Origin of the sequence: Amycolatopsis speibonae (assembly GCF_042647925.1) — a bacterium.
GTDB lineage: Bacteria > Actinomycetota > Actinomycetes > Mycobacteriales > Pseudonocardiaceae > Amycolatopsis > Amycolatopsis speibonae.
Genome location: NZ_JBHRWK010000014.1, coordinates 617,102 through 728,738 on the forward strand (window position 1 = coordinate 617,102; position 111,637 = coordinate 728,738).

General features: G+C 69.4%; 110 protein-coding genes and 2 pseudogenes (1 of these 112 only partly in view). 71 read left to right on the plus strand and 41 right to left on the minus strand.

Features of this window, described 5'->3' with window-relative positions; all coding sequences use genetic code 11:
* Positions 1 to 189 precede the first annotated feature (189 nt).
* A complete protein-coding gene (locus tag ACFOSH_RS11080) occupies positions 190 to 1,014 on the minus strand; it encodes a dienelactone hydrolase family protein (RefSeq protein ID WP_378238645.1) in 825 nt (274 codons plus the stop codon).
* Positions 1,015 to 1,143: 129 nt separating this feature from the next.
* Between ACFOSH_RS11080 and glmS the strand changes: the two genes are divergently transcribed.
* The 8 genes from glmS (at position 1,144) to tsaE (ending at position 10,755) form a co-directional block, all read left to right on the plus strand.
* Positions 1,144 to 3,006: a glutamine--fructose-6-phosphate transaminase (isomerizing) gene (gene glmS, locus ACFOSH_RS11085; RefSeq protein ID WP_378238646.1), complete on the plus strand. Its 1,863-nt coding sequence runs from the start codon at positions 1,144 to 1,146 to the stop codon at positions 3,004 to 3,006.
* 14 nt (positions 3,007 to 3,020) lie between these two features.
* Positions 3,021 to 4,466 carry an NAD(P)H-hydrate dehydratase gene (locus ACFOSH_RS11090; protein WP_378238647.1) on the plus strand — a complete coding sequence of 482 codons (1,446 nt, stop codon included), beginning with the start codon at positions 3,021 to 3,023 and terminating at the stop codon, positions 4,464 to 4,466.
* A gap of 234 nt (positions 4,467 to 4,700) precedes the next feature.
* On the plus strand, positions 4,701 to 5,516 hold the full coding sequence (locus ACFOSH_RS11095) for a DeoR/GlpR family DNA-binding transcription regulator (RefSeq protein ID WP_378238648.1): 816 nt from the start codon (positions 4,701 to 4,703) through the stop codon (positions 5,514 to 5,516).
* On the plus strand, positions 5,506 to 6,933 hold the full coding sequence (gene xylB / locus ACFOSH_RS11100) for a xylulokinase (RefSeq protein WP_378238649.1): 1,428 nt from the start codon (positions 5,506 to 5,508) through the stop codon (positions 6,931 to 6,933). Before ACFOSH_RS11095 ends, xylB begins: the two co-directional genes overlap by 11 nt.
* A gap of 4 nt (positions 6,934 to 6,937) precedes the next feature.
* Positions 6,938 to 8,029: an ABC transporter ATP-binding protein gene (locus ACFOSH_RS11105; RefSeq protein WP_378238650.1), complete on the plus strand. Its 1,092-nt coding sequence runs from the start codon at positions 6,938 to 6,940 to the stop codon at positions 8,027 to 8,029.
* Positions 8,030 to 8,057: 28 nt separating this feature from the next.
* The gene (alr, locus tag ACFOSH_RS11110; protein ID WP_378238651.1) at positions 8,058 to 9,197 is read left to right on the plus strand and encodes an alanine racemase; all 1,140 of its coding nucleotides are present in this window, start codon (positions 8,058 to 8,060) and stop codon (positions 9,195 to 9,197) included.
* Positions 9,194 to 10,291, plus strand: a complete 1,098-nt coding sequence (locus tag ACFOSH_RS11115) for an alpha/beta fold hydrolase (protein ID WP_378238652.1) — start codon at positions 9,194 to 9,196, stop codon at positions 10,289 to 10,291. The genes alr and ACFOSH_RS11115 overlap by 4 nt, the downstream gene beginning before the upstream one ends.
* Positions 10,291 to 10,755: a tRNA (adenosine(37)-N6)-threonylcarbamoyltransferase complex ATPase subunit type 1 TsaE gene (gene tsaE / locus ACFOSH_RS11120; RefSeq protein WP_378238653.1), complete on the plus strand. Its 465-nt coding sequence runs from the start codon at positions 10,291 to 10,293 to the stop codon at positions 10,753 to 10,755. The genes ACFOSH_RS11115 and tsaE overlap by 1 nt, the downstream gene beginning before the upstream one ends.
* Before the next feature lie 155 nt (positions 10,756 to 10,910).
* On the opposite strand, the gene ACFOSH_RS11125 is transcribed toward tsaE, so the two are convergent.
* The 3 genes from ACFOSH_RS11125 to ACFOSH_RS11135 form a co-directional block, all read right to left on the minus strand.
* Entirely contained in the window at positions 10,911 to 11,273 is a 363-nt protein-coding gene (locus tag ACFOSH_RS11125; RefSeq protein ID WP_378238654.1) for a hypothetical protein, read from the minus strand.
* A gap of 526 nt (positions 11,274 to 11,799) precedes the next feature.
* Positions 11,800 to 13,131: a carboxyl transferase domain-containing protein gene (locus ACFOSH_RS11130; RefSeq protein ID WP_378238655.1), complete on the minus strand. Its 1,332-nt coding sequence runs from the start codon at positions 13,129 to 13,131 to the stop codon at positions 11,800 to 11,802.
* Positions 13,128 to 14,549 carry an acyl-CoA synthetase gene (locus ACFOSH_RS11135; protein WP_378238656.1) on the minus strand — a complete coding sequence of 474 codons (1,422 nt, stop codon included), beginning with the start codon at positions 14,547 to 14,549 and terminating at the stop codon, positions 13,128 to 13,130. Before ACFOSH_RS11135 ends, ACFOSH_RS11130 begins: the two co-directional genes overlap by 4 nt.
* Positions 14,550 to 14,879: 330 nt before the next feature.
* Between ACFOSH_RS11135 and tsaB the strand changes: the two genes are divergently transcribed.
* The 3 genes from tsaB to tsaD are packed head-to-tail and all read left to right on the plus strand — an operon-like array spanning position 14,880 to position 17,067.
* A complete protein-coding gene (gene tsaB, locus ACFOSH_RS11140) occupies positions 14,880 to 15,545 on the plus strand; it encodes a tRNA (adenosine(37)-N6)-threonylcarbamoyltransferase complex dimerization subunit type 1 TsaB (protein WP_378238657.1) in 666 nt (221 codons plus the stop codon).
* Positions 15,542 to 16,021 (plus strand): ribosomal protein S18-alanine N-acetyltransferase, encoded by a 480-nt coding sequence (rimI, locus tag ACFOSH_RS11145; RefSeq protein ID WP_378238658.1) that lies wholly within the window; start codon positions 15,542 to 15,544, stop codon positions 16,019 to 16,021. Before tsaB ends, rimI begins: the two co-directional genes overlap by 4 nt.
* On the plus strand, positions 16,021 to 17,067 hold the full coding sequence (gene tsaD, locus ACFOSH_RS11150; protein ID WP_378238659.1) for a tRNA (adenosine(37)-N6)-threonylcarbamoyltransferase complex transferase subunit TsaD: 1,047 nt from the start codon (positions 16,021 to 16,023) through the stop codon (positions 17,065 to 17,067). The genes rimI and tsaD overlap by 1 nt, the downstream gene beginning before the upstream one ends.
* On the opposite strand, the gene wecB is transcribed toward tsaD, so the two are convergent.
* The 3 genes from wecB to ACFOSH_RS11165 all read right to left on the minus strand — a co-directional run bounded on the left by wecB (position 17,064) and on the right by ACFOSH_RS11165 (position 19,298).
* Entirely contained in the window at positions 17,064 to 18,215 is a 1,152-nt protein-coding gene (gene wecB / locus ACFOSH_RS11155; RefSeq protein WP_378238831.1) for a non-hydrolyzing UDP-N-acetylglucosamine 2-epimerase, read from the minus strand. The genes tsaD and wecB overlap by 4 nt on opposite strands.
* 105 nt (positions 18,216 to 18,320) lie before the next feature.
* Complete coding sequence (locus ACFOSH_RS11160) at positions 18,321 to 18,500, minus strand: peptidase (RefSeq protein ID WP_378238660.1); 180 nt, start codon at positions 18,498 to 18,500, stop codon at positions 18,321 to 18,323.
* 21 nt (positions 18,501 to 18,521) lie between these two features.
* The gene (locus ACFOSH_RS11165) at positions 18,522 to 19,298 is read right to left on the minus strand and encodes a choice-of-anchor P family protein (protein WP_378238661.1); all 777 of its coding nucleotides are present in this window, start codon (positions 19,296 to 19,298) and stop codon (positions 18,522 to 18,524) included.
* A 428-nt stretch (positions 19,299 to 19,726) separates the two neighbouring features.
* Here ACFOSH_RS11165 and xrtP point away from each other — a divergent pair, with 428 nt between their 5' ends.
* Together xrtP and ACFOSH_RS11175 are read left to right on the plus strand one after the other, a co-directional pair.
* Positions 19,727 to 20,230 (plus strand): exosortase P, encoded by a 504-nt coding sequence (gene xrtP / locus ACFOSH_RS11170; protein WP_378238832.1) that lies wholly within the window; start codon positions 19,727 to 19,729, stop codon positions 20,228 to 20,230.
* Positions 20,230 to 21,618, plus strand: coding sequence for a glycosyltransferase (locus ACFOSH_RS11175; protein WP_378238662.1), 1,389 nt, complete (start codon positions 20,230 to 20,232; stop codon positions 21,616 to 21,618). The genes xrtP and ACFOSH_RS11175 overlap by 1 nt, the downstream gene beginning before the upstream one ends.
* Before the next feature lie 63 nt (positions 21,619 to 21,681).
* Here the strand turns inward: ACFOSH_RS11175 and ACFOSH_RS11180 are convergent, their stop codons facing one another.
* Positions 21,682 to 23,577 carry an N-acetylmuramoyl-L-alanine amidase gene (locus tag ACFOSH_RS11180; RefSeq protein WP_378238663.1) on the minus strand — a complete coding sequence of 632 codons (1,896 nt, stop codon included), beginning with the start codon at positions 23,575 to 23,577 and terminating at the stop codon, positions 21,682 to 21,684.
* A 140-nt stretch (positions 23,578 to 23,717) separates the two neighbouring features.
* On the opposite strand from ACFOSH_RS11180, the gene ACFOSH_RS11185 reads away from it, so the two are divergent.
* Entirely contained in the window at positions 23,718 to 24,380 is a 663-nt protein-coding gene (locus tag ACFOSH_RS11185; protein ID WP_378238665.1) for an HAD family hydrolase, read from the plus strand.
* 34 nt (positions 24,381 to 24,414) lie between these two features.
* Here ACFOSH_RS11185 and ubiA read toward each other — a convergent pair.
* Positions 24,415 to 25,280 (minus strand): annotated as a pseudogene (ubiA, locus tag ACFOSH_RS11190) (4-hydroxybenzoate octaprenyltransferase).
* A gap of 339 nt (positions 25,281 to 25,619) precedes the next feature.
* Between ubiA and groES the strand changes: the two are divergent.
* Entirely contained in the window at positions 25,620 to 25,913 is a 294-nt protein-coding gene (gene groES / locus ACFOSH_RS11195) for a co-chaperone GroES (protein ID WP_007031106.1), read from the plus strand.
* 99 nt (positions 25,914 to 26,012) lie between these two features.
* Positions 26,013 to 27,626, plus strand: coding sequence for a chaperonin GroEL (gene groL / locus ACFOSH_RS11200; protein ID WP_378238666.1), 1,614 nt, complete (start codon positions 26,013 to 26,015; stop codon positions 27,624 to 27,626).
* 346 nt (positions 27,627 to 27,972) lie between these two features.
* Here the strand turns inward: groL and ACFOSH_RS11205 are convergent, their stop codons facing one another.
* Entirely contained in the window at positions 27,973 to 28,275 is a 303-nt protein-coding gene (locus ACFOSH_RS11205) for a WhiB family transcriptional regulator (RefSeq protein ID WP_378238667.1), read from the minus strand.
* A 248-nt stretch (positions 28,276 to 28,523) separates the two neighbouring features.
* Here ACFOSH_RS11205 and ACFOSH_RS11210 point away from each other — a divergent pair, with 248 nt between their 5' ends.
* The 5 genes from ACFOSH_RS11210 (at position 28,524) to ACFOSH_RS11230 (ending at position 32,931) form a co-directional block, all read left to right on the plus strand.
* Entirely contained in the window at positions 28,524 to 29,438 is a 915-nt protein-coding gene (locus ACFOSH_RS11210) for a MerR family transcriptional regulator (RefSeq protein ID WP_378238833.1), read from the plus strand.
* Between the two features lie 9 nt (positions 29,439 to 29,447).
* Positions 29,448 to 30,287: a hypothetical protein gene (locus ACFOSH_RS11215; protein WP_378238668.1), complete on the plus strand. Its 840-nt coding sequence runs from the start codon at positions 29,448 to 29,450 to the stop codon at positions 30,285 to 30,287.
* 140 nt (positions 30,288 to 30,427) lie between these two features.
* Positions 30,428 to 31,024 carry a response regulator transcription factor gene (locus ACFOSH_RS11220; RefSeq protein ID WP_003073605.1) on the plus strand — a complete coding sequence of 199 codons (597 nt, stop codon included), beginning with the start codon at positions 30,428 to 30,430 and terminating at the stop codon, positions 31,022 to 31,024.
* Between the two features lie 386 nt (positions 31,025 to 31,410).
* Positions 31,411 to 31,983 carry a sigma-70 family RNA polymerase sigma factor gene (locus tag ACFOSH_RS11225; protein WP_037314832.1) on the plus strand — a complete coding sequence of 191 codons (573 nt, stop codon included), beginning with the start codon at positions 31,411 to 31,413 and terminating at the stop codon, positions 31,981 to 31,983.
* Positions 31,984 to 32,931: an anti-sigma-D factor RsdA gene (locus ACFOSH_RS11230; RefSeq protein WP_378238669.1), complete on the plus strand. Its 948-nt coding sequence runs from the start codon at positions 31,984 to 31,986 to the stop codon at positions 32,929 to 32,931.
* 91 nt (positions 32,932 to 33,022) lie between these two features.
* On the opposite strand, the gene ACFOSH_RS11235 is transcribed toward ACFOSH_RS11230, so the two are convergent.
* A complete protein-coding gene (locus ACFOSH_RS11235; protein ID WP_125788872.1) occupies positions 33,023 to 33,409 on the minus strand; it encodes a DUF5319 domain-containing protein in 387 nt (128 codons plus the stop codon).
* Positions 33,410 to 33,544: 135 nt separating this feature from the next.
* Here ACFOSH_RS11235 and guaB point away from each other — a divergent pair, with 135 nt between their 5' ends.
* The 7 genes from guaB to ACFOSH_RS11270 all read left to right on the plus strand — a co-directional run bounded on the left by guaB (position 33,545) and on the right by ACFOSH_RS11270 (position 41,963).
* Positions 33,545 to 35,056 (plus strand): IMP dehydrogenase, encoded by a 1,512-nt coding sequence (gene guaB, locus ACFOSH_RS11240; protein WP_378238670.1) that lies wholly within the window; start codon positions 33,545 to 33,547, stop codon positions 35,054 to 35,056.
* A gap of 81 nt (positions 35,057 to 35,137) precedes the next feature.
* Positions 35,138 to 35,626 (plus strand): DUF3574 domain-containing protein, encoded by a 489-nt coding sequence (locus ACFOSH_RS11245; protein WP_378238671.1) that lies wholly within the window; start codon positions 35,138 to 35,140, stop codon positions 35,624 to 35,626.
* Between the two features lie 171 nt (positions 35,627 to 35,797).
* Positions 35,798 to 36,931, plus strand: coding sequence for a GuaB3 family IMP dehydrogenase-related protein (locus tag ACFOSH_RS11250; protein WP_378238672.1), 1,134 nt, complete (start codon positions 35,798 to 35,800; stop codon positions 36,929 to 36,931).
* Between the two features lie 320 nt (positions 36,932 to 37,251).
* Positions 37,252 to 38,958 carry a GMC oxidoreductase gene (locus ACFOSH_RS11255; protein ID WP_378238674.1) on the plus strand — a complete coding sequence of 569 codons (1,707 nt, stop codon included), beginning with the start codon at positions 37,252 to 37,254 and terminating at the stop codon, positions 38,956 to 38,958.
* 9 nt (positions 38,959 to 38,967) lie between these two features.
* Positions 38,968 to 39,690: a maleylpyruvate isomerase N-terminal domain-containing protein gene (locus ACFOSH_RS11260; RefSeq protein WP_378238675.1), complete on the plus strand. Its 723-nt coding sequence runs from the start codon at positions 38,968 to 38,970 to the stop codon at positions 39,688 to 39,690.
* A 58-nt stretch (positions 39,691 to 39,748) separates the two neighbouring features.
* The gene (locus ACFOSH_RS11265) at positions 39,749 to 40,456 is read left to right on the plus strand and encodes a flavodoxin family protein (RefSeq protein WP_378238677.1); all 708 of its coding nucleotides are present in this window, start codon (positions 39,749 to 39,751) and stop codon (positions 40,454 to 40,456) included.
* Between the two features lie 52 nt (positions 40,457 to 40,508).
* On the plus strand, positions 40,509 to 41,963 hold the full coding sequence (locus ACFOSH_RS11270; protein ID WP_378238678.1) for an FAD-binding oxidoreductase: 1,455 nt from the start codon (positions 40,509 to 40,511) through the stop codon (positions 41,961 to 41,963).
* Here ACFOSH_RS11270 and ACFOSH_RS11275 read toward each other — a convergent pair.
* The 3 genes from ACFOSH_RS11275 to ACFOSH_RS11285 form a co-directional block, all read right to left on the minus strand.
* Complete coding sequence (locus tag ACFOSH_RS11275) at positions 41,960 to 43,405, minus strand: aldehyde dehydrogenase family protein (protein WP_378238679.1); 1,446 nt, start codon at positions 43,403 to 43,405, stop codon at positions 41,960 to 41,962. The two genes, ACFOSH_RS11270 and ACFOSH_RS11275, sit on opposite strands and share 4 nt — an antisense overlap.
* Positions 43,406 to 43,424: 19 nt before the next feature.
* Positions 43,425 to 44,459, minus strand: coding sequence for a zinc-dependent alcohol dehydrogenase family protein (locus ACFOSH_RS11280; RefSeq protein WP_378238680.1), 1,035 nt, complete (start codon positions 44,457 to 44,459; stop codon positions 43,425 to 43,427).
* Between the two features lie 89 nt (positions 44,460 to 44,548).
* Positions 44,549 to 45,079: a DinB family protein gene (locus tag ACFOSH_RS11285; RefSeq protein ID WP_378238681.1), complete on the minus strand. Its 531-nt coding sequence runs from the start codon at positions 45,077 to 45,079 to the stop codon at positions 44,549 to 44,551.
* A gap of 127 nt (positions 45,080 to 45,206) precedes the next feature.
* On the opposite strand from ACFOSH_RS11285, the gene guaA reads away from it, so the two are divergent.
* Positions 45,207 to 46,763, plus strand: coding sequence for a glutamine-hydrolyzing GMP synthase (gene guaA, locus ACFOSH_RS11290; RefSeq protein WP_378238682.1), 1,557 nt, complete (start codon positions 45,207 to 45,209; stop codon positions 46,761 to 46,763).
* A 280-nt stretch (positions 46,764 to 47,043) separates the two neighbouring features.
* Here the strand turns inward: guaA and ACFOSH_RS11295 are convergent, their stop codons facing one another.
* Entirely contained in the window at positions 47,044 to 47,286 is a 243-nt protein-coding gene (locus tag ACFOSH_RS11295; RefSeq protein ID WP_378238683.1) for a hypothetical protein, read from the minus strand.
* Positions 47,279 to 48,550 (minus strand): PspC domain-containing protein, encoded by a 1,272-nt coding sequence (locus ACFOSH_RS11300; protein ID WP_378238684.1) that lies wholly within the window; start codon positions 48,548 to 48,550, stop codon positions 47,279 to 47,281. Before ACFOSH_RS11300 ends, ACFOSH_RS11295 begins: the two co-directional genes overlap by 8 nt.
* 111 nt (positions 48,551 to 48,661) lie before the next feature.
* Between ACFOSH_RS11300 and ACFOSH_RS11305 the strand changes: the two genes are divergently transcribed.
* The 3 genes from ACFOSH_RS11305 to ACFOSH_RS11315 are packed head-to-tail and all read left to right on the plus strand — an operon-like array spanning position 48,662 to position 51,102.
* Positions 48,662 to 50,017, plus strand: coding sequence for a PspC domain-containing protein (locus tag ACFOSH_RS11305; protein ID WP_378238685.1), 1,356 nt, complete (start codon positions 48,662 to 48,664; stop codon positions 50,015 to 50,017).
* Between the two features lie 41 nt (positions 50,018 to 50,058).
* Positions 50,059 to 50,733, plus strand: coding sequence for a response regulator (locus tag ACFOSH_RS11310; RefSeq protein ID WP_378238686.1), 675 nt, complete (start codon positions 50,059 to 50,061; stop codon positions 50,731 to 50,733).
* Entirely contained in the window at positions 50,734 to 51,102 is a 369-nt protein-coding gene (locus ACFOSH_RS11315) for a DUF4345 family protein (protein ID WP_378238687.1), read from the plus strand.
* 152 nt (positions 51,103 to 51,254) lie between these two features.
* On the opposite strand, the gene ACFOSH_RS11320 is transcribed toward ACFOSH_RS11315, so the two are convergent.
* Together ACFOSH_RS11320 and ACFOSH_RS11325 are read right to left on the minus strand one after the other, a co-directional pair.
* On the minus strand, positions 51,255 to 51,605 hold the full coding sequence (locus tag ACFOSH_RS11320; RefSeq protein ID WP_378238688.1) for a hypothetical protein: 351 nt from the start codon (positions 51,603 to 51,605) through the stop codon (positions 51,255 to 51,257).
* Entirely contained in the window at positions 51,602 to 52,543 is a 942-nt protein-coding gene (locus ACFOSH_RS11325; protein ID WP_378238689.1) for a DMT family transporter, read from the minus strand. Before ACFOSH_RS11325 ends, ACFOSH_RS11320 begins: the two co-directional genes overlap by 4 nt.
* A gap of 101 nt (positions 52,544 to 52,644) precedes the next feature.
* On the opposite strand from ACFOSH_RS11325, the gene ACFOSH_RS11330 reads away from it, so the two are divergent.
* The gene (locus tag ACFOSH_RS11330) at positions 52,645 to 53,544 is read left to right on the plus strand and encodes a LysR family transcriptional regulator (protein WP_378238690.1); all 900 of its coding nucleotides are present in this window, start codon (positions 52,645 to 52,647) and stop codon (positions 53,542 to 53,544) included.
* A 118-nt stretch (positions 53,545 to 53,662) separates the two neighbouring features.
* Complete coding sequence (locus tag ACFOSH_RS11335) at positions 53,663 to 54,331, plus strand: alpha/beta hydrolase (RefSeq protein ID WP_378238691.1); 669 nt, start codon at positions 53,663 to 53,665, stop codon at positions 54,329 to 54,331.
* Here ACFOSH_RS11335 and ACFOSH_RS11340 read toward each other — a convergent pair whose 3' ends face one another.
* The 7 genes from ACFOSH_RS11340 to ACFOSH_RS11370 form a co-directional block, all read right to left on the minus strand.
* Entirely contained in the window at positions 54,332 to 55,402 is a 1,071-nt protein-coding gene (locus ACFOSH_RS11340) for a serine/threonine-protein kinase (RefSeq protein WP_378238692.1), read from the minus strand. It abuts the gene before it with no gap.
* Between the two features lie 13 nt (positions 55,403 to 55,415).
* Entirely contained in the window at positions 55,416 to 57,041 is a 1,626-nt protein-coding gene (locus ACFOSH_RS11345; protein ID WP_378238693.1) for a serine/threonine-protein kinase, read from the minus strand.
* A gap of 219 nt (positions 57,042 to 57,260) precedes the next feature.
* Positions 57,261 to 58,106: a hypothetical protein gene (locus ACFOSH_RS11350; protein ID WP_378238694.1), complete on the minus strand. Its 846-nt coding sequence runs from the start codon at positions 58,104 to 58,106 to the stop codon at positions 57,261 to 57,263.
* Positions 58,107 to 58,361: 255 nt separating this feature from the next.
* On the minus strand, positions 58,362 to 59,330 hold the full coding sequence (locus ACFOSH_RS11355) for a hypothetical protein (protein WP_378238695.1): 969 nt from the start codon (positions 59,328 to 59,330) through the stop codon (positions 58,362 to 58,364).
* 606 nt (positions 59,331 to 59,936) lie between these two features.
* Positions 59,937 to 60,242, minus strand: coding sequence for a hypothetical protein (locus tag ACFOSH_RS11360; RefSeq protein ID WP_378238697.1), 306 nt, complete (start codon positions 60,240 to 60,242; stop codon positions 59,937 to 59,939).
* A gap of 297 nt (positions 60,243 to 60,539) precedes the next feature.
* Positions 60,540 to 60,827, minus strand: coding sequence for a chorismate mutase (locus tag ACFOSH_RS11365; RefSeq protein ID WP_378238698.1), 288 nt, complete (start codon positions 60,825 to 60,827; stop codon positions 60,540 to 60,542).
* 167 nt (positions 60,828 to 60,994) lie between these two features.
* Positions 60,995 to 61,414, minus strand: coding sequence for a DUF1707 SHOCT-like domain-containing protein (locus ACFOSH_RS11370; protein WP_378238699.1), 420 nt, complete (start codon positions 61,412 to 61,414; stop codon positions 60,995 to 60,997).
* 90 nt (positions 61,415 to 61,504) lie between these two features.
* Here ACFOSH_RS11370 and pcrA point away from each other — a divergent pair, with 90 nt between their 5' ends.
* Together pcrA and ACFOSH_RS11380 are read left to right on the plus strand one after the other, a co-directional pair.
* Positions 61,505 to 63,913 carry a DNA helicase PcrA gene (gene pcrA / locus ACFOSH_RS11375; RefSeq protein WP_378238700.1) on the plus strand — a complete coding sequence of 803 codons (2,409 nt, stop codon included), beginning with the start codon at positions 61,505 to 61,507 and terminating at the stop codon, positions 63,911 to 63,913.
* Positions 63,914 to 64,154: 241 nt separating this feature from the next.
* Entirely contained in the window at positions 64,155 to 64,403 is a 249-nt protein-coding gene (locus tag ACFOSH_RS11380) for a hypothetical protein (protein WP_378238701.1), read from the plus strand.
* Between the two features lie 208 nt (positions 64,404 to 64,611).
* Here ACFOSH_RS11380 and ACFOSH_RS11385 read toward each other — a convergent pair whose 3' ends face one another.
* On the minus strand, positions 64,612 to 65,244 hold the full coding sequence (locus ACFOSH_RS11385) for a M23 family metallopeptidase (RefSeq protein ID WP_378238702.1): 633 nt from the start codon (positions 65,242 to 65,244) through the stop codon (positions 64,612 to 64,614).
* Between the two features lie 639 nt (positions 65,245 to 65,883).
* Between ACFOSH_RS11385 and ACFOSH_RS11390 the strand changes: the two genes are divergently transcribed.
* From ACFOSH_RS11390 to ACFOSH_RS11430, 9 genes are all read left to right on the plus strand, one after another.
* Positions 65,884 to 67,743 (plus strand): hypothetical protein, encoded by a 1,860-nt coding sequence (locus ACFOSH_RS11390; protein ID WP_378238703.1) that lies wholly within the window; start codon positions 65,884 to 65,886, stop codon positions 67,741 to 67,743.
* On the plus strand, positions 67,740 to 68,099 hold the full coding sequence (locus ACFOSH_RS11395) for a hypothetical protein (protein ID WP_378238704.1): 360 nt from the start codon (positions 67,740 to 67,742) through the stop codon (positions 68,097 to 68,099). The genes ACFOSH_RS11390 and ACFOSH_RS11395 overlap by 4 nt, the downstream gene beginning before the upstream one ends.
* A 117-nt stretch (positions 68,100 to 68,216) precedes the next feature.
* The gene (sucC, locus tag ACFOSH_RS11400) at positions 68,217 to 69,386 is read left to right on the plus strand and encodes an ADP-forming succinate--CoA ligase subunit beta (protein WP_005165132.1); all 1,170 of its coding nucleotides are present in this window, start codon (positions 68,217 to 68,219) and stop codon (positions 69,384 to 69,386) included.
* Between the two features lies 1 nt (position 69,387).
* Positions 69,388 to 70,275, plus strand: coding sequence for a succinate--CoA ligase subunit alpha (gene sucD / locus ACFOSH_RS11405; protein ID WP_378238705.1), 888 nt, complete (start codon positions 69,388 to 69,390; stop codon positions 70,273 to 70,275).
* Positions 70,276 to 70,624: 349 nt separating this feature from the next.
* Entirely contained in the window at positions 70,625 to 71,440 is an 816-nt protein-coding gene (locus ACFOSH_RS11410; protein WP_378238706.1) for a DUF5336 domain-containing protein, read from the plus strand.
* Between the two features lie 142 nt (positions 71,441 to 71,582).
* Positions 71,583 to 73,067 (plus strand): cell division protein PerM, encoded by a 1,485-nt coding sequence (locus ACFOSH_RS11415; RefSeq protein ID WP_378238707.1) that lies wholly within the window; start codon positions 71,583 to 71,585, stop codon positions 73,065 to 73,067.
* 76 nt (positions 73,068 to 73,143) lie between these two features.
* Positions 73,144 to 73,761 (plus strand): phosphoribosylglycinamide formyltransferase, encoded by a 618-nt coding sequence (purN, locus tag ACFOSH_RS11420; protein WP_378238708.1) that lies wholly within the window; start codon positions 73,144 to 73,146, stop codon positions 73,759 to 73,761.
* Positions 73,758 to 75,320, plus strand: coding sequence for a bifunctional phosphoribosylaminoimidazolecarboxamide formyltransferase/IMP cyclohydrolase (gene purH / locus ACFOSH_RS11425; protein WP_378238709.1), 1,563 nt, complete (start codon positions 73,758 to 73,760; stop codon positions 75,318 to 75,320). Before purN ends, purH begins: the two co-directional genes overlap by 4 nt.
* Before the next feature lie 240 nt (positions 75,321 to 75,560).
* Entirely contained in the window at positions 75,561 to 76,394 is an 834-nt protein-coding gene (locus ACFOSH_RS11430; protein ID WP_378238710.1) for a hypothetical protein, read from the plus strand.
* On the opposite strand, the gene ACFOSH_RS11435 is transcribed toward ACFOSH_RS11430, so the two are convergent.
* Positions 76,391 to 77,104 carry an SRPBCC domain-containing protein gene (locus ACFOSH_RS11435; RefSeq protein WP_378238711.1) on the minus strand — a complete coding sequence of 238 codons (714 nt, stop codon included), beginning with the start codon at positions 77,102 to 77,104 and terminating at the stop codon, positions 76,391 to 76,393. The two genes, ACFOSH_RS11430 and ACFOSH_RS11435, sit on opposite strands and share 4 nt — an antisense overlap.
* Positions 77,105 to 77,285: 181 nt before the next feature.
* Here ACFOSH_RS11435 and ACFOSH_RS11440 point away from each other — a divergent pair, with 181 nt between their 5' ends.
* From ACFOSH_RS11440 to ACFOSH_RS11455, 4 genes are all read left to right on the plus strand, one after another.
* Positions 77,286 to 77,783: a pyridoxamine 5'-phosphate oxidase family protein gene (locus ACFOSH_RS11440; protein ID WP_378238712.1), complete on the plus strand. Its 498-nt coding sequence runs from the start codon at positions 77,286 to 77,288 to the stop codon at positions 77,781 to 77,783.
* 11 nt (positions 77,784 to 77,794) lie between these two features.
* Complete coding sequence (locus ACFOSH_RS11445) at positions 77,795 to 78,241, plus strand: VOC family protein (RefSeq protein WP_378238713.1); 447 nt, start codon at positions 77,795 to 77,797, stop codon at positions 78,239 to 78,241.
* Between the two features lie 58 nt (positions 78,242 to 78,299).
* Entirely contained in the window at positions 78,300 to 78,431 is a 132-nt protein-coding gene (locus ACFOSH_RS11450; protein ID WP_378238714.1) for a hypothetical protein, read from the plus strand.
* 168 nt (positions 78,432 to 78,599) lie between these two features.
* Positions 78,600 to 79,646: a hypothetical protein gene (locus tag ACFOSH_RS11455; RefSeq protein WP_378238716.1), complete on the plus strand. Its 1,047-nt coding sequence runs from the start codon at positions 78,600 to 78,602 to the stop codon at positions 79,644 to 79,646.
* 3 nt (positions 79,647 to 79,649) lie between these two features.
* Here ACFOSH_RS11455 and ACFOSH_RS11460 read toward each other — a convergent pair whose 3' ends face one another.
* Both ACFOSH_RS11460 and ACFOSH_RS11465 read right to left on the minus strand, forming a co-directional pair.
* Complete coding sequence (locus ACFOSH_RS11460) at positions 79,650 to 80,240, minus strand: HD domain-containing protein (protein WP_378238717.1); 591 nt, start codon at positions 80,238 to 80,240, stop codon at positions 79,650 to 79,652.
* Positions 80,241 to 80,267: 27 nt separating this feature from the next.
* Positions 80,268 to 81,080 (minus strand): hypothetical protein, encoded by an 813-nt coding sequence (locus ACFOSH_RS11465; protein WP_378238718.1) that lies wholly within the window; start codon positions 81,078 to 81,080, stop codon positions 80,268 to 80,270.
* 228 nt (positions 81,081 to 81,308) lie between these two features.
* Between ACFOSH_RS11465 and ACFOSH_RS11470 the strand changes: the two genes are divergently transcribed.
* The 8 genes from ACFOSH_RS11470 to ACFOSH_RS11505 all read left to right on the plus strand — a co-directional run bounded on the left by ACFOSH_RS11470 (position 81,309) and on the right by ACFOSH_RS11505 (position 90,105).
* A complete protein-coding gene (locus tag ACFOSH_RS11470; RefSeq protein WP_378238834.1) occupies positions 81,309 to 81,992 on the plus strand; it encodes a hypothetical protein in 684 nt (227 codons plus the stop codon).
* Between the two features lie 14 nt (positions 81,993 to 82,006).
* Positions 82,007 to 83,608, plus strand: coding sequence for a DNA polymerase Y family protein (locus ACFOSH_RS11475; RefSeq protein ID WP_378238835.1), 1,602 nt, complete (start codon positions 82,007 to 82,009; stop codon positions 83,606 to 83,608).
* Positions 83,609 to 83,610: 2 nt separating this feature from the next.
* Positions 83,611 to 83,763, plus strand: coding sequence for a hypothetical protein (locus ACFOSH_RS11480; RefSeq protein WP_005161922.1), 153 nt, complete (start codon positions 83,611 to 83,613; stop codon positions 83,761 to 83,763).
* A 3-nt stretch (positions 83,764 to 83,766) separates the two neighbouring features.
* Complete coding sequence (locus ACFOSH_RS11485) at positions 83,767 to 87,120, plus strand: error-prone DNA polymerase (protein WP_378238719.1); 3,354 nt, start codon at positions 83,767 to 83,769, stop codon at positions 87,118 to 87,120.
* Positions 87,121 to 87,226: 106 nt separating this feature from the next.
* Entirely contained in the window at positions 87,227 to 87,736 is a 510-nt protein-coding gene (locus tag ACFOSH_RS11490; RefSeq protein ID WP_378238721.1) for a hemerythrin domain-containing protein, read from the plus strand.
* Between the two features lie 69 nt (positions 87,737 to 87,805).
* Complete coding sequence (locus ACFOSH_RS11495) at positions 87,806 to 88,288, plus strand: VOC family protein (RefSeq protein ID WP_378238722.1); 483 nt, start codon at positions 87,806 to 87,808, stop codon at positions 88,286 to 88,288.
* 139 nt (positions 88,289 to 88,427) lie between these two features.
* Positions 88,428 to 89,495, plus strand: a complete 1,068-nt coding sequence (locus ACFOSH_RS11500) for a reverse transcriptase family protein (protein ID WP_378238723.1) — start codon at positions 88,428 to 88,430, stop codon at positions 89,493 to 89,495.
* 22 nt (positions 89,496 to 89,517) lie between these two features.
* On the plus strand, positions 89,518 to 90,105 hold the full coding sequence (locus ACFOSH_RS11505) for a pentapeptide repeat-containing protein (RefSeq protein ID WP_378238724.1): 588 nt from the start codon (positions 89,518 to 89,520) through the stop codon (positions 90,103 to 90,105).
* Between the two features lie 77 nt (positions 90,106 to 90,182).
* Here ACFOSH_RS11505 and ACFOSH_RS11510 read toward each other — a convergent pair whose 3' ends face one another.
* Positions 90,183 to 92,948: a TNT domain-containing protein gene (locus ACFOSH_RS11510; RefSeq protein WP_378238725.1), complete on the minus strand. Its 2,766-nt coding sequence runs from the start codon at positions 92,946 to 92,948 to the stop codon at positions 90,183 to 90,185.
* A 117-nt stretch (positions 92,949 to 93,065) separates the two neighbouring features.
* Between ACFOSH_RS11510 and ACFOSH_RS11515 the strand changes: the two genes are divergently transcribed.
* Positions 93,066 to 93,365 (plus strand): DUF3017 domain-containing protein, encoded by a 300-nt coding sequence (locus ACFOSH_RS11515; protein ID WP_378238726.1) that lies wholly within the window; start codon positions 93,066 to 93,068, stop codon positions 93,363 to 93,365.
* A gap of 6 nt (positions 93,366 to 93,371) precedes the next feature.
* Here ACFOSH_RS11515 and ACFOSH_RS11520 read toward each other — a convergent pair whose 3' ends face one another.
* Positions 93,372 to 94,544, minus strand: coding sequence for an MFS transporter (locus ACFOSH_RS11520; protein WP_378238727.1), 1,173 nt, complete (start codon positions 94,542 to 94,544; stop codon positions 93,372 to 93,374).
* 197 nt (positions 94,545 to 94,741) lie between these two features.
* Positions 94,742 to 95,059 (minus strand): ArsR/SmtB family transcription factor, encoded by a 318-nt coding sequence (locus tag ACFOSH_RS11525; RefSeq protein WP_378238728.1) that lies wholly within the window; start codon positions 95,057 to 95,059, stop codon positions 94,742 to 94,744.
* 323 nt (positions 95,060 to 95,382) lie between these two features.
* Here ACFOSH_RS11525 and ACFOSH_RS11530 point away from each other — a divergent pair, with 323 nt between their 5' ends.
* Positions 95,383 to 96,552 carry an MFS transporter gene (locus ACFOSH_RS11530; protein WP_378238729.1) on the plus strand — a complete coding sequence of 390 codons (1,170 nt, stop codon included), beginning with the start codon at positions 95,383 to 95,385 and terminating at the stop codon, positions 96,550 to 96,552.
* A 3-nt stretch (positions 96,553 to 96,555) separates the two neighbouring features.
* On the opposite strand, the gene ACFOSH_RS11535 is transcribed toward ACFOSH_RS11530, so the two are convergent.
* Positions 96,556 to 96,744: a DUF1918 domain-containing protein gene (locus tag ACFOSH_RS11535; protein ID WP_093938839.1), complete on the minus strand. Its 189-nt coding sequence runs from the start codon at positions 96,742 to 96,744 to the stop codon at positions 96,556 to 96,558.
* A gap of 187 nt (positions 96,745 to 96,931) precedes the next feature.
* Here ACFOSH_RS11535 and ACFOSH_RS11540 point away from each other — a divergent pair, with 187 nt between their 5' ends.
* The 3 genes from ACFOSH_RS11540 (at position 96,932) to ACFOSH_RS11550 (ending at position 98,837) form a co-directional block, all read left to right on the plus strand.
* A complete protein-coding gene (locus tag ACFOSH_RS11540; protein WP_378238730.1) occupies positions 96,932 to 97,366 on the plus strand; it encodes a TrmH family RNA methyltransferase in 435 nt (144 codons plus the stop codon).
* Between the two features lie 22 nt (positions 97,367 to 97,388).
* On the plus strand, positions 97,389 to 98,033 hold the full coding sequence (locus ACFOSH_RS11545) for a spermine/spermidine synthase domain-containing protein (protein ID WP_378238731.1): 645 nt from the start codon (positions 97,389 to 97,391) through the stop codon (positions 98,031 to 98,033).
* A gap of 237 nt (positions 98,034 to 98,270) precedes the next feature.
* Positions 98,271 to 98,837: a GNAT family N-acetyltransferase gene (locus ACFOSH_RS11550; RefSeq protein ID WP_378238732.1), complete on the plus strand. Its 567-nt coding sequence runs from the start codon at positions 98,271 to 98,273 to the stop codon at positions 98,835 to 98,837.
* Here the strand turns inward: ACFOSH_RS11550 and ACFOSH_RS11555 are convergent, their stop codons facing one another.
* A complete protein-coding gene (locus tag ACFOSH_RS11555; RefSeq protein ID WP_378238733.1) occupies positions 98,838 to 99,401 on the minus strand; it encodes an HhH-GPD-type base excision DNA repair protein in 564 nt (187 codons plus the stop codon). It lies immediately after the preceding gene.
* Positions 99,402 to 99,569: 168 nt separating this feature from the next.
* On the opposite strand from ACFOSH_RS11555, the gene ACFOSH_RS11560 reads away from it, so the two are divergent.
* Complete coding sequence (locus ACFOSH_RS11560) at positions 99,570 to 100,220, plus strand: DUF433 domain-containing protein (protein ID WP_378238734.1); 651 nt, start codon at positions 99,570 to 99,572, stop codon at positions 100,218 to 100,220.
* Complete coding sequence (locus ACFOSH_RS11565) at positions 100,159 to 100,596, plus strand: PIN-like domain-containing protein (protein WP_378238735.1); 438 nt, start codon at positions 100,159 to 100,161, stop codon at positions 100,594 to 100,596. The genes ACFOSH_RS11560 and ACFOSH_RS11565 overlap by 62 nt, the downstream gene beginning before the upstream one ends.
* A 37-nt stretch (positions 100,597 to 100,633) precedes the next feature.
* On the opposite strand, the gene ACFOSH_RS11570 is transcribed toward ACFOSH_RS11565, so the two are convergent.
* On the minus strand, positions 100,634 to 101,512 hold the full coding sequence (locus ACFOSH_RS11570; protein WP_378238736.1) for a LysR family transcriptional regulator ArgP: 879 nt from the start codon (positions 101,510 to 101,512) through the stop codon (positions 100,634 to 100,636).
* 66 nt (positions 101,513 to 101,578) lie between these two features.
* Here ACFOSH_RS11570 and ACFOSH_RS11575 point away from each other — a divergent pair, with 66 nt between their 5' ends.
* Positions 101,579 to 102,193 carry a LysE/ArgO family amino acid transporter gene (locus tag ACFOSH_RS11575; RefSeq protein ID WP_378238737.1) on the plus strand — a complete coding sequence of 205 codons (615 nt, stop codon included), beginning with the start codon at positions 101,579 to 101,581 and terminating at the stop codon, positions 102,191 to 102,193.
* On the opposite strand, the gene ACFOSH_RS11580 is transcribed toward ACFOSH_RS11575, so the two are convergent.
* Together ACFOSH_RS11580 and ACFOSH_RS11585 are read right to left on the minus strand one after the other, a co-directional pair.
* Positions 102,194 to 103,021: an aldo/keto reductase gene (locus tag ACFOSH_RS11580; protein WP_378238738.1), complete on the minus strand. Its 828-nt coding sequence runs from the start codon at positions 103,019 to 103,021 to the stop codon at positions 102,194 to 102,196.
* Between the two features lie 5 nt (positions 103,022 to 103,026).
* Positions 103,027 to 103,887 (minus strand): NAD-dependent epimerase/dehydratase family protein, encoded by an 861-nt coding sequence (locus tag ACFOSH_RS11585; protein WP_378238739.1) that lies wholly within the window; start codon positions 103,885 to 103,887, stop codon positions 103,027 to 103,029.
* A gap of 46 nt (positions 103,888 to 103,933) precedes the next feature.
* Between ACFOSH_RS11585 and ACFOSH_RS11590 the strand changes: the two genes are divergently transcribed.
* Both ACFOSH_RS11590 and ACFOSH_RS11595 read left to right on the plus strand, forming a co-directional pair.
* Positions 103,934 to 104,437, plus strand: a complete 504-nt coding sequence (locus ACFOSH_RS11590; protein WP_378238740.1) for an Lrp/AsnC family transcriptional regulator — start codon at positions 103,934 to 103,936, stop codon at positions 104,435 to 104,437.
* Between the two features lie 108 nt (positions 104,438 to 104,545).
* Entirely contained in the window at positions 104,546 to 105,433 is an 888-nt protein-coding gene (locus tag ACFOSH_RS11595; RefSeq protein WP_378238742.1) for an esterase/lipase family protein, read from the plus strand.
* 3 nt (positions 105,434 to 105,436) lie between these two features.
* On the opposite strand, the gene ACFOSH_RS11600 is transcribed toward ACFOSH_RS11595, so the two are convergent.
* The 3 genes from ACFOSH_RS11600 to ACFOSH_RS11610 all read right to left on the minus strand — a co-directional run bounded on the left by ACFOSH_RS11600 (position 105,437) and on the right by ACFOSH_RS11610 (position 107,630).
* Positions 105,437 to 106,426, minus strand: coding sequence for a DUF2203 family protein (locus ACFOSH_RS11600; protein WP_378238743.1), 990 nt, complete (start codon positions 106,424 to 106,426; stop codon positions 105,437 to 105,439).
* Between the two features lie 21 nt (positions 106,427 to 106,447).
* Positions 106,448 to 107,038 carry a hypothetical protein gene (locus ACFOSH_RS11605; protein ID WP_378238745.1) on the minus strand — a complete coding sequence of 197 codons (591 nt, stop codon included), beginning with the start codon at positions 107,036 to 107,038 and terminating at the stop codon, positions 106,448 to 106,450.
* A gap of 82 nt (positions 107,039 to 107,120) precedes the next feature.
* Entirely contained in the window at positions 107,121 to 107,630 is a 510-nt protein-coding gene (locus tag ACFOSH_RS11610; RefSeq protein ID WP_378238746.1) for a hypothetical protein, read from the minus strand.
* Positions 107,631 to 107,869: 239 nt separating this feature from the next.
* On the opposite strand from ACFOSH_RS11610, the gene ACFOSH_RS11615 reads away from it, so the two are divergent.
* Both ACFOSH_RS11615 and ACFOSH_RS11620 read left to right on the plus strand, forming a co-directional pair.
* Positions 107,870 to 109,093 carry an NADP-dependent isocitrate dehydrogenase gene (locus ACFOSH_RS11615; protein WP_378238747.1) on the plus strand — a complete coding sequence of 408 codons (1,224 nt, stop codon included), beginning with the start codon at positions 107,870 to 107,872 and terminating at the stop codon, positions 109,091 to 109,093.
* A 192-nt stretch (positions 109,094 to 109,285) separates the two neighbouring features.
* Positions 109,286 to 109,588: an SH3 domain-containing protein gene (locus ACFOSH_RS11620; protein WP_378238748.1), complete on the plus strand. Its 303-nt coding sequence runs from the start codon at positions 109,286 to 109,288 to the stop codon at positions 109,586 to 109,588.
* 62 nt (positions 109,589 to 109,650) lie between these two features.
* Here the strand turns inward: ACFOSH_RS11620 and ACFOSH_RS11625 are convergent.
* Positions 109,651 to 110,393: pseudogene (locus ACFOSH_RS11625) on the minus strand (MBL fold metallo-hydrolase).
* Positions 110,394 to 110,476: 83 nt separating this feature from the next.
* Here ACFOSH_RS11625 and ACFOSH_RS11630 point away from each other — a divergent pair.
* The gene (locus ACFOSH_RS11630) at positions 110,477 to 110,917 is read left to right on the plus strand and encodes an SRPBCC family protein (RefSeq protein WP_378238749.1); all 441 of its coding nucleotides are present in this window, start codon (positions 110,477 to 110,479) and stop codon (positions 110,915 to 110,917) included.
* 26 nt (positions 110,918 to 110,943) lie between these two features.
* Positions 110,944 to 111,637, plus strand: partial view of an exodeoxyribonuclease III gene (locus ACFOSH_RS11635; RefSeq protein WP_378238750.1) — the 5' portion only. 113 nt of this gene lie beyond the right edge of the window; 694 of the gene's 807 nt are visible here — the first part of the coding sequence; it begins with the start codon at positions 110,944 to 110,946; the stop codon falls past the right edge of the window.

Consider the following 111,637-nt stretch of genomic DNA (forward strand, 5'->3'; position numbering starts at 1 on the left):
CTTCGCCCGCCCTGCCCCCACGTCGACTTTCGCGGGCTAATCGCGATCCGGTGCCGCCGCGCCTCGCCTGGGACCGCGTCGTCTTTAGCGGGCTAAACGCGACGCGTAGGCAGGCTAAGGAACAGGGAGCGCGTCCGGGGCAGGATCGCGATTAGCCCGCTAAACGCAGGTCGGCGCCGGGGGAGCGGGTCAGGCGGCGGGTTCGTCCTGGGTCTCGATCGGGGCGCGTTTGACGTCGGCGTCCAGCAGCGGCTGGTACTTCGTCGTCCCCGTCAGGTGAGTGAGGAAGAACGCGGTGAACAGCGCCCGCGTCAGCTGCTGGGTCCCGCGGTGCGGCTTCCCGTGCAGCAGGAGCTGGCTCCAGTGCTTGCCTTCGGTGACGCCGAGGTGCGACGACTTGCCGAGCGTCCGCAGCTGCACCGGCCCGCCCCACGCGTCCGCGATGGCCTCGGCATGCCCGACCGGCGGAGCGACCAGGTCTTCGCCCGCCGCGAGATGCAGGCCGGGCACGGTCACCGACCGGGCCGACACCGTCGCCGGCGGCAGCGTCTGCGCGGGGGTGATGGTCGCGACAGCGCGGATCTCCGGCCGATCATCGTTCTCGGCGGCCTGCGAGGCGGCCAACACCGCCGAGCCGCCGCCCGTCGAGTGCCCGGCCAGGCCGAGCTTCGCCGGGTCGACGCTGATGCCGTCCGGTCCGAGCCGGACCGTCGTGATCAGCTCGAGCGTGGTGAGCAGGTCGCCGGCCAGCAGCCGGTGCGACGGCAGCGGCCCGCGCTGGGTGGCCGGAGCCGCCGCGACGATGCCCCAGCTCGCGAGGTGCCGGAGCAGGTGCCGGTAGCTCCCGGTGGGCTGCAGCCAGCCGTGCCCGAACGCGATCGCGGGCAGACCGAGCCCCGAGCGGGGGGTGAACACGACGCCGGGCAGTCCGACCAGGGCGAGGTTGCCGCGCAGTACCTCGTGCGGACCTGGGTGGGACAGCTCCGCGAGCAGCTGCTTGGGCTTGCTGGCCATGCTCGTGACCTTACTGCCCGCACTCCCGTCCGGCCCGCGCGCCGCCCCGCGCATCGCGTTTAGCCCGCTAAAGGCGACGCGCCACCGCCCGGGCGAAGGGGGCGAATTTCCGTCGTTAGGCTGGTGGCCGTGTGTGGAATCGTGGGATACGTCGGACACCGCCCGGCCCTGGACGTCGTCATCGGCGGGCTCCGCCGGATGGAGTACCGCGGCTATGACTCGGCAGGCGTCGCCGTCCTCGACGGCGCGGGCGCGCTGAAAGTCGAGCGCAAGGCGGGCCGTTTGGCCAACCTGGAGACCCAGCTCGACACCGTCGGCAGGGACGCCTTCACCGGCACCGCCGGCATGGGCCACACCCGCTGGGCCACCCACGGCGCTCCGGTCGACCGCAACTCGCACCCGCACCGCGACGCCTCCCAGCGCGTCGCCGTGGTGCACAACGGCATCATCGAGAACTTCGCCGCCCTGCGCGCCGAACTCGAGGCCGATGGCGTCGAGATGGCGAGCGACACCGACTCCGAGACCGCCGCGCACCTGATCTCCCGCGCGTACGCCGAGGGCGACACGAAGGGCGACTTCCCGGCCAGCGTCGCCGCGGTCTGCCGTCGTCTCGAAGGCGCGTTCACCCTGGTCGTGACCATCGCCGACCAGCCGGACACCATCGTGGCCGCTCGCCGTTCCTCGCCGCTGGTGGTCGGCGTCGGAGAGGGAGAGCACTTCGTCGCTTCCGACGTCGCCGCGTTCATCGAGCACACCCGCGAGGCGGTCGAGCTCGGCCAGGACCAGCTCGTCGTGATCACCCGCGAGGGTTACGAGGTCGCCGACTTCCACGGCGACGCCGCCCAGGCCAAGCCGTTCACCGTCGACTGGGACCTCTCGGCCGCGGAAAAGGGCGGCCACGAGTACTTCATGCTCAAGGAGATCGAGGAGCAGCCGGAAGCGCTGGCGAACACGCTGCGCGGCCACTTCGACGGCGGCCGGATCATCCTCGACGAACAGCGCATCTCCGACCAGGACCTGCGCGACGTCGACAAGGTCTTCGTCGTCGCCTGTGGTTCCGCGTACCACTCGGGCCTCGTCGCCAAGTACGCCATCGAGCACTGGTGCCGTCTCCCGGTCGAGGTCGAGCTGGCCAGCGAGTTCCGCTACCGCGACCCGGTGCTGGACCGCGCGACGCTGGTCGTCGCCGTCTCCCAGTCGGGCGAGACCGCGGACACCCTCGAAGCCGTCCGTCACGCGCGCGAACAGAAGGCCCGCGTCCTGGCTGTCTGCAACACCAACGGCGCGCAGATCCCGCGCGAGTCCGACGCCGTCCTCTACACGCACGCCGGTCCGGAGATCGGCGTCGCCTCGACCAAGGCGTTCCTCGCGCAGATCGCGGCGAACTACCTGGTCGGCCTGGCGCTCGCGCAGGCCCGTGGCACCAAGTACCCGGACGAGGTCGCCCGCGAGTTCGCCGAGCTCGAAGCCATGCCCGCCGCGGTGCAGAAGGTCCTGTCCACTGTGGACCAGGTCCGTGACCTCGGCCGCCGGATCGCGGACTCGAAGGCGGTACTGTTCCTCGGCCGTCACGTCGGTTTCCCGGTCGCCCTCGAAGGCGCGCTGAAGCTCAAGGAACTGGCGTACATGCACGCCGAGGGTTTCGCCGCCGGCGAGCTCAAGCACGGCCCGATCGCGCTGATCGAAGAAGGCCTGCCCGTCGTCGTGGTGATGCCGTCGCCGAAGGGGCGCGCGGTGCTGCACTCGAAGCTGGTGTCGAACATCAGCGAGATCCAGGCGCGCGGCGCCCGCACGATCGTGATCGCGGAGGAGGGCGACGAGACCGTCCGCCCGTTCGCCGACGAGCTGATCGAGATCCCGGCCGTCCCCACGCTGCTGCAGCCGCTGGTTTCCACCGTCCCGCTGCAGGTGCTGGCCGCCGAGATCGCCCGCACGCGCGGGTACGACGTCGACAAGCCGCGTAACCTGGCGAAGTCGGTCACCGTCGAGTAAAGACCGGAGGCGTCGTGCAGGGAATCTGGACCACGGAACGGATTCGCGCGGCGGAGGACAGGTTGCTCGCCGTCACTCCCGATGGCGAGCTCATGCGGCGCGCGGCTTTCGGCTTGTCGGTGCACGCCGCCGAGATGCTGGCCGAGCACACGGGTTCGGTGTCGGGGCGGCGGGTGACGCTGCTCATCGGGTCGGGTAACAACGGCGGTGACGCCCTTTGGGCCGGCGCTTTCCTGCGCCGCCGCAATGTGGCGGTCTCCGCGATCCTGTTGAAGCCCGAACGCGCTCACGGCCCGGGGTTGGCCGCCTTGAAGCGATCCGGCGGCAAGGTTGTGTCCATCAAGGACAGTCCACAGTGGATTCGCCGAGCGGATCTCGTGGTCGACGGGATCGTCGGTATTTCGGCGCGAGGGCCCTTGCGGCCGGACGCCGCCGCGCTGCTGGAGTACGTGAGTTCGCCGGTGCTGGCCGTCGATCTGCCGAGCGGGGTGGATCCGGACACCGGCGCCGTCGAGGGGCCGGCGGTCGCCGCCGACCGGACGGTCACTTTCGGCGCGCTCAAACCGGTGCATGCCCTCGCGCCCGCGTCCTGCGGCGAGATCGCCTTGGTGGACATCGGGCTGCGGCCGGAACTCGGCGAGCCCGATCTGCGACGGCTGGACACGGCCGATGTCGCCGCGGCGTGGCCGACGCCCGGACCGGACGACGACAAGTACAGCCAGGGCGTGGTCGGCGTCGCGGCCGGGTCGGCGACGTATCCGGGGGCGGCCGTGCTCGCGGCCGGTGCGGCGGTGCGGGCGACGTCCGGGCTGGTGCGATACGCCGGGCACGCCGCGGACGTGGTGCGCGGGCACTGGCCCGAGGTCATCGCGACGGGCTCGGTGACGGACGCCGGCCGGGTGCAGGCGTGGGTCGTCGGGCCGGGGATCGGGACCGGGAACGAGGGACGGGATGTGCTGCGGTTCGTGCTCGGGCGTGGCGTGCCGGTGTGCGCGGACGCCGACGCGACGACGATCATCGCGCGTTCGCCCGACGTGCTCGACGCGCGGGATCCGGACACGCCGCTCGTGCTGACCCCGCACGCGGGGGAGTTCGAGCGGCTGATGGGTTCGCCGCCAGGAGCGGACAGGGTAGCGGCGGCGCGGTCGGCCGCACGGAAGTACGACGCCGTCGTGCTCTTGAAGGGGCACTGCACGGTGGTCGCGGCGCCGGACGGGCGCGCGCTGGTGAACACGCCGCGGGGATCGTGGCTCGCGACGGCCGGTTCGGGGGACGTGCTGTCCGGTCTGGTCGGCGCGCTGCTCGCCGCCGGGCTCGACCCTTGGCTGGCGGCGGGGGCGGCCGCGCATGTCCACTCGCTCGCCGGGGCGCTGGCCGCCGGCGGCGTCCCGACCTCGGCGTCCGGCATCCTGGGCGCCGTCCCCGACGCCCTCCGGTCCCTTCGCTCTCCTGCCTCCTGACCAGGGCCCCGACCTGCGTTTAGCCCCCTAACCGCGCTCTGCGGGCGGGTGCCGTCAGAGCGCGATTAGGGGGCTAAACGCAGGTCGGCGGGCCGGGAGGGGGAGAGGGGAGAAATGCGAGAGTTATCGAGTTACGTGTTAACTCCAGGCGAATAATCTGGTAAGAAGCAGGTGTGAGCGCCGACACCCACCCCGCCGAGGCCGCGAAGGTCCGGGTCGTGAACGGTGTCGCCCATGTCTAAGACCAGGCCTTCGGACGCCGCCGTCGAGCACCGGCGCCAGGAGATCCTCGACCACGTCATCGCCACCGGCGAAGTCCGCATCGACGACCTCACCACCCGGTTCGGCGTCAGCCTGATGACGATGCACCGCGACCTCGACGACCTCGCCGAGCGCCGCCTCCTCCGCAAACTCCGCGGCAAGGTCGAGGCCTACCCGGCGACGACCATGGAGTCGGCCGCCCGCTTCCGCGACACCTTCAACCAGGCCACGAAGGACACCCTCGGCGAGGCCGCCGCGGCGCACGTCCACTCCGGCCAGACGGTCTTCGTCGACGACTCGACGACGCTCTTCCCGCTCGTCCGCCGCCTCGGCCAGATCGAGGACCTCACCGTCATCACCAACTCGCTCGAAGCCGCCCGCATCCTCGGCCCGGTCAAGAGCGTCGAGGTGGTGCTCGCCGGCGGCCGATACCACCACGAGTACGACTCGTGCGCGGGCCCGGACGTCCTCGCTTTCCTCGAGCGCACGCACGCCGACATCGCGTTCGTCTCGGTCGCCGCGATCGCGGTCGGCCGCCTGTTCCACCCCGTCCAGGACTACGCCGCGCTCAAGAAGGCCGCGCTGCGCACCTCGAGCCACAACGTGCTGGTCGTCGACAACTCCAAGTTCGGCCGCACGGCCACCTTCGCGCACGGCGACATCGGCGACTACGACCTCCTGATCACCGACGATCTGACGCCGACCGAGGAGATCGAGGCGGCGCTGAACGCGGGAACGGCCATCGAGCAGGTCGAGTGCGACCCGGAAGGGCCGGAATATGAAATCTGACCTGGTCGCCGGAATCGACTCGTCGACCCAGTCGACGAAGGTCGTCGTCTGCGACGCGGCCACCGGCGAGATCGTCCGCACAGGCCGCGCTTCGCACCCCGAAGGCACCGAAGTCGCCCCCGCCGCGTGGTGGGACGCCTTCCGCGAGGCCACCGACGGCCTCCTCGACGGCGTCGGCGCCATCGGCATCGGCGGTCAGCAGCACGGCATGGTCACCCTCGACGAGGCAGGCGAGGTCGTCCGGCCCGCGTTGTTGTGGAACGACACCCGGTCCGCGAAAGCGGCCGAAGACCTCGGCGGCGAACTCGGTCCCGAGAACTGGGCGAAGTCCGTCGGCTCGCTGCCTGTCGCCAGCTTCACTGTCACGAAGCTGCGGTGGATGGCGGAGAACGAGCCCGAGTTGGCCGATCGCGTCGCCCGCGTGCTGCTGCCCCACGACTGGCTGACCTGGCGGCTGCTGGGGGCAGGGGCCGAGCCGGTCACCGATCGCGGCGACGCCTCCGGGACCGGCTACTTCTCGCCCGCCACCGGCACGTACCGCCAGGACCTCCTCGCGCACGCCTTCGGCGGGCGTACCCCGGAGCTGCCCAAGGTCATCGGCCCCGCCGAAGCCGCGGGCCACACCCCGGACGGGATCCTGGTCTCGGCCGGAACCGGCGACAACATGGCCGCCGCGCTCGGTCTCGAACTGGTCCCCGGCGACGTCGTGGTCTCACTCGGCACCAGCGGCACCGTCTTCGGCGTCTCCGAGACCGCGAGCGCCGACCCGTCCGGCATCGTCGCGGGATTCGCCGACGCCACCGGCCGTTTCCTGCCACTGGCCTGCACCCTCAACGCCGCCCGCGTGCTCACGGCCACGTCCGCGATGCTCGGCGTCGAACTCGCGGAGTTCGACGCGCTGGCGCTCGCGGCCGAGCCCGGCTCCGGCGGCCTCACGTTCCTGCCCTACCTCGACGGTGAGCGGACGCCGAACCTCCCGGACGCCAAGGGCACGCTCTTCGGCCTGACCCGCGCGAACATGACGCCCGAGAACCTCGCCCGCGCCGCCGTCGAAGGCATGTTGTGTGGGCTCGCAGCCGGTCTCGACGCCCTGCGTGACCAGGGGCTCGAAGTCCGCCGGGTCCTCCTGATCGGCGGTGGCGCGCAGTCGGCGGCCGTCCGCGCGGTCGCGCCGATCGTGTTCGGCGTGCCCGTCGTCGTCCCCGAGGTCGCCGAGTACGTCGCGGTCGGCGCCGCGCGGCAGGCGGCCTGGGCCCTCGCTTCCAGCACGGAACCTCCCCGCTGGCAGGAACAGCACGGCTACACCCCACTCGAGCCGACCGAGGCGGACCGCGCCGAGGGGCACCGGATCCAGCAACGGCATCTCGAAGCCCGCGAACTCGGGCACGGCATTTCCGCGAAACCGAAAGAGGACTGAACCGATGGCCACGATCACCTACGACAAGGCGACCCGGCGCTACGCGGGCTCCGAGCGACCCGCTGTGGACGCACTCGACCTCGAGATCGCCGACGGCGAGTTCCTCGTGCTGGTCGGGCCGTCCGGCTGTGGCAAGTCCACCAGCCTGCGGATGCTCGCCGGCCTCGAGGACATCGACGACGGCGCCGTCTGGATCGGCGACCGCGACGTCACGCAGCTGCCGCCGCGCGCCCGCGACATCGCGATGGTGTTCCAGAACTACGCGCTGTACCCGCACATGACCGTCGGCCAGAACATGGGCTTCGCGCTGAAGATCGCCGGCCGTCCGGCCGCGGAGATCAAGCAGAAGGTGCTCGACGCGGCCAAGCTGCTCGACATCGAGCAGTACCTCGACCGCAAGCCGAAGGCGCTCTCCGGTGGTCAGCGTCAGCGTGTCGCGATGGGCCGCGCCATCGTGCGTGAGCCGCAGGTCTTCCTGATGGACGAGCCGCTGTCGAACCTCGACGCGAAGCTGCGTGTGTCCACCCGTACGCAGATCGCGGCGCTGCAGCGCCGCCTCGGCGTCACCACCGTGTACGTCACGCACGACCAGGTCGAGGCCATGACGATGGGCGACCGGGTCGCCGTCCTCTCGGACGGTCTCCTGCAGCAGTGCGACACCCCGCGCGCCCTGTACGACAAGCCCGCAAACGCTTTCGTCGCCGGATTCATCGGCTCGCCCGCGATGAACCTCGTCACTGCGAAGCTCACCGAAGACGGTGCCGAACTCGGTGGCGCGCGCGTGCCGCTGACCCGCGAGATCCTCGCCAAGGCCGACGGCGACACGGTCACCCTCGGCTTCCGGCCGGAGTCGCTCGAGGTGACCACCAGCGAAGACGGCACGCTGCCGATCAAGGTCGAACTGGTCGAGGAGCTCGGCTCGGACGCGTACGTCTACGGCAAGCTGGCCGAGACCGACGCCGAGGGGACGAAGTCGAACGTCGTCACCCGGGTGGACCCGCGTAAGCCGCCGGTCATGGGCGACACGCTGCACCTGCGGGTTCGCCCCGACGAGCTGCACGTGTTCTCCGCCACCGACGGGGCGCGCCTGTCCTGAGCCGGTTCGTGGGAAACTGGTGGTCGTTATGACCGCCAGTTTCCCGCGTGCCGAGGTCGTCATCGACCTGTCCGCCATCCGGCACAATGTCGCCCTGCTCGCTTCCCGTGCCGCCGGTGCCCAGACGATGGCCGTCGTCAAGGCCGACGGCTACGGCCATGGAGCGCTCGAAGTCGGCCGAGCCGCCGTTGACGGCGGAGCCACCTGGCTGGGCACCTGCTCCCTTGGCGAGGCGCTCGCGCTGCGCCGCGCGGGGATCGAGGTCCGGCTCTTCAGCTGGCTCGACACTCCCGAAGCCGACTTCGCGGCCGCTATCGCCGAAGACATCGACGTCGCCGTCAGCTCCCTCGACGAGCTAGCCCGCGTAGCCGACGGCGTGCGCCGGGCACGCGACTTTAGCGGGCTAAACGCGATCGGGAGGGTGCACCTCAAGATCGACACCGGCCTGTCCCGAAACGGCTGTCCACCTGCGGAATGGCCAGCGCTGGTCCAGGCCGCCGCGGCCGCGAAGCCGCTCATCGAGGTCGTCGCGATCTGGTCGCACCTCGCCTGCGCCGACGACCTCGGCCACCCCTCCATCGACGCGCAGGCGAAGCGGTTCGACGAGGCCTACGACATCGCCCGCGCGGCCGGCTTGAACCCGATGCGGCACATCGCGAACTCCGCCGCCGTCCTGACCAGGTCCGACCTGCACTTCGACCTCGTCCGCCCCGGGATCGCGATCTACGGGCTGAACCCGGTGCCCACCGCCGACGACCTGCGCCCGGCGATGACCTTCAAGTCTTCGGTCGTGCTGACAAAACGGATTCCGGTCGGCGAATCGGTCTCGTATGGCCACACTTGGACGGCCGAGCGTGACACCACTCTCGCACTCGTCCCGGTCGGATACGCCGACGGCGTGCCGCGGACGCTTTCCGGACGGATGGACGTCCTGCTCGACGGAAAGCGGAGGCCGGTCGTCGGCCGCGTCTGCATGGATCAGCTGATCGTCGACTGCGGAGACGACGAACCGGCCGTCGGCAGCGAAGTGATCCTCTTCGGCCAGGGCGCTTCCAGTGAGCCGACAGCCCGGGAATGGGCAGACAAGCTGGGGACGATCGACTACGAGATCGTGACCTCGATGTACCGGCCGCGGATCCACCGCACGTATCTGGAGGCGGGCTCGTGACACCTTCAAGACGACTGCTGGCCATCGTCGGCGGCGTCGGGGCGGTCGCCACCGGCACCGCCGCCGCGATCGCCGTCGCCGCACAGCAGCGGCGGCAGAATGAGGATCCGTTCGTGGACGAGCCGTTGGGGGATCTTGAACCGGATCGGACGTCGACAGTGGCGGCGGAGGACGGCACGCCGCTCGCGGTCGAGGAGATCGATCCGGCCGATGGGGGAAAACCGGAGCTGACCGTCGTCGGCGTGCACGGTTTCGCGTTGTCGAAGCGCTGCTGGCATTTCCAGCGGCGAGACCTCGCGTCGCTGAAGCTGCCCAGGGTGCGTCAGGTCTACTACGACCATCGCGGGCATGGGCAATCCGGCGCCGCGACCGCCGAAACCAGCACCATCGAACAGCTTTCACGCGACCTCGACATGGTCCTGCGATCGGTGGTGCCGGACGGGCCCATCGTGCTCATGGGGCATTCGATGGGCGGCATGGTGATCATGGAGCTCGCCGCGGAGAATCCCGAGTTGTTCGACGACCGCGTCGGCGGCGTCGCGTTCATCGCGACCGCGGCAGGCGAAGTCGGCGCTCGAGGACTGCCGCGGTCACTGCTTTCGAAGTACAACCCGCTCACGCGAGGCGTCGGCGGGCTGGCCGGCTGGCAGCCGGGACTCGTCGAGTTCGTGCGCGCGGCAGGAGGTCAGCTGACCCGGCAGGCCGTGCGCAGACTGGCTTTCGGCAGCCGGGAAGTGTCTCCGCGACTCGTCGACTTCATGCTGGAAATGCTCGAAGTGACGCCGGTGCGCGGGCTTGTGAACTTCGTCGACACGCTCGGCAGCCACAACCGGTACGCCGCGCTCGCCGGGCTGAAGCACGCGCATGTGCTGGTCGTCGGCGGGGATTCCGACCGGTTCACGCCGATCGCGCACGCCGAGCGGATCGCGGCGGAGCTGCCGGACGCGGAGCTGGTGCGCGTGCGCGGCGCGGGGCACATGGTGCAGCTGGAACAACCCGAACTGGTGAACAGTCACCTGATCGACTTGGTACAACGGTGCACGGGCACCGATGGTGAGACTTCCGACCGGCGCAACTGGTGGTGGCAACGCTGATGAATTTCGCTTTCCCGACTCCCGAGTCGACGATGGAATTCGGGCGAGAGCTCGGACGTTCGCTGCGCGCGGGCGATCTGGTGCTGCTCGCCGGGCCGCTCGGGGCGGGCAAGACGACGCTGACCCGCGGGATCGCGGACGGTCTCGGTGTCGGCGGGCGGGTCAGCTCGCCGACGTTCGTGATCGCGCGTGTGCATCCGGCCGGTGAGGCTGGGGTCGCACTGGTGCACGTCGACGCGTACCGGCTCGGCGGGGATCTCACGCAGCTGGACGACCTGGACCTCGACACCGAACTGGAGCGGTCCGCGCTGGTCGTCGAATGGGGCGAGGGGGCCGCGGAGCGCCTTTCGGACGACTACCTCGTCGTGCGCCTGGAACGTCGCGAGGACGACGTCCGCTTGGTCACCCTGGAGCCGCACGGCACCTGGGCTTCGCGCACTCCCAACCTGCGTTTAGCGGGCTAATCGCGATCTGGGCCGCCGACCTGCGTTTCGCCCCCTAATCGCGATCTCACCCGGATGCCGCATCAGGGCCCTTCCGGCGAAGCGTCCCCTCAATGCCCCAAGAGGGCTTGGGGGTGCGCATGCCGCTGGGTCCCACAGCGACATGCGCACCCTGTCTAGACGGCGGAGACCGGTTCAGCCTGTGGGCCGCCTCGTCCACGCCGACGGTGAAGCCACCACAAGCCGCAGAAACCGATTACGCCGGTTTGCGCGGCCGGCGTCGCGACCGCTGTCAACGCGACGAGCGCGGTGATCAACGCGAACCAATAGAGCAGAACACGTCCGGTGTCCTCCCGGCTGCCGAAGAACGTGCTCCGCCAGAAATCGGGCCACTGGGCCGCGGGACGCAGATGGACGCGGCGGCACGCGGGGTCGGTGACCATGCCGACCGGTTCGCTCGCCAAATCGAGCAATTCGTCGAGACTGACTTCTGCCGGGTGACACCCGCCGTGGTGATCCTGGTTCGTGTCCGGGGTCATCGCCTGCGGCTGGGGTGGCTCCTCTGGCATACCGCCGGAACACGGCGCTACGCTGGTCATGTTTGACGCCTCCATAGAACGGGTTGATGGAGTGGTTGAACTTCAAAGCGGCTCCCCCTGCACGGGGAGCCGCTTCCTTTTGGGTGCGGCGTTCGGTCGTTGCCGAGCCGCAACACAAGCCATTGTGGACGAATTTCCCGGACCTACGGGGCGGTAAGTAAAAGGTTGCTGGATCCTGCGCCGAGCGGTCGGCGTAATTCACCCCAGGTCATCGAATTATGCCGTTGTAACTCGAAAGAGTAGTTGCGGACGTGGCTCATCGTCTCATTACCTGAATAGTGAGACGCAGAGTGTTTTTCCTCCGCACTATCGAGTGGCCTGGTGTTGTTCGCGTGGAAAGAAATGTTCGGTATCGGATGTTCGCCAGTCGCATTCGCGCCTGCCGATGACCATGCTTCGCGGAGCATGCCCGCTCAGCGCCGATCCCCGACCGTTTGTCGCTTACCCACAGATCGCGTTTAGCGGGCTAAACGCGATCCGCTGGGCCGACGACGGAGCGCGCGATTCCGAGGGCGACCAGGTCTTGGGGGCGGAGCCGCAGCCGGTCCGCGAGGGCGGGGACCTCGTCGGTGGGCAGCTTGAGGATCGCCGCGGCCGCCTCGGGCGAGGTGACCGAGAAGTACGCGCCGGGCGCCACCCAAGTCGAACCCGGTGCCGCGAACGCCAGCGCGCCACCGGACCCGCCTTCCCCGATCACCAGCGTCGTGATCGGCACGGCCGCGCTCGCGACAGCCTCGAACAACTCCGCGATCGCCGCGCCGGCCCCGGCCCGCTCGGCCGCCGCGTCGTTCGCCGCACCGGGGGTGTCGACGAGGGTGAGCACCGGGATCCCGAGCCTCGACGCGAGCCGCACCAGGCGCGACGCCGTCCGGAAACCCGCGGGCAGCGTCGGTGTCCCACACTGCGCCGCGTACGCGATCGCGCGGCCGCCTCGCCAGCCGAAGCCGCACAAGACACCGGAGTCGACCCCGCCGCACCTGTCGCCCGAGACATCCTCACGCCAGTCGAAGTAGGCGTCGAGGTACTCCGCAGCCTTCGGTCGCTCAGGGGAGCGCGCCGCCTGAACCGCGGCCCAACCGCTGTCGGGCAAGCCCGCCGATCCGAGCGCGGCGGGAGGCTCAGCGGCATCCGTCGTCCGCGATGTCAGCAGCCGTAGCCACCGTTCCAGCGCCGTGGGGAGGTCAGCGGGCCGCACGATCCTGTCGACCTGACCCCACGCGAGCTTCGCCTCGGCCGTGTACGCCGCCGCGGGCGCGTCAGCCGGCCGCACCCGGGAACCGGCGAAACCGACCTGCGCCTCGGGCAGCGCGAGAACGACATCGGCGCTCGCGCCGAGCGTCGCCCAGCCACCACCCGTGGTCGGATCGCGCAGCACCGAGATCTGCGGCACCGACCGGGCCCCGGCCGCCGCCCGCGCGATGCGCTGCAACTGCGAAAGCGCACGCATCCCATGCTGCATCCGGCTGCCGCCGGTCGCGATCAGCGAAACCACCGGCAACCGGGACTCGACCGCCCGCGCGAACGCCGCCTCGACCCGATCACCGGTCCGCTGACCGATCGACCCACCCAGGAAGCCGAACTCGAAGGCGATCACGACCGCTTCGACGTCGCCGATCTCTGCGGTCCCGCAGAGCACTGATTCGTCTTCGCCAGTGCGTTCCTCGGCGGCCTCGCGTGCCGCGCGGTAGCCCGGCCAGTCGATCGGCCCGTCGTCCGGCTCGTCGGACCGCGGAACGTCCAGGTCCTCGAAACCGGTCGCGATCTCCTCGACGACCGATCGCGCGGAGGGCCTGCTCATCCGAGCGCGCGTTTCATGACCTTGCCCATGTCGTTGCGCGGCAACGCTTCCAGGTAGCGGACCACCCGGGGTCGCTTGTGCGGCGACAACAGGCGCGAGACGTGATCGGCGAGTTCCGACTCCGTCGGGTGTTCTCCTTCGGGCACCACCCAAGCCACGATGCGCTCGCCGAGGTCGTCGTCGGGCTCGCCGGTCACCGCGACCTCCGCGACACCGGGGTGCTCCATGAGCGCGTTCTCGATCTCGCCCGCGCCGATCTTGTAGCCGCCGCTCTTGATCAGATCCGTCGCCTTCCGGCCGACGATCTTCACGTATCCGGCCGCGTCGCGGGTCGCCATGTCGCCGGTGCGGAACCAGCCCTCGTCGAAGGCGGCTTCGGTGGCGTCGGGACGGTTGAGGTACTCGGTGAACAAGTTCGGCCCGCGGACCTGGATCTCACCGACGGTCTCGAGTTCTTCGACAGGGTTTCCCGCCTCGTCGACAAGGCGCAGATCGACGCCGTCCAACGGGACGCCGACGGTGCCGGGGACACGCTCGCCGTCGGCGCGGACACTGGTGTTCATGAGGGTCTCGGTCATGCCGTAGCGCTCGATCACACGCTGGCCGGTCGCCGCGGTGATGCGCTGGTGGTCGTGGACGGGCAACGCGGCCGATCCGGAGACGAGCAGCCGGGCGCCGCTCAGCGCCTCGGCGAGCGACGGGTCATCGCCGACTTCGCCCGCGATGCGGTGGTACATGGTCGGGACCCCGAACAGCATCGTCGCGCCGGTGGCGAGTTCGCGTGTGACCCCTTCGGTGGAGAAACGACCGAGATGCCGGACCGAGCCGCCGCGCCGGAGCGGCCCGAGGATGCCGAGGATCAGGCCGTGCACGTGGAACAGCGGGAGACCGTGCACCAGGACGTCGTCGGACGTCCACTCCCAAACGTCCTCGAGAGCGTCGAGGGTGGCCGAGATCGCGCGGCGGGGGAGGACGACGCCCTTGGGCGGGCCGGTCGTCCCGGAGGTGTAGACGATCAGCGCCGGGGCTTCGGCGTCCGGTTCCGAGGGTAGATCGCCGGGCGTGCCTTCGAGGGTGATGTCGCGGCGCGGCAGACCGGCGAGACCCGAGGGGAGGTCGGCGCCCGGTTCGGCGAGTACGAGGACGGGCTCGCTGTCGGCGAGGATGTGGGCGAGTTCGCGCTCGCCGATCTTCGGGTTGAGCGGGATGGCCGGGACGCCGGCGAGCAGCGCGGCGATCACGGCGACGCTGGTGTGCATCGTCGGCGTCGCCCAGACGGCGACGCGGCCGCTCGGCAGGTCTCGGGCGAGCGTGCCGGCGACGGTCGCGACCTCAGCGTGGGTCAGGGAGGTGCCGCCGAAGCGGAGGGCCTCCTTGCCGGAGCCGCTCGCCAGCGTGGGGAACAACCGATCGGGCACCTGGGGACCTCCTGCTCGACTCTGCGGCCGGGGCGCGTGGATCCGAAGAGCCCCTCTCCGGACCGTACCGCGCTGCCCGCCCACCCCCCTGCGACCCGCTTCACACCCTGCGCCGGGAGCGACTTTCGCGGGCTAACCGCGATCTGCGGGGCTGGAGGCACGCGTCCCGCCGGATCGCGTTTAGCCCCCTAATCGCGATCCGGCGGGCAGGGCGAGGGGAGCGACTTTAGCCCCCTAATCGCGATCCGGCGGCGGGGGAGAGGGGCTGGAGAAGGGTTGCGTTTAGCCCGCTAAACGCGACCTGGGGCGCTGGTCGTAGGCTGGGTAACCGTGCTGGTACTGGCCATCGACACCTCGACCCCGGCGGTCACCGCGGGCCTCGTCGCCCTGGACGGCGACGTCCTCGAGTCACGCGGCGACCGCGTCACGGTCGACCCGCGCGCACACGGCGAGCTGATCACGCCCCACGCCCTCGAAGCCGTCAAGGCCGCGGGCGTCACGCTTCGCGACCTCGACGCCATCGTCTGCGGCGTCGGCCCCGGCCCCTTCACCGGCCTCCGCGCCGGCATGGCCACCGCCGCGTCGCTCGCCCACGCCCTCGGCATCCCCGCCCATCCGGTCTGCAGCCTCGACGCGATCGCCGCTGACGTCGCCCCCGGCGAAGCGCCCTTCCTCGTCCTAACGGACGCGAGGCGCCGCGAGGTCTACTGGGCCGCATACGCCGCCGACGGTTCCCGCGCCGACGGCCCGCACGTCCAGCGGCCGGCCGACCTCGAGACGACCATCAAGGTCGCGGCGGGCGACGGCGCCCTCCTCTACGCGGACGCTCTCGGCGTCCAGCCGATCGAACCGCGCTTCCCATCGCCTCTCGGACTGGTCAAAGCCGCCCGTGAAGTCCTCCAAAGCGGGGAAGAGCCCGCCCCGCTCACGCCGCTCTACCTCCGCCGTCCGGACGCCGTCGAACCGGTCGCGCGCAAGAAGGTGACCACGCCGTGAGGCTGGAACCCTTACGCCGCAAGGATATTCCCCGCTGTGTCGAGATAGAGAAGATCCTCTTTCCCGGCGATTCCCCATGGAGCGCCTACGCCTTCCACGCGGAACTCGACGGCGGCGGTTACTACCTGGTCGCCCGTCCGGATGAAAGCGACGAGATCATCGGTTACGCCGGGCTCGCCGTCGTCGGCCGCCGCGGCGACTACGAGGCGAGCCTTCACACGATCGGTGTCGACCCGGACCGGCAGCGCAACGGGATCGGCACCACGCTGCTGAAGGCGCTCCTCGACCGCGCGGACGAACTCGCCGCGCCGGTCTTCCTCGAAGTCCGCACCGACAACGACGCGGCGATCACGCTCTACGAGCGGCACGGTTTCGAACGCGTCGGCCTCCGGAAGCGCTACTACCAGCCCTCCGGCGCCGACGCCTACACGATGGCCCGCCCGCGGGCCCAGGTCCGAGACGAGGTGGCGGGCTGATGCCACGCATCATCATGGGCATCGAGAGTTCGTGCGACGAGACCGGCGTCGGCCTCGTCCGCCTGCACGACGACAACACGGTCGAACTCCTCGCCGACGAGGTCGCCTCCAGCGTCGATCAGCACGCCCGCTTCGGTGGCGTCGTGCCCGAGGTCGCGAGCCGCGCGCACTTGGAGGCGATGGTCCCGACGGTCGAGCGCGCCTTCGAGAAGGCCGGGCTGAAACTGTCCGATGTGGACGCTATCGCGGTGACCGCCGGACCCGGTCTCGCCGGCGCGCTCCTGGTCGGCGTCGCCGCGGCCAAGGCCTATTCCGCCGCGCTCGACATCCCGCTCTACGGCGTCAATCACCTCGCCGGGCACATCGCCGTCGACACGCTCCAGCATGGACCGCTGCCCGAACGCTGTCTCGCCCTGCTGGTCTCCGGCGGGCACACGCAATTGCTTCTGGTGGACGACATCGCGTCCGAGATCACCGAACTCGGGTCCACTGTGGACGACGCGGCGGGCGAGGCCTACGACAAGGTCGCCCGCGTCCTCGGCCTGCCGTACCCCGGCGGCCCGCCCATCGACAAGGCCGCCAAGAACGGCGACGGCGCGGCCATCGCGTTCCCTCGCGGGATGACCGGACCGCGTGACGCGAAGTTCGATTTTTCCTTCTCCGGCTTGAAAACCGCCGTCGCGCGCTGGATCGAGGGCGCCGAGCGCCGCGGTGAGGAGATCCCCGTCGACGACGTCGCCGCGTCGTTCCAGGAGGCCGTCGCCGACGTGCTCACCAGGAAGGCGATCCGGGCGGCGAAGGAACACGGAGTGGACACGCTGGTGATCTCCGGTGGCGTGGCGGCGAATTCGCGGCTGTCCGAACTCGCCGCCGAGCGCTGCGCGGAAGCCGGGATCACCCTGCGGGTCCCGCGGCCGCGGCTGTGCACCGACAACGGCGCGATGATCGCCGCGCTCGGCGCGCACGTGGTCGCCGCCGGGCGGCCGCAGGCGTCGCTGGACTTCTCCGCCAATCCGGCGCTGCCGGTCCAGATCGTCTCGATCTAGCGCGATTCGGCGGCGGTGCGCGGCGCCGGGGCGAGATCGAGCAGCTCTTCCAGCGCGGCCACCGTCAGAACCGCGGCATTGCCGTCACCGTAAGGGTTTCCGGCGTGCGTCGGATGGAGATCGCCGCACAGGATCTTGGCGGCGGTGTCCGCGATGAGGCTGGTATCCGTCCCGACCAGCCAGGCGCAGCCCGCCTCGATGGCCTCGCGCCGCTCGGTGACATCGCGCAGCACGAGGACGGGCGTGCCGAACGTCGGCGCTTCCTCTTGGATACCACCGGAATCGGTCAGGACGAGCTCGGCCAGCCGCAGCGCGCGCACGAGATCGGGATACTCGAGCGGTTCGGTGATCGTCACCCGCGGCGTCCCGCCGAGCGCGGTCACGACCTGTTCCCGCACGGCCGGATTGGGGTGCACCGGGAACAGCACCTGGACGTCGCTGTGCTCCGCGACGATCAGTTCGATGGCCGCGAGCGTGCGGCCCAGCGGCTCGCCCCAGGACTCGCGGCGGTGCGACGTCACGAGGACGAGGCGTTCCCCCGCCTCGGCGATTTCCATCTCCAGCAACGCGAGCGCGGTGTCCCGCGCCGGGAGATCACGCTCGGCGATCGCGATCACGGCGTCGACGACGGTGTTGCCGGTGACGGCGATCCGTTGGCGTGGAACACCTTCCGTGCGCAGCGCGGCCGCAGCGCCCGGTGTCGGCGCGAGGTGCAGGGCGGCGATGCGCGAGATCATCTGCCGGGTGCCCTCTTCGGGGAAAGGCGCGGCGAGGTCGTGCGTGCGCAGTCCCGCTTCCAGGTGCACCACCGGGATGCCCAGCCAGAACGCGGCGAGCGCGCCCGCCAGTCCCGTGGTCGTGTCACCCTGGACGACGACCGCCGCCGGGGCGACCCGCCGCAGCAGCTCGTCGAGCGCGGGGAGCAGCCCGGAAACCAGTTCCGCCTGGGTGCCGGTGGTCCGGGGCGGGGTGTCGAGCCACGCGTCGACAGGCAGGCCGAACGGGATCAGCGCCTGCTCGACCATGCCCTGATGCTGTCCACTGTGGACGACGAAGGGCCGCAGGTGCGGGTGCCCCGCCAGCGCCAGTGCCAGCGGGGCGAGCTTGACCGCCTCCGGCCGGGTCCCGGCCAGCAACATCACATCCACGCGTTCGCGCTCCTCATCCACGATTTCGAGTGTCCCGCAAAACACGGGTGACGGCCGCCGGCGTGCGAGGGGCCCACGCCGGCGGCCGCTGGAGTTCCGGGAGCGTCAGCTCCCCAGTCCGCCGAGCCGTTTCGTGCGGCGGTAGCCGGCGATGACCGCGATGGTTCCGAGAACCAGCAGGGTCACCCCGACGGCCAGCCACCAGCCGACATCGGCCCCGGTGGCGGCGAGGGCACCCACCCCGCCACCGGCGACGCCTACTCCGGCGCCAGGCAACTTGTACATTTCGACCTCACTTCACCCTGGTCAGGCGGTGGTCGCCGGACGACGGCGGCGAGCGACGCGGATACCGACCGGCACGGCGACGGCACCGAGCAGGCCGAGACCGATCCACAGTCCCGCGCCCGAAGCGAGCGGCACGGGCAGACCGGCCGGACCGCAGGTGGCCGACGAGACGATCACGTCGCCGGAGCCGAGCGGGGTGAGCGCCTCGCCGAGCAGCTTCACGTGGATCGCGTTGACCGTCAGGCTGCCGTCGCTGTTCTTGATCTGCTCGTTCAGGATGATCGTCGCGACGTTGACCGCGCCGAGACCGACCTTGACCTGGGTGTTCGGGGCCGGTGTCGCATCGACGGCGCCCGCGCTGCCGAGGTTCGCACCGACCAGGTTCGTCGCGCCCTGGACGCCCTTCTGGGTCGCGGTGCAGGTGGCTTCGACGACTTTGACGCCGACGTCGCCGAGCGCGCCCTTGAGCAGTGGCAGACCGACATCGGCGGTGCTGGCCTTGGCCGTCACGGCACCGGAGTTGTCGTCGCGCTTGGCTTCGGTGTTGATCGCGCCCGCGGTGAGCACACCGGTGAGGTTGGCTTTCGCGAGGCTGCTGGTGGTCGGCCCGGAGGTCTTCGCCTCGGCGAGCGGCCCGGCCTTCACCGCGTCTGCGCCGAGGAGCTTCACATCGACCTTGACGCCGTACGCGGAGCCGTCACCGGGGGCCGCCGAGGCGGGCGCCGCACCGGCGAGAGCCACGCTCGCCACCACAGCGGCGAGCAGTCCGCCTCGTCGCAAGAGGTGCGTGTTCTTCAACTGGTCCTCCGAATTGATTCGTGGGGGTTTTCTCTCAGCTGCGGTCGGCACGTGGGCACGACCTTTACGGACGAATCCTCAGCAGGCCTGAATCGGCTCGCGGATCGTCTATCGCCGAGTGTTTCTCAAATTGAACAGAAAATTGCGAGGATCACCGGATCAGGTGGTCTTGAGCACATTTCCCGCAGGTCGCCGGGTGCATCACTCTTTCGGCCTAGTCAGTTTCTCCACGATCGTGCCGAAAGGGCTCATGATCATGTTGTGAATGCGAACCCCGGTCGAAAGGGTGGGTTCTCGCTGACTTACTCTCGTCGGCGAGGTCCCTGTCCGCTTCGCCGGATACCGTCGTCCGCTGCGCCTTTTCTGAGAGGGTCACCGTGGCCGTTGCGAGCGCTCCTTTGCCCAGTTCCAGTCGATTCCCGCTGCGTCTGGCGGTACTGGCGGTGATCGCCGTCGCGGTCGCCCTGGTGCTGGCCGAGCGCCTGTATCGGGTATTCGAAGTCCAGCTCGCGGGGCTGATACTGAGGGTTATCACCACATCGGGTGTCTTCGTCGCCGGTGAACGCGAGACTGTCTACTTTGGGTTGTCGGGCGATACTCCACTCGGGTTAAGAATGACGCCGGAATGCTCGTCGGCATTCATGTTGCTGCCCTTGTTGTTGGTGACCGCCGTCATGTTGTATTTCCGCCCGAGAAATGCGAAGAGACTGTTCTCCTCGTTGGCCATTTCGGCGGCCGTGGTCATTCTTGTCAATCAGATGAGGGTTTTGGCGATCGTCGGCCTGGTGAACTGGCTCGGAGTGGACGAAGGTTATTACTGGGGGCACACTCTGCTCGGTTCGATGGTCAGTGTCCTCGGTGGCGCGATCGCCCTCGTGCTGTTCGTCTGGCTGGGCACCCGCAAGTCCCGCGCCGAGCGAGAGGCCGCCTGATGGGCGCCGGCTCGATCAAGATCCTTCTCGCGATCACCCAGGCGTTCGCGCTCACCATGAGCGTCGCGTTCATCGTGTACGTGGTCGTGATCGTCGTGCCGTACCTGCGGCGCAAACCCGCGCCCGTCGGCGACGCGGCCGACTTCACCTGGCACTTCTTCGTTCCGTGCCGGGACGAGCAGACCGTCATCCGCGAAACGGTGCGGTACCTGCGTTCGACGTTCCGGCACGCGCACGTCTGGGTCGTCGACGACGACTCCGAGGACCGCACGGCCCGGGTGGTCAAGTCGATCTGGCGGCGCAACGGCGGCTACGACCCGTACCTGCACCTCGTTCCCCGGCGTCGCCCGGAGGCCAGGACGGGCAAAGGCGACGCGCTCAACGCCGCCTATCAGGCGCTCAACTTCTGGATGGGCCCGGACGAGAGCCGTGACGACGTGGTCGTCGTGGTCGTCGACGCGGACGGCCGCCCGGCGGAGAACTGCCTCGAAGTGTGCGCCGCGGACCATCTGTTCGGCGACGGGACGATCGGTGCGGTGCAGCTCGACGTCTGGATGGGCAACGCCGACAGTCGTCCGCCGGGGAGGAGCTGGTTCTCGCGCGCTTTCGGGCTGAAGCTGGCCCAGATGCAGGATCTCGAGTTCCGCACGGCCATCGCGGCGATCCAGACCTCGCGCGGGTTCACCGGCACGATCTCCATGGGCGGCAACGGCCAGTTCACGCGACTGTCCGCCTTGGACTCGATCGCCGGGGAGGACGAACAGCCGTGGCGCGGTTCGCTGCTGGAGGACTTCGAACTCGGCGTGCACCTGCTGACCGCGGGCTGGCGGACCGGATACACGCCGGATTCCCATGTGAAACAAGAAGGTCTGTACAGCCTGCGGCGGTTCCTGGTGCAGCGCACGCGCTGGGGCCAGGGGACGATGCAGTGTTCGCGGTATCTGCGGCGGATCTGGGACTCGCCGCATGTGAGCACGCTGGGCGCGGCGGAGATGATGTACTACCTCGCGCAGCCGTGGATGCAGCTGCTCGGCTCGCTGCTGTACCCGATCCCGTTCATCCTGCTGCTCTTCAGCACCGCGGGGGATCCGGCGCAGGTGTGGACCTGGTTCGCCGACGACGGCGCGTGGATCCTGTTCGCGATCTACGGCTCGTTCGGGCTGCTGCCGTTCATCGTGTGGGGCCCGATCTATCAGTTCAAATGCCTGAAGAGCCGCAATCTCCTGCGCGGGCTCGGGATGGGCTTCGCCTACGCGCTGTACATCTACACGTTCTACATCACGTCGTGGCGGGCGCTGTTCCGCCTGGTGCGCGGCCGGAACGGCTGGTCGAAGACGCGGCGGAACACCGAGCACGCCCCCGGGGTCAAGGTCGCCCTGGACTCCTGACCCGCTCCCGCGCCGGATCGCGTTTAGCGGGCTAAACGCGATCCGGCGCGGGAGGTGAGGGGATCAGAAGGCGGGCAGGATCCGGACGTCGTCCGCCCTCACGAAGGCGATGCGGTGCCCGAACTGGATCTGCACGTACCGCGTCTTGCCCTTGACGACCACGTGGTCCGCCGGGTCGAACGTCGTCGCCGAGAAGTACTCGGAGCCGAGCATGGTGCCGAGGGAGTACCGCTGCCCGGCCGAGAACGTGTACGGCAGCGGGACGACCTGCTGCACCGGCACGTTCGCCGGGTACGCCTCCGCCTCGGGATAGGCGCGCCCGAACACCGGCACGGTCGCCAGACCGGGCTTCGGCGTGACGACCAGGCCGAACGCCGGGCTGGTCGTGCGCGCGTCACGGAACCAGCCCTTTTGGCCGAGGTACCAGATCGCCGTCCAGCCCGCCCGCCGCTCGGCGACCACGTACCGCTGGCCGGTCTCCGCACGGCTGCCGATGTCGGAGACGTCCATCGTGCTCGCCGAACCGTCCGGGCGCAGGCCGATGTCCTTGAGCAGCGGCGCCGAGTCGGTCGGCTCGCTGCGCAGCACGACCGAACCGGAACCCCTTGCCGGGCAAGGCTTCCCGCCGGCTTCGCAACCGGTGAACGCGGGCTGGTTCGTGGCGAAGTCCGGCGTGATGGTCACCAGCGGTGAACCGGGACGGCCGAAGCCGGCCAGCGGCGCGCCCATCAGGTCGAAGTAGTGCGACCAGTCCCAGTACGGGCCCGGATCCCAGTGCATGCCCTTGATGGTCGAGGGGATCGTGCCCGGGACGTTGTCGTGGCCGATGATGTGCGCGCGGTCGAGCGGGATGTCGTACTTCCGCGCGAGGTAGCCGACGAGCTTCGCGGAGGTGCGGTACATCGCCTCCGTGTACCAAGTGCCCTTCGCGGCGAAGCCCTCATGCTCGATGCCGACGGACTTCGCGTTGACGTACCAGTTGCCCGCGTGCCAGGCGACGTCCTTGGTCGGGACGTGCTGCGCGATCTGGCCGTCGGACGAGCGGATCGTGTAGTGCCAGCTCACGTACGTCGGGTCCTGGACCAGGTCCATCGCCGTGTCCCAGTAGCCCTCGGTGTCGTGGATGACGATGTATTCGACCTTCTGGCTCTTCGGCCGGTCCGCCTTGTCGTGGTTGCCGTAGTCGTTGTTCGGCAACTCCTGATACGGCGCCGGCACCGAAAGGCACGAAACCTTCTTCGGGCACTCCGTCTTCGGGTTCTCCGCCTGCGCGCGGACCGGGCTCACGGGTGTGGCAGCGAGGGTGACGTTCTGGCCGTCGTCGGTCTTGCGGCTGACGCCCTTGGAGATGGTGTCGAAGACTTCGTCGGCGAAGGACCGCGCTCCGGCCGCGTCCTTCTCGCCGCTGTAGCGCGCGACGGCGTCGTACCAGTCCCCGGCTTCGCGTTGGTACTTCGCCAGCAGCGCGGCACCACCGCGGATGTTCTGCGTGGTGTCCGTGCGCAGCGTCGCGACGTCTTGGCCGGTCAACGCGGCGGCCTCGTCGATGGACTGGAGGCCGGGCGGGGGAGGCTTCGGCGGCGGTGTCACGGGGAGTTTCGCCCGGCGGGCGTCGTCGCCGCGAGGATCCTCTCCGCCTTCGTCGTGATGCGTGCCCGTGCCCGCTTCGCGCAGGTCGGTCAGGTGCATCGGGCCGTAGCCGGCGGACGTGCTCGGGGTGCCGGCGTTGAAGTCCCAGCGCGACTCCAGGAAGGAGACGCCGAGCAGGACGTGCTCGGGGACGCCGAACTCCCGCGCGGCGGCCGCGAAGTCCCGCTGACGCTGCTGATCCGCCGGGGCGGCTTCGGCGGGGGCGGCGGCGAGGAGACCGGCGGCGAGGGCGAGGACCGCGAGCCCGGCGGTCCGTTTGGACCGGCGCCGGAGCGGTTCGAGGGAAACGGGACGGAAGGGACGCGGCATGGGCGTTAACCCCCAGTGTCTAGGTCTGCTGAACAGGACCGACCCCAATGTCGGAACCTAACCAGAAACCCGCCCCTTCCGTAAGGTCCCTCCGGATCGCGATTAGGGGGCTAAACGCAGGTCGGTGGCAAGGTGGGGGCATGACTGGGGTGAAGGGGCTTCTGCAGGAGAAGGACCACGTCTTCCTCGACTTCGACGGTCCGGTGTGCGACGTGTTCGCCAGGCTGACGGCGAGCGAGGTGGCGGAGAGGCTCAAACACCTCGTCGGACCCGATCTGCCCGCTGAAGTGAGTGCTTCCGCCGACCCGTTCGACGTGCTCCGGTACGCGGCCTCGTGTGGGCCGAACGCCGCACGCGTCGTGGAGCGGCAGTTCAGCCGCTTGGAGGGGGAGGCCGTCGCGCAGATCCACCCGGCTCCCGGCGTCGCGGAAGTGCTTCGCGAGTGGCATGCGCAGGGGTTCACGGTGACGATCGTCAGCAACAACTCCGTCGACGCGATCAGGTCCTTTCTGGGCATGCACGAACTCGCCGAGCACGTTCGCCGGATCAGCGCCCGGACGACGAGCGCCCCCGCGCATCTGAAGCCTCATTCGGCGCTCCTCGACGCCGCGGTGAAGGCTCTCGGAACTTCGCCCGGTAAATGCGTCATGGTCGGCGACTCGGCCGCGGACGTCCTCGCCGCTCGCGCCGCCGGCGTCGCCTCGATCGCTCTCGCGACGACGTCCGCCAAGCGCCGGGCCCTCGCCGCCCTCGGCCCCGATGCCCTGGTCGCCTCCCTCACCGACCTGCGTTTAGCCCCCTAATCGCGATCCGGCCGTCCGACCTGCGTTTAGCGGGCTAAACGCGATCCGCCAGCAGGCCCAGGAAGAGCGCCAGGCCGACCAGGTTGTTGTTCATGAACGCCCGGAAGTAGCCGTCGCGCTCGCGCCGCGCCGTCAGCCTGCCCTGGTGGAAGAACAGCGCGCCCGCGACCAGAACGGCGAGGTGGAACTCCCAGCCGAGTGAGCACACCCGGCCGATCACCACCATGAGCACCAGCATCGCGCCCTGCAGGACGCCGATGGCCAGCCTGTCGTGGCGGCCGAACAGGATCGCCGTGGACTTCACGCCGATCTTCAGATCGTCGTCCCGGTCGACAGCGGCGTACTGCGTGTCGTACGCGACGACCCACAGGAGATTGGCGAGGAACAGGAGCCAGCAGACCGGCGGCAGGGATTCCCCCGAGGCGGCGAAAGCCATCGGGATCGACCATCCGAACGCGGCGCCCAGCACCACCTGCGGCAGATGCGTGTAGCGCTTCGCGAAGGGTACGCGCACGCCAGCGCCAGTGCCGCCACCGAGAGCACGACGGTCAAGGTGTTGAGCGTCGTGGCCACCAAAAAGGAGAGCAGCACCAGGACGCCGAACAGGTAGCGCGTTTCCTTCGCCGTCGCCGCGCCGCTGGGCAGCGGACGATTCGAGGTGCGCTTGACGCGACCGTCGAACCCGCGGTCCGCGTAGTCGTTCACCACACAGCCCGCCGCACGCATCAGCCACACCCCGACGACGAAGGCGGCGAGGATTAACGGCGACGGCGCACCCGAGGTCGCGATCCACAGCGCCCACAACGTCGGCCACAGGAGCAGCAGCGCGCCGATCGGCCGGTCCGCCCGCATCAAGCGCAGGTACACGGGCAGCTTGTTCCGCGCGAGGAGCAGCGACATCGTCCTCCCCTGGTGAAGCGGTCCGGCCCTGTCGCGGTCAAAAGCTAGCGGCCAGGCCCCACGCGTCGCCCGAACTTGGCACTATGGGCCAAGACGCCGTCACCGGACGGGCACGTCGGTGAGCGCGCGGCCCGGAACCAGCGCGGTGCAAAACGGCCGGTCAGGCGCTCGGAGGCCAAGTTTCCGCAGAGTGAGCGGACCCTCCTTGCGAAGCTGGCACTCACATGGCTAGAGTGCTAATTGCACGGCCCGAACACGCCCCGGCACCCGCGACGGCGGGGGTGGTAGGAGCCGTAATTCATCCTGCCAACGCTTTCGACGACCGTGGAGGTCAACCCGGTGAGCGTGAACATCAAGCCGCTCGAGGACAAGATCGTTGTCCAGACGAGTGAGGCCGAGGAGACGACCGCTTCCGGCCTCGTCATCCCCGACACCGCCAAGGAGAAGCCCCAGGAGGGCAAGGTTCTGGCCGTGGGCCCGGGCCGCATCGACGACAAGGGCAACCGCGTCCCGCTCGACGTTTCCGTCGGCGATGTCGTCATCTACTCCAAGTACGGCGGCACCGAAGTGAAGTACAACGGCGAGGACTACTTGATCCTTTCCGCCCGCGACGTGCTGGCCGTCATCAACTGACGTCCGCTCTCAGCGCATGACGCCCCGGGCCCCGCATTGCCGGGGAACGGGGCGTTCGTGTTTTCCGAGCAGTAAGACTGGAAGGTAAGCGGAACAGGCATGCCCAAGCAGATCAGTTTCGACGAGGACGCTCGTCGCGCGCTCGAGCGCGGGGTGAACAAGCTCGCCGACGCGGTCAAGGTCACCCTCGGCCCGCGCGGTCGCCACGTCGTGCTCGACAAGAAGTTCGGTGGCCCGACCATCACCCTCGACGGCGTCACCGTCGCTCGCGAGATCGAGCTCGACGACCCGTTCGAGAACCTCGGCGCCCAGCTCGCCAAGAGCGTCGCCACCAAGACCAACGACGTCGCCGGTGACGGCACCACGACCGCGACCGTGCTCGCGCAGTCGCTGGTGAAGGTCGGCCTGCGCAACGTCGCCGCCGGTGCCAACCCGACGGCCGTCGGCCGCGGCATCGAGGCCGCCGCGGAGAAGGTCATCGCGGTACTCAAGGAGAAGGCGACCCCGGTCAAGGGCCGCGACAACATCGCCCAGGTCGGCACCGTCACCTCGCGTGACGCGGCCATCGGCGCCCTGCTCGGCGAGGCCGTCGAGCGGGTCGGCGAAGACGGCGTCATCACGATCGAGGAGTCGTCCACGCTGGCGACCGAGCTCGTGATCACCGAGGGTGTGCAGTTCGACAAGGGTTTCCTGTCGGCGCACTTCGCGACCAACCCGGAAGAGCAGAAGGCGATCCTAGAGGACGCCTACCTCCTGCTCGTCCGCGAGAAGATCTCGTCCCTGGCCGACCTGCTCCCGGTGCTGGAGAAGGTCGTCGAGGCCAAGAAGCCGCTGCTGATCATCGCCGAGGACGTCGACGGCGAAGCGCTGTCGACCCTCGTGGTGAACTCGCTGCGCAAGACGATCACCGCCGTCGCGGTCAAGGCGCCGTTCTTCGGTGACCGCCGCAAGGCGTTCCTGGACGACCTCGCGGTCGTCACCGGTGGCGAGGTCATCTCGGCCGAGATCGGGCACAAGCTGTCCGAGACCACGCTCGCCCAGCTGGGCAACGCCCGCCGGATCGTCGTCACCAAGGACGACACCACGCTCGTCGACGGTGCCGGCACCAAGGACGACATCGCCGCGCGCGTTTCGCAGATCCGCAAGGAGATCGAGAACACCGACTCCGATTGGGACCGCGAAAAGCTGCAGGAGCGGCTGGCGAAGCTCGGTGGCGGTGTCGCGGTGATCAAGGTCGGCGCGGCCACCGAGACCGAGCTGAACGAGCGTAAGCACCGCATCGAGGACGCCGTGGCTTCGACCAAGGCGGCCGTCGAAGAGGGCATCCTGCCCGGCGGTGGCTCGGCGCTCGTCCACGCGGTCAAGGAGCTCGAAGACGGCCTCGGCCTCGAGGGCGACGAAGCGACCGGTGTGCGCATCGTCCGCGACGCGCTGTCCGCCCCGCTGTTCTGGATCGCGACCAACGCGGGCCACGAAGGTGCGGTCATCGTGAACAAGGTCCAGGAGCAGAGCTGGGGGCACGGCTTCAACGCCGCCACCGGTGAGCTCACCGACCTGCTGGCCGCCGGCATCGTCGACCCGGTCAAGGTGACCCGGTCCGCGGTGGCGAACGCCGCTTCCATCGCCCGGCTCGTGCTCACGACGGAGAGCTCCGTCGTCGAGAAGCCGGTCAGCGAGGAGCCCGCCGCGGCCGGTCACGGCCACGCGCACTAGTTCCACCCCCGAAGCGGGGCGGCACTCCACCCGGAGTGCCGCCCCGCTTTGCTGTCCCCGCCCCCCCTTGCGTCCGGATCGCGTTTAGCCCGCTAAACGCGATCCGGGGCCCGGGGGCTGCCGCAGGGCGGAGCGACTTTAGCGGGCTAAACGCGATCCGGCGGGCGGGGAGCGGCGCCCACGGTGGATCGCGATTAGGGGGCTAAACGCAGGTCGGCGGCAGGGGGCGCGCGGCGGCGGGGCAGAGCGACTTTAGCGGGCTAATCGCGACGCGCACGGGCCTGGACGAGCGGAAGGGCGGCACCCCACCCGGATGCCGCCCTTCCGTGGTGCCGACCCGGCAGGATCAGCCGGTCGACATGCTCAATGTGCGCTTGTCCGCCTTGATGATGTGCTCGCGTTCCGACTCCGACAGCCCGCCCCAGATCCCGTACGGCTCGTGCACGGCGAGCGCGTGGTTCCGGCACATGGCCAGCACCGGGCAGGCCAGGCACACGGCTTTCGCCCTCGCCTCGCGTCGGGCTCTTGCCGGCCCGCGTTCGCCGTCAGGGTGAAAGAAGGACGCGCTGTCCATGCCCCGGCACGACCCTTCCAGCTGCCAGTCCCACACATCCGCGTTGGGTCCCGGGAGCCTGCGTGTGTCCGCCATCCTGACCGCCTCCGTCATCCGGTCGAAGCGTTTACCTGCTCTGCTGCGCTGCGGATACTCCATTCGGTGCAACGGCGGTAACGTTAGAAGCGCGCCAATACTTGTTCAAGGGATTCAGGACGATTCAGCCGTTAGGCATCCCCCGGATGTGTGAGCAGTACTTTCTGTTCCGGTTGCCGCCGCCCCGGCCTGCCTGGATATTGGGTCGAGTGGGATCTCGGATCAGCAGTGAAGAACCCACCCTGCCGGTGGCCTCCGTCGCTCGCCGGCTCGGGGTCGCACCGTCCACCCTCCGCACTTGGGACCGCAGATATGGCGTCGGGCCGAGCCGCCACACCAACGGCCGCCACCGCCGCTACGGCAGCTCTGACATCGGCCGTCTCGAACTGATGCAGCGTGCGTTGCTCCGCGGCGCCTCGACGGCCGAGGCGGCGAAGTACGCGCTCGAACAGATGCCCCGGACGGCCAGGGAGACCCCGGAATCCCCTGTGGTCCAAGTGGAGGAACAGGCGGCCGCGCAGCCAGCCGAGGACCACGACGTCCCGTCACGCCTTGCCAGACGCCTGAGCACGGCAGCGCTCGCGATGGACTTCGGCGCGGTCCAGCGCATGCTGGCCGACACGATCCGCGAACTCGGCGTGCTCCCCGCCTGGACAGGCGTCGTCTCGCCGGTCCTGACCGCGCTCGGCGCGCGCTGGCGCGGGGTCAGCGCGGGCGCGGAAGTCGAGTACCTGCTCGCCGAATGCGTGTACGCCGCCCTCGTCCGCGCGACGCCGGTGCTCCGCGAACCGCGCAACCAGCGGCCGGTCCTGCTGACCTGTGTGCCGGACGAGCGCGACAACCTGCCGATGTACGCCCTCGCCGCGGCGCTCGGGGGCCGCCGGATCGGTGCCCAGCTCTTCGGTGCCTCCCTACCGGCCGAAGTGCTCGCGGTGACTGTCCGCCGCAGCGTTCCGGCGGCGGTGGTGCTGTGGTCGGGACGGCAGGCGACGGCGGACCCGCGCCTGTTCGCCAGGGTGTCCCGCGGCCGCCAGCGCAGCAGGCTGTTCGCCTGCGGTCCGGGCTGGGATCCCGCCACGCTCCCGGACAAGATCGAACTGCTCGGCGAGCTGACGACGGCCGCCGACCGGATCGAGCACGTTCTTGTCGGTGCCAGACGATAGAAAGTACCGATGGAAACGTCCCTGCGGTCCGCCGCGTTCGGCGACGGCGTGCCGCCCCCGAACCCCTTCGCGGTGCCCGCGTCACCTCGTGGACGGCTGCTCGCCGCGATCGGTCTCGGCGGCCGCGGCCGGTACGCGGCCGCGGCCACCCTGCTGAACGGTTTGCGCGCGGGCAAAGATCCGGTGGTCGCGTCGTTGGCCGCGAGCACGCTGGCGTCGCATCGACGGCAGCTGGGCGGGCACGCGGCGGCCCTCGTCCTCGACGGTGAGGCGCTCGCGCTGGCGATCGCGCGGCCGCGGGGTGAGCCCGACCCCGACGGCCTGGACGCCGAGGGAGCGCGGGCGGACGCCCTCCTCGGTCTCGCGGCCGACAACCTCGGGCGCGGCAGGCTGACAGCGGCCCGGCGGCTGCTGGCGCGTGCGGAGGCGCACACCGGCAACTGGCGTAGCCGGACCAGGGCCGGTTGGGTGGGCGCGGAAATCGAACTGGCGAGTAACATTTCCGGCGCGGCGATCGCACCTGCGGAAATGGCGCTGGAAACAGCGCGGGCGCGGGGTGCCTGCCGACATGTCGTCAAATCGCGGCTTGTACTCGGCGTGACGATCGCGAATGGGAGTTCCGCTGAGCGGGACCGGGCGAAAGCGCTGGTCGAGAGCGCGCGCGAAACCGCCGAAAAATACGAATTCAATTCACTTCTGTGGGTGGCGTGCCTGGTCGCGGCTGACCTCGGGGCAGGACACGCCGATGAGTATCGATTCAGAGGGGTCGAACTGTTGCACGCAGTGTTACGGCACGCAGATCCTTGCGGGAGGTGGCTCGCCCGGGAATCTCCATGGGTCCCCCTCTGAGGGCGTCTAGCCTGTTGGAGGGCCCATTCCGGCAACCGGGCTAAGAAACTTCAAAAAAAGCCACCGGATCGTGTCAAGGTTCGGGCTAAAGCGTCCGATAGGGGAAGTGGAATGTCACCCGGCTGCAGGAAGGAAACCCCGTGACGACGGTCTTGATCTGCGACGACCGACGCAGTGTCCGCGAAGGGCTCACTCGAGTGATGTCCGCGGTCCCAGGGGTCAGTCGCATCGACTGCGTAGCGCACGGTGACGAGCTGCTGGCCCGGTACTCCCGTCAGCCGGTCGACGTCGTGCTGGTCGGTACCCAGCGCGCTGTCCCGACTGGCGTCGAAGCCACCCGGCGGCTCGTCTCGGCGAACCCCCAAGCGAATGTGATCGTGTTCGGCGCCCCGGACGATGCGGGCAGCATCGCCGCCGCCATCGCGGGCGGAGCCCGCGGCTATCTGCGCTGGGACGCCTCGCGTCCCGAGCTGGTCGCCGCACTGGCGCACACCCTCGCCAGCACCTCGGTGCCGGCGCCGCGCCAGCCGTCCGACCCCGGCGTCCAGCTCACCGAGCGCGAGCTTCAGGTGCTCCGCGGGATGAGCCAGGGCAAGAGCAACGGACAGATCGGCCGCGAGCTGTACTTGTCCGAAGACACCGTGAAAACCCATGCGCGCCGCTTGTTCCGCAAGCTTGGCGTGCGGGACCGTGCTCAGGCGGTCGCCCACGGATTCCGTCGTGGACTTGTTTCCTGACAATGGTTTCTTGATTTCGCCGGTTTGATGGCACAACGGGTGACGAGCGGGCCGGGGGAGTACCCCTGGCCCGTACCTGTGTTCCCTGTCACGCTTCGCGCATTTATGCTCACCGCTCGGGCACTCTTGCCCGAGCGCGTCCGCCTCCGGGCGGACCGCCGTACCCCACTGCGTTCCGGCTCGTTGAAGGTTCGAATACGAGCGAAAGGGAACCGGTGAAGATCCGGGTTGTCAGCGCGCTCGCCGAAAAGGCGGCGCGCCGATGGTGGCCGTCAACGAAGGCGGTGGGCCTGAGCGGTACGGTAGCTGTTCACCGGTAGCGGCCTCCGAAGTCACACGCCGGACTCTTTGCACACCTATACGTAACACTGGGACTGTTGTCTGCGATGGCCAATGTGGGGGACGGACTGGATGAGCCGGTCGCCGCTGCTGTTGAGGGTGATCCTCAAGCGGTCGAGCGGTTGCTGGCGGCCATCCGTCCTTTGGTAGTGCGGTACTGCCGCGCTCGGGTTGGCAGGCAGGAGCGTTCGTTCGCTTCCGCAGACGACGTTGCTCAGGAGGTGTGTCTCGCGGTGCTCACGGCATTGCCTTCGTACCGTGATCAGGGCCGCCCGTTCCTGGCCTTCGTCTACGGAATCGCCCAGCACAAGGTGGCCGACGCGCATCGCGCCGCGGCCCGCAACCGCGCCGAACCGGTCGCCGAAGTCCCCGACGAGATCGAGGGCGGCGTCGGTCCCGAGCAGCGTGCCCTTCAGGGCGAGCTGAACGAGCGCATGTCGCAGCTGCTCCGGGTTCTTCCCGACAAACAGCGTGAGATCGTGGTCCTGCGCGTGGTCGTGGGACTGTCCGCCGAAGAGACGGCCGAGGCCGTGGGGTCCACTCCCGGTGCCGTCCGGGTGGCCCAGCATCGCGCCTTGGCGCGCCTACGTAAGGTTCTGGCCGCTGAGGAGGTGATCTGAGTGACCGACCGCGACCATCGGTTCTCTCCTGGGACCGATCGTGAGCTGACGGCCTTCGAGAGAGGGCTGACGTCCTCCGAGGCCGAGTTCGCTGCTGATCTGTCGGCCGTTCAGGCCGATGACGCGCTGCTCGACGCGCTCGGTGGCCCGGATCCGAAGATGGCCGACGACCTCGGCGATCAGGAGCTCAACGCGCTGCTGCTGGCCTGGCGGCGCGACATCGACAGCGAACCGCTCGCGGAACTCGTCGACGTCGACACCGCCGTCGTCACCGTGAAGACAGCCGCGCTCGCCCGCAAACACGGAGGAAGACGTCGGCTGCTGGTCCCGGTGGCCGCCGCCGCGGCCGTCCTGGCCATCGCCTTCGCCGGTACCGGTCTCGCCGCGAAGGACGCGCAGCCTGGTGACACGCTCTGGGGCCTGACAAAGGTGCTTTACGCCGACCATGCCCGGTCGGTCGAGGCTGCCGCCGCGGCCAAACTCGATCTGGAGAAGGCCAACCTCGCGCTCGCCGGCGGGCGCCTCGACGACGCGCGCAAGGCGCTCGACGAGGCACAGGCCGCGTTGAGCCAGGTGACCGACGACGAAAACCGCGACCAGTTGCTCGAGCAGCACCGCCAGTTGAGCGCTCAGCTGCAGAACCCTGGCCAGCAGCCGCTGCCCTCGGATCAGCAGTCGCCGACGCAGACGCCGGTCGCGACGACTCCGCCGCCCACTCCGCAGCCGACCGCTCCACCGACGTCGCTGCCCGGAGGCGGTAACCCCGGCACGACCCTGCCGGGCACCACGACTCCATCACCGACTCCGCCGACATCGAGCAGCGAACCGCCGCCGCCCACGACGTCGACGACACCGCCGGCCTCGGGCAACGACCCTGGTGGCTCGCGTAACGAGCCGTCGCCGGGCGCCGGCGCACAGGCGCCCGCCGTCGCGGCCGAGACGCCGTAACACCCCAGAACGCGGAAAGGGCCTGGTGAGATCTCTCTCACCAGGCCCTTTCCGCGTCTGTCTCAAATCGCCTTCAGCGGGCTAAACGCGATCAGTAGGCGCTTTCGTTGGCCGTGACACCGTCCGCGAAGCCGCGGCAGTAGTCCCAGCTCACGTAGTCACCGGGGTTCGGATCGAACGCGGGCTCGTGCGGCCGCATGCGGCCGTCGGCGAGCAGCTGCTCGAGACTGGCGCGAAGCAGATGCCAGTCGTGGTAGTGGGGTTCGTCGCATTCACCGCAGTCGACCACGATCCCGCGTACCCCGCGCGGTTCGAGAAGCGCCTGGTAGACGGCGAGATCTGAGAGGTCGGCCAGCAACTCGGTGCGCTCGTCGTCACTGATCGGCTCGTCGAGCCGGTCGGCGTCGTCGATGAACGCGCGGGCCGGGTCGTCCGGGTCATCCGCGAACGGGTCTGGGGGCAACGCATCTTGCGGCACGCCTGCACGCTACCGGGCGCCCACCCGGGCCGGGCGGCCGCCCGGCCCGGATATCATGAGGGGCAGGCCCCCGCCGTGATGCCACCAGCCGCGGCGGTTCCCATTTATCACCGCTAGGAAGGCCCTTCGCCTGCTATGACCAGCGACAGCGTCACCGCCCCCGTCCCGAGCAAGTTCGCGATGCTCGGGCTGACCTTCGACGACGTGCTGCTGCTGCCGGCCGAGTCCGACGTGGTGCCCAGTGCGGTCAGCACCCGCACCCGGCTCTCGCGCAACGTCACCCTGAACATCCCGCTGGTCTCCGCCGCCATGGACACGGTCACCGAAGGCCGGATGGCGATCGCGATGGCGCGCCAGGGCGGGATGGGCGTACTGCAGCGCAACCTGCCGATCGACGACCAGGCGTCCGCTGTCGAGGTCGTGAAGCGCTCCGAAGCAGGCATGGTGACCGACCCGGTCACGTGCTCGCCCGAGGACACCCTCGCCGAGGTCGACGCGCTGTGCGCGCGGTTCCGGATCTCCGGTGTGCCGGTGACCGACGCCGCCGGGACACTGGTGGGCATCATCACCAACCGCGACATGCGGTTCGAGGTCGACTTCACCCGTGCGGTGCACGAGGTGATGACGAAGCTTCCGCTGGTGACCGCGCAGGTCGGGGTCACCGCGGAGGCCGCGCTCGGCCTGCTGCGCCGTCACAAGATCGAGAAGCTCCCGATCGTCGACGGCGCGGGCAAGCTGCGCGGGCTGATCACGGTCAAGGACTTCGTCAAGACCGAGCAGTACCCCAACGCCTCCAAGGACACCAACGGCCGCCTGATCGTCGGTGCCGCCGTCGGCGTCGGGCCGGACGGGCACAAGCGCGCGATGGCGCTGGCCGACGCCGGGGTCGACGTGCTGATGGTCGACACCGCGCACGGGCATTCCCGCGCCGTCGTCGAGACGGTCGCGCTGCTGAAGAAGGAACTGGGCGACACCGTCGACATCGTCGGAGGCAACGTCGCGACCCGGGCCGGTGCGCAGGCGCTGGTCGAGGCGGGCGCGGACGGGATCAAGGTCGGCGTCGGGCCCGGCTCGATCTGCACCACCCGCATCGTCGCCGGGGTCGGCGTGCCGCAGATCTCCGCGATCTACGAGGCCGACCAGGCCGCTCGCCCGGCCGGGATCCCGGTGATCGGCGACGGCGGCATCCAGTACTCGGGTGACATCGCGAAGGCGATCGCGTCCGGCGCGTCCACGGTGATGCTCGGCAGCCTGCTCGCGGGCACCGCCGAATCGCCCGGTGACCTGATCCTGGTCAACGGCAAGCAGTTCAAGACCTACCGCGGCATGGGGTCGCTCGGCGCCATGCAGTCGCGCGGCCAGGCGAAGTCCTACTCGAAGGACCGCTACGCGCAGGACGACGTGCTGAGCGAGGACAAGCTGGTCCCCGAGGGCATCGAGGGGCGGATCCCGTTCCGCGGGCCGCTCGCGAACGTCGTCCACCAGCTCGTGGGCGGGCTGCGGTCGGGGATGGGTTACGCGGGCGCGTCGACGATCCCCGAACTGCAGGACGCGCAGCTGGTGCGGATCACCGCGGCCGGGCTCAAGGAGAGCCACCCGCACGACATCACGATGACCGTCGAGGCGCCGAACTACACCACCCGGTAGTCCGCCCTTTAGGACACTTACGCATCCGTTTCCATTCTCGGGAGACTTGGTCCGCTGATCAAGTCTCCCGGGAGGAACCCGATGTCTCTCTCGCCGACCACCTCACGGCGGACCGCGCTGGCCGTCTTCGCAGCCGCGGCCCTCGGGCTCGGCGGAGGGGTGGCGGCTTCGGCCGTCCCCAGTGCCTCCGCCGCGCCTGCCGCGTCTCAGGCCGCCGAGACGGCCGGTCTCCAGGCGTCGCCGGGCGAGCTGTGGAAGCGCACCGAGCTGTACTTCGGTACGACGAAGCCGGGTGGCGGGGAGCTGACCGACGCCGAGTTCACCGCGTTCACCGACAAGGTCGTCACGCCGAGGTTCCCGGACGGGTTCACCGAGCTGACCGGGCGCGGCCAGTGGCGCGGCTCGGACGGGAAGATCTCGCGGGAGAAGTCGAAGGTGATCGTCGTCGTGTACCCGTTCAGCGACCGCGACGCGAACCGGGAGATCGAGGAGATCCGGACCGACTACAAGAAGGCTTTCTCGCAGGAATCCGTCCTCCGGACCGACTCCGTGGAGAAGGTCTCCTTCTGACCCACGCACCCACCCGCCCCACCCGAGCGCCTTTAGCCCCCTAATCGCGAAACGGGTGGGGCTAATGGGGCTGGTGTGACTTCGGGCCCGGTTCGGGTGCCCCGTGCGCAGGTCACCCACGCGGCCTAGCGACAATGGGGTGTAACGGTCGTCGGTGAGAAGGGACTTGACGTGCGGGATCTGGTCGAGATCGGCATGGGCCGCACCGCGCGGCGGGCGTATGACCTCGATGACGTGGAGATCGTGCCGTCGCGGCGCACCCGGTCGTCTTCGGTCGTGTCCACCGCGTGGCAGATCGACGCGTACCGCTTCGAGTTGCCGCTGGTCACGCACCCCACCGACGCGATCGTGTCGCCGGGGACCGCGGTGGCCGTCGGCGAGCTCGGCGGGCTGGGCGTCCTCAACGCCGAAGGGCTCTGGGCCCGGCACCCGAACGTCGAGGAGGCGATTTTCCGCCTCGTCCGGGCCGCCGAGGACACCGAGGACCCGACCGCGATCGTGCGTGAGCTGCAGGAACTGCATTCCGCCCCGATCCGGCTGGACCTGCTGACCGAGGCGATCAAGACCGTCCGCGAGTCCGGTGTCACCGTGGCCGCGCGGGTCAGCCCGCAGCACGCCGCCGAACTCACGCCGGACCTGCTGGCGGCGGGCGTCGAGATCCTGGTCGTGCAGGGCACGATCATCTCGGCCGAGCACGTCCAGCGCGATGTCGAGCCGCTGAACCTGAAGGACTTCATCGGGCGCCTCGACGTCCCGGTGATCGCGGGCGGCGTCAGCGACTACCGCACCGCGATGCACCTGATGCGCACCGGCGCGGCCGGCGTCATCGTCGGGCACGGCGCGAGCCGCGGGGTGACGAGCACCGACAGCGTGCTCGGGATCGGGACGCCGATGGCGACCGCGATCGTCGACGCCGCGGCCGCGCGCCGCGACTACCTCGACGAGACCGGCGGCCGGTATGTGCACGTGCTCGCCGACGGCGGGATGAGTGTGTCCGGCGACATCGCCAAGGCCATCGCCTGCGGTGCCGACGCGGTCATGCTGGGCGCGCCGCTGGCCGCCGCCTCGGAGGCGCCGGGACAGGGGCTGTACTGGACGTCGGCGGCCGCGCACCCGTCGCTGCCGCGTTCGCGCGTGGCCTTGGGGCCGGACTACGCCGTCGACCTCAAGACGCTGCTCTTCGGGCCGTCCTCGGACGCTGAGGGCGTCGTGAACCTCTTCGGCGCGCTTCGCCGCGCGATGGCGAAGACGGGCTACTCGGACCTGAAGGAGTTCCAGCGGGTCGGCCTGACCGTCCGCCGCTGACGCTCGCTCTCGGCCCGGATCGCGTTTAGCCCGCTAAACGCGATCCGGGCCGCTTTGCGTCACGTGCCTCAGTAGCCCCATGCGTCCCTCCTGTTTCGCGTTTAGCCCGCTAAAGTCGCTCTGGCGACCGGAGGCGTACGCCCATTCCGCCAGGCCGCAGCACAGAACCGTGCGCTCCTCACGCGTCAGGGCGACCGCTACCCGGGCGTCCGAATCCACCTGCCGATGATGCCCCAGCCGCGTTCGCGCAGACGGTGGCAGGTGACTGGCCAGTAACTTACCTCTGGTCAGAAGAGGTGGCCGGGGTTACAGTCGAGGGTGTGACTGCCAGTAACACCACCACTGAAGACGACTTCGACTACGACGTGATCGTCGTCGGCTCCGGGTTCGGCGGCAGTGTCGCTGCCCTCCGCCTGACCGAGAAGGGCTACCGCGTCGCTGTCGTCGAGGCGGGCCGCCGCTTCGCCGACGACGAGTTCGCGAAGACGTCCTGGGACCTCCGCCGCTACGTCTGGGCGCCTCAGGTCGGCTGCTTCGGTATCCAGCGCATCCACATGCTCAAGGACGTCATGGTGCTCGCCGGCGCGGGCGTCGGCGGCGGCTCGCTGGTCTACGCGAACACGCTGTACCGCCCGCTGAAGCCGTTCTATGTCGACCCGCAGTGGTCCCACATCACCGACTGGGAGTCCGAACTCGGTCCGCACTACGACCAGGCCAGCCGCATGCTGGGCGTCGTCACCAACCCCAGCGTCACGCCCTCGGATGTCGTGATGAAGGGCGTCGCCGAGGACATGGGCGTCCCCGGCTCGTACCACCCGACGCCCGTCGGCGTGTACTTCGGCAAGCCGGGGGAGCGCACCGAGGACCCGTACTTCGGCGGCGCGGGCCCGGCGCGCACCGGCTGCACCGAATGCGGCGCCTGTATGACCGGCTGCCGCGTCGGCGCCAAGAACACCCTGGTCAAAAACTACCTCTACCTCGCGGAGAAGGACGGCGCGCAGGTCATCCCCCTCACCACCGTGAGCGCGATTAGCCCGCTAAACGCAGGTGGGTACGAGGTGAGCATCAAGAAGACCGGGACCACCTCGCGGAAGTTCCGGCACAAGCTCACCGCCGCGCAGGTGGTGCTCGCCGCCGGCACGTGGGGCACGCAGAACCTCCTCCACGGCATGCGCGACACCGCCAAGCTGCCGAAGCTCTCGCCGCGCCTCGGCGAACTGACCCGCACCAACTCCGAGGCCATCATCGGCGCCGCTCGCACCTCGGTCGACGAGGAGCGGAACTTCAGCCGCGGCGTCGCGATCACGTCGTCGATCCATCCCGACGACAACACGCACATCGAGCCCGTCCGCTACGGCAAGGGCAGCAACGCGATGAGCCTGCTCCAGACCATCGCCACCGAAGGCGATTCGGCGGTCCCGCGCTGGCGCCAGGCCGTCAACTTCATGCTCAAACACCCGGTCCAGACGGTGAAGCTGCTCAACGGCTACCGCTGGAGCGAGCGCACGGTGATCCTGCTGGTGATGCAGAGCCTCGACAACTCCATCACCACCTACACCAAGCCCGGTCTCTTCGGCCGCCGCAAGTACACCTCCAAACAGGGCCACGGCGAGCCGAACCCCAGCTTCATCCCCGCCGGGCACGAGGCCAACCTCCGCACCGCCGAGCGCATCGGCGGGATGGCGGGCGGCACCTGGGGCGAGATCTTCGACATCCCGCTGACCGCGCACTTCATCGGCGGCGCCCCGATCGGGACGACGGCCGACGACGGCGTGATCGACCCGTACCACCGGGTCTTCAACTACCCCGGTCTGTCCATTGTGGATGGTTCGGCGATCACGGCCAATCTCGGCGTGAACCCCTCGCTGACCATCGCCGCGCAGGCCGAGCGGGCGTTCTCGCTGTGGCCGAACAAGGGCGAAAAGGACAATCGCCCGTCGCAGGACTCGGCGTACGCGCGTGTCGAGCCGATCGCGCCGAAGAATCCTTCGGTTCCGGCTGACGCACCGGCGGCACTTCGGCGGTAAGTTGGAGGCGTGACAGCCGCTGAACGCGCACACGTTCTGCTCGAACGCGTCCGCACCCTGCACGAAGAATGGGCGCGTTTGACGCGCGGGCTCGACGAGGCTTCCGTTCGCGGGCCGAGCGCGCTGCCGGGCTGGACCCGGGCCCACCTCCTGTCCCATCTCGCGCGTAACGCCGACGGTCTCGTCAACCTGCTGACCTGGGCGAAAACAGCTGTCGAGACGCCGATGTACGCCGGGGAGGCGGCCAGGGACGACGACATCGAGAAGGGCGCGTACCGGTCCGCCGAAGAGATCGCCGAGGACGTCGTCAGCTCGGCGGCACGTCTGGTCGAAGTCGCGTCGAGCCTGCCGGACGACGCGTGGTCGGCTCGGGTGCGTGCCCGGCAGGGGCGCGAGATCCCGGCGGAGTTCGTGCTCTGGCTCCGTTTCTCCGAAATCTCGATCCATCTGACCGATCTCGATCTCGGCTACGACTTCGCCCGCGTCGCGGATCTGCTCGGTGACGAGTTCGAGGTCGTCGTCGGCAACGCCATCGGGATGTACGGCGGCGAATTGCCCGCCGTGCTCCTGGTCGCCGCCGAGGCGGACGGGTACCGGCACGAGTGGCGACTCGGGGAAGGCGAGCCGGTGACGCTGACCGGCACTCGCGGCGACGTGCTGGCCTGGGTGACCGGCCGCAGCGATGGATCCACTTTGGACGGCGAAGCGCCGCCGCTCCCGCATTGGCTCTAAGAAATCCGTAAGCCTTCGGGGGCTTTCCCCGCGGGGCTTCCGGTGCTGTCCTTGACCGATGGACTACGACTTCAGCGGCCTCAAGGCTCTGTTCGTGAACTGCACCCTGAAGAGATCCCCGGAAAAGAGCAACACCGACGGCCTCGTCGCGATCAGCCGCGACATCATGGTCAAACACGGTGTCGAGGTCTCCGTGCTCCGCGCCGCGGACCACGACATCGCGACCGGTGTCTGGCCCGACATGACGGAGCACGGCGCCGCGTCCGACGCCTGGCCGGAGCTCTACCGGCAGGTGATGGACGCGCAGATCCTGGTGCTTTGCGGGCCCATTTGGCTCGGTGACAACAGTTCGGTGATGAAACGCGTCATCGAACGGCTTTACGCCTGCTCGTCGTTGCTGAACGACGCCGGTCAGTATGCCTACTACGGCCGCGTCGGCGGATGCCTGATCACCGGGAACGAAGACGGCATCAAGCACTGCGCGATGAACGTGCTCTACAGCCTCCAGCACCTGGGCTACACCATCCCGCCACAGGCGGACGCCGGCTGGATCGGCGAAGCAGGCCCAGGTCCGTCCTATCTGGACGAGGGCTCAGGCGGGCCGCAGAACGATTTCACCAACCGGAACACCACCTTCATGACCTGGAACCTCCTGCACATGGCCGCGATGCTGCACCGGGCGGGCGGTATTCCCGCACAGGGGAACCAGCGATCGGAATGGGACGCGGGCAGCCGCTTCGACTTCGAGAATCCCGAGTACAGGTGACTCGGCCGGGTGACGGTGGCAACCTGGCCACGGCCCGCGCGTCTTCACAAGTATGAAGTTGGGGCGAAGGAACTTTCTCAAGCTCGCCGGCGCGACCGCGGTCGGGGCGGCCGCGACGGCGTGCTCCGCCGCGCCGCCCGCGCAAGCGCCCACTTCGGCTCCCGGCGTGTCGTTGCCGCCGAGCACCAGCGTCACGTCGCCGTCCGGTCCGCCGGACTGGGCCGCGTTGCGGAACAAGATCTCACTGCTCTTGCCGGGGGAATCCGGCTACGACAGCGCCAAACGCGTGTTCAATCCGGCCTTCGACGGGCTCAAGCCCGCCGCGATCGCGAAATGCGCCAAGCCGGAAGACGTGCAGGCCGCTGTCGAAGCGGCGGCGAGGCGGGTCCCGATCGCCGCTCGCGGTGGCGGCCACAGTTATGCCGGCTACTCGGTTCCCGACGGTGGCCTGATGATCGACCTCGGCGAAATGTCCTCAGTGGACGTTCGGGGCGAACAGGTCGTGATCGGCGCGGGCGCGAAACTGAAGGACGTCTACGCCAAGCTCGGTGGCGCGGGCCGTTGCCTGCCCGCGGGATCCTGTCCCAGCGTCGGGATCGCCGGGCTGACGCTCGGCGGCGGAATCGGTGTCCTCGCCCGCAAATACGGACTCACCTGCGATCACCTGGTGTCCGCGCGGGTCGTCACGGCGGACGGGAAACTCCGGACGGTGTCGGCGGATTCCGAACCTGAGTTGTTCTGGGCGTTGCGAGGCGGAGGCGGCGGCAACTTCGGTGTCGTCACCTCGTTCACCTTCCGTACCGACCCGTCGCCTTCGGTCGTTTCGGTTTTCTCCCTGCATTTCCCGGCGGGCAGCGCGAACGAGGTTCTCGCCGAGTGGCAGCGCTGGCTACCCGAAGCCCCGCCGGAACTGTGGGCGAACGTCGTGCTGTCGGGAGGATCTCCCGTCGGTGCGCGGATTTCCGGCTGCTACGTCGGCGATACGGCTTCGCTCGCCAAGGTGCTGGACAAGCTGACCGGCAAGGTCAAGGGCACTCGGACGATGAAGCAGCTCGACTATCTCGGTGCCATGAAGTACTTCTCCGGCAGCGAGAGCCGACAGTCCTTTGTGGCCTCGTCGCGAATCCTGAGTGAACCGGCGGATCCCGCGAAACTGACGTCGATCCTCGACGGCAGGCGCGGCATGGACCTTCTGGTCGACGGTCTCGGCGGCGCGGTCGCCGACGTCGCACCTGATGCCACCGCGTTCTGGCACCGGAAGGCCATCGGCAGCGTGCAGATCTACAGCCAGGCGGACGTCCGCAGTCGTTCCGTGGCAACGGATTCCGTCGCGGAGGTGGTGACGGGGATCGGGCTGAGCGGGGGCTACGTCAACTACATCGACCCCGCCCTGCCCGACTGGATGACGGCCTACTACGGCGACAACGCCACCCGACTCAAGCAGGTGGCGAAGACCTACGACCCGGACAAGGTGTTCGGGTTCGCGCAGGCCGTCACCCCGGCTTAAAGATCGATGCCGGTGAAGACGGTGACGCGTTCCTCGGTGAGGTCGTTCATCGCGGCGAGCACCCCTTCGCGGCCGACGCCCGATCCTTTGACGCCGCCGTAAGGCATCTGGTCGGCGCGGTAGGACGGGACGTCGCCGATGATCACGCCGCCGACTTCGAGTTCGGTCGACGCGTAGAAGGCGAGATGCACGTCGCGGGTGAACACCCCGGCCTGCAAGCCGTACGCGGATTCGTTGACCGACGCGAAAGCCTCGTCGACACCATCCACAATAGACACCGCGAGTACCGGGCCGAAGATCTCCTCCGACCAGGCCTTTGTGGACGGTGGCACGTCGGTGAGCACCGTCGGTTCCACGGTCGCGCCGTCCCGTTTGCCGCCGGTCAGGATCTTCGCGCCCGCGGCGACGGCCTCGTCGATCCAGGCCACGATCCGCTCCGCGGCGGGTTCGTCGACGACCGGTCCCACGTCGGTGTTCTTGTCGTACGGGTCACCGGTTTGCTGTGACCGCACGGCTTCCACCAAGGCGGGTACGAATTCCTCGGCGACCTCGCGTTCGACGATGACCCGCTGCACGGCGATGCAGGACTGTCCGGCCTGGTAGTTGCCGAAGGTCGCGATGCGGTGCGCCGCGCCTTCGGGATCTGGCCAGTCCCGGAGCACGACGGCGGCCGCGTTGCCGCCGAGTTCGAGTACGACGTGCTTGCGCGGCGCGGCGTCCGCCAGCGACCAGCCGACCGGACCCGATCCGGTGAACGACACGACCGGCAGCCGCGGGTCCGTGACCAGTGCCGACGTCTCCTCGTTGCCGAGTGGCAGCACTGAGAACGCGCCTTCCGGCAGGTCCGTCTCGGCCAGGATCTCGCCGAGGATCAAGGCGGCCAGCGGCGTGCGCGGCGCGGGTTTGACGATGATCGGCGCGCCGACCGCGAGCGACGGCGCGACCTTGTGCGCCACCAGGTTCAGCGGGAAGTTGAACGGCGCGATGCCCAGTACCGGACCGCGCGGAACGCGGCGAGTGAGGGCCAGCCTGCCCTCGCCCGCCGGGTCGGTATCCAGGCGTTGCAGGTCGCCGCTGAACCGGCGCGCCTCCTCGGCGGCGATCCGGAACACCGACACCGCGCGCCGCACCTCGGCGTCGGACCACTTGAGCGGCTTGCCGTTCTCGGCGGTGATGACCTCGGCGATCTCCTCGGCCCGGCCGGCGAGCACCCGCGAAACGTGGTCGAGCGCCGCGGCGCGGCTGTGCGCCGAGGACCGCCGGAACTCCTTCGCGACGCTCGCCGCCGCGCTCACCGCTCGTTCGACCTGCTCCGGGCCGGGCACCGCGACGGTGGCGACTTCGCTCCCGTCGTAGGGGTGGTGCACGGTGAGCGTCGAAGCGCCCTGCTCAGGGCGGCCGGCGATCCAGGCGGGCCGCGGCTCCGGGGTGATCATGTCCATGGATGACAAGGTATTCCAGTCAGGGCTTGACGAGCACCTTGAGCGCTTCGCGGTCCGCCATCGCGCGGTAACCGTCGGGCACCTCTTCGAGCCCGATGGTCCGGTCGAACACCTTGCCCGGCTGGTACCTGCCCTCGACGACGTCGTCGAGCAGCTCGGGGATGTAGTGGCGGGCGGGGGCGACCCCGCCGGTGACGGTGATGTTCCGTCGGAAGAGTGACGGGCCGATCGGGCCTTCGTCGTACTGCGGCACGCCGACGCGGCTGACCGTGCCGCCGGGGCGGACCGCGCCGACGCCCATCTCGAAGGCGGGCTTCGTGCCGACGCATTCGAGGACGGTATGCGTGCCTTCGCCGTTCGTCAGGTCTCGCACCTTCTCGATGCCTTCGTCGCCGCGCTCGGCGACGACGTCGGTCGCGCCGAACTCGCGGCCGAGGTCCGTGCGGGCCTGGTGCCGTCCCATCAGGATGATGCGCTCGGCGCCGAGGCGCTTCGCCGCGAGGACCGCGGAGAGGCCGACGGCGCCGTCGCCGATGACAGTGACCGTCGTGCGCTCGTTCACGCCCGCCTTGACCGCGGCGTGGTGGCCGGTCGGGAACACGTCGGAGAGCGTGAGGAGCGAGGCGAGCAGGTCGTCGTCCTCGGTGTGCGGCAGTTTCACCAGGGTGCCGTCGGCCTGCGGGACGCGGACGGCCTCGCCCTGACCGGCGTCGACGCCCTTCGCGCCCCAGAAGCCGCCGTGCAGGCAGGACGTGTGGAGGCCTTCGCGGCAGAACTGGCAGGTGTTGTCGGAGTAGACGAAGGGCGCGACGACGAGATCGCCGGTCTTGAGCGTGGTGACGTCGGCGCCGACGGCCTCGATGACGCCGAGGAACTCGTGCCCGATCCGGACGCCGCGGTCGCGCGCGGGCATGCTGCCGTACGGCCAGAGGTCGCTGCCGCAGATGCAGGAGCGGACGACACGGAGGAGGGCGTCGGTGGGTGCGCTCAGTTTCGGGTCCGGGACGGTCTCGACGCGTACGTCGCCGGCGCCGTAGATGACAGTCGCTCGCAAGGCGGGTCCTTTCCTGGGCTGGCCCCAGTATGGGCGCGTCGCGTTTAGCCCGCTAAACGCGACGTGGGCCGGGACCTGCGTTTAGCGGGCTAATCGCGACGCGCGTAGAGGTCACGCAGCAGGAGGATCTCGGCGCCGTGGTGGATGGCCTCGCGGTTGATGTGCAGGACGAGCGTCGCGAGCGGGTACTCGGCGTACGGGCCTTCGGCCTCGCCGCAGGGGCGCTCAAGTCCCTCGGCGGTCAGCCCCTGGACGCCGTCGCGCCAGCGCGCATGGGCGTCGTCGAGCTGCTCGAGCGCTTCTTTGGCAGACGCTGCGTACGGGAAGGTCTGGTAGTCGACGGGCGGACCGCCGAAGTGCGACGCGTTCCGCAGCGCGAAGACGCCGACGACGATGTGCGCGACGCGCCAGGCGATCGTCGTCACCGGTGGCGGCGACGGTTCCGGATACGCCCAGTCGATCATGAGCTTGCCGTCCCCGACCGGCCGGATCGTCCAGCAGTCCTCGGCGGGCTCCCAGAAGTATTCGTCGTCGCCGAGAGTGTCCAGCCGGGGCCGGAAGTGCTGCGTCCAGTGCCACTCGAGCTGTTCGGAGAGTTCCTTGCTCCAGTCGATGCCCATGCCTTCGGACGGTAGGCCGCGTCGCGGTCATCCGCTGTCCTGAATCGTGAGGGGGTTGGCGGCGGGGTGACCGGGCCCACCTGGGACGATGGTGGCGAAGCGTACTGCTCTGATCTGGAGGTTTCAGGTGCCCAGTCCCACCGGTCCGGTAATCGTCGTGGACTTCGGGGCGCAGTACGCGCAGCTGATCGCGCGCCGCGTGCGCGAGGCGCAGGTCTACTCCGAGGTCGTCCCGCACACCGCCACCGCCGAGGACATCCTCGCCAAGGATCCCGCCGCGATCATCCTTTCCGGTGGACCTTCCAGCGTGTACGCGGAGAACGCCCCCGCCCTCGCCCCCGGACTGGTCGACGCGGGCGTGCCGATCCTCGGGATCTGCTACGGCCACCAGGTGCTCGCGCAGGCCCTCGGCGGCACGGTCGAGCCGACCGGGATCCGCGAGTTCGGTCGCACCGAGGTCCGCGTCGCCGGCGAGGGTGGCGTCCTGCACGCCGGTCTCCCGAGCAGCCAGCCCGCCTGGATGAGCCACAACGACAGCGTCACCAAGGCCCCCGAAGGCGCCACCGTGACCGCGTCGAGTGACGGCGCCGCCGTCGCCGGGTTCGAAGACGTCAAGCGCCGCTTCGCCGGCGTCCAGTACCACCCCGAGGTGCACCACTCGCCGCACGGTCAGGAGGTGCTCCGCCGCTTCCTGCACGACATCGCGGGCATCCGGCCGCAGTGGACGACGTCGTCCATCGTCGACGACCAGGTCAAGCGCATCGCCGAGCAGGTCGGCGACGGCCGGGCCATCTGCGGGCTTTCCGGCGGTGTCGACTCGGCTGTGGCCGCCGCGCTCGTGCAGCGGGCCATCGGTGACCGGCTGACCTGCGTGTTCGTCGACCACGGCCTGCTGCGCTCCGGCGAGCGGACCCAGGTCGAGCGCGATTTCGTCGCCGCGACCGGGGTCAATCTGGTGACCGTCGACGCGCGCGAGCGGTTCCTCGACGCGCTGGCCGGGGTCACCGACCCCGAGGAGAAGCGCAAGATCATCGGCCGCGAGTTCATCCGCGTGTTCGAGCAGGCCGAGCGCGACCTCAAGGCCGAGGGCGACTACAAGTTCCTGGTCCAGGGCACGCTGTACCCGGACGTCGTCGAGTCCGGCGGGGGTGAGGGCGCGGCGAACATCAAGAGCCACCACAACGTCGGCGGGCTGCCCGACGACCTGCAGTTCGAGCTCGTCGAGCCGCTGCGCCTGCTGTTCAAGGACGAGGTGCGGCGCGTCGGGCTGGAGCTCGGGCTGCCGGAGACGATCGTGCAGCGGCAGCCGTTCCCCGGCCCGGGGCTCGGCATCCGGATCATCGGCGCCGTCGACGCCGAGCGGCTCGAGACGCTGCGCGCGGCCGACGCCATCGCGCGCGAGGAACTCACCGCGGCCGGGCTGGACGGCGAGATCTGGCAGTGCCCGGTGGTGCTGCTGGCCGACGTCCGCAGCGTGGGCGTCCAGGGCGACGGGCGGACCTATGGGCACCCGATCGTGCTGCGGCCGGTGTCGTCCGAGGACGCGATGACCGCGGACTGGACGAGGCTGCCCTACGAGGTGCTGGAGAAGATCTCGACCCGCATCACCAACGAGGTCGCCGAGGTGAACCGGGTGGTCCTGGACGTCACGTCCAAGCCGCCGGGCACCATCGAGTGGGAGTGACCCGCCCCCGCCCCGACCTGCGTTTAGCCCCCTAATCGCGATCCGCCGCCGCCGGGCACCCTGGCGACCGGGATCGCGTTTAGCGGGCTAAACGCGATCCGGCGGCCCGGGCACCTGCGCGAGCCCGGAGCGACTTTAGCCCCCTAATCGCGATCCGTTGGGCCCGTCGGCACCAGGGCGACCGGATCGCGATTAGGGGGCTAAACGCAAGTCGGAGCAAGGCGAAGGCCCCGGCGAGGGGCCGGGGCCTTCGGAGTGGGGTGGAGCGTGAGCGGGGCCGCTAGCGGCGGCTCTTGCGCACCGAAGCGGCGAGCAGCAGGACGCCGACGAAGATCGCCCCACCCGCCATGACCCACCGGAAGTCGAACTGCGGGAGCCACGAGGAGCCGTCCGAGAGGACGTAACCCGACACCAGCAGTGTCGCGATCCCGACGATCAGGGTGATGGCGTCCACCCCGCGCTTCGCCGGCTGAGCCGCCTGGGCCTGCGTGCTGTCGTAGTTGTCGTAGTCGTACTCAGCCACGACGCACCTCCACGTTTCCGACACCGTTCTTGACCTTCAGAGTGATCTTCTGCCCGCTGTCGCCCGCCGAGGTGAAGTCGATCGCGTCTTCGCCGACCCCCGAGCGCGACTGGCCGAGGCAGGCGACGTCGCCGGCCCCCGTCTCGCAGGAGACCTTCACTTCGGCACCCGCCGGCACGAGGACCGTCGAGTTGCCCGCCCCGCTGGAGACCTTTGTGGACACTGACGCTCCCGCGGGCAGCTTGGTCAGGTCGATGTCGATGTCGCCCGCCGAGCGGTGGTACTCCGGCAGCACCTCGGACACCTGGCTCGGCGTGGCATTCAGGTCCCCGAGACCGCCCTTCACCGAGATGTTCTCGAACGGGACCGTGGTCAGCGCCATCCCGACGATCGCCAGCGGCACCGCCAGCCCGATCAGCCCGCGACCGCCCCGCACGAACGAACCGGCCACCAGCCCGATGCCGACCACGCCCAGGGTGAGCCCGACGACGTGCTGCATGGTGAACCACGGCTCGCCGTCCAGGCCGAGGACGGTGCCGACCCCGCCGACCAGCACGGCGATCCCGAAGGTCGCGGCGCCGATCTTCGACTTGCGGCGACGAGGCATCGGCGGCGCGGAAGGCGGCGGAGGCGTCTGCGGCGGCAGACCACCGGACGGCGAAGCGTTCGGCAAGTCCCAAGCGGACGGGTCGGCCGCGAGCGGGTCCCAGCCACCCTCGGTCGCCGTCGCGGTGGAGGCCGCCGACGCCGACGCCATCGAGAACGCGGCGGCAGGCTGAGCCGGGGCGGGCATCGTCGGCCGGTTGAACTGCCCGCGGTTGCGGTGCAGCAGGTACAGCGCGACGGCCATCAGCGCGAAACCGATCAGCCCGGTGCCGTCCGTCATCCAGCCGCCGCTCAAGGTCCAGGTGAGACCGGGGAACAGCAGGATCAGCAGCAGCACCGCGAACGCCGGCGAACTCGACGCGCGGCCCCGGCCGATCAGGCCCTCGAACGCGGATACGCGGTCGCCCTCCTGCGGCAGGAAGAGCCAGCCCAGCAGATAGACGAAGACCCCGAAACCGCCGAACACGGTCGCGGCGACCAGCGCGACGCGAACCACGGTCGGGTCGATGCCGTACCGGTAGCCGATCCCCGCGGCGACACCGGCGAACTTGCGGCCGTGTGCCGGGCGGACCGGCCTGCTCCGCCAGAAATCCTTGACGGTCTCTTCGAAGCCGGCCGCTGGGCCCTGCTTCGGAACGTGTGTCTCACTCCCACTCATGCCACAAAGAATGCGCCCCGGTGGCCCCCTGCCACATCCGGGAACGTCCCTGAGGTTTCCCCCAACGGGAAGAGTCAGGGGTTTCCCCGATGGATCAGTGCCACACTCCATGTGACCATGGAGAACGTGCAGGAACCCGCCCCCAACGACCTCGCCGAGCAGGTGAAGCCGACGATCATCGAGCGCCCTCCGGTGCCCGTTCCCGGCAGCCTGTCCCCGGCACCGTTCGAACCGCCCAAGATGTACCGCCGCCGCTCCGGCCGCGCCATCGCGGGTGTCGCCGGCGGCCTCGCCGACCATCTCGGCGTCAAGGTGCTCTGGGTCCGGATCGCGTTCGCGTTGATGGCCGCGCTGAACGGCGTCGGTCTTCTCGCGTACGGCCTGCTCTGGGTCTTCGTCCAGCAGCAATCCGGTGAAGCCGCACCGGAGAAAACCGCGCCGAAGGAGAAGCAGCAGGCGTTCGGCCTGATAGCGCTGGGTGTCGGCCTCGCCGTCGCCAGCGGCACGTTGACCGGCTTGATCAGCGGCTGGGTCGCCATTCCGCTGGCGCTGGCCATGATCGGCGCGGCGGTCGTCTGGCGTGAGGCCGACGAGTCGCAGCGGCGGCGCTGGCGTCTCGGCGCCAAGGGCGGGGTCGCCACGGCGTTCCTCGGCGGCGGAGGCTGGTCGGCCGCGATCCGCGTGGTCGCGGGCGTCGCGCTGGTGATGACCGGCATCGGTGTGGTCGTCCTGGAGAGCGGCAGCATCGATCAGGTCAAGTTCGCGCTGGTCGCCGTGATCGCGACGCTGTTCGGGGTGGCCGTACTGACCGTCCCGTTCTGGCTGCGCCTGGTCCGCGACCTGTCCGACGAGCGCACCGCCCGTATCCGCACCGACGAACGCGCCGAGATCGCCGCGCACCTGCACGACTCGGTCCTGCAGACCCTCGCGCTGATCCAGAAACAGGCGGAATCGCCGCGTGAGGTCGCCAGGCTCGCACGCGGTCAGGAACGCGAACTGCGCGGCTGGCTGTACGGGCCGTCGGGGTACGGCAAGAGCAAGAAGACCGAGGAAGAGACCGTCAGCGGGCAGCTGTCCGAAGTGCTCGCGGCCGCGTGCGGCGAGGTCGAGGACGCGTTCGCGATCTCGGTGCAGCAGGTCGTCGTGGGGGAGGCCACGCTGGACGAGCCGCTGACCGCGCTGGTCCAGGCGGCGCGCGAAGCGATCGTCAACGCCGCCAAGCACGCGGGCGTCGACGAGGTCAGCGTATACGCCGAGGTCGAGCCGACAGCGGTGACGGTTTTCGTGCGTGACAGGGGCAAGGGGTTCGACCCCGACGTCGTGCCGAGCGACAGGCACGGGCTCGCCGATTCCATCCGGGGGCGGATGGAACGGCACGGCGGGAAGCTCAAACTGCGTACCGCACCGGGTGAAGGAACCGAGGTCCAGCTGGAGATGCCGGTCAAAGCGGGGAAGGGTGCGGCGTGAGGTCGCTATGCTCACTCCGACAGGGCGAGCGAGGGAGCATCGTGACGGAGAACCAGCAGACGCGGGAGCCGGTCAAGGTCTTCCTCGTCGACGACCACGCGCTCTTCCGGGCGGGTGCGCGCACCGAACTGGATTCGATCACCGACGACGTCCGCGTGGTCGGTGAGGCGGGCTCGGTGGCCGAGGCGGTCGCGGGGATCGCCCGGACCAAACCGCAGGTCGTCCTGCTCGACGTGCACATGCCGGACGGCGGCGGTGCCGAGGTGCTGCGCCGGATCCGGCCGGAACTGCCGGACGTCGTGTTCCTCGCGCTTTCGGTCTCCGACGCCGCGGAGGACGTGATCGCCGTGATCCGTGCCGGGGCGCGGGGATACGTCACGAAGACGATCTCGTCGAAGGAGCTCGTGCGCGCCGTCGTGCGGGTCTCGGACGGTGACGCGGTGTTCTCGCCACGGCTGGCCGGGTTCGTGCTCGACGCGTTCGCCGACCGGCCGGGTTCCGCGCCGATCAGCGACCCGGACCTGGACCTGTTGACGCCGCGGGAACGCGACGTGCTGCGGCTGCTCGCGCGCGGATACGCGTACAAGGAGATCGCGTCCGAGCTGTTCATCTCGGTGAAGACAGTCGAGACGCACGTGTCGAGCGTGCTGCGGAAGACGCAGCTTTCGAACCGGTACGAGCTTTCGCGCTGGGCCTCCGACAGGCGTCTCGTCTAGGTGGCGCTTGTTCTCATCGGCCTGGTGGCCCTGTTCTTCCTGGGGATGGGGCTGCTCGGGCTTGTCGCGCCGGGGCGGTTGATCCGGCCGTTCGGCATCACGCTGGACTCCGCGACAGCGCGGACCGAAGTGCGCGCTGTCTACGGCGGCTTCGGGGTGGCTGTCGCCGTGCTGCTCGGGTTCGCGGCTTTCGACGTCGGCGGGATCCAGCGGGGCGCCGCGATCGCGGTGGCTGTCGCGCTTGCCGGGATGGCCTTCGGGCGGCTGGTCGCGCGGTTCGCGGAACGGCCCGAGCGGTTCTATCCGAGCTGGCTCTACTTCTGGGTCGAGCTGGTCATGGCCGCCCTGCTCGTCTTCTCCGTCCTCTGACGACGGCTTCGCCTTTAGCGGGCTAATCGCGATCCGGCCGGCCCCCAGGCCCCACCGCGTCGCGATTAGCCCGCTAAAGTCGCTCCGCCGGTCCGGGGAGGTGCCGGGCGGCGCTGGACCGGCGGGAGCGCGTTTAGCCCGCTAAACGCAGGTCAGGCGGGCGGCGTGAATTCGTGGGTGACCTCGATCTTCCCCACGATGTGCGTGTTGAACTCGGCCAGGTCCTCGGCCGGGACCCAGAGCTCCAGGATGGTCTTCCCGCCCGCCTGCTGGACGGGATACCGCCGCACGAAGTCCGTCTCGACCTCGAACCGCGTCACGAAGCCCGCGCCGTCGAATCGCACGTTCCAGTCGCGGGCGATCTTGATCGCGTAGGCCTCGTTCAGCACCGGATAGAAGATCGGCTGCTCCGGCAGCCGCGGCGGCCACTCGCGCCAGTCCGACTCGCGGACGAGGTCGAGCTCGGCCCGCCCTGTCGGACGCCACAACGTCGTCGTCTTCACGGCGCGGCCTCCCCGGCGGCGGCGAGCGGGCGCTCCACCACAGGGGCGGTAGCAAAGGTCCCCCGCTCCCTCGGGCGGAGCCGGGTCAGCGCGACCCCGCCCAGCACGACGACCATCCCGGCGATCACCCGGAAGTTCAGCGGCTCGGCCAGGAACACCGCCCCCAGCAGCACCGAAACCACCGGCAGCAGGTACCCGACGATCGACGCCGCGACGGCGCCCTCGCTCGCGAGGAGCTGATAGTTCAGCGCGAACGCGATCCCGGTCGACCCGATCCCCAGGATCACGACCGCGACGATCGCGCCGGTGCTCAGGTGCACCGGTTCGAAGCCGCCCATCGGCATCGCCAGCAGCAGGAACCCGGTCGCGAGCAGCATCTGCCCGCCCGCGAGCGACATCGGCGAGTCACCGGTGCCGGTGAGGTGCTTGCCCTCGTACACGAACGCGAACCCGTAGCTCGCGGCCGCCGCGAGGCACGCCAGCGCGCCCCAGCTGAGCAGCCCGGAGGCCTCCCACGGCGCGAAGATCAGCAGGATCCCGGTGAGCCCGACAACGAGTCCGGCGACCCGGATCGCGGTCATCTTCGTGCGCGTTCCCAGCATCGGCGCGGCGAGCAGCACCCACAGCGGCGTCGTCGAGTTCAGCACTCCGGTGATCCCGGAGTCGACGGTCAGCTCACCCCACGCGAACAGCAGGAACGGCAACGCGTTGTGAAAGAACGCCGCGACGGCCAGATGTCCCCAGATCCGCCGTCCCGACGGCAGCCTGTCCCGGCCGAGATAGCAGAGCCCGACCAGCACCGCCGCGCCGAGCGCCACCCGTGCCAGCACCAGCTGCACCGGGGAAAACGCGCCCAGCCCCAGTTTGATCCAGAAGAAACTCGATCCCCACATGAGCGCCAGCGCGCCGATCCGCAGCAGGGTCTTCGTCTCGCCCACCCAGTCCTCCTTATGTGCCCGGCTCAGCTTCACCGTGCCGACGCGTAAGGACAAGCGAAAATTACTGCAGGGAGGCTTAAGAAGAACTGTAAGATCGGAGCATGCTGGACGTCCGCCGCATGCAGGTCCTCCGAGCCGTGATCAGCAGCGGTTCGATCACCGCCGCCGCCCGGAACCTGGGCTACACACCCTCCGCGATCAGCCAGCAGTTGTCCACCCTGGAAAGGGAAGCGGGCGTCGAACTGCTCGAGCGCGTCGGCCGCGGCGTGCGGCCGACGCCTGCCGGTTCGCTGCTGTCCGAACACGCGGAAACGCTGAGCACCCAGCTCGCCAAGGCCGAAGCCGCGCTCACCGAACTCAAGGAAGGTCGCACAGGCAGGCTCGCGATCCGCTACTTCGCCACCGCCGGCGCCTCCCTGGTGCCCTTGGCCGTCGCCGCGCTGCGCCGGGACTTCCCGGGGGTCCGCCTCGACCTGAAACTGGTCGAGCCCGACTATTCGATGCCCGAGATCGAGTCGGGCAAGGCCGACGTCGCGATGATCGTGCTCCCCAGCGACGCTCCGCGGCTCAAAGGCGTCGAGTACATCCACGTCCTCGACGACCCATATCGCGCGATCCTGCCGAAGAACCACCGGCTCGCCCGCAAACGCGTCCTCGATCTCGGCGAACTCGCGGAGGATCCGTGGGTCGGCGTCGACGGTCTCCCCGGCGCCTGCCGCGACATCCTGCTCGACGCCTGCGGCGCGGCCGGATTCGCCCCGAACCACGTCGTCGAATCCGAGGATTACCAGACGGCGCAAGGGTTCGTGGCCGCAGGGCTCGGCGTCGCGCTGATCCCGGAACTCGGCCTCGGCGCCCCGCATCCCGGCGTCGCCATCCGCAAGGTCCGCCGTCCCGATCCGGTGCGGTCCATCCACGCGGCCGTGGCCGCGCACGCCAGGGACCATCCCGCGGTGCGACGGTTCCTCAGCGCGATCCGCGAAGGTGCCCAAGCGGCCTGACCGGATGGGTAGGCGGGAGTGGCCGGTCGGGCAGGAAACCCGGCTGCGCTTGAACAACCGCGGCGGCGGTCGACAACCTGGGAAGGAAGTCACGAACCCCGCCGTCGAAAGGACCCGCGTGCGTCCCCTGATCATCCTGCACGGCTCCTGGCACCAGCCTGCCCATTTCGACGACGTCGCCGAGCGCCTGCGCAAGCAAGGCGCCGAGGTCACCGTCCCCGACGTCGGCGCGCAGCCGATCGCCGAAATCACCCGGACCGTCCAGGAAATCGTCGACCGGGCAGCCGAACCGCCGGTGGTGCTCGGGCACTCCTACGGCGGAGTGATCGCCAGCGGGCTTCAGGGGCTTTCGCACCTGATCCTCCTGGCCGCGATCGTCAGCGAACCGGGCGAGACCGCTCAGTACTGGATCGACCGGGTCAAGGAGGAAACCGGCCGCGAACCCGAGCCGTTGCCCTTGATCTTCGACGACGAGGGCATGACCCGCCTCGACCTCGCCACCGTCCGCGAGGTCATGTACGCCGACTGCTCGGACGCCGTCGCCGAGCGGGCCACGGCCTTGCTGCGCCCGGAACCCGTCTCGATCTTCTCCGAATCGCCGACGGGGGCGTCCTGGAAGGACACTCCGAACACCTACATCGTCTGTTCCGAAGATCGAGCGCTCGCCCCGGAAATGATCGCCCACTTCGCCGCACGCTGCGACACGACGGTGACCTGGCGGGCGAGCCACAGCCCATACCTCAGCCGTCCCGTCGAACTCGCGACGCTGATCCTCGAACGGCTGTAGCTAGATCAGGAACAGTTCCGCGAACAACACCCCGATGAGGATCGCCGCCACGACGGCGCCCGCCGTGATCAGCCACTTCCGGGTGTCCGGCGCTTTCGTCGCGGCGGGCGCGTACTGCTGCTGGGCAGGCGGCGCGTACTGCTGCTGAGGCGGTGGCTGGGGCGGCTGATACTGCTGCGGCTGGGGCTGCTGCTGGAGGAACTGCGGAACCGGCTGTTGCTGAGGCGCCTGGTGCGGAGCCTGCTGCATGGGCACCGGCATCGACGCGGGCATCGTCGGCATGGCGGGCGCGGTCGGCGGGATGAACGCCGTCTGCCGCCCCTCGGTGATCGCGCCCAGCGAGCGGACCGTGTCGGCCATCGTCGGCCGCACGTCCGGCTCGGCCCGCAGCATCTTGCGCAGCGCCCCGGCCAGCGGACCGGCGGTCTGCGGCGGCCGTTCCGAAGACTCGCCGTCCTCGCCGAACGGCGGCACCCCCTCGACAGCCGTGTACAGCGTCGCGCCCAGCGAGAACACGTCGGACGCCGAAGTCGCCGGTTCGCCGCGCGCCACCTCGGGCGCCCGGTACGCCGGACTCGCGCCGCCACCGGTGATGCCGATGTCGGTGAGCTTCACGCCGCCGTCGTCGGCCAGCAGGATCGTGCCCGGCTCGACGGTCCGGTGCACCACCCCGGCCTCGTGCATCGCGGCCAGCGCGCGGCCGAGCATGATGCCCAGCGCGGCGGCCTGCTCCGCGGTCAGCCTGCCGTGCTCGGCCAGGAAGGTGGACATCCCGCGCGACGGGATGTACTCCATCACCAGCCACACGTCTTGCCCGTCGGGCAGGACGTCGTACACCTTGATGGCGGTGGCGTGCTCGAACTTGGCCGCGTCCTTGCCCTCCTGGACGACGACGGCCTTGGCCTGCTCCGCCCGGTCCGACGGCAGGCCGACGGGCAGGTACATGCGCTTCATCGCGACCGTGCGCAGCAGGCGGGTGTCGAACGCCAGCCACACGATGCCCGCCCGGCCACGCCCGATGGGCTGATCCAGGCGGTACCGGCCGCCGACGATGGAACCTTCAGAACTCAATGCAATCCTCGGATCACGGGGTCGCCGGAGGGGACGTGTCGGTCGGTTCGGACTTCGTCGGCGTCGGTGTCGTGAGAGTCGGCGTCTTCGTCGGAGTCGTCTTCGGGGTCGACTTGGTCGGCGTCGGCGGATCCGGCTCCTGCGTCTGCGTCGCCTTGCTCGACGTCTTCTTCGACGACGTCGTCTCCTTGGGCGGCTCCGCCGACTGCGTCTCCGACGGCGATTCCGTCGTCTCGGGAGCCGAGGACGTCGGGGTCGGGGACGGCTTCGTCGAGGAGTTCCCCACCTGCGCGGGCGCTTCCGGGTTGTTCGGGCTCAGCAGCCAGAAACCCAGCGCGGCCAGCGCGACCACCACGACACCGCCGATGATCGCGGGCTTCTTCCACGCGCCCGGCTTCTCGTCGTCCTCGTCCACGGGGCTGGTCTGCGCCCGGGTCGGAGGCGGCGGCGGAGGCGGCTGGTCGTCGTAATCGTCGTCGTAGGGATCGTCTTCGTAGCGGCCCGCGGGGATCGGGACGGCGCGCGTGGGCGTCGGGCCGCCGGGGTGGCCGCGTTCGGACAGCAGCGCGGTCTCGTCGTAGTTGTCGTACCCGTCGTAGTCGTCTTCCGGGTACCCCGACGCGGGCGGCTGGTGGTAGTCGTCCTCGTCGTAGTACGAACCCGCCGCGGCCTGCTCGTCGAGGAGCGAGCCCGAATGACCGGCCGATTCGCTGTCGAGCGCCTGGGTCACGCCCGCGCCCGCGAGGCCGCCGGCGAGCGCGCCAGCGACCGGGGCGGCGAGCACGGTCTCGTCCGCGGGGCCGCCCAGCGGCGTCTCACCTCGCGCGACAGCGGCGAGGAGCTCTTCGCACTCGTCGGCGGTGGGGCGGTGCCGCACCTCCGGGTGCAGCAGCACGGCCAGCACGCTGGCGAGCGGGCCGGACTGGCGCGGCGGGATGATCTGCCCGGCCGCGACCGCGTGCAGCAGGCTCAGCGTGTTCTCGCTGAGGCCGAACGGTGGCTGGCCTTCGCAGGCCGCGTAGAGCGTCGAGCCGAGCGAGAAGACGTCGGACTCCGGGCCGGGGTCGCCACCGATGGCCACCTCGGGCGCCAGGTAGGCGGGGGTTCCGGCGATCATCCCGGTCTTCGTGACCGTGACGTCGTCCTTGGCCCGCGAGATGCCGAAGTCGGTGATCTTCACGGTGCCGTTGGGCGCCAGCAGGATGTTGCCGGGCTTGATGTCCCGGTGCACGATGCCGACCGCGTGCGCCTCGGTCAGCGCGGCCGCGACCTGCGCGCCGATCCGGGCCACCTCCGTCGGCGGCAGCGTCCGCTCCTCCTGCAGCACCTGGGCGAGGCTGGTGGAGTTCAGGTACTCCATGATCAGGCACGGCTGACCGTTGTCGTCGGTGACGACGTCGAACACCGAGATGGCGTTCGGGTGGTGCAGCCTGGCGGCGATCCGGCCTTCACGCATCGTGCGCTGGCGGGCGTCTTCGGCGCCTTGGGCCTCGAGGCCGGGCTGCAGCAGCAGCTGCTTGATCGCCACCGTGCGCCCGAGTACCTCGTCATGCGCTTGCCAGACGGCACCCATCGCGCCTGTGCCGATCCGCTGGACTATGCGGTATCGACCGGCGACCAGGCGACCCTCGTCGCTCACGCGACCTCCCTTTGGGCTCCGTCTTCACGACGCGGAGTCGTCCGCGCACGCGGTGCGGCCTTCAGCACGCCACAGCGTTGGAGCGTATGCACATGTAGTGGTCTGTGTGCCGGCTTTTCCGAGACCGACTCGTGACAAGGCTAGGCGCTCACTCTGCGCACACACACGCGGTACGCTCTGATCGCCCTGGGTAGAGGGCTGTCGTACGCCGGGTATCCGTCACATGTGCTGCGCGGACAACAGCCGGGCGTCGGTGATCAAGCCCGTCGTCTCGTCGGCGAATTCCAGCACCTGAGTGACCCGCACGAGGCCGCCGTCCGGATTGCGCATGGTCACCACGGCGAGGATCGTGCCGTCGGCCTGTTCCCGGATGTCCTGGATCTGGATGGCGTCCATGGAGCTCCACGCCTCGATCAGCCTGCCCGCTTCGGAGTCGGCCAGCACCGGCGTGAGCAGCGACATCGCACCGTAGGGATCGGCGTCGACGGTCCGGTAGAACTTCCGGACCGCGTCGATCTTGCCCTCGGCCGTGGTGATCGCGGCCGGTTTGGCGGCGGACTGCGAACTGGTGCTGCTGGTCGCCGAACCCTGCCGCGAGAGCGAACCCGTGCCGGTGTCCGAGGACGGCTGGACAGTCGTGCTGGTGCCCGTGGAGGTCGGCGTCGCCTGCTTCCGCTGCGGCTCGGTGGAGTCGGGGACGGCGAGCCCGCCGAGCGCGGCGGCTCCGCTCATCACCTCGGGTGCGGCGGCACCCGGTACCGAGCCCTGCCGCTGGGTGCCCGCGAGCACGCCCGCGGTGACGACGGCGCCCGCGACCAGCAGCCCGGCGGCGACCAGACCGGCCAGCTTGGCCCGCCGGGCGGCGCGGCTTTCCGGCTCGTCTTCGTCGGGCTCGGGCCGCGGCGACGGCTCTTCGCGAGTACGGGCGGGAACGAACTTCTGCGGCTCGCGGAAGACCTGCTCGAGATACTCGCGGTCGACGCGGGTGTCGTTCAGGATCTCTTCCGGGATGACGTCCTCGACACGTACGGCGTCCTCACGCCGTATGCGCTGTCGATCAAGCACGAAATTCCTCGCTCTGGTCCGGGGCAGGCGCTGGGCCGTTCGGCCGACGCCTTTGGTCCGCGCGGCCGTCTTCTGAACGGTGCGAACCTTGCTGTCGTCAGGTAACCCTGTGGAGACGGCCCACGGCCAGGCTCTATCGCCGGAATGCCATCGCGATACGACGAACGGCAGCTTAGGTCACCCACCCGGACCAGGGACAACCGCTCGTCGCACCGCACGTGCAGAGGAACAGGACACCTGCACGTGCGCGAACGGCTACATGCCGTCGTCGACGATCTTGTCGTCGTCACCGAAGGTCAGCGTGCGCTGTTCCATGGTCTTCGTTCCGTCTTTGTGGGTGACCTCGACGGTGTTGACCGTGACGCCGCGGCGCTGGTCGATGCTGACCTTCTTCACCTCGAAGTAGGCGACGTCGGCGTAGCGCTCACGGAGGCCCTGGGCGCCTTCTTCGCGCAGGCCGCCGGAGGTCACCGCGGAGGCCTCTTGGGGGTTGGTCGTGACGGCGTTGAGGAAGGTCTCGGTGTTGTCGCCCATCGCCTTCGCGTCCGGCTGGGACGCGTACCAAGGAGACGTCGTGGTGGTGCGATTGGCGGGCATGACCGGCGGCTTCTGCGGCCGCTCGCTCGACGACGTCGCCGGTTTTCCGGTCGTTTCCGGTCCGCCCGAGCCGGGCCGCGACTCGTCGCGGCCGGTGCTGCCACTCTCCGAGGCGGTGTCGGAGTTGGTGGAACTGCGGTCGTCCTGGCTGGAGGAGTCGGTCGCGGAATCGGACGGGTCGCCCGCCGCGCCGCCCTGCGGCGGCGTGGTCGAGTTGCCGGCGAGGCCTTCGTTGGTCAGCGGGCTGCCACCGCGGTAGCCGGGCCAGCCGCCCTGGCTCTGCTGCTCCGGGATGGGCTTGCCGACCAGGAACGAACCGGCGAACAGCAGGCCGACGACGACCAGCGCGGACGCCGCCGCCGCGAACCAGGCGGCCTTGCGCCAGGTCTTCGGCGGGGTCACCGAAGCGGGCACCGAACCGAGATCGAAGGTGCTCAGGCCGTCGAGGGGCGGGGCGAGATAGACGCGGACGTCATCGTCACCGGCGTCGATTTCGACCGGCTCGGGGCGACGGGGCGCGGGCGCCGTCAACGTCACCTTCGTGCGCTGTACCTTCGCGCGCCGCTCCTCGGCGGAGGGCGGTGCGGATTCGGTGAACGAGACCTCGACGCGTGCCGGGCGTTCCACGGGCACCTCGCGAGCGGGCTGGGGGAGCGGCAGACGGCCGCTCGATGGGGCATAGCCGGGGCTCGGCGCCCTCCTGTTCCGCGGTGGCGGCAGAGGAAGGGAACCGGTGGAAGGCGGGGCGAACTCACGGTGTGCGTGATGCCCGTTCCCGGTGGGGCGCGGCCGCCGCGGCGGCACAGGTGGGGTCCAGCTCTCGGTACCGCCCGCCCGGTGGCGGCCCGCGTGTGCGGCGCCGTCCCGTCCTTGGTGTTCCGCCCAGCCGTTCATGTCCGAGCGACCCCCTCGTGGGCCGGCCCTGACGGCGATGTGACACCGATTAAGCCGAACGGAGCAGTGGTTTCACGGGATCCCTCGCTTGCAGACTCCCGGGCACTCTCGTGAGCAAATGCACGCGCATGCGACTGTGGACGCGCGGGGCCGTAGCCCCCGCGCGTCGTTCGGGCACCGCCCGACCCAGACGCAAGGGTCCTCACGGGAACCACACTAAAAGCTCGACGCCCCGCAAGTCTTCACCCACTCTGCAAGTTGCAGATGTTTCACTCGGTCGGGCGCGCCCGAACGGGCCTCGGTGACGTTACGCAGTGCTATCGGTGCTGGTGAACCCGTTCAGTTGCCGCTGCGGTACTTCTGCTGGGTGGATTGCAGAGCTTTGGTGGCCGTGATCCCGCTACCCGCCGCAAGCAAAATGGCGATGATGTCGAGCGGGGTTCCCCCGATAGTGAGCAACCAGGCGAACAACGAGGCCGCGGTGGTACCCGCTGCGATCGGCCAGCGCGACTTGACGTACTGGGCGATGGGCGTACCGCCCGCGCGCTTACCCGCCGCGTTGTTCAGCATGGCGAGATAACCGAGATGGCCCAATGCCGCCAGGACCCCGGCGATCGCGACGATCACGGCGATGAGGTTAATCATGTGTCCAGTTTGCCTGTCTTTTTTATCGCGCGGTCGCGATCGTGCTGCCAGGGCGCGACTATCGTCTGATCGTTACGTGAACGTGGAGGGCGCCCTGCCATCACGATCGCGAGGCCTGGCGGCCGAAAGGCGCGCGACTTCAAGGGATCAAGAGACTCTGGTCACCCCAGCCTCGGTCACCTCGGCTTCGGTCACTCGGGTCCGGTCGGTCCGGGCCTTGGTCGCGTGGGGTGGGCGGATCGCGTTTAGCGGGCTAAACGCGATCCCGAGTGACGTGGCGGGAGCAAGGGACCTTTGCTATCGCCCCAGCCTGCCCCTGCCCAGGTTCAGCAGCGCCATCGCCAGCTGCCGCCCTTCCGGCCCGAGTTCGCGGTAGCGCGCGAGCACGTCCATCTCGCGGTTGTAGACGATCTTGGTGCCACCCGCGGCCATCCTGGCCGCACCGATCGTCTTGGAGACCTCGACGCGGCGATTGACCAGCCGCAGGATCTCGCCGTCGAGGAAGTCGATCTCCTTGCGGAGCTCACCGATCTCTTCAGCGGTGGCGATGGGTTCTTCGGCGTCCGGCTTCTGTGTGGTGTCCATCGGGACCTCTCTTCGGTCCGGATTCCCTGCTGGCCCCCGGAACAGCGTAAAGCCCCGGGGTCCGTGGACTCCGGGGCTTCGGGTGATGGCATTCAGGCACTATGCGATCACGGGAGCCGGAGTCCGGGTCCCGTAAAAAAATCGCGTCACGTGCCGCATACCGATCATTATGCCACAGCGAAGCCGTCATCCGGCTTGAAGCGACGGCGCCCGCCGCGGACACGGGCGTGCACGAGGACGCTCATGGCCAGCCAGAACATCGGCATCGCGGGCCAGAAGAACGGCACTCCCGAAACCGTCCAGCGGACGATCGACAACACCGAAAGCACGACGGCGACCGCGAGGTGGACCCGCACCGCCGGATGCCCGAAGACGACGGGACGCCGCTTCGGCGCGGGTTTCGGCAGATCCGAGGTGAGCGTGACGAGTTCGTCCGTGTACTTGGTGGAATACACAGTGCTGAGCCGGTCTTCGACCTCTTCGAGAGTGAGACGGCCTTCGCCGCCGGCGGCCTGGATGAGCGAGGCGACCCGCTCGCGGTCGGCGTCGCCGGCCCTGAGCCGGGAGGGAATTCCGTTGGTGTCCATGGCATCCGATCCTCCGCCGCGAACACCCCCCGCGCGTCGGACGGCAGGCGACAACACCGCCTACGCCCGGCGCTGTAGCGTGGACCGGCGATGAACACCCTCTTCGATCTCCCAGCGGACGGCCCGGCCAAGCCCCGGCACGCGGACCTGCTCGACGACCTGAACCCCGCACAGCGCGAGGCCGTGACCCACGCGGGCTCGCCGCTGCTGGTCGTCGCGGGCGCGGGCTCGGGCAAGACCCGGGTGCTGACCAGGCGGATCGCGTACCTGCTGGCCGAGCGGGACGTGCATCCCGGCCAGATCATGGCGATCACGTTCACCAACAAGGCGGCCGCGGAGATGCGGGAGCGGGTGAGCGACCTCGTCGGCCGCCGCGCCAACGCCATGTGGGTATCGACGTTCCACTCCATGTGCGTGCGGATCCTGCGCCGTGAGGCCAAAACGCTGGAGATGTCGTCGAGTTTCTCCATCTACGACTCGGACGACACGAAGCGGCTCATCACGCTCGTCGCCCGTGATCTCGACATCGACCCGAAGAAGTACGCGGCGCGCACGCTGGCCGTGAACATCTCGAACCTCAAGAACGAGCTGATCGGCCCGGAGACGGCGGTCGCCGACGCGGGCAACGACCTCGAACGCCGGGTCGCCGAGGTCTACGTCGAGTACCAGCGGCGGCTGAACCAGGCCAACGCGTTCGACTTCGACGACCTCATCATGCGGACGGTCGAACTCCTGCAGACCTTCCCGGACGTCGCCGAGTACTACCGGCGGCGGTTCCGGCACGTCCTGGTCGACGAGTACCAGGACACGAACCACGCGCAGTACACGCTGGTCCGCGAGCTGGTCGGCACCGAGGAGAACGAGGCCGGGATCGGTCCCGCCGAACTGTGCGTCGTGGGCGACGCGGACCAGTCGATCTACGCCTTCCGCGGGGCGACCATCCGCAACATCGAGGAATTCGAACGCGACTTCCCGAACGCGCGGACCGTTCTGCTGGAACAGAACTACCGCTCGACCCAGACGATCCTGAACGCGGCGAACGCGGTCATCGCGCGCAACCCCAACAGGCGCGCGAAGCGGCTGTGGACCGATGCCGGTGACGGCGAGAAGATCGTCGGCTACGTCGCGGACAACGAGCACGACGAAGCGGCGTTCGTCGCGGGCGAGATCGACGCGCTGGCGGACAAGGGCGAAGCGGACTACTCCGACGTCGCGGTCTTCTACCGCACCAACAACCAGTCGCGGGTCTTCGAAGAGATCTTCATCCGCCTCGGCCTTCCTTACAAGGTCGTCGGCGGCGTGCGGTTCTACGAACGGCGCGAGGTCCGCGACATGCTCGCGTACCTGCGGGTGCTGGCGAACCCGGAGGACACGGTCAGCCTGCGCCGCGTCCTCAACGTCCCCAAACGCGGCATCGGCGACCGCGCCGAAGCGGTCATCGCGACGTACGCCGAGCGGGAGCGGATCTCGTTCGCGCAGGCGCTGCGGGGTGCCGTCAACGGCGAGATCCCGCTGCTGAACCCGCGTTCGGCCAAGGCGATCACCGGTTTCGTCGAGTTGATGGACGAACTCGGCGAGGTCGTCGAGAGCGGCGCCGAAGTCGCCGATGTCCTCGAAGCCGTCCTGGAGCGCACGGGTTACCGCGCGGAACTCGAGGAGTCCGACGACCCGCAGGACGCGTCGCGGGTGGAGAACCTGACGGAACTCGTCACCGTCGCGCGGGAGTTCACCGAATTCACCGCCGAGGTGGCCGGTCCGGACGGCGAACTCCCCGAAGCCGACCCGGGAGTGCCGGAGCCGGGCTCGCTGCCCGCGTTCCTGGAGCGGGTCTCACTGGTGGCGGACGCGGATTCGATCCCCGCGGCAGACGGCGGCGAAGACGGCGACGGGCACGACGCGGGCGTCGTCACGCTGATGACCGTGCACACCGCGAAGGGCCTCGAATACCCGGTCGTCTTCGGTACAGGCTGGGAAGACGGGATCTTCCCGCATATGCGCGCGCTCGGTGACCCGACCGAACTGGCCGAGGAACGCCGTCTCGCCTACGTCGCGATCACGCGAGCCAGGAAACGGCTGTACGTCTCCCGTTCGATGGTGCGCTCCGCCTGGGGCCAGCCGCAGATGAACCCGGCTTCGCGGTTCCTCGACGAACTCCCCGCCGAACTGGTCGATTGGCGCAGGCTGGCGCCTTCTTCCTCCTCCGGCGGGTTCGGTTCCTCGGGAGGTTCGCCGCGGGCCGCGACGACGTGGGGAAGTCGGGGTGGCGGCTCGTCCTCGTCGTCGAGGGCGGCGAGCACGAGCCCGTTCGGCAAGGCCTGGAAGGACACCGTCGCGCTCAAGCTCGACGTCGGTGACAGGGTCAGCCACGACAAGTACGGGCTCGGGACGGTCGTCGCCTGCGACGGTGCCGGGCCGCGGGCCACGGCGACGATCGACTTCGGCGCGGCCGGCAAGGTCCGGCTGATGCTCATCGGCAGCGTCCCGATGGTCAAACTCTAGCCCCGACCTGCGGTTTCTTCGCGGCATCCGAAAACTGTCGGACCCTTCCCGTATACCTGTGCCATCGAACACGAGTTCGATGCGCTGGGGTATGCTGGACAAGCCGGTGTACCCCCGATCCAGGGGAGGGGCACGCGGTGTGGACGGGGTCTTGTTTGGGGTTCTCTCGAGTGGGGTACTCGAGTACTTGCGGGGTGTTGAAAAAGGGGCGGGGCCGGATCGGGGTCCGGAACCGCCGGAAGTGCTCAGGCTGGTCGCGGCCTGGCGCGCGTTACTGCGGACGCACGAACCGGACGGGGCCGGACGGTGCGTCGTATGCGGGCACGCGCGGCGATGGCTGTTCGGGCCGCGGCCAGCCGGGTACCGAACTCTTTCACGGGGACTTCTCGCCGGATGGCGGCCGATCGAACGGCACCCGGCGGGCCTCTGCACGGTCTGGCAGATCGCCGTGGGGTACTTCATCCGGAAACTGCCCGACGGCGTCGCGTGAGGGCCTTGAGAGCCCGGAAAGTCACCTGTGCTCCGAGCCGGAGAGCCTGCGTCGCTTCTCGGTGCCCTCAAAGGGAGAAGCGGAGGCCCTGAAAGCGCACCAGAGCGTCGTTGCCCGGCGCGCCCTTGTATCGGGCGGGATCACCGGTGAGGTGAAGAGGCCGTGCTGTAGTAAAAGGCCGTGCGGTGAAAAGAAAGGCGAGGCTCGATCAGCCGACGTTGACGCCGCGGGCGGCGAGCCACGGGCGCGGGTCGATCTTCTTCGTGCCGTTCTGCCACACCTCGAAGTGCAGGTGAGGGCCGGTGCTCTGGCCGCGGTTGCCGACCTCGGCGATTTCCTCGCCGCACTTGACCTTCTGGCCTTCGCGGACGGAGAACGAGTTCATGTGGCCGTAGACGTGCACGGTGCCGTCGGAGAGCTGGACCTTGACCCAGAGGCCGAAACCGCTGGCCGGGCCCGCTTCGATGACAGTGCCGTCGGAGGCCGCGACGATCGGTGTGCCGATCGGGGCCGCGAGGTCGATGCCGAGGTGGCTCGTGCCCCACCGGGCACCGAAGCCCGAGGTGAAGGTGCCCTTGGCGGGCATGCAGGTCTTGGGGCGCTTGGCCTCTTCTTCGGCCTTGCGGGCCGCTTCGGCCTCACGCTTCACGCGGGCCTGGGTGATGCTGTTGTTGTCCGAGAGCTTCTGGGCCTCGGCGGAGGCGTTCGCCGACTGGCTGGTCGGCAGCAGCTCCGGCGCGCCACCGGCGGCTCCGCCACCGAGGGCGAACGAGGCGCTCGCGTCCTGGGTGCTGGCCAGCGGGGTGACAGCGGCGTCGGAAGAGTCCGAGATGGACTTCATGGTCTGCCCGGCGGCGGCGGCCGCGAAGGCGCCGGCGGCGACGGCTGCGACTACGACACGGCCACGAAGGGCCGAAGACGGGGGCGACAGGCGGTGCGAGCCCCGGACGCGAACGACCGCACCATCGAGTGCGTTCTCGAGCGCCGGGGAAGGAGCTTGGCCGCCGGGGGAGCGGTGTGAAGCCAAGACGGGGCCTTCCGTGTTCGGGGAGTCGGATCAAGAGCCCGGGCGGGGGAACCCGGTGAACGACCTCGGGGGTGGTTCGTTCGGTGCTCTCATTCGTGATCTGACTGTAATGGGGACCCGGGGACAGTAACGAAGCGGCACCCCGATCAGCAAGATCTGGCGGAGCTCTCGGCCGATCGGGCGACGGCGATCTGGCCGTTATCCAGTGAAGATTACCCAAAGTTAAATCAGGTTTACTCTCGACCGTGTGATTTGCGTTACAAGATCATGCGGCCGTTCGGGGGTACCGAAGGGCCGGAAAGGAGGCAAACGAGGGAAATAACCGGTTGCCCAGAGGTGTTGAAGGAGGCTTAGCCGCTTTCGGCCTCGTTTGAGGCCCGACTGAGCGTCGGTGAGACCCGTGGTGCCCTGCTGCCGGGCCCGGTCGTGCCCGGCTTGCTAGCGTCGCCGTCGATGACTTCGCGCTCACGGCACCCTGGTGGCGAATCCACCGAGCAGGCCGTCCCCGGGACCGCGTCCGCTGAACTTCTCCGGAGCGAACCGGGCGCCTGCCCGCGAGCGCTCCTGCTGTCGGCGGGGCTGGTGGTGGCCGGTGCGGTCGCGCTGACCGCCGGTGCGCTGATGACCGTCGTGCGGGGTGGCTCGCCCGGTTTCACCGCCGGTCCGTTGCTGGTCGTGCTGGCCTTGGCGCCCGCGGTGGCGGTGCTCTACGCGGTGGTGACTGGGCGGACCGGGCTCACGGCAGGGCTGGTGCTCGGGCTGACCGCGCTCGCGCCCGGACGGCTGCTGCTGGACCTGCAGCTGCTCGCGGACGGATCCCTTGCCGCGCGGCCGGAACTGTTCCTCGCCGACAGGCTGCTCACCTTGCCTCCGGCGGGGCCGGGGCTGTGGCCGCTGGTGGCGGGTCACCTGCTCACGCTCGCCGCCGGGGCGTTCGCCGCCGGGGCCGCCCGCGACGAAGCAGAACTGGCGGGCGAACTCGACGGACGGCGCCGCTGGCGGCTGCTCGGGCCCGTGCTCGGCGTGGCGGGCGGGATCGGCCTGCTGCTCGCCCCGCTCGGTTCGGGCAACGCGTACCTCCTGGCCAAGAACGCCTTCGAGGGTCCGACGGTCGCGATGGCCGGCTACCTGCTGCTCGCGGTGATGCTGCCGCTGACCGTGCTCGTGGCGGTGAGTTCCCCCTCGGCCGAGGTCGGCAAGGGCGGGTTCGCCGGAGCGGGGCTGGCGGCGCTCGCGGTCGGTGTGCCGCAGGTGGTCGCGGGGCTGGTCGTGGACCGGCTTTCGCTCGCGCCGGGTTCGGTGCTGGTCACCGTCGCGGGGCTGGCGCTGCTCGGGCTGGCCTTCACCCGGTTCGACGTCGCGGAAGCGGACGAGGCGGTCACCGGCGACCTGGCCGGTGAGGCCAGGCTGCCCGGGCTGTTCTGGTGGCGGCTGGCCACCGGTGGGCTGGCGCTGCTGGCGGCCGTGGCCGCGGTCTTGGGCGCGCTGACCCCGGTCTTGAAGGCCAACGGCCCGACGCCCGTTCCCGAGACGCCGGCGCGCTGGCTGCTGCTCGGCGCCGCCGTCGTGCTCGCCGTGCCCGCGCTGTTCGTCTTCGTGCCGCGACTCTCGGGGTTCGCCCGGGGAGTCGTCGCGGCGACGTGGGCGGGTGTCGTGCTCGCGGCGGCGGCCGTGCTGAGCGCGGCTCTGTCGGTGACCGAAGACAAGTCGGTGGACCCGGCGTCGTTCGGCGTCGACCTGCCGCTGCCGTTGCCGGACAAGGACGGCTTCTCGGCGGCCCAGGGCGTCACATGGACGTTCGTCGCGCTCGCGCTGGCGGCCATGGCCGGGCTCGCCGCCGTGATCACCGGCGTCGTGGAACGCGACGTCGCCGCCGACTCCGATGACGCTGCCGACGTCACTGACACTGCCGAACTGGACGGTTCGCGGGCGAACGGCACTGTGTTGACCCCGGTCGTCGCGGCGGCGGTGCTGGCGATCGCCGCCTTCGGCACGCCGGTGTTCACCGCGCCCGGCTACACCGCTCCGGGCCTGTGGTCGGACTTCGGCGCGGCGTCATGGGGCCTGCTCGGCGCGCTCGCGGTCGTTCTCGGCCTGTACGCGCTCGTCCCGCGTTCGCGGCCGGTCGCGGCCGTGGCCGGCCTGGCCGGTGCCGCGCTGGTGCTCGGCCTGCGCGCGGCGGAACTGCCGCTCGTCGGCTCGGAGTACGAAGGCTCGTCGGCGGGGATCGGGTTCTGGCTCGCGCTGGGCGCCGCCGTCGTCTCCCTCGTCGCGGCCGGGGTGGCCGTCGCGGGCTCACGGCGGCCCGAGTGACGCGTCGTCTCCTTCGGGTCGTGCTGGCCGAGTTCGGTGTCGAGGAAGGTTCGTCGGTCGTGCTCGGGAGAGCGCTGCGCGACGACGGAGTGGAGGTCGTCTACGCCGGGCGTCTCGACACCGCCGAACAACTGGTCCGGACTGTCGAACAGGAGGATCCGGACATCCTCGGCATCGTGCGCGGCGAGAGCGAACCGGAAGGACTCGCCGAAACGCTCCCCGGCGTCCTTCTCTTCGCGGTCGGTAACGGCCCTAGCGGGTTCGAGAACGCCTTCGAAAGCCAGGAAGAGGCCGCGAACTGGGTCTCCGGTGTGCGGTCTCACACCGTGGAAACACCGTCTGACCGCGTACGGTGACCGACTTCACCAGGTGCGGAGTCCCCTGCTTCTGCGCAGGTCGCTAACCTCGACTGGTCCGACAGCGCGGTCCGGCAACGGACCACCACAGTGGCGTGTCGTCAGGAGACTGGAGTAGTGGACCTCTACGAATACCAGGCGAGGGATCTCTTCGCCGCCCACGGAGTACCGGTTCTGCCGGGTGCCGTGGCAAACACCCCCGAAGAAGCCAAGGCCACCGCCGAGAAGATCGGCAACCAGGTCGTCATCAAGGCCCAGGTCAAGACCGGCGGCCGTGGCAAGGCCGGCGGCGTCAAGCTGGCCCAGACGCCCGACGAGGCCGCGGAGAAGGCCGAGGCGATCCTCGGTCTGGACATCAAGGGCCACATCACGCGTCGCGTGCTGGTGGCCGAAGCCTCGGACATCGCCGAGGAGTACTACTTCTCCTTCCTGCTGGACCGTGCGAACCGCACCTTCCTCGCGATGGCTTCGGCCGAAGGCGGCGTGGAGATCGAGCAGCTGGCCGTCGAGCGCCCCGAAGCGCTCGCGAAGATCCCGGTCGACGCGATCATCGGTGTCGACAAGGCGAAGGCCGTCGAGATCCTGACCGCGGGCAAGTTCCCGGAGAACGTGGTCGACGAGGCCGCCGACGTCGTCGTGAAGCTCTGGGAGACCTTCGTCTCCGAGGACGCGACCCTGGTCGAGGTCAACCCGCTGGTCCGTGACCCGCAGGACAAGATCATCGCCCTCGACGGCAAGGTCACCCTCGACGAGAACGCCTCGTTCCGTCAGCCGGGCCACGAGGCCCTGGTCGACAAGGACGCGGAGAACCCGCTCGAGGCGAAGGCCAAGGCCAAGGACCTCAACTACGTCAAGCTCGACGGCGAGGTCGGCATCATCGGCAACGGCGCGGGTCTCGTGATGTCCACGCTGGACGTCGTGGCCTACGCGGGCGAGAAGCACGGCGGCGTCAAGCCCGCCAACTTCCTCGACATCGGCGGCGGCGCTTCGGCCGAGGTCATGGCGGCCGGTCTGGACGTCATCCTCAACGACACCGACGTGAAGAGCGTTTTCGTCAACGTCTTCGGTGGCATCACCGCTTGCGACGCGGTCGCGAACGGCATCGTCGAGGCGCTGAAGATCCTGGGTGACGAGGCCACCAAGCCGCTCGTCGTGCGGCTGGACGGCAACAACGTCGTCGAGGGTCGCCAGATCCTCGCCGACGCGAACCACCCGCTGGTCACCGTGGTGGACACAATGGACAACGCGGCCGACAAGGCCGCCGAGCTCGCCGCGGCAGGTGCGTGAGATGTCGATCTTCATCAACGAGAACAGCAAGGTCATCGTGCAGGGGCTCACCGGCTCCGAGGGCATGAAGCACGCGACCAAGATGCTGAAGTCCGGCACGAACATCGTGGGTGGCGTCAACGCCCGTAAGGCGGGCCAGACCGTCTCCGTCGAGGGCAAGGACCTCACCGTGTTCGGCACGGTCGAGGAGGCCATCAAGGAGACCGGCGCCGACGTTTCGGTCATCTTCGTGCCGCCGAAGTTCGCCAAGGACGCGGTCATCGAGGCGATCGACGCCGGGATCCCGCTCGCCGTGGTGATCACCGAGGGCATCCCGGTGCACGACTCGGCCTACTTCTGGGCGCACGCTGTCGCGACCGGCAACAAGACCCGCATCATCGGGCCGAACTGCCCCGGCGTGATCAGCCCCGGCAAGTCGAACGCGGGCATCATCCCGGCCGACATCACCGACGCCGGCCCGATCGGTCTCGTGTCGAAGTCCGGCACGCTGACCTACCAGATGATGTACGAGCTGCGTGACATCGGTTTCTCGACCGGTGTCGGCATCGGCGGCGACCCGATCATCGGGACCACGCACATCGACGCCCTCGAGGCGTTCGAGGCGGACCCCGAGACCAAGGTCATCGTGATGATCGGTGAGATCGGCGGCGACGCCGAAGAGCGGGCCGCGGCCTACATCAAGGACAACGTGACGAAGCCGGTCGTCGGCTACGTCGCGGGGTTCACCGCGCCCGAGGGCAAGACCATGGGCCACGCGGGCGCCATCGTCTCCGGCTCCTCCGGCACGGCCGCCGCCAAGAAGGAGGCCCTCGAGGCCGCCGGCGTCAAGGTCGGGAAGACCCCGAGCGAGACCGCCGTCCTGGCGCGTGAGCTGTACAACAGCCTCTGATCCTTCGGAGACTGAGCTTTTCCCGGCGGGCCGGGCACCACACCGGTGCCCGGCCCGCCGGCTTCCGGGGGCAGAGCGACTTTCGCCCCCTAATCGCGATCCGGCGGGCGGGGCGACTTTCGCGGGCTGATCGCGATCCGGCCGGTCGCGTCGCGTTTAGCGGGCTAAACGCGACGCGGGGCTTCGCGAGGGGTTCCATGGGGAACCTGATCGGGTGTACAGACGTCTCAGAGCCCGAGGCATGGGGTGCCCGCGTGTGCGCTAGCGTTCGAGCATCACAGCCGCCTCGTTTGTCCCGGGAGTCCCGCGCGCCCCCGGGGTGCCGGTCGAACGACAGGAGAGCATTCGGATGTCCTATCCCAGCGGTGGGCCCGGCTACCCCCAGCAGGGTGGCGGCCAGCAACCCCCTCAGTCCCACCCCGGCTCGGGAGCCTTTCCCCAGCAGCAGGCGCCGTCGCCGGCGGCCCCGCTGAACCTGGCGCTGCTGCTCGCGCTCGCCGTCACCGTTCTCGGCCTGGTGCAGTTCTTCATCGGCTTCTCCGACGAGGCCGACGCCGCCGGGCAGGTCTCGGTCTTCCTCCTGGTCAGCGCTCTGCTCGCGGCATTGCACGCGCTGCCGCGCGGCCCGAAGACGCTGCCGTTCGCGGCGCTGTTCAGCGTCCTCGGCGCTTTCGGCGCACTGGACCTGATCATCGGCTACGGAAGCGGTCGTTCGGAGGTCTCGGTCCCCGGCATCCTCACCGTGGTGCTGATCCTCGGCATCCTGCAGATGCTGGTCGCGGTCGCGGCACTGCTGTTCGAGCACGACGTCATCAAGCTGCCCGCCGCGAAGCCGCAGCAGCAGGCACCGCAGGCCCCTTACAGTCAGCAGTTCCCGCAGCAGGGCCCGCAGGGTCCGTTCGGCCAGCAGGGTCAGCAAGGCCCGGCCGCCACCCAGGTCCAGCCGTTCCCCGGCGCGGGCCAGCAGGGGCAGCCGCAGGGTGAGCCGTCCGCCCCGTTCGCGCAGCCGGGCGGGTTCCAGCCGCCGGTCACGCAGCCGCCGGGCCAGCAGGCCACGACGTACGCGCCGCAGCAGGGCCAGTTCTTCCAGCAGCCGCCGTCGTCCTCGCCGGAGCAGGGCCAGAACCCGGGTACCCCGCCGGGCGGTTTCGGCCAGCAGAGCTGATCTTCCGAACGTAGAACACCCGCTGTGACTCTCCGTGTCACAGCGGGTGTTTTTGTTTTCCGGGTTACCCGACCGGGTGGGTTGGGCCACGTGGGCCGTCCGGCGGCGGCGTGCCTCACCCGGACGGACCAGCCCGGATGTCATGGTGCGGATCATGAAGCTGCTCACCCGCGACGAACGCCCGCCGGGCGAAGAGCCGGTGAGCGACCTCGTCCCCGAGCCGGAGGTGTCCAGGGCGAAGCGGGTTCGTGTGTTGCTCGCGGCGGCCTGCGCGCCCCTGCTCTTCTCCTATACCGCCGTCGCGCTCGTGCTCGCGGTGGTCGCGTTCGCCGCCGACCGCACCCGGTTCTCCGCCACCGGAACCCTGCTCGCCGCCGGGCCGGGTTGGCTCGCCTCCTGGCAGGTGGAACTCGAACTCGGCGGTCATCCGCTCGGTGTGCTGCCGCTGCTGCCGACGCTCGTCGTCGCGTGGCTCGTGGCGAGGGCGGCCGCGCGGGCCGCCCGCCGGCTCGGTGGCGGGACTCCGGCCGACGCCATCCCGGTGGTGACGGTGACAGCCGGGGCGCACGCGCTGTTCGGCGTGCTCATCGCCCTGATGACCGGCGGATCGCCCATCGCGGTGAGCTCGCTGACGGCCTTCTGCGTACCGGGACTCCTCGCCGGACTCGCCGCCATCGCGGGCACCGCCAAGGTCTGCGGACTGCCCACCGTGGTGCGCGACCGGTTCGACCCGGTGGCCGTCCACGGCCTGCGGGCGGGGGCGCTCGGCCTCGCCGGGATGCTCGCCTGTGGCGCGGTGGTGTTCACCGCGGCCACCGCGCTTTCGTGGTCCACTGTGGACAGTTTGTTCGAGCCCGGCTTCGGCACGAGCTTCGGCATGTTCGTGCTCTCCGTGGCCTACCTGCCGAACGCGGTCGTCGCCGCGCTGTCCTTCATCACGGGCCCGGGCTTCTCGGTCGGTTCGCTGACCGTCGGCATGTTCGGCTACCAGGAAGGACGGCTGCCGGGGGTACCGGTGCTGGCGGGGATCCCGTCGCACCACGCCGTGTGGTGGCCGGTGCTGCTGCTCCTGCCGGCGCTGGTCGGTGTGCTGGTGGGCTGGCGGATCCGCACGATCGACGAGGATCCGATGCCGCGGATCCGGGCGGTCGCCGTCGCGGGCGCGCTCGTCGCGTTCGGCTGCGTCATCCTCGGGACCCTCTCCGGCGGCAGGCTCGGCGACGGGCCGCTCGACCCGGTCAGCGTGCCGGTCGGGGTCGCGTCGGTGATCGCCTTCTGCTGGATCGTCATCCCCGGCGGGTTCGTCGCGTTCTTCGCCGGAGCGCACGAGCCTCCCGAACCGCCGGGTGACCCCGACGCCGAAGTCGTCACGGAAGACGTCGCGGAAGCCGAAGACACCGTCGAGCCCGAAGAGGACGAAGCGGCGGAGACGGCGGATGAGCCCGAGGCCGGTCTTGACGAGGAATTCGACGACGAGGCCGAGGCGGAACTCGCCCTCGAACTGGGTGAGGAACTCGACGAGACCTCGGCGGAAGCAGAGCCGGAACCCGAGCCCGAGCAGGACGCCGCTGTGACCGAGTCCACCGACGGGTCCGGCGACGAAAGCGCGCCCGGCGGCGACCGTTAGGGTTGTCGCGACCAGGTGAAGCGCCGTACGCCCGAGTGCGTACCGCCGTGGCAAGGAGCCCGTTCTGGCTAGTCGGTTGGACCTGCCCACTCCGGTGAAGCTCGTCGTCCTCGCGTCCGGTTCCGGCACGCTGTTGCAAGCCGTGCTCGACGCCGTCGAAAAGCCGAACTTCCCGGCGAAAGTGGTCGCCGTCGGCGCGGACCGCACCGGGATCGAAGCGCTCACGCGGGCCGAACGCGCCGACGTGCCGTCGTTCACCGTGCGGATGGCCGACCACCCGGATCGCGCGGCGTGGGACAAGGCGATCACCGAAGCCGTCGCCGCCTACCGGCCGGACCTGGTCGTCTCGGCGGGGTTCATGAAGATCCTCGGCGCCGAATTCCTCGCGCGGTTCCCCGGCCGCGTGATCAACACGCATCCGGCGTTGCTGCCGTCGTTCCCCGGCGCGCACGCCGTGGCCGACGCGCTGGCGATGGCGGTCAAGGTCACCGGGTCGACGGTCCATTTCGTCGACGCCGGAGTCGACACCGGGCCGATCATCGCGCAGGAGCCGGTGATCGTGGAGTCCGACGACGACGAACACGTCCTGCACGAGCGGATCAAGGCCGTGGAACGCAGGCTCCTGGTGGAAACGATCGAAAGACTCGGCCGGAGCGGGTGCGCGGTCGAGGGACGAAAGGTGAGGTTTTCGTGACTACCGCACAGGGACAGCGTCCCGTCCGGCGCGCGCTGATCGGCGTCTCCGACAAGGCCGGTCTGCTCGAACTCGCCACCGGGCTGCACGCGGCGGGTGTCGAGATCGTGTCGACCGGTGGCACGGCGAAGGTCATCGCGAACGCCGGGGTGCCGGTGACGCCGGTCGAAGAGGTCACCGGGTTCCCCGAGTCCCTCGACGGCCGGGTCAAGACGCTGCACCCGCGGGTGCACGCGGGCCTGCTCGCCGACCGTGACCGCCCGGAGCACGTCGAGCAGCTCAAGCAGCTGGACATCGCGCCGTTCGACCTGCTCGTGGTCAACCTGTACCCGTTCACGCAGACCGTCGCCTCGGGCGCGAGCCCGGAGGACTGTGTCGAGAACATCGACATCGGCGGTCCGGCGATGGTGCGTGCCGCGGCGAAGAACCACAACAGCGTCGCCGTCGTGGTCGACCCCTCCCGCTACGGATGGGTGCTGGAGCGCGTCGCCGCCGGCGGTTTCGAGCTGGCCGACCGCAAGCGGCTCGCCGCGCAGGCCTACGCGCACACGGCGGCGTACGACACCGCCGTCGCCGCGTGGTTCGCCAACGTCTACGCGCCCGCGGACGACTCGGGCTTCCCGGACTTCACCGGCGCTTCGTGGGAGCGCGGCGACGTGCTGCGCTACGGCGAGAACCCGCACCAGAAGGCCGCGCTGTACAAGCACTGGCGGCCGGGCCTCGCGCACGCGGAACAACTGCACGGCAAGGCCATGTCGTACAACAACTACGTCGACACCGACGCCGCGCGTCGCGCCGCCTACGACTTCGACGCCCCGGCCGTCGCGATCATCAAGCACGCCAACCCGTGCGGGATCGCGGTCGGCGAGGACATCGCCGAGGCGCACCGGAAGGCGCACGCGTGCGACCCGGTTTCGGCCTACGGCGGGGTGATCGCGACCAACCGGCCGGTGAGCCGCGAGGCCGCCGAGCAGATCTCCGAGGTGTTCACCGAGGTCGTCCTGGCGCCGGACTTCGACGCCGAGGCGCTGGAGATCCTGCAGCGCAAGAAGAACGTGCGGCTGCTGAAGCTGCCCGCGATCACGTCGCCGGATCCGATCGAGTTCCGGCCGATCTCCGGCGGCATGCTGGTGCAGACCGTCGACACGATCGCCGCCGAGGGCGACGACCCGGCGAACTGGACACTGGCGACCGGCGCGGCCGCCGACGAGCGGACGCTGGCCGATCTCCAGTTCGCGTGGCGTTCGCTGCGTGCGGTGAAGTCGAACGCGATCCTGCTGGCGAACGACGGTGCGACCGTCGGCGTCGGCATGGGCCAGGTCAACCGGGTCGACTCCTCGCGGCTCGCGGTCTCGCGGGCGGGCGACCGGGCGAAGGGCTCCGTCGCCGCTTCGGACGCCTTCTTCCCGTTCCCGGACGGGCTCGAGGTCCTGCTGGAGGCCGGTGTCCGCGCCGTCGTCCAGCCGGGTGGGTCGATCCGCGACGCCGAGGTCATCGCCGCCGCCGAGGCCGCCGGGGTCACCCTGTACCTGACCGGCACGCGCCACTTCGCGCACTAGCCCGGACCTGCGTTTAGCCCCCTAATCGCGATCCGGTGGCGGACCTGCGTTTCGCCCCCTAATCGCGATCCGGGGGTACCTGCGGGCCGGACTGTGGGCGTTCCCGGTGCCCGGCTCCGGTCGCCGTGCCATGCTGGCGGCGGATCGCGTTTAGGGGGCTAAACGCGACGCGGTCGCCGACGTGCGTTTAGCCCCCTAATCGCGACGCGCGAGCGTCCGTGAGGATCGGTAGGAGGATCGGTGCACCAGCCGCCGCAGGGGTACGGCCAGGGACCGGGTCACGGCCCGCCACCTGGGCCGGGAGGCCAGCCCGGTTACGGGCAGCAGCCGGGTTACGGACAGCCTCAGCAAGGCGGACCCGGTTACGGACCGCCTCAGGCTGGTGGGCCCGGTTACGGGCCGCCGCCGGGATACGGACAGCAACCTGGGTACGGTCCGCCTCCTGGCTACGGGCAGCCGCCCAAGAAGAAAAAGACCGGGCTGATCGTCGGTCTGATCGTGGGTGGCGTGGTGCTGCTCGGGCTGGGCATCCCCGGCGGCATCTTCGCGTCGGAGTACTACTCGTCGGTCGGCAAGGCGCCGGTCTCCCAGCAGCCGCCCAACGAGTGCAAGGTCGCCCCGGAGGTCCTGAACAAGACGCTCATGACCAGCTTCCAGGGCTCCCGCGAGAACGAGATCAAGGCGCTGGACATCGTCACCAAGCAGTACGGCTGCTCCTGGCTGGCGCCCGACGGTGACAACGTCCACGACCGTTCCCTCCAAGTCATGGTCTATCGCCACGAGGGACCGGACGCCGAGAAGCGCGCGGCGGAGTCGTCCGTCGGGTCGGCCGCGCCGTCCGAGCGCCAGCAGCAGGTGCAGGGCATCGGGCAGAAGGCGGTTCTCGTCTCCCTCGACACCGACAGCGCCTTCAGCGGTGCCGAACTGCGCTTCACCCAGGGCGTGTACGTCGCCATCGTCACCTACAAGGGCTGGGACAAGGGGTTCTTCGCGAACTCGCCGATCCCGCCGGCGGAGTCCGCCGAAGCGGCGAAGTCCGTCGGTGCCGAGATCGCGAAGAGCCTGCCCCGCTAGGCGTAGAGGCCGTTCAGCCAGGCCGTCCACGCCTTCTCGGCCTTGGCCGCGTCAGCGTCTTCGGCGAACAGGTGGTGTCCGATGCCGACAGGCCGGCCCCAGACGTTCCGGCCGTAGAAGCGGTACAGCGCGTCTTCGGTCCGGATGCCGATGAAGATCGACGTCAGGTAGTCGACGACGCCTTCGACAGTGCCGACGCCCGGTACTTCGAAGCGCACTTGGTCGCCCGCGACCGTCGCGCCGATCGCCGTCCGTACGACCTCGAACGCCTCCGGAGCCGTCGATGCTTCGGGCGCGTCGGTCTTGAAGTACTTCACCTCGCGCCGGTTGAAGTGCGTCAGGTACTCGCCCAGTGAGTGGTAGTAGAACGCCGTGTGCCGCTTGCACGCGTCGTACTCGACGTCGAAATCGTCGAGGACCGTGGTGTGCTCGTAGCGCAGGTACGTGCCGCTGTCCTTTGGTTCGAGGACGTACTCGAGCGTGTTGAACCAGCCGTTCTCGTCTTCCGCGTAGGTGACGAAGCGCTGTGACGGCTTCCAGACGGTCACCATGCCGCCGTTGGGGGTGAGGCCGGACTCGGCGCCGCCGTCGCGCGGCTCGTACCGGATCGGCCAGAGCCAGCCGCCGCTGCCCGTGGTGATCGCGGCCCAGGTGTCGGCGGGTGTGGTGGGCAGGAAGCCCTCGAAGCGGACCTCGGATTCCTTAGCCATGATGCTCCCTCTCTCGTGTGCCTTCACAAGGGCGACGCCTGGCCAGGGCCCGTTTCGACAAACGGATCGCGTTCAGCCCGCTCAAGGTGAAGTGATGCGGGTCACATTCTGGGGTGTCGAAGTGCGGGGGACAGCGGCGTCCCTGGGGTGTCCGCGAAGGCAGCGACCCAAGGAGACCGACATGCAGCAGAGCACGATCGACGAGATCCTGAACCGCCCGTTCAGCCAGGAGCTCCTGGCCCGCGACCTGGCCCGGCTGGCCTACACCGCGCTCGACGGCACGCCGCGGTCGATCCCGATCGGCATCCACTGGAACGGCAGGGAAATCGTCATGTGCACCGCGACGAACGCGCCGAAGCTGGCGTCGTTGCGCCGCAACCCCGCCGTCGCCCTGACCATCGACACCGAATCGCACCCGCCGAAGATCCTGCTCCTCCGCGGCACCGCCGAGCTGGACTACGTCGACGGCATCCCCGACGAGTACCTGCAGTGGAACGGCACCTACGAGATGGCGCCCGAGCAGCGGATCGAGTGGGAAAAGAACGTACGGTCGCTCTACGACGGCATGGTCCGCATCGTGGTGACCCCGACCTGGGTCAAACTCATCGACTTCGAGACCACCCTGCCCACCGCCGTCGAAGAGCTCTTGCGCCGGCAGGCCGAGCGCCAGAGCGCCTGAAAGGAACTGTCATGACACTCAAGAAGCTCGAACACGTCGGTGTCGTCGTCCACGATCTCGAAGCGGCCAAGGCGTTCTTCATCGAACTCGGCCTCGTGCTGGAGGGTGAGGCGTCGCTCAAGGGCGACACGGTCGATCGCCTCACCGGGCTCGACGAGGTCCGGACCGACATCGCCATGCTGCGGACGCCGGACGGCCACGGCAAGCTGGAGCTGATCAAGTACCGGGCCCCGAGCCGGGACGGTCATTCCCGCGTGCCGATGAACACGCCCGGCATCCGCCACTTCGTGTTCTCGGTGGAGGGCATCGAGGAGGTCCTGGAACGCCTGCGGTCGCACGGCGCCGAACTCGTCGGCGAACTGGTGCAGTACGAGGACAGCTACCGGCTCTGCTATGTCCGCGGTCCGGAAGGGATCACCATCGAGCTGGCCGAGGAGCTCGTACGCCGGGAAGCGTAGACGAGAAGCCGCGTCTCGACGGATTCCCGCGAAGCCTTGTCCTGCCAGCATTTCCGGCATGACGTTGACAGGAATCCTGGCCGCCGCGCTGATCGTCACCGGTGCGCCCGTCCTCGCCACGGACGACGTCCGTGTCCACACCGGAGTGATCGACGGCGCTCGGTACCGGGTCGAGGTGCCGTCGAACTAGAACGGCGAGCTCCTGCTGTACAACCACGGGATCTACCCGCCGGGCTACGTTCCCGAAGAGATCGAACTCGCCAACCGGCGGGAGGCGAAACCCGTCCTCCTCGGCGAGGGGTACGCGCTGGCCGCCTCGCTCTACAGCAAGCCGAGCGGCTTCTCGTCCGGCGAAGCCGTGCACGACCAGACAGCGCTGCTGTCCTGGTTCGACCGCGACGTCGGCCGCCCGGCACAGGTACTCACCTGGGGAGCTTCCGGCGGCGGTCTCAACGCGGTCCTGCTGTCCGAACGGCTCCCGCATCGGATCGACGGCGCGCTGGCGCTGTGCGGGCCCGTCGCGGGAGGCTCCGCGTTGTTCGGTCAGGCGCTGGACCTGGGGTTCGCGGTCCGGACACTGCTGGCGCCCGAATTGGAGGTCGTCCGTGTCACCGACCCGACGGCGAACCTCGCGAAAGCCCATCAGGTGATCGCGAAGGCACTGGAATCACCCGACGGACGGGCGCGGCTCGCCCTCGCCAACGCGTTCGCCGACGTCCCCGGCTGGTCGACGGCGCACCACCCTCGCCCCACCGACGTCGCCGAGCAGATCGGTCAGCAGGCGAAGTTCGTGCAGGCGGTCTACGACCAGCTTTCCTGGGGCACCCACCGGGCCGATCTGGAGACGCGGGCCGGGGGGAACCCGACCGGGAACACCGGAGTGGACTACCGCGGCTTGCTCGCCCGGTCGAGTGAACGTGACCTCGTGAAACAGGCTTACCGTGACGCGGGCCTGGACCTCGGCGCCGATCTCGCCAAGCTCGCGGCCGCGCCCCGCGTCGCGGCCGACACCGCCGCCGCCCGCTGGCTCGCCCGCACCGGGACGCCGACCGGACGCGGCCACCAGCCCGTCGTCACACTGCACCCGATCGGTGACGGCGTCGCTCCCGAACACGAGCGGACCTATGGCGACCGCGTCGATCCCGACCGGATCCGGCAGCTGTACGTGAACCGGGGCGGGCACTGCCAGCACACCGCCGCGGAGGAACTGACGGCGTTGCGCGTACTGCGGGATCGCGTCGAAACCGGCCGCTGGCCGTCGACGTCGCCGGAGCGGCTGAACGCCGAGGCGAACAGGTTCGGCCCGGAGTACCACTTCCTTTACGACTGGCTGCACGATGAGCCGGGCACCACCGCGCCCGCTTTCCGGCGGTATCACCCGGCCCCGTTGCCGCGCGTGGCTTGACCCTCAGCCGTCGACGGGGTGGCTCGCCTGGAAGGCCAGCCTCCCGTCGGCGGTCGCCGCGATCCGGTCGAGCATGTCGTCCAGCGCCAGGAAGACCTCCCACGACGGCTGTCCACTCACGACGGTCAACCGGTCGACCAGCAGCTGTTCGAGATCGGTGACCCGCTTCGCCTTCCAGACCTTGTCCGCGACGCTCACGAGCAGATCTTCGACGCCGACGTCCGCGTTCCAAGCGGCGTGTGTCCGCGCGAACCGGGCCCGGTCCGCGTCGATTCCCCGGGAGACAAGGAGCTCGTAGCCGGCCTGCTCATGCGCGGAACCGGGTCCGGACAACTCTTCGCGGTGGATCGTCTTGCCGATGTCGTGGACGGCCGCGCCGAACAGGGTCGCTTCGCGATCGAACGCCACGTCCGGGTGCTGTTTCTCCAGCCAGTCGGCCAGCGAGCAGGCCACGTCGTGGACCGCGCGCAGGTGCGCGGCCAGGCGCGGGGGAGCGGACAGTTCCTCCAGCAGCGCGCTCACATCGTCGGGCAGAGGGCGCAGCGGCGGCTCGCCGGTGCCGGTCAGGGCTCGGCGCAGGGATGACGAGGGCATGGTATCCAGAATGACAGAAACCGAGGCTCATTCCCCGTGGTACTGCAGGCCGGTGCGCTTGAGGACGACCCAGCGCTCACCGGGCCGGTCCGCGACGACCGGATACCACCGCGGAGCGACCGCGGCGGTCAGTTCGTCACCCCGGTCGATGAGCGCCGCCACCGCGGATTCGCCCACCACGATGAGCGCGGACCAGTCGACGTGCGCCAGCAGGTTGTCCTCGGTGACCCCGAACCGGTCCTCCAGGAGGGTGACCAGATCGTGCCCGGTGTCCGGGCCGGAGTGGACTTCTTCGACGTCGGGCACCTCTTCTTCTTCGACCTCGTCGTCGTCTTCTTCCTCATCTTCCTCGTCGTCTTCGCGTTCTTCGGACCACACGTGGTGGTCGAGCCGCGAGATGCTGTTGCTCAGGTCGAAGGCCTGCTCGTCGGTCATGAACAGGGTCACGGTGTGGCCGTCGGTCAACGTGAACGTCAGTTCCGCCTCCGGCGTGCCGCTGGTGCCGGGTTCCGCTTCGACCATGCCGGCGACGGTCCCGGCCAGCGCCGAAGCCGCGGGGCTCGTGCCCCAGTCCAGCGACGGCAGGTTCGCGGCCATCTCCAGGACGCAGGTCGCGGCGGTCCAGAACGCTTCCTTGTCCCGGAAGTCCTTGCGGCTGCTGGTCAGGGTCCGGCCGCCGCCCAGTGGCTCGGTGCGGGCGTCCACCTGGCCCCGGCCGGTCCCGTTCTCCCAGATCGCGGTGACCGTGACCCGGTTGGTCAAGCGTTTGCGGTAGTTCTCGATATGGCCTTCCCTGGCGAGTTCCCAGCCGTTCACCGTCTCGGGCCAAGCGTCGTCCACTGCGGGTTTCCTTTCCGGTGCTGTGATTCCCGGCCTCGGACGTGACAGGTCCGGTGATCGTTCCCGTTTCGCTTGACAACCGCCGCGCGGACCGGTCTACTGGAGTCATCGAACAAACGTTCGAAGTGCCGCCTTCCCCGTGGCACGCCATTTCCGTCCACAAAGGACGGTTTAGGTGTCGTGGGGAGGCGAGGTCCGTTGACAGCGGAGGTGGTCGAGGCACGGACCTTGCCGTTGGCGAGGCTGGCGGCTTTGCCAGGAGTGAGCACGGCCAGTGGTGTGGCTTCCGCGGCCGAACACGCGAGGACGACGGGAAGGGTGCTCCCGGTGTCCCCGGCGTTGTCCGGTCTGCTGCCCGCCGCGGGGCTCCGGCGCGGGAGCACCGTTTCGGTGCTGGGGTCCACGTCACTGATGCTCACCCTGCTGGCCGCCGCGACCGCCGGCGGCGCGTGGGCGGTCGCGGTCGGCCTGCCCGCGCTCGGGGTGGTCGCCGCCGCGGAACTCGGGGTCGAGGTGGGCAGGCTCGCGCTGGTCCCCCGTCCCGGTGCCGAGTTCCCGGCGGTGACCGCGGCCCTGCTCGACGGCTTCGATCTCGTGGTCGTCGGTCCGGGGCTCGCCCGGCCCGATGTGGCGAGACGGCTGTCCGCGCGCGCTCGCAACCGTGGTTCGGTCCTGCTGTCGCTGGGTTCCTGGCCCGGCGCGGAGGTCGAGCTGAGCTGCCGTCGCTCGCGCTGGACGGGCTTCACCGGCGACGGTGCGGGCTATCTGCGCGCTCGTGAGGTGGAGGTCCAGGCGGGTGGCCGGGGTGCGGCCGCCCGGCCGCTGTCGGCGTTGCTGCGGTTCCCCGGTGAAGGTGAGGTCGAGCGGGCGGGCTTCCCCGAGGTGACCTCGGCGAGGTGGGGGACGGCGTGAACCTGCCTGTACGCATGCTGGTGCTGTGGTGCCCGGACTGGCCCGCGGTCGCCGCCGCGGCCGTCGCGGGTGAGCCCGTCGGCCGTCCTGCCGCGGTCTTCTCGGCGAACCGCGTGGTCGCCTGCACCGCGGTGGCCAGAGGATATGGCGTCCGCCGCGGGATGCGGCGGCGCGAAGCCCAGTCCTGCTGCCCGGAGCTGGCGGTCTTCGGCGAGGACGACGGACGTGACGCGCGGCTCTTCGAGTCCGTCGCGCGGGCGGTGGAGGAGCTGGCCGTCGGGGTCGAGGTGGTGCGCCCGGGGATCGTCGCCGTCCCGGTCGAGGGCGCGGCCGGGTACTTCGGCGGTGAGCACGGTCTCCTCGAAAGGCTGGTGGACGAGGTTTCCGTGGCGGCGGGAGTGGAATGCCAGGTCGGCGTCGCCGACGGCTTGTTCGCGGCGACGCTCGCCGCCCGTCGCTCGACGCTGGTCGAAGCCGAGGGGACGGCGGAATTCCTGGCCCCGCTGCCCATCCGCGAACTCGATCAGCCCGAAGCCGGCCGGACCGAGCTGGTCACCTTGCTCAAGCAGCTCGGTCTTCGCACGCTGGGCGCCTTCGCGGCGCTCGACGAAAGCGACGTCTCCGCGCGCTTCGGAATGGAGGGTGTGCTCGCGCACCGGCTGGCACGAGGGCGGTCCGAACGTCCGCCGTCGCGCCGCCGCCCGCCACCGGAACTCTCGCTCGCGAAGGCGTTCGACCCGCCGATCGACAGGGTCGACGCCGCCGCGTTCGTGGCGAAGGGGCTCGGCGAACGCTTCCACGCGGGGCTCGCCGCGCAGGGGCTGGCCTGCACTCGCCTCGGTATCTACGCCACCACCGAGACCGGTGAACAACTCGGCCGGGTGTGGCGCTGCGCCGAACCGCTGACCCCGCTCGGTGTCGCGGACAGGGTGCGCTGGCAGTTCGAAGGCTGGCTGAAGGTCCGGGACACCTCGGCGCGGCCCCGATCCGGCGTCGTCCGGCTGCGACTGGAGCCGGAGGAGACCGTCGAAGGCCGGTCGCTGCAGCTCGGGTTGTGGCAGGCGGGCGCGACAGGCGTGCTGCGTCCGTCCACAGAGGACGAAGGTCTGGCCGGTGAGCGCGCGGGCCGCGCCCTGGTGCGGGTGCAGGGGCTGCTCGGGCCGGAGAGCGTCTTCACCGCGGTGCTCGACGGCGGCCGCGGCCCCGGCGAGCGGGTCCGGCTGGTGCCGTGGGGCGACAGGCGGGAGAAGTCGGCGCAGGCGGACGCGAACTGGGCCGGGAGGCTCCCGTCACCCTCCCCGGCGACGGTGTTCACCCGGCCGGTGCCCGCACAGGTGCTGGACGAGAACGGGCACGTCGTGGAGATCACCGCGCGGCGCCGGGTCACCGCCGCGCCGTTCCTCGTGAGCTTCGAGGGCGGTGAGCCGCGCGAGGTCCTCGCCTGGGCCGGGCCGTGGCTGGTCGGCGTCCGGGCCGGGGCCGGTCACGCGCGGTCGGGGACCCGGATCCGGGTGCAGGTGCTGCTGGCCGGCGGGCAAGACGTCGAGGAGGCGGTGCTGCTCCGCTTCGAGCACCACAAGAATCCGATGTGGACACTGGAAGGGAAGTACGACTGAACATGGACGAGGAGTACACGCGGCTGGTGCGGCGCTGGCTGGAGGAACCGGCCATCCCGGTGCAGCGCGCGGAGTTGGACACGGCTTGGGCGGCGTGCGTCCCGCGAGCCGAAGTGTTCGTCCCCGCGCCGAGACGCTCGACCGAGAACCGGTGACCGATGGGCTGGAACAACCCTCCGCGGCCGTGGAAGGACCTCGCCCGTGAGCTCGCGGGCGAGGTCCAGCCCGGCGACGGCGGTGACAGCCCCGCGTGGAGCGCCAAGCGGGAGGGCTACCAGCGGCCCCCGGACCTGACGGGGCAGATCGGCGAAGACGACGGAGCCACCGCGCGCCGGATGCCGTACGCCGAACTGCACTGCCATTCGAACTTCAGCTTCCTTGACGGGGCGAGCCATCCCGAGGAACTGGTGGAGGAGGCCGCGCGGCTGGGCCTGGACGCGATCGCGCTCACCGACCACGACGGCATGTACGGCGTGGTGCGCTTCGCCGAAGCGGCGAGGGAACTGGGCGTGCACACCGTCTTCGGCACGGAGCTCAGTTTCGGCCTGTCCGGGCCGCAGAACGGGTTCGCCGATCCCGAGGGCGAGCACCTCCTTTTGCTGGCCAAGCAGAAGGACGGCTACCTGAGCCTGAACCGCGCGATCACCGCCGGGCAGCTGTACGGCTTCGACAGGGATTCGTTGTCTCCCCAGGAAAGGGCGGAGAAGGGCAGGCCGGTCTACGACCTGCGCGCGGTCGCCGAAGAGGTCGACGGGAAGTGTGTCGTGCTCACCGGCTGCCGCAAGGGCGCGGTGCGCAAGGCACTGGTCACCGATGGTCCCGCCGCGGCCGTCGAAAGACTGAAGGAACTCATCGACTGCTTCGGCCGGGAAAACGTCTACGTCGAACTCATCGACCACAGTCTTCCCCTGGACAGCACGCACAACGACCTGCTGAGCGAGATGGCCCTGGAGTTCGGGCTCCCGACGGTGGCGACCACGGCCGCGCACTACGCCCGGCCGGAACGGGCCCCGCTCGCCGACGCGCTCAGCGCCATCCGCGCCCGGCGCGGCCTGGAGGACATGGAGGGCTGGCTGCCCGCCGCGGGGACGGCGTTCCTGCGGTCGGGGGAGGAGATGGCCGAGATCTTCAAGCGGTACCCGGGCGCGGTGCAGCGGGCGGCGCTGCTCGGCCGGGAGTGCGCGTTCGAACTACACCACATCGAACCGAAGTTGCCGCCGTTCGAGGTGCCGGAGGGGCACGACGAAGCGTCCTACTTGCGTTACCTCACCAAGAAAGGCGCGAAGGAGCACGAGAAGAACAAGGACGACGACTACCGCGAGAAGGCCCGGAAGCTGATCGACCACGAACTGCGGATCATCGAAGAACTGGGCTTCCCCGGCTACTTCCTGATCGTCTGGGACATCGTGCGGTTCTGCCGGAAGAACGACATCCTTTGCCAAGGCCGGGGTTCGGCCGCGAATTCGGCGGTCTGCTACGCGCTCGGCATCACCAAGGTCGACGCGGTGCGCTACGGCCTGCTCTTCGAACGGTTCCTCGCCCCGGATCGCGACGGCTACCCGGACATCGACCTCGACATCGAATCCGACCGCCGCGAGGAGGCGATCCAGTACGTCTACGGGAAATACGGGCGGCTGAACACCGCGCAGGTCGCGAACGTGATCACCTACCGGGCCCGGTCCGCGGTCCGGGACGCGGCGCGGGGGCTGGGGTACTCGCCCGGCCAGCAGGACGCGTGGAGCAAGCAGATCGACCGCTGGGGAGCGTTGCGGGCCACGGAAAAAGACCACGATCACGACATTCCGGAAGAGGTCGTGGAACTCGCTTGCGCGCTCGAAGACTTCCCCCGGCACCTCGGCATCCATTCCGGCGGGATGGTGATCTGCGAGCAGCCGGTGAGCGAGGTCGTGCCGATCGAATGGGCCCGGATGGAGAACCGCAGCGTCGTGCAGTGGGAGAAGGACGACTGTGCGGCCGCGGGATTGGTCAAATTCGATCTGCTCGGACTCGGGATGTTGTCGGCCCTGCACTATATGATCGATCTTGTCCGCGACCACAAAGGGGAGGAGGTCGACATCTCCGAATTGGATCTCAAGGACCAGAACGTCTATGGAATGCTCTGCCGGGCCGACGCGATCGGTGTCTTCCAGGTGGAGAGCCGCGCGCAGCTGGCCACCCTGCCTCGCTTGCGCCCCAAGAAGTTCTACGATCTGGCGGTCGAGGTCGCGCTCATCCGGCCCGGCCCGATCCAAGGTGGTTCGGTGCATCCCTACATCCGGCGCAAGAACGAGCAGGAGAAATGGGATTTCGACCATCCGAAACTGGAGAACGCGCTGAAGAAGACTCTCGGCGTCCCGTTGTTCCAGGAACAGATGATGCAGATCGCCCTCGACGTCGCCGATTTCACTCCGGCGGAGGCGGATCAGCTTCGGCACGCCATGGGGGCCAAACGTTCCGAGCAGAAGATGGAACGGCTCAAACGGCGCTTCCTCGAAGGCGCCGCGAAGAACGACATCGAAGGTGAGCTCGCGGAGAAGATCTTCGGCAAGCTCAAGGCTTTCGCGAATTTCGGTTTCCCGGAGAGTCACGCGCTGAGTTTCGCCCTGCTGGTGTTCGCGAGCGCGTACTTCAAGTACTACCACCCGGACGCGTTCCTGGCGGGTTTGCTGCGTGCCCAGCCGATGGGGTTCTATTCGCCGCAGTCGCTGGTCGCCGACGCGCGGCGGCACGGGGTGCGGGTGCTCGGCCCCGACATCAACGCGAGCCTCCCGCACGCGACGCTGGAACCCTTGCCGGAAGGGGAAGAGCTGCTCGCGGTGCGTGGCGGCCTGTCCACCGTGCGGATGATCGGCGAGAACCTGGCGAAGGAGATCGTCGAGGAGCGGGAACGTGGTGGCCCGTTCGCGGACCTGTCCGAGGTCGCCCGGCGCGTGCGGCTGACCAAACCGCAGGTCGAGGCACTAGCCGCGGCCGGCGCGTTCGGCTGTTTCGGCGAGAGCAGGCGAAGCGCGCTCTGGGCGGCGGGGGCGGTCGCCGATGAAAGCCCGGAGAAACTGCCGGGGCTCACCACCGGGGCCAAGGCGCCGATGCTGCCGGGGATGGACGAAATCGACATCGCGGCCGCGGACGTCTGGGCCACCGGGGTGTCGCCGGACAGCTTCCCGACCCAGTTCATCCGGGAGCGACTCGACGAACTCGGTGTCGTCACGGCCGAGGGCCTGCGAGGGGTTCCCCATGGCGCCCAGGTGCTGACAGGCGGCGCGGTGACCCATCGCCAGCGGCCCGCGACCGCGGGCGGGGTCACCTTCATGAACCTCGAAGACGAGACGGGGATGATCAACATCATCTGCACGATGGGGGTGTGGCAGCGCTACCACCGGGTCGCCCGCGGCAGCCCAGCGCTGCTGGTCCGCGGCGTGGTCGAGCGCACCGGCGAGGTGGTGAACGTCCTCGCCGAACAGATCCGGCATCTGCCGCTGCGGATCACCGCCAAGTCCCGTGACTTCCACTGAACGTCCTTGACGATCACCCGTGGCCTGTGCTGTAGTTCGATCAACGTCGCAGTGCACCCGGCAAAGAGACCGTCGTGGGCGCGGAGGCGTCGGACCATGGGAAATCATGGAAACCCCTTCTTCATCGAACGGCCGGCTGACGGCGTTCGGAAATCAACTCGTTCAGGTTCACAACTGGCTGCGTAAAGAGCTGGCCATGCTGCACGACGACCTCGGGTCGGTCGCGGAGGGGCGTGCCGAGCGGCTGCGCGATCTCCGGGCGCATTGCCTCACCTTCTGCTCGGCGCTGACCAGGCATCACACCGGCGAGGACGGCGGCGCTTTCCTTGTGCTGGCGGACAAATTCCCCGAATTGCGGCCGTCGCTCGAAGAGCTCGCGCATGACCACGGCGTGATGACCGGGATCATCGAACGGCTCGAAGAGCTGGTCGCCGGTGTCGGCCCCGGGTCGAGTCAGGACGAGATCCTTGACGTCCAACGGGAACTGGATGGTCTCACCGCGATCATGGAGACGCATTTCCGATACGAGGAGAAGCGGATCGTCGAGGTGCTCAACTCGCTGGACATGCCGGAGTGGCAGGAGTCCAAGCCGTCTTTCCTGCTGAAATCGCATTAGGACACGATCTGTCCTATACGGGTTCCAGTGTTCTTCTCATCGCACCAGCACGACTTGAGGAGAACTCCGATGAGCAACCCGATCCCCGACGGCTACCACTCGGTCACCCCGTGGATCATCTCGCGTGACACCGCGGGCGTGATCGACTTCCTCAAGCGCGTCTTCGACGCCGTGCCGATGGGCGAACCGGTGTACGTGGGGGGCGGGAAGATCGGGCACGCCGAGGTCCGGATCGGTGATTCGGTCGTCATGCTGTTCGACGCGCAGGACGACTGGGTCGAAACCCCGGCGTATCTGCGGCTCTACGTCGAGGACAGCGTGGAGACGCAGCGCCGGGCAGTCGAGGCGGGCGCCGAAGAGGTCACCAGGCAGACCGAACTCTTCTTCGGCGACCGCGTCGGCCGGGTCCGCGACCCGTTCGGCAACCTGTGGTGGATCCAGACCCGGCTGGTCGATCTCGACTTCCCGGAGATGGAGCGCCGGATGAACGATCCGAAGTTCATCGAGGCGATGAGGTACGTCTCCGGCGCGGAGATCATCCCGAGCCGCTGAAATCGGTAAGGTGGTGATCGCGACGCGGAGGTGAGCCGGTGGATCACCACCCACTCCGGGGCAACCCCGGGGAGAACGAAGTCAGCGAGACAAGGCGTCCCGCGCGAGAGCGGCACGCTTCGCGTGCGTGTCCGCGCGGATGACAGGAGAAAGAGTCACCTCCGCGTCGCTCATCGAGCCCATGCCGGTCTGGCGATGGCAGGTCGCCCGCTGGGTGACCTTCGACGAGTGCGCCGCCGCGCTCGACCTGACGCCCGGCGAACTCTCGTGGTTCGCCGACGCGAAAGGCTGGAACCGGCGCGCGGCCGAGCCGGTCCGGCACTACAGCTACCGCTGGATCCCGACGGCTTCGGGTGGGGTTCGGCTCATCGAACGGCCGAAGCCGCGGATCGCCGAACTGCAGCGCCGGATCCTGCGGCACGTCGTCGAGGCGCTGCCGGTGCACGAGGCCGCGCACGGGTTCCGGCGCGGACGTTCGCCGCTGTCCTGCGCCGCGCCGCACGCCGGGCGGGAGACCGTGGTCAGGATGGACCTCGAAGGGTTCTTCCCGGCCGTGTCCGCGCGCCGGATCTCGGCGTTGCTCGCGCTCGCCGGCTATCCGCCCGCCGTGGCGGAGGCGCTGGCGGGTGTGCTCACCACCGCCGTTCCGCCCGATGTTCTCGCCACCGCGCCCGGGGGACGGCGGGATCCGGCGCGCGTGCGGCTGCTGCGCAACCTGGCGGCCACGCATCTGCCGCAGGGCGCGCCTTCCTCGCCCGCGGTCGCGAACGCGGTCTCGCACCATCTGGACCGGCGGCTCGACGGCCTCGCGCGCGCACTGGGCGCGGCCTACACGCGGTACGCCGACGATCTGGCGTTCTCCGGCGATTCCCTGCCGCTGCACCGGTTGCTGCCCGGCGTCCGGCGGATCGTGACCGACGAGGGCTTCCGGCTGCGCGACGACAAGACGTCGATCGCCGCCGCACACCAGCGGCAACGGGTCGCGGGACTGGTGGTCAACAGCGCCCCGGCCGCGACGCGCGCCGACTACGACGCACTGCGCGCCCAGCTCCACAACTGTGTTCGAACCGGCCCGGAGGCACAGAACCGGACCGCGCATCCGGACTTCCGCGCCCATCTGCTCGGCCGCATCGGCTGGATCGCCACGTCTTCGCAGGCGCGAGCCGCGAAGCTGCGCGCGTTGTTCGACGGGATCACCTGGGCTTGAGCGGGTATGCGATCCTGGACGGGTGATCGAGACCGCCGAAGACTATCGAGAAGCCGTCCTTTCCCAGCAATGGTGGGAAAAACGCAGTTTCGTCGGCTGTGACTTCACCGAGGCCGACCTGCGTGGGCTGCGCACCCAGGGCTGCACCTTCGACCAGTGCGACTTCACCAAGACCGACTTCGAGGGCTCACGCCACGAGGCGTCGGCGTTCCGCTCGTGCACCTTCGACCGCAGTGTGCTCGCCGGCACCCGGTGGAGCTCCTGCTCGATGCTCGGATCGTCCTTTGTGGACTGCAGGTTCCAGAAGATCGCGTTCACCGAATGTGACCTGTCGCTGGTCTCATTGAGCCGCAATCGACTGTCCAAAGTAGATCTTTCCGGGTTGCGGCTGCGTGAGGCCAACCTGACCGAGGCGGACCTCGCCGGCGCCGACCTGCGCGGCGCCGACCTCACCGGGGCCCGGCTGGCGGGCGCGAAACTCGAGGGCGCCGACCTGCGCGGTGCGCGGATCGACGCCAACGGCCTGGTGCAGGCGAACCTCTCGGGTGTCCACGTGGACACCGAGACCGCGATCGCCTACGCAGCCGCGCACGGCCTCGTCATCCACTGACCCCCTCCGGACGCTATGAAAGGTCCTTTCCTTGCCAAATTTGCAAGGAAAGGACCTTTCATAGCGCTTCCGCGGAGCTAGTCGATCGGCGGTTCGCCCGGGTCCAGTTCGATGAGGTCACCCTCGGCGAGCAGTTCCTCGATGGACGCCGGCAGCAGGTACGCCGACCCGCCACCGGGCTGGTTGAACCACGGGATCGCGACACCGGCGAGAGCTTCGAGAGGCCGCTGCACGCGGTACACGTGGTACGGCCGGTTCACCCACTCCGGCACGAGCGAGCGCTCCTCGAACGGTGTCCCGGCCGCGTAGGTCAGGTTGCCGTTCGGGCCACCGAAGCGGTCCAGTTCGCTGCCCGCGGGCAGCTCGCGCAGTTCCTTGCCGCGGAACAGCGTCAGCGGCGGCTCGCCGTTGAGCGGCGAGATCGGCCAGTTCTGCTTGGCGTCCGGGGCTCCCGCGCTCGCCGCGACCGGCGGTCGGGCGGGTTCCTCGCGCCGCGGCGGCGGCGGAGTCACCGGCGGTTCGCGCCGGGGCGGAGCGGGCGGCGGGCTCGCCAGCACCGGATTCGGCCGCACCGGGGGCGCGGGCGGGACCGGCACGGGGGCAGGCTCGTCGTCCAAGTCGTCCCCGAGCAGCTCTTCGGCCGTGGTGAACGCCGTCTGCTCCTGGGCCGGGATCGCTTCCTGCGGCGGAATCGGATGCGAACCCGTCGCGATCTCGGGGGACAGCGTCGCCAGCACGGGCCGAGCCGGAACCGGTGCCTCGACGGGCCGCTCTTCGACAGCGGGCTGCTCGTCGAAAGGCGGCTCGTCCTCGGGCTGCTCGTCCACCGGCGGCGCGCCGTTCGGGTTCAGCAGGACCTTGCCGAGCATGAACGCGGCCGCGTCCTCGGCGTCGCCGAACACCGCCGGGTTGGTCAGCTTCCCGTCGTACCAGCCGACCCGCCAGCCACCGCCGTCGACCTGCTCGACGCTCCAGCCGTGCTCGGCGGGGCCGCCGATGCGGTAGACGTCGCCGGGCACGTCGAGGTCGTCGAACTTCGACTGCAGCTCGTTCAGCACCGGCACGGGGTGCTCGGCGCGGCGCGGGGCCTCCTCGCGGCGCGGTTCGGGCTCCGGGTGGGGCACGGGGGCGGTAGCAAAGGTCCCCCGCTCCTGCGGCGGGGTGTCGACCTGCGTGACCTCGGAGTCCGAGGGCGGCGGCGCCTTCAGCACCTCCGAGTCGTGCGTGAGCAGCGGCAGCTCAGGACCGGCGTCGGCCTGCTCGACCGGCGTGTAGCCGGCGGTCGTCTCGTCCTCAGGGGCCGTGTACGGCTGGTTCTCTTCCTGCCGGGGGTACGTGTCCTGCCCGTCCTCGTGGGGCCGCTCGTAGGCGTCGAGCTGCGGAGCCCGCGCGTACGTGGTGGCCTCCGGGTCGGCGACCCGTGGCTCCGGTTCGGGCTCGGCGCGCTGCGTCGTCTCGTCCTGCCGGTCTTCGTCGGCGTAGGCGTCCTGCTCGGACTCGTGGAACTGCGCCTCGTCGTGCGCGTACGGGTCTTTGTAGCCGTCTTCGTACTGCTGCTCGGCGGCGGCTTCGTGGAAGTCCTGCGCCTGGTAGTCCTGGGTGTCGTAGTCCTCTTCGTACCGCTGGGCCTGTTCGGCCTGATCCGGGACGCCCGGCTCGGCGGCGGGTACGGCCGCCGCCGCGGCGACCGGTGCGGCGGCCGCGGCGGCCACCACGGCCGGGTCCGGGCCCTGCTGGTGCGGCGGCGGGACGGGCGGCTGAGCGGCCTGGTTCGGGCCGGGACCCGCGGGACCGTGGGGTCCGGGCTGCCCGGGAGCGCCCTGGTTGACGGCGGCCTGCGGCGGCGGCACCGGGCCGTTCTGTGCCGGCCCGTTCTGTGCCGATCCGTTCGGCGGAGGGCCCTGCGGAGGTGGGCCGACGGGCCCGCCATTGGGGCTCCCCGGTCCGCTCGGGCCGTTGGGGCGCTGCTGCGGGGGCTGATTCCCCCGGGTGAGGTACCCCGCCGCGGCCTGCAGCGTCGGGGAGTCGACCTCGGGCAGCGCGAAGTCGTTCTGCCGGACGTGGTCGATCAGATCGAGCTCCGGCGAGACGCCGTACTCGCGCAGGTAGAAGTTCACGGCGGCGGGCCAGATCCACTGCCCGTCGCTGTGGAAGGCGACCGGGACGGTGGCCTCGGGGGTCTGCGCGAGCCTGTCGATGTCGTAGCCGCGTTCGGGGACCACCAGCGGCGCGTGGTCGAGATACTCGAGCAGCCTGTCCTGCTCGTCGATCTCCAGGTCGGGCCGGTTGATCACCGGACGCCCGGCCGGGCCGATGGTGTCGAAGATGCGGGCGATGCGGAAATGCGGGCCGGGCTGCTCGGGGCCGAGGCCGGACATGCGCCGGATCAGCCATTCGGGCACGTTCTCCTCGGAGCGGGGGAACATGCGCAGTTCGTCGGAGAGCGCCTGCGGAGGCGGCGCGAGGCGCCACTGGGGCTCGTCGCGGTTGTACTCGAGGTTGTAGCTGGACGGATGGTCGAGCTGGTAGCGCGCGTTGAACCAGGTGCCGCGGCCGTCGCGATACATCCCGGCACGGAGCCTGCCGAACAGCGTCGCGATGTCATGGGTCGCGACCCATTCGTGCGCGGTGCCGTCCTCGGTGATGATCTCGCCGGTCATCTCGTGGTACCTGCCGACGGCTCGGTACTCGGCGGTCACCTTCCGCCAATCGCGCGGCGCGGCCCGCAGCAGGGCGAGGCCGATCTGTTTGACCAGGGTGTCCTGCTCGGTCGCGTTCAACTGAGTCGTCGGTTGTGCCACGGTCACATTTTGACCGTATCCGCGCCTGTGTGCACCCCGCATGTGGGTTTTGCCGCTCTTGACAATGCGGAAGACGCCCTGACCTGGTGCCGGGTCACTCACCCGGGATACTGAAGAAGTGAACCGACTTGCCCGCGAGACCCTGAAGGACGAGGACTGATGGCGGTGGCCGGACAGCGGCGTGACCGTGGGGCACTGCTCCATCACCTGCCGTTCCTGCTGGTGATGCTGGTGGTGGCCGTCGCCGCCCTGCGGATCGGCCAGTACCACTGGCGGCAGGGGGCCGTGCTGATCGGCGGGGCGCTGCTGCTCGCGGGCCTGCTCCGGGCGGTCCTGTCCGACGCCAAGGCCGGGCTGCTGGCGATCCGGGGTAAACCCGTCGACGTCCTGACCTACGGCGCGCTGTCCGTCTTGATCCTGTTCATCGCCTTCACGATCACCGGCGGCCCGCTGTCCTGAACGCGGTCAGGAGGCCATGGCGGGGGCGAGGCGCGCCTCGCGGCGGTCCAGGCCGCCGGACACCACGGCCAGCGAGAGCCCCAGCACGGCCAGCGACGCACCCACCCAGTTGGGCGCGACCAGGCCGAGGCCGCCCGCGATCACCAGGCCGCCCAGGTAGGCGCCGATGGAGTTCGCGATGTTGAACGCCGACTGCACGGCGGCGGAGACCAGCGACGGCGTCCCGCCCGCCTTCTCCATGATCCGGGCCTGCATCATCGGGCCGATCATGAACCCGGCGAGGCCGACGAAGAAGATCGTCACCGCCGCGCCGACCTTGCCGTTCGCGGTGAAGGTGAAGATCGCCAGCACCGTGGCCAGCCCGAACAGCGAGACGTAGAGGCTCGGCATCAGCGCCTTGTCGGCGAGCCTGCCGCCGAGGTAGTTGCCGATCGTCATGCCGATCCCGGCCAGGGAGAGCAGCAGGGTGACGTTCGACGGCGAGTAGCCGGTGACGTCGGTCAGCATCGGCGCGATGTAGGACAGGCAGGCGAAGACGCCGCCGAGGCCGAAGGTGACGATCGCGAGCGCGAGCCACACCTGCGGGCGGCGGAACGCGCCGAGTTCGCCGCGCAGCGACGGCTCGACCGGTTTGCCCTGGTGGGGGACCAGTTTCGCGATCGCGGCCATGGCGACCAGGCCGATCACGGCGACGACGCCGAAGGTCGCGCGCCAGCCGACCTTCTGGCCGAGCAGCGTCCCCAGCGGCACGCCGACGACGTTGGCCAGGGTCAGTCCCATGAACATCATCGAGACGGCCTTCGCGCGTTCGCCCGGCTTGGCCAGGCTGGACGCGACGACCGCGCCGGCGCCGAAGAACGCGCCGTGCGGCAGGCCGGCGAGGAATCGGAAGGCGATGCCGAACTCCTGGTTCGGCGAGAGTGCGAAGAGGACGTTGCCGAGCGTGAACAGCCCCATCATCGCCAGCAGCATGGTCTTGCGCGGCAGTCGGACGGCGGCGGCGGTGAGCAGCGGTGCGCCGACCACGACGCCGAGGGCGTACCCGGAGATCAGGTAGCCGGCGGACGGGATCGACACGCCGAAGTCGGCGGCGGCTTCGGGCAGCACGCCCATCATGACGAATTCGGTGGTCCCGATGCCGAAGGCACCGATGGCGAGCGCGAGCAGCGCGACGGGCACGGCTCTCCTTCCGGGGGTGGTGATGCCGGGTAAACGATTACTCGCCCATCGTCGCGGAAGGGGAGCTGAATCGATTTAGGTCTCGGACACAAAAGAGGACAGCGCGTGCGGCCTCGACGTCGACGAGCTGTCCGGCATCCAGTTCAACGGATCAAGGGTGCCTTTGTCATCCCGGTTTCGGGTGAGGCTGCCCACCCTCAGCGGCGGGCGGCGAGCACGCCTTGGAGCAGGCCGGGGAAGAGGTCGTCGAGATCGTTGCGGCGCAAGGAGTTGTAGCGCGCCGTGCCCTGCTGGCGGCCCATGATGATGCCCGCCTCGCGCAGTGTGCGCAGGTGATGGGTGAGTGTGGACTTGGTCACGGCGACGTCGAAACCGCTGCACGAGATCTCGGTGCCGGACTCGGCCAGCTGGCGGACCATGTCGAGCCGCACCGGGTCCGCGAGCGCGGCGAGGACCGCCTCGATCCGGATCTCGTCCTGATCGGGGTAGACGTACTGCTGGGTCGTCGCGGCCATCAGTCCATAGTACGACGACCCTCGAACTTTTCGCGAGTTCGTAGTACGGTCTTCATCGAACTACGACAACCATCGAACAACGACCCCGCGTCGACTTTCGCGGGCTAATCGCGCTCCTGTCGCCTGCCGCACCGACCTGCGTTTAGCGGGCTAATCGCGATCCGGGCGGCTCCAGGGAGACCTGGGCCCGACCTGCGTTTAGCCCCCTAATCGCGATCCGGCGGTACCTGGGCGACTGGGGGCCGGGATCGCGTTCAGCGGGCTAAACGCGATCCGGCCGCGGTCGTGGAGTTGCCGCAAAAGGGGTCTGGAGCTGGGGAGTCATGACTTTCGCACCACCCAGGACCGCGGTGCTCGCGCTCGGCACCTTCGCGGTCGGCACCAGCGGGTACGTCGTCGCCGGGCTGCTGCCCGCGCTGACCGGCGAGCTCGCGGTCTCCGAGACAGCCGCCGCCCAGCTGGTCACCGCCTTCGCCATCGCGTACGCCGTCGGCTCACCGCTGTTCGCCGCGGTCACGGGCCGCTGGGAGCGGCGCACGCTCCTCGTCGCGGCCCTCGTCGTCACCGCCATCGGCAACGCCCTCGCCGCCCTCGCGCCCGGCTACGTGACCCTGCTCCTCGCGCGGATCGTCACCGCGATCGGCGCGGCGGTCTTCACCCCGGCCGCGAGCGCCGTCGCCGCCGAACTCACCTCCCCGGAACGCCGGGGCCGCGCGGTCGCGCTCGTCTTCGGCGGGCTGACCGTCGCGACGATCCTCGGTGTCCCGCTCGGCAGCGTCCTTTCGCAGAGTGTCGGCTACCAGGCTGTCTTCGCGCTCGTCGCCGTCTTCTCGCTCCTCGGCGCCTTCGCGGTCCGGCTGGTCTTGCCCGCCGTCCCGGCGCCGCCACCGGTCCGGCTGGCCGAACGGTTCACCGTCGCCAAGGATCCGCGTGTGCTCGCCATGCTCGGCGCGACCGTGCTCGGCTGCCTCGCAGCCTTCTCCGTCTACACCTTCATCTCGCCGGTCCTGTCCGCCACCGCCGGCGTCCACGGCACGACGGTCAGCATCCTGCTGTTCGTCTACGGCGCGGGCGGCGCGCTCGGCAACGTCTTCGGCGGCCGCGCGGCCGACCGCTGGGGCGCCAAGGGACCACTGCTGGTCGTGTTCGGCGGGATCACCGTGGTGCTCGCGCTGCTGCCGCTGGTGGCGACCACCGTCGCGGGCGCGGCCGTCATCCTGTTCCTCTGGGGCCTGGCGACCTGGTCGGTCAACCCGCCGATCCAGCACCGGCTGATCGAGCTGTCCAAGCAGAACGCCGGGCTCGTCCTCTCGCTCAACGCTTCCGCGATCTATCTCGGCGTCGGGCTCTCCGGCCTGGTCGGGGGAGCGGTGCTCAGCGGCGGTGGCCCACTGCTGCTGCCCGAGATCGCGGCGGTGCTGACCGCGCTCGGCGCGGCCGTGGTCGTGGCGGGCTGGCGGACCCGCGTGGCGCGGCCCGTCCCCGCCGAGTGACGGCTATTCGGCGCGGGTCTGGACCTCGCAGTCCGGTCCGGGGAAGACCAGCCCTTCGTGCCCGTCCGCGAACCGGACGAGATACGGCGGACCACCGTGTTCTCCGCGTACCTCGAGGATTTCGCCGCGCTGCCCGGCCGAGCCCACCGTGCGTCCGTGCACGTGGATCTCGTCTCCGACGGTCGCCTGCATGAGAACCACCTCCGACGCTTCAAGGTTAGGAGCGTCGGAGGTGATCCCGCTACAGTGTCGTCATGATCCTCGAAATCCTTGGAGGCGCGACGCCTCACCGCCGGTGAGCCCGTCGATCCGGGTCCGCACGCCCTCGGAACTGCGTGCGGCCAGAAGAAGGAAAACCCACCCCTGCTGGGGACATCTCGTGGCGGCACCGCTGTGGCCGCTGCACGGCGCGAATCTCGGTACCCTTTTGCGAACCTGCGACGCGGTGGGTGCCTGCCTTGCCGTGCCGAGGTTTCCGTGGGTGCCGGAGGCGTTGCGCCGCGGGAACACGTTGCGGCGCCCGGCTTGTGTGCACTGGGTCCACGATCCGCCGGGCTGGCTGACGCGGGAACGGGCGGCGGGCACGGCGATCGTCGGTGTCGAACTCGCCGAAGAATCCGTGCGCCTGGCCGATCTCCCGCCCGCGCGGGGCCGGACGATCGCCGTACTCGGCCATGAGCAGCAAGGCATTCCGCCGGAAGCGCTGGATCTTCTCGACGCCGTCGTCGAAATCCCGATGGTGGGCAGCGGCGCGAGTCTCAACGTCGCCGTCGCGGGCAGTCTCGTGTTGTACAAATTGGCGGGCTTGCTGTGACCGTCGCCGATAGGCTGCCCGGATGACCGACGTACTCGACACAGTGGCCGGGAAGAGCGGCGAATTGGTACTCCGCCGGGCGGGGGACGACTTCGAGGTCATCGCCAACGGTGTCTTCCTGATGGACACCCGGAACGGTGAATCCGAACGACTGCTCGTCTCGGTGGCGGCCGACCTGGTGCCCGGCAAGGCGCGGATGCTGATCGGCGGTCTCGGTGTCGGCTACTCGCTGCGTGCCGCGCTGGACCACCCCGGCGTCGGCGAGATCGTGGTCGTCGAGCGCGAACCCGCCGTGATCGGCTGGAACCGTGAGGGCCCGCTCAAGGACGTCCACGACGACGCCCTTTCCGACGAACGGGTCACCGTCGTCGAGGCCGATCTGGTGAAATGGCTGCGCCGGACGGACGAGCGTTTCGACGCGCTGTGCCTCGACATCGACAACGGTCCTGAGTGGACGGTCACCGACGGCAACGCGAAGCTGTACCAGGAGGACGGGCTCGACATGCTCGCCGAGCGACTGCGGCCCGGTGGTGTGCTCGGCGTGTGGAGCGCCGAGTCGGTGCCGTCGTTCGCGAAGCGGCTGCGAGCGCGGTTCGGCGAGGTGCGGGAGCTGAAGATCCCGGTTCCGCAAGGCGAACCGGACGTGCTGTGGTTCGCGCGGAGGTAGCGGACGCCGCGCGGGTCAACGCCCGCTGGTGTCATACGGTGTGCCGCGCGCACGGGATCGACACTTCGCCGGACTGTCCAATTTGTACACTCACGGCGGCATCGACGACGCGTGGCGTGGCGAGCTTCCCCGGCTTGCCGATCACCGGCTACGAACGTGGCGAGGATCTCGAAGCGGCCCGGCAGAACGGCTACACGGCACTGGGACCGCTGCGGGTGTGGCTGAAATGATCGCCGCATGGAGATCACGACCTGGCACCTCGAACAGACCTCGCCGGACGACCTGAGCACGGCGAAGCCGCCCGCCGTCCCGGTGACGGTCACCCGCGCCGAGCTGGTCAGCCCGGAGCTGAACCGCTACCTCTACAGCGCCGTCGGCGGCGACTGGTTCTGGATCGACAGGCTCGGCTGGACGTGGTCTCAGTGGATCGAGTGGCTGGACAGGCCGGGCGTCGAGACCTGGGTCGCGTACGCGCAGGGGACGCCGTGCGGCTACTTCGAACTCGACGGCACCGTTGAGGGCGAAGTGGAGCTCGCGTACTTCGGCCTGATGTCGTCCTTCGTCGGCAAGGGTGTCGGCGGGCACCTGCTGACCGTCGCGCTGCGGGAGGCGTGGGCACTCGCGGCGCGCTGGCCGGGCAAGACGCCGGCGCGCCGCGTCACGGTCCACACCTGCACCACGGACGGCCCGGCCGCGCTGAAGAACTACCAGGCCCGCGGCTTCCGGCTGTTCCGCACCGAGGTCGAGCAGGTCGAACTGCCCGCCGAGACGCCGGGACCGTGGCCGGGAGCGGCGAAGGGGTAGCTACTTCGCCGCCTTCTTGAACGCCCGCACCTCGCCGAGGGTCTTCGTGTCGACGACGTCGGCGATCGAACGCCGGGAGCCGCGGTCGCCGTAGGAGCCGGTGGCCGCGCGCCAGCCCTTGGGGTGCACGCCGAGCTGCTTGCCGAGCAGCGCGAGGAAGATCGCGGCCTTCTGGTCGCCGAAACCGGGCAGCGCCTTGAGTCGCTTGAGGACTTCGGGGCCGTCCGGTTTGGGGCGCCCGGCGGTCCAGATCCCGGCCGCGTCACCGTCGTAGACCTCGACGACGTGCTGGGCGAGGTCCTTCACCCGCCGGGCCATCGAGCCGCCGTAGCGGTGGATCGCGGGTGGGACCACGCAAAGCTCGACGAAGGTCTCGGTGTCCATCGCGTGGATCTTCCCGATGTCGAAACCGTCCATCCGGTCCGCGATCTTCTGCGGGCCGCGGAACGCGTGTTCCATCGGGAACTGCTGGTCGAGAAGCATCCCGACGAGCAGGGCGAACGGGTCCTCGGTCAGCAACCGGTCCGCTTCCTCGTCCCCGACCAGGTGCAATGCGCGCGTCATGCGCCCAGGATCTCACGACCGGGCCGCCGCGCGCGTCCTCATCCGTGTGGGTCGACGAGCAGGTCCGCGGCCGCAGTGAACACCGTTCGTGCATCGCCCCTAGTTGTAGCCCAGGATAAGCTGTGCGCACGAGCCAGTGCGATCATGGGAAGGAGCAGGGGAGGGAACGTGGTTGACAAGTTCAATGAACCGCTGCTGACCCCCAAAGAGGTCGCGCGTCATCTGGGTATCCCTGAGTCGACCATGTACTACTGGCTCGGGGAAGAAGCGGACGGCGTCCCCCTGGTTCATAGAATCTCGCCCGAGAGACGAGGCTGGCCCTCAGTGCCTTTCGTTGCTGTTGTGGAAGCATATGTCTTGCGCGCCCTCCGGGATCTCGGCCTGACGAAGCGTAAGATTCGGGAAGCAGCGACTGAGGTTCGTCGATCCTTCGATACTCCGTACGCGCTTGCCACAAAGAAGATCACTACCGATGGTGTTGATATTTTCGTGCACTACGCTGATGGTGATCTCGCTCGTGTTGGTGATGGCCAGCGACCTTTTCGCGAGGTTATCGACGACTATCTTCACTATATTGACTGGGACATGAAAGACGGGTTCGCGGGCAGTCTGCGACTGAGGCAGTATCCGGACGTTGCTCCGGTGGTCATAGATCCCAGGTTTGGCTGGGGTGTTCCAGTTGTGAGCTCAAACAAGGTTCCCGTGGATGCCATTGTTGATCTTTGGCTCGCGGGTGAGCCACTTGAAGATGTCGCATATGAGTACGGTCTCACGCGGGAGCAGGTCGAGGCGATTTGTCGGGTCGCTCGTGCAGCCTGAGTTCTTCCTGGATCGTGGCTTGGGGCGTAGAGTTGCCGAGGGACTTACTGAACTGGGTTGGATTGTCCACCGTGCGGCGGCGCATTTTCCGCACGACGCCCAGGATGTCGAAGACGAGGTCTGGTTGTCCTATGGTTTGGATCGAGGATGGTCGCCGTTATGCAAAGATGGCAGGATAAAGGGTCGGCATGCTGAACGGGAACCTCTTGAGTTATATGGGGGAGTCCTATTCTATTTGGATAATCAACGCCTTGTGGTTGCTGACATGATCGAGCGTTTTCATGCCAGTCAAGCTGCTATTTATCGCGCTATCGAGCGCGGTGGGCCTCGGGCGTACGCAGTCGGCGCATCTGGGATCAGGTCAACTTGGCCGTAGCGCCCAGGATCTCACGACCGGGCCGCCGCGCGCGTCCTCATCCGTGTGGGTCGACGAGCAGGTCCGCGGCCGCGGTGGTGACGGCGGCCGACACCGCGGCCAGCGCGGGGGAGTCGAGTTTCCACTGCTGCCAGAACAGCGGTACGTCGATCGGGTGGTCCAGGTCGAGGCAGGCGAACGTGCCGTCGCGCAGGCGGTCGCCGATCTGCGCGAGCGGCACCATGCCCCAGCCCATCCCGCCGGCGACGGCGTCGAAGAACCCTTCGGAGGAGGGGACGTAGTGCCGCAGCGAGCTCGCGATCGTGCCTCGCTCGCGGGCGAAGCGGTCCTGAAGGTCGTCACGGCGGCCGAAGACGACGACGGGGGCTTCGGCGAGGTCGAGGTCCGTGCCGAGCGCCGGGCTCGCCACGGCCAGGTAGCGCATCTGCCCGAGCCGGTGCACCGAACACCCCGCGACCGGATCCGGGGACGACGTCACGGCCGCCATCACCTGGCCTTCCCGCAGCAGGGTCGTGGTGTGGTCCTGATCCTCGCGGTGCAGTTCGAAGCAGATCTTGTGCTCGGGCGGCACCCGCTTGAGGGCGGGCAGGAACCACGTCGCCAGCGAATCGGCGTTCACCGCGATCGGCAGGCGGACCGGTTCGTCGTCGGCGGTCAGGCCGAGTTCGGCCCGGGTGTCGGCCTCCAGCAGGGCCAGCTGACGGCCGAAGCGCACGACCGCCTGCCCGGATTCGGTCAGGCGCACCGGCTTCGTGCGGATCAGCAGCACCCGGCCGGTGCGTTGTTCGAGCGCTTTCACGCGTTGGCTGATCGCCGACGGTGTCACGTGCAGGGCCGAGGCCGCCGCGTCGAACGTGCCCTCGTCGGCGACCGCCAGTAGCGTGCGGACGAGGTCCAGCGGCAATTCTTTCGTCACGAACGCTAATGTTACGTAAGAATCTTTAGCTGTACTGTTGACTATCCGCTTCCTAGTGTCCTTCGTATGGGAAACGTTCTGCTCAGCGCGGTCGCCGGGTTCGGCGCCACCATGGCCCTCATCGTCGCGATCGGCGCGCAGAACGCGTTCGTGCTGCGTCAGGGCATCCGCCGCGAAGCGGTGCTCGTGGTGGTCCTGATCTGCATCGTCTCGGACGTCATCCTGGTCAGCCTCGGCGTCGGCGGGGTCGGCGCGCTGGTGGGGACCTCGCCCGAAGCGCTGACCATCGTCGCGCTGGTCGGCGGCGCGTTCCTGCTGTGCTACGGCGCTCTCGCGGCCCGTCGCGCGTTCAAGCCGTCTTCACTGGAAACCAGTGGCCCGGAGATCGGCGGATCGCTGCGCCGCATCGTGCTGACCACGCTGGCGATCACCTGGCTGAACCCCCACGTCTACCTCGACACGCTGCTCCTGCTCGGCGCGATCGCGGCTGGGCACGGCAGCGGCCGATGGGCGTTCGGCGTCGGAGCGGTGTCCGCCAGCGTGCTCTGGTTCCTCGCGCTCGGCTTCGGCGCGAGGCTGCTCAGCGGGTTCTTCCGCAAGCCGTCGTCCTGGCGGGTGCTGGACGGCCTGGTCGCCGCGATGATGATCGGCCTCGGCGTGACGCTGGTGGCGAGCGCCTGATCACGGCAGGCGAGCCAGCTCCTCGGCGGTGAGCACGAGATCGGCGGCGGCCACCGAATCGCGGATCGTCGCGGGCCTCGTCGAACCGGGGATCGCGATCAGGGACGGCGACTTCGCGAGCAGCCAAGCCAGGCATACCCGCTGCGGGCTGACGCCGTGTTCTTCGGCCACGGCGAGGAATTCCCCGCCGATCCCGCGGAGCGGCCCCCACGGCAGATAGGCGAGCCCGAGCTCCGTGCACAGTGCCAGTTCCGGCTCGTGCGCCAGATGCGCAGGCGAGTGTTCGTTCTGTACGGAGACCAGCTTTTCGCCCAGGATCTCGCGCGCTTCGAGGAGCTGCGCACTGGACACATTGGACACTCCGGCGAGCCGGATCTTGCCTTCGTCGGCCAGCTCCTTGATCGCGCCGACGGACTCCGCCCACGGCACGTTCTCGTCGGGCTTGTGCAGCTGGTAGAGCCCGATCGCGTCGACGCCGAGCCTTTTCAGCGAGCCTTCGCAGGCGTTCTTGAGGTGCGCGGGTGTCCCGGTGACGGTCCACGAACCGTCACCAGGCCTGCCTCGACCGCCCTTGGTCGCGACGAGCACCGCGTCCGAGTCGCCGCCGTAGCCGGCCAGCGCCTCGGCGATCAGCACCTCGTTGTGGCCGGTTTCGCCCGCGTGCCAGTGGTAGGAATCGGCCGTGTCGATCAGCGTGACCCCGGCGTCGAGGGCAGCGTGGACCGTGGCGATCGCACGGTCACGGTCCGGGCGGCCTTCGATCGACAACGGCATCGCGCCCAGGCCGATCGCGCTCACTTCGACGTCTCCGATGCTGCGGTAGCGCACTTCGCTCAAGCCTTTCTGACGTCTTCGATGGCTTCGCCGAGCCAATCGGTGGTGCTGGAGAAGGAAAAGCCGAGACCTGTCGCCCGCGAGGTGTCCATGACGGCGTACCGGTCGAAAGAGAACGGCGAGGTGTCCCGCTCGACGACCTCGAACCGGGGCTCGGCGGAGATGGCGGCGGTGAGATCCAGCGCGGACAGCTCGCCGTGCGAACCGGCGTTGACCGGGCCCGTGAAGTCCGCCTGCGTGGCCCAGGCCAGGAAATCCGCGATCTCGCGAGCGTGGATGAACGTCGACGGACGCGGTTCGGCGTGGATCTCGACGGCGTCGCCCGCGTCCAGCCGTTCGACGTAATGGCGCAGCCGGCCGGTGAAATCGTCGCCGCCGAGGACATGGGCGACCCGCACCGAAGCGAACGAAGCGTCTCCGTCCGCGAAGACCGTCTCCGCCTGACGCTTGCCCTCGCCGTAGTGCGCTTCGAGGAAATTCTCATCGTGCCAAGGAAGTCCGGCATCGACGGGAGACCGCGAGACCAGCGATTCGGCCATCGGGGCATCCGTCCGGATCTGGTCGTAGACCTCGATCGTGGACGTCATCACGTACCGGTCCGCACGGATCACCCGGCGCGCGATGCCCGCTTGGAGCGGGGTGTAGCAGACCTGGTCGAGCACGACGTCGAAGGAGCGGGAACCCAGCGCGGCCTTCAAACCGGCTTCGTCGTCGCGGTCGGCGATCAGGTGGATGACGCCGGACGGCGCCGGTGCGGACCCGCGGTTGAGCACCGTGACGTCCAGTCCGGCGTCACGCAGCCGCTCGACCGCCCCGCGACCGAAGTACCGGCTTCCGCCCAGAACGAGCACTTTCTTCATGCTGACCAGTGTTACAGTGGCGATCCGGGTGCTTGAAGGGGAAAACATGGGCGAATCGGCGGAATCACTGAAAGAACCTCGGTCAAATCGCACTTTCACTGAAAGCTCACTGGACGTGATCGACAGGCGACTCCTCGAACTCCTTCAGGAGGAAGGCCGGATGACCCTGAGCGAACTCGGGCGCCGCGTTTCGCTGAGTCCCGCCGCCGTCGGCGAACGCGTCAAACGGCTCGAAGCGGACGGCACGATCACCGGTTACGCGGCGCTCGTCTCGCCGTCCGGGATCGGCCTCGGGCTGCAGGCGTTCGTGCGGATGGCGCCGCACGGCGGGTTCACCGTCCGGCACCCCCGGACGCGGAAGATCATGGACCGCCCCGAAATCCTCGAACTGCACCACGTGGTGGGGGAGGATTGCTGGATCCTCAAGATCGCCGTCCGCGACACCACGCACCTGGAGGATCTGCTCGAAGACCTCTCTACACTGGGGTCGACGACGACCTCGATCGTGATGTCCAGTCCGATCGAGCGACGGATCTTGCTGCCTTTGTGATCAGTCACAAAGGGGCGTGAGCAAGTCTGGTTCTTCTCCCGGTTACGGTCGCCCGTTTGTGACGCATGATGACTCAAGTCACATACTGACGAGTAACCGGAGGCAGGGATGCGGGCTCGGGTCACCAACGGCGGTGCCACGAAGACCAGGAAGATCCTCACCACGCTAGTCGCGGCCTTGACGTTCACGATCGCCGTCCCGGCGGCGGCGAGCGCGGCGCCGTCGAGCGGCTGGAACGACTGGTCGTGCAAGCCGAGCGCGAACCACCCCGAGCCCGTCGTGCTGGTGCACGGCCTCGGCGGCAACGCGACGACGAACTGGTTCTACCACGCGCCGAAGCTCAAGAACGCCGGCTATTGCGTCTATTCGCTGACCTACGGCGGCACCGTCCTGGGTGGACAGTTGGTCGGCGGGATGGCCTCGATGCGGAAGAGCGCCGTCGAATTCGGCGCGTTCGTGGACCGGGTGCGGTCGAGCACCGGTGCGGGCAAGGTCGACATCGTCGGGCACTCCGAGGGCACGACGATGCCCGCGTACTACCTCAAGTTCGAGGGCGGCGCGGAGAAGGTGAAGCATTTCGTCGGCTTCGGCTCGAACTTCAAGGGCACGTCGCTCAACGGCCTTTCCGGGCTGGCCAAGGCCGTGCTTTCGCTGCCCGGCCTCGACCTGCTCGCCGACGGCGTGTGCGGGGCGTGCCGCGAGTACCTCGCGCCTTCGGACTTCCTCGACGACCTCGCCCGCGGCGGCGTGAGCGTTCCTGGGCCGACGTACACGAGCATCGTGAGCCGCCACGATCGAGTGGTCACGCCTTACACGAGCGGGGTGCTGAACGAGCCGGGCGCGACCGACATCGTGCTGCAGGACAAGTGCGGCGCGGACGTCTCCGGGCACCTGAGCCAGGCTATCGACCCGAACGTGACGGGCCTGATCCTCAAGGCGCTCGACCCGGAAGGCGCGCCCGCGTCGAAGTGCGTGCCGTTCTTCGCGCCGCTGTAGGCCTCAGGGTTTGGTCGCGTGCACCACGAACACCGACCGGACCCTGTCCTCGGACTCGACGTCGAGGCGCTTCACGGTCACCTCGGTGAAGCCCGCTTCGGAGGCCAGTTCCGCCGCGTCGTCCTCGGTTTCCGGCAGCTTCAGGTCGGTGGGGACGATCGCGGCGAACGCCTCCGACGGCCGGAACGCCGATGCCAGCGGCAGGCTGAAGCCCACCCGGCCGCCCGGGCGCAGCGCCCGCAGCCAGTCGCGGAGCGCGGCCGTACCGAGGAAGTGCAGCGAGGACGCGCAGAGCACGGCGTCCGCGCCGTCGTCTTCCACCGGCGACGGGACCGCCGAAGCGACCTGCCAGGTGATGACCTTGCCGGGATCGCGCGTCGCCGCCTTCGCCTCGGCCTTGGCGATCATGCCCGGCGAGATGTCGATCGCGAGCACTTCGCCCGGCTCCAGGCGCAGCGCGGCGAACGCGGCCACGCCGGTCCCGGTCGCGACGTCGAGAACGATTTCGGGAGCAGTGCGGCCGAGGCCGTCGACAAGCGCTTCGGCGACGAGGCCGTGAAAGGTGTCTTCGTCGTAGTGCGCGGCGATGCCGTCGAACAGGTCGGCCACGACGGTCACTGCGGCGACCCTGTCCGGGAGACGGCGGCGGCCGGCGAAACCCAGGTCGAGGCGGTGATACCAGCACAGCTCCGGGTCGCCCTCGAGCCAGCACAGCAGGACGTCGACGCCGTCGAGTTCGGCGGGGAAGTCGATCAGGAGCGGGGCGAACCCCTTCAGCTCCGCGCCGGTCCGCTGGACGGTGGTCATCAGATCGTCCAGCCTGGCCTGCGCGGCCTTCCACTCCGGCAGCCCGCCGAGCGCGGTCTCCCGGCCGCCCGGGCGCAGGGACGCGGCGAGTTCGGCCGCGTCGGCGCGCAGCCGGACGAGCTCGTCGAGCACGGGGCGTAGCCGGGCGAGCTCGGCGCGGGCTTCAGGAACGGTGAACAATCCCATGCGCCGATGGTCCCAGCCCGCTCAGCGGCGCCGCCGGGCGAGTCTCGACGCGAGGCCCGCGCCGATCAGGAGGAAGCCCGTCCCGAGCAGTCCGCCGATGAACAACCAGCTCGTGACGCCGTAGGTGACGTCGTTCTGCGGCAGGTACTTCATGAGCCGGAAGCCCCATTCGGGGACCGCGGCGGCGGCCACGCCGGGTGCGAGGCCCCAGACGAGGCCGCCGAGGATCGGGCCGGTCGCCGAGAGCGCGCCGAGCAGCCCGACCGCCAGCAGCAGGATCCCGCCGCCCACGAGCAGGCCGATGCTGAAGACGTCACGCTGGGTGCTCAGCGTCGCCTGGACGAGCATCTGCTGCCGCAGGCCGCCCCAAGCCAGCAGGCCGAGGGCGACCGGCGTCAGGATCAGGCCGCCGGCGCCGCTGAGGACGCGACGCACGCCTCGGCCCGCGCGGGGGTCTTCGGAGCCCACGTCGTCGTCGAAGGGCTCGTACGGTTCGTACGACTCGACGTCCTCGTACGGCCTTCGAGGGTCTTTGGGCTGCTGTTGCTCGTACTCGCCGTATTCCTGGTAGTCCTCGTCGTCGTACTCCGCGACGTACCGGTGTGATGACATGGGCGGGCCACCTCCCTGAACCGGACTACGGACGCGAAGCCCCTTCGGTTCACTTCGATCTCCCCGGATCGCGTTTAGCGGGCTAAGCGCGATTTGGGCGGCGCCGGGTGATGGTCCCGACCAGGCCGGCCCCGACCAGCAGGAAACCGCTTCCGAACAGGGCACCCATCACCAGCCAGGTCACCAGGCCGACGCCGAGTTCGCGGCCGCCGACGTCGTACATGGTGCTCATGACGCTCTGCCCGCCCAGCAGGGTGGTCAGTCCCGGCACCACTCCCCAGATCAGACCGCCGAGCACCGGCCCGAGTCCGGACAGCGCGCCGAGGAGCGCGACGCCGAGCAGGAAAAGGCCGCCGACGATCAGCAGGATCAGGCCCAGCGGGTCTTCGCCGACGGTGTAGGCCTGCGCGTACGTCCGCTGCAACCGCGAGCCGCCGTAGATCACCAGGCCGAGCGCGACCGGCGTGAGCAGGACCCCGCCGAGCGCGCTGATCACGCGAGGCACGGCGCGGCTGCTTTGCCTAGGCTGGAGGTAAGGCTCCGGCGCCGAAGGCTGCTCGTGCGGCGGCACGGCGTAGGGGTTGGTGGACATGGGGACCGTCCTTCCGGTGACCGGCTGAGGAGTGCGGTTCGATGATGGCGCGGTCCCCGGGGATCCCGTGACGGCCGGATGGCCGTCGTCCGACCGGGTGACGTCGGCCACATCGGCCTCGTGGAGACTTGATACCCACCACTACTGGAACCATCCAGCGCCGTTAAGCAGTACGCTTGTACCGCTACCGGAGAGACTTAAGAAGAACGCGAAGATCCGCGGAAGGAGCACCGCTGCTCATGGCCAAGATCAAGGTCCAGGGCACCGTCGTCGAGCTCGACGGCGATGAGATGACCCGCATTATTTGGCAGTTCATCAAGGACAAGCTGGTCCACCCCTACCTGGACCTCAACCTCGAGTACTACGACCTGGGCATCGAGGAGCGGGACCGCACCGACGACCAGATCACCATCGACTCCGCCAACGCCATCAAGAAGCACGGCGTCGGCGTCAAGTGCGCCACGATCACGCCGGACGAGGCGCGCGTCGAAGAGTTCGGCCTGAAGAAGATGTGGCTCTCGCCGAACGGCACGATCCGCAACATCCTCGGCGGCGTGATCTTCCGCGAGCCGATCGTCATCCAGAACATCCCGCGCCTGGTGCCGGGCTGGACCAAGCCGATCATCATCGGCCGTCACGCGCACGGTGACCAGTACAAGGCGACCAACTTCAAGGTCCCCGGTCCCGGCACGCTGACCATCAGCTACACCCCGGACGACGGCTCCGAGCCGATGCAGTTCGACGTCGCGAAGTTCCCCGAGGGCGGCGGCGTCGCCATGGGCATGTACAACTACCGCAAGTCCATCGAGGACTTCGCGCGCGCCTCGCTGCAGTACGGCCTCGACCGCGAGTACCCGGTCTACATGTCGACCAAGAACACCATCCTGAAGGCCTACGACGGCATGTTCAAGGACGTGTTCGAGGAGATCTACCAGGCCGAGTTCAAGGCCGACTTCGACGCCAAGGGCATCTCCTACGAGCACCGCCTGATCGACGACATGGTCGCCGCGGCGATGAAGTGGGAGGGCGGCTACGTCTGGGCCTGCAAGAACTATGACGGTGACGTGCAGTCCGACACGGTCGCACAGGGCTTCGGTTCGCTGGGCCTGATGACCTCCGTGCTGCGCACCCCGGACGGCAGGACCGTCGAGGCCGAGGCCGCGCACGGCACGGTCACCCGGCACTACCGCCAGCACCAGCAGGGCAAGCCGACCTCGACCAACCCGATCGCGTCGATCTTCGCGTGGACCCGGGGACTCGAGCACCGCGGCAAGCTGGACTCGAACCCGGAGCTGATCGGGTTCGCGAACAAGCTGGAGCAGGTCGTCATCGAGACCGTCGAGAGCGGCAAGATGACCAAGGACCTCGCGCTGCTGATCAGCAAGGAGCAGGCGTTCCAGACCACCGAGGAGTTTCTCGCGACGCTGGACGAGAACCTGGCCAAGAAGATCGCCCAGGGCTGAGTCTCGCTGTAAGTACGTGAAGGCCCCCTTCCTCGCGGAAGGGGGCCTTTTCGCGTCGTGACCCTGGGTAGTACGGACGCCGTCCGGTTGGCGCCTCCGGGTGGTTGGCAATCCGGGATCTGGGCGACCGCCCCGGCTTCTGCCACTCTGGACCGGACAGAAAACGATTCCCTTGTTCGAGGAGTGACCATCATGGCCATCTCGAAACCGGTCTTGTTCCTCGGCGCCGGCGCGGCGCTGATCGTCGTCGTCGCCATCTCGGGACAGGACAGGGAGTCGAGCGCGAGCCCGACCGGGTGCCAGGTCGTGGTGACGGCCGACGTGCTCAACGCGCGCGACATCCCCGGTGGACAGAAGATCGTCGGCAAGTACGTCAAGGACGCGAAGATCGACGCGCAGCCGGTGGTCGAGAACGGCTTCCGCAAGATCGCCGAGGGCAAGTGGGTCTCCGCGCAGTTCGCGCCCCCGGTCGAAGGCTCCAAATGCGGCCCGTGACCTGGGAGATCGCGTTTAGCCCGCTAAAGGCGAGTCGGTGCCCGTGGGCTGCGGGATCGCGATTAGGGGGCTAAACGCAGGTGGGCGCCTTCCTCGGCCGCCAGCACCTCGCCCCTGAACTCCCTCCGCGCTTCGGCCACCGAGACCTCGCGGTCGGAGCCAGGCCAGAAGTGAGTCAGCAGCAGCCGCCGCGCACCCCCGCGTTCGGCCCAGTACCCGGCCTCGCCCGCCGTCGACACCAGCCGCGGCGTCTCGTCGGGAGACGGGCCCTGCAACGTGGCGTCCGCGATGAGCAGGTCGGCGTCGCGCGCCAGCTCCGCCAGGGTCGGGCTGGGCCCGCTGTCACCGGTGTACGCGACGGTGAGCCCGGGCGCCGTCAGCCGCACCCGTAGTTCGGCACGTGGTGCGGCAGCAGGAACGTGGTCATCCGGAACGGCCCGACCTCACGCGGCGGGCCGAGGTCGGACACGTCGAAGATCGTCGTCGGATGCGGCCGGGGTTCCATCGCTTCGAGCCGCCGCACCGTGCCCGGCGTGCAGTGCAGCGGGATCCTCGGCTCGTCCGGCAGCCCGTAGGCGCGGGCACGGCCGAGCGCGCTCACGTCGGCGCAGTGATCGGGATGTTCATGCGTCACCACCACCGCGTCGACCCGGCCACCGGGGGCGTGTTCGAACAGCTGTGACGCGGCCCCGTAGCCGAGGTCGAGCACTACCTTGAAACCCTCGTGGACCAGGAGGAACCCGGCGCAGGCCCGCCCCGGTTCCGGCCAGGCGCCGCAGCTGCCCAGCACGGTCAGCTCGCTCATGGGCGCAGTCTCGCAGAACGCCCTCGGTAACGGCGCGCGATTTCCGGCGACTTGCTGACCGAGGGGTCGCGAGGAGGTCCGTCATGAAGCAGGTCCAGAGCCGGGTCGTCACCCCGAAGCCGATCGACGAGGTCTACGCCTACCTCGCCGACTTCACCAACCAGCCGGAGTGGCGCTTCGACGTCGTGTCGTGCTCGCTCGCGTCCGGAGAGGGCGGCGCGCCGGGGGTGAAATATCACCAGCGGGTGAAACCACGCGGCAAGGAAATCGACAGCGAAGTCGAGCTGACCCGCGCCGACAAGCCGGACGAGGTCGCGTTCCGCACGCTCGATCCAGGGCCGGTCAGCGTGTCGGGCGCCTGGCATCTGAAGAGCACCGGCACCGGCACCGGGACCGAGGTGATCTGCGACGTCACCATCGAGACGCACGGATTCCTCCGGCTGCTGGAGTTCACCATGGGCCCGTCGCTGCGGAAGATCTCGGACCGCTACGAACGGGACCTCTCCGCGCGGCTCAACCCCTGACGTTTCTGTCGGACCCTCCGGGTAGCGTGCGAAGGGTGCTGACCGTCTCCACTGTGAATGTCAACGGCCTCCGCGCCGCCGCGAAAAAGGGCTTCGTCGAGTGGCTCACCTCCACGAAGGCCGACGTCGTCGCCTGCCAGGAGGTCCGGGCCGAGCTCAAGGAGCTCCCGGCCGGTGCCGCCGCGCCCGAAGGCTGGCACGTGGTGCACGCGCCGTCGGCGCAGAAGGGGCGCAACGGCGTCATGCTCTTCAGCCGGGCCGAGCCGGACGAGGTCCGCATCGGTTTCGGCGAACCCGAATTCGAGGACAGTGGCCGCTACGCCGAGATCCACCTGCCGAATGTCGTGGTCGCGAGCCTGTACCTGCCCAGTGGTGACGTCGGCACCCCGCGGCAGGACGAGAAAGAGCGCTTCATGGCGGCGTTCCTGCCGTACCTGGTCGACCTGCGCGCCAAGGCGGAGGCCGGCGGCCGTGAGGTCGTCGTCGTGGGCGACTGGAACATCGCCTACGAGAAGACCGACCTGAAGAACTGGCGCGGAAACCAGAAGAGCTCGGGCTTCCTGCCGGAGGAGCGCGAGTGGCTCGGCCGCGTGTTCACCGAGGCCGGTTACGTCGACGTGCAGCGCAAACTCGATCCGGAAGGCCCCGGCCCGTACACCTGGTGGTCCTACCGTGGGAAGGCTTTCGACAACGACTCGGGCTGGCGCATCGACTGTCAGA

Excerpts from the sequence above, each read along its gene's own strand:
- ACFOSH_RS11445 (WP_378238713.1), top strand. The coding sequence starts at position 77,795 with ATGACACTCAAGAAGCTCGAACACGTCGGTGTCGTCGTCCACGATCTC.
- ACFOSH_RS11450 (WP_378238714.1), top strand. The coding sequence starts at position 78,300 with ATGACGTTGACAGGAATCCTGGCCGCCGCGCTGATCGTCACCGGTGCG.
- ACFOSH_RS11265 (WP_378238677.1), top strand. The coding sequence starts at position 39,749 with ATGGACTACGACTTCAGCGGCCTCAAGGCTCTGTTCGTGAACTGCACC.
- ACFOSH_RS11435 (WP_378238711.1), bottom strand. The coding sequence starts at position 77,104 with ATGGCTAAGGAATCCGAGGTCCGCTTCGAGGGCTTCCTGCCCACCACA.
- ACFOSH_RS11415 (WP_378238707.1), top strand. The coding sequence starts at position 71,583 with ATGGTGCGGATCATGAAGCTGCTCACCCGCGACGAACGCCCGCCGGGC.
- ACFOSH_RS11630 (WP_378238749.1), top strand. The coding sequence starts at position 110,477 with ATGAAGCAGGTCCAGAGCCGGGTCGTCACCCCGAAGCCGATCGACGAG.
- ACFOSH_RS11095 (WP_378238648.1), top strand. The coding sequence starts at position 4,701 with ATGTCTAAGACCAGGCCTTCGGACGCCGCCGTCGAGCACCGGCGCCAG.
- ACFOSH_RS11285 (WP_378238681.1), bottom strand. The coding sequence starts at position 45,079 with ATGGGCATCGACTGGAGCAAGGAACTCTCCGAACAGCTCGAGTGGCAC.
- ACFOSH_RS11275 (WP_378238679.1), bottom strand. The coding sequence starts at position 43,405 with ATGGACATGATCACCCCGGAGCCGCGGCCCGCCTGGATCGCCGGCCGC.
- ACFOSH_RS11460 (WP_378238717.1), bottom strand. The coding sequence starts at position 80,240 with ATGCCCTCGTCATCCCTGCGCCGAGCCCTGACCGGCACCGGCGAGCCG.
- ACFOSH_RS11365 (WP_378238698.1), bottom strand. The coding sequence starts at position 60,827 with ATGGACACCACACAGAAGCCGGACGCCGAAGAACCCATCGCCACCGCT.
- ACFOSH_RS11205 (WP_378238667.1), bottom strand. The coding sequence starts at position 28,275 with ATGGCGGACACACGCAGGCTCCCGGGACCCAACGCGGATGTGTGGGAC.
- ACFOSH_RS11490 (WP_378238721.1), top strand. The coding sequence starts at position 87,227 with ATGGAAACCCCTTCTTCATCGAACGGCCGGCTGACGGCGTTCGGAAAT.
- ACFOSH_RS11545 (WP_378238731.1), top strand. The coding sequence starts at position 97,389 with ATGACCGACGTACTCGACACAGTGGCCGGGAAGAGCGGCGAATTGGTA.
- ACFOSH_RS11620 (WP_378238748.1), top strand. The coding sequence starts at position 109,286 with ATGGCCATCTCGAAACCGGTCTTGTTCCTCGGCGCCGGCGCGGCGCTG.
- ACFOSH_RS11215 (WP_378238668.1), top strand. The coding sequence starts at position 29,448 with ATGGAAACGTCCCTGCGGTCCGCCGCGTTCGGCGACGGCGTGCCGCCC.
- ACFOSH_RS11600 (WP_378238743.1), bottom strand. The coding sequence starts at position 106,426 with ATGGGATTGTTCACCGTTCCTGAAGCCCGCGCCGAGCTCGCCCGGCTA.
- ACFOSH_RS11180 (WP_378238663.1), bottom strand. The coding sequence starts at position 23,577 with ATGCCGCGTCCCTTCCGTCCCGTTTCCCTCGAACCGCTCCGGCGCCGG.
- ACFOSH_RS11440 (WP_378238712.1), top strand. The coding sequence starts at position 77,286 with ATGCAGCAGAGCACGATCGACGAGATCCTGAACCGCCCGTTCAGCCAG.
- ACFOSH_RS11185 (WP_378238665.1), top strand. The coding sequence starts at position 23,718 with ATGACTGGGGTGAAGGGGCTTCTGCAGGAGAAGGACCACGTCTTCCTC.
- ACFOSH_RS11370 (WP_378238699.1), bottom strand. The coding sequence starts at position 61,414 with ATGGACACCAACGGAATTCCCTCCCGGCTCAGGGCCGGCGACGCCGAC.
- ACFOSH_RS11485 (WP_378238719.1), top strand. The coding sequence starts at position 83,767 with ATGGGCTGGAACAACCCTCCGCGGCCGTGGAAGGACCTCGCCCGTGAG.
- alr (WP_378238651.1), top strand. The coding sequence starts at position 8,058 with ATGACCGCCAGTTTCCCGCGTGCCGAGGTCGTCATCGACCTGTCCGCC.
- ACFOSH_RS11525 (WP_378238728.1), bottom strand. The coding sequence starts at position 95,059 with ATGGCCGCGACGACCCAGCAGTACGTCTACCCCGATCAGGACGAGATC.
- ACFOSH_RS11175 (WP_378238662.1), top strand. The coding sequence starts at position 20,230 with ATGGGCGCCGGCTCGATCAAGATCCTTCTCGCGATCACCCAGGCGTTC.
- ACFOSH_RS11130 (WP_378238655.1), bottom strand. The coding sequence starts at position 13,131 with ATGAGCAGGCCCTCCGCGCGATCGGTCGTCGAGGAGATCGCGACCGGT.
- pcrA (WP_378238700.1), top strand. The coding sequence starts at position 61,505 with ATGAACACCCTCTTCGATCTCCCAGCGGACGGCCCGGCCAAGCCCCGG.
- ACFOSH_RS11535 (WP_093938839.1), bottom strand. The coding sequence starts at position 96,744 with ATGCAGGCGACCGTCGGAGACGAGATCCACGTGCACGGACGCACGGTG.
- ACFOSH_RS11565 (WP_378238735.1), top strand. The coding sequence starts at position 100,159 with ATGAGTACGGTCTCACGCGGGAGCAGGTCGAGGCGATTTGTCGGGTCG.
- ACFOSH_RS11590 (WP_378238740.1), top strand. The coding sequence starts at position 103,934 with ATGGGCGAATCGGCGGAATCACTGAAAGAACCTCGGTCAAATCGCACT.
- ACFOSH_RS11080 (WP_378238645.1), bottom strand. The coding sequence starts at position 1,014 with ATGGCCAGCAAGCCCAAGCAGCTGCTCGCGGAGCTGTCCCACCCAGGT.
- ACFOSH_RS11495 (WP_378238722.1), top strand. The coding sequence starts at position 87,806 with ATGAGCAACCCGATCCCCGACGGCTACCACTCGGTCACCCCGTGGATC.
- ACFOSH_RS11510 (WP_378238725.1), bottom strand. The coding sequence starts at position 92,948 with ATGCGGGGTGCACACAGGCGCGGATACGGTCAAAATGTGACCGTGGCA.
- ACFOSH_RS11125 (WP_378238654.1), bottom strand. The coding sequence starts at position 11,273 with ATGACCCCGGACACGAACCAGGATCACCACGGCGGGTGTCACCCGGCA.
- ACFOSH_RS11610 (WP_378238746.1), bottom strand. The coding sequence starts at position 107,630 with ATGTCCACCAACCCCTACGCCGTGCCGCCGCACGAGCAGCCTTCGGCG.
- ACFOSH_RS11575 (WP_378238737.1), top strand. The coding sequence starts at position 101,579 with ATGGGAAACGTTCTGCTCAGCGCGGTCGCCGGGTTCGGCGCCACCATG.
- ACFOSH_RS11390 (WP_378238703.1), top strand. The coding sequence starts at position 65,884 with ATGACTTCGCGCTCACGGCACCCTGGTGGCGAATCCACCGAGCAGGCC.
- ACFOSH_RS11595 (WP_378238742.1), top strand. The coding sequence starts at position 104,546 with ATGCGGGCTCGGGTCACCAACGGCGGTGCCACGAAGACCAGGAAGATC.
- ACFOSH_RS11475 (WP_378238835.1), top strand. The coding sequence starts at position 82,007 with ATGCTGGTGCTGTGGTGCCCGGACTGGCCCGCGGTCGCCGCCGCGGCC.
- ACFOSH_RS11555 (WP_378238733.1), bottom strand. The coding sequence starts at position 99,401 with ATGACGCGCGCATTGCACCTGGTCGGGGACGAGGAAGCGGACCGGTTG.
- ACFOSH_RS11530 (WP_378238729.1), top strand. The coding sequence starts at position 95,383 with ATGACTTTCGCACCACCCAGGACCGCGGTGCTCGCGCTCGGCACCTTC.
- ACFOSH_RS11550 (WP_378238732.1), top strand. The coding sequence starts at position 98,271 with ATGGAGATCACGACCTGGCACCTCGAACAGACCTCGCCGGACGACCTG.
- ACFOSH_RS11160 (WP_378238660.1), bottom strand. The coding sequence starts at position 18,500 with ATGTACAAGTTGCCTGGCGCCGGAGTAGGCGTCGCCGGTGGCGGGGTG.
- ACFOSH_RS11605 (WP_378238745.1), bottom strand. The coding sequence starts at position 107,038 with ATGTCATCACACCGGTACGTCGCGGAGTACGACGACGAGGACTACCAG.
- ACFOSH_RS11225 (WP_037314832.1), top strand. The coding sequence starts at position 31,411 with ATGGCCAATGTGGGGGACGGACTGGATGAGCCGGTCGCCGCTGCTGTT.
- xylB (WP_378238649.1), top strand. The coding sequence starts at position 5,506 with ATGAAATCTGACCTGGTCGCCGGAATCGACTCGTCGACCCAGTCGACG.
- ACFOSH_RS11105 (WP_378238650.1), top strand. The coding sequence starts at position 6,938 with ATGGCCACGATCACCTACGACAAGGCGACCCGGCGCTACGCGGGCTCC.
- ACFOSH_RS11385 (WP_378238702.1), bottom strand. The coding sequence starts at position 65,244 with ATGAAGTCCATCTCGGACTCTTCCGACGCCGCTGTCACCCCGCTGGCC.
- ACFOSH_RS11330 (WP_378238690.1), top strand. The coding sequence starts at position 52,645 with ATGCTGGACGTCCGCCGCATGCAGGTCCTCCGAGCCGTGATCAGCAGC.
- guaB (WP_378238670.1), top strand. The coding sequence starts at position 33,545 with ATGACCAGCGACAGCGTCACCGCCCCCGTCCCGAGCAAGTTCGCGATG.
- ACFOSH_RS11300 (WP_378238684.1), bottom strand. The coding sequence starts at position 48,550 with ATGAGTGGGAGTGAGACACACGTTCCGAAGCAGGGCCCAGCGGCCGGC.
- ACFOSH_RS11360 (WP_378238697.1), bottom strand. The coding sequence starts at position 60,242 with ATGATTAACCTCATCGCCGTGATCGTCGCGATCGCCGGGGTCCTGGCG.
- ACFOSH_RS11615 (WP_378238747.1), top strand. The coding sequence starts at position 107,870 with ATGGCCAAGATCAAGGTCCAGGGCACCGTCGTCGAGCTCGACGGCGAT.
- ACFOSH_RS11245 (WP_378238671.1), top strand. The coding sequence starts at position 35,138 with ATGTCTCTCTCGCCGACCACCTCACGGCGGACCGCGCTGGCCGTCTTC.
- sucD (WP_378238705.1), top strand. The coding sequence starts at position 69,388 with ATGTCGATCTTCATCAACGAGAACAGCAAGGTCATCGTGCAGGGGCTC.
- ACFOSH_RS11515 (WP_378238726.1), top strand. The coding sequence starts at position 93,066 with ATGGCGGTGGCCGGACAGCGGCGTGACCGTGGGGCACTGCTCCATCAC.
- tsaD (WP_378238659.1), top strand. The coding sequence starts at position 16,021 with ATGCCACGCATCATCATGGGCATCGAGAGTTCGTGCGACGAGACCGGC.
- ACFOSH_RS11410 (WP_378238706.1), top strand. The coding sequence starts at position 70,625 with ATGTCCTATCCCAGCGGTGGGCCCGGCTACCCCCAGCAGGGTGGCGGC.
- ACFOSH_RS11270 (WP_378238678.1), top strand. The coding sequence starts at position 40,509 with ATGAAGTTGGGGCGAAGGAACTTTCTCAAGCTCGCCGGCGCGACCGCG.
- ACFOSH_RS11500 (WP_378238723.1), top strand. The coding sequence starts at position 88,428 with ATGACAGGAGAAAGAGTCACCTCCGCGTCGCTCATCGAGCCCATGCCG.
- ACFOSH_RS11480 (WP_005161922.1), top strand. The coding sequence starts at position 83,611 with ATGGACGAGGAGTACACGCGGCTGGTGCGGCGCTGGCTGGAGGAACCG.
- ACFOSH_RS11585 (WP_378238739.1), bottom strand. The coding sequence starts at position 103,887 with ATGAAGAAAGTGCTCGTTCTGGGCGGAAGCCGGTACTTCGGTCGCGGG.
- groL (WP_378238666.1), top strand. The coding sequence starts at position 26,013 with ATGCCCAAGCAGATCAGTTTCGACGAGGACGCTCGTCGCGCGCTCGAG.
- tsaE (WP_378238653.1), top strand. The coding sequence starts at position 10,291 with ATGAATTTCGCTTTCCCGACTCCCGAGTCGACGATGGAATTCGGGCGA.